This is a genomic window from Alishewanella sp. HL-SH06, assembly GCF_052656265.1.
This window is the reverse complement of sequence record NZ_CP199752.1, coordinates 1004903-1120245: the sequence shown is the minus strand read 5'-3', so window position 1 is coordinate 1120245 and position 115343 is coordinate 1004903. Positions and strand designations below refer to the sequence as shown.

117 protein-coding genes and 1 tRNA gene (2 of these 118 running past the window's edge) are annotated in these 115343 nt (G+C 46.7%); 47 read left to right on the top strand and 71 right to left on the bottom strand.

From position 1 onward, the window contains the following. The 3 genes in view from ACUJFK_RS05160 to rpoE are tightly spaced (at most 30 nt apart) and all read right to left on the bottom strand, a layout consistent with a single transcriptional unit that may run on beyond the window. A protein-coding gene (locus tag ACUJFK_RS05160; RefSeq protein ID WP_445426271.1) for a MucB/RseB C-terminal domain-containing protein crosses the window boundary here: on the bottom strand, nt 1–698 show its 5' portion. The gene continues 247 nt to the left of window position 1, outside the view; 698 of the gene's 945 nt are visible here — the first part of the coding sequence; it begins with the start codon at nt 696–698; its stop codon lies beyond the left edge, outside the window. Further along, complete coding sequence (locus ACUJFK_RS05155) at nt 698–1306, bottom strand: sigma-E factor negative regulatory protein (RefSeq protein WP_445426270.1); 609 nt, start codon at nt 1304–1306, stop codon at nt 698–700. Before ACUJFK_RS05155 ends, ACUJFK_RS05160 begins: the two co-directional genes overlap by 1 nt. A 30-nt stretch (nt 1307–1336) precedes the next feature. Continuing rightward, nucleotides 1337–1918, bottom strand: coding sequence for an RNA polymerase sigma factor RpoE (gene rpoE, locus ACUJFK_RS05150; RefSeq protein WP_226749600.1), 582 nt, complete (start codon nt 1916–1918; stop codon nt 1337–1339). Nucleotides 1919–2126: 208 nt separating this feature from the next. On the opposite strand from rpoE, the gene nadB reads away from it, so the two are divergent. Continuing rightward, nucleotides 2127–3731: an L-aspartate oxidase gene (nadB, locus tag ACUJFK_RS05145; RefSeq protein ID WP_229585380.1), complete on the top strand. Its 1605-nt coding sequence runs from the start codon at nt 2127–2129 to the stop codon at nt 3729–3731. Here nadB and ACUJFK_RS05140 read toward each other — a convergent pair. Further along, complete coding sequence (locus ACUJFK_RS05140; RefSeq protein ID WP_445426269.1) at nt 3728–4159, bottom strand: protein YgfX; 432 nt, start codon at nt 4157–4159, stop codon at nt 3728–3730. The genes nadB and ACUJFK_RS05140 overlap by 4 nt on opposite strands. After that, nucleotides 4146–4397, bottom strand: coding sequence for an FAD assembly factor SdhE (locus ACUJFK_RS05135; RefSeq protein WP_226749597.1), 252 nt, complete (start codon nt 4395–4397; stop codon nt 4146–4148). The genes ACUJFK_RS05140 and ACUJFK_RS05135 overlap by 14 nt, the downstream gene beginning before the upstream one ends. A gap of 118 nt (nt 4398–4515) precedes the next feature. Between ACUJFK_RS05135 and ygfZ the strand changes: the two genes are divergently transcribed. The 5 genes from ygfZ to dbpA all read left to right on the top strand — a co-directional run bounded on the left by ygfZ (nt 4516) and on the right by dbpA (nt 8919). After that, the gene (gene ygfZ, locus ACUJFK_RS05130; RefSeq protein WP_445426268.1) at nt 4516–5487 is read left to right on the top strand and encodes a tRNA-modifying protein YgfZ; all 972 of its coding nucleotides are present in this window, start codon (nt 4516–4518) and stop codon (nt 5485–5487) included. 9 nt (nt 5488–5496) lie between these two features. Next, nucleotides 5497–5982 carry an FKBP-type peptidyl-prolyl cis-trans isomerase gene (locus ACUJFK_RS05125; RefSeq protein WP_226749595.1) on the top strand — a complete coding sequence of 162 codons (486 nt, stop codon included), beginning with the start codon at nt 5497–5499 and terminating at the stop codon, nt 5980–5982. Nucleotides 5983–6108: 126 nt separating this feature from the next. Beyond that, a complete protein-coding gene (locus tag ACUJFK_RS05120; protein WP_445426267.1) occupies nt 6109–7131 on the top strand; it encodes a M23 family metallopeptidase in 1023 nt (340 codons plus the stop codon). A gap of 8 nt (nt 7132–7139) precedes the next feature. Then, nucleotides 7140–7460: a bactofilin family protein gene (locus ACUJFK_RS05115; protein WP_229585375.1), complete on the top strand. Its 321-nt coding sequence runs from the start codon at nt 7140–7142 to the stop codon at nt 7458–7460. Nucleotides 7461–7530: 70 nt separating this feature from the next. After that, entirely contained in the window at nt 7531–8919 is a 1389-nt protein-coding gene (gene dbpA, locus ACUJFK_RS05110) for an ATP-dependent RNA helicase DbpA (RefSeq protein ID WP_445426266.1), read from the top strand. Between the two features lie 6 nt (nt 8920–8925). Here the strand turns inward: dbpA and arfB are convergent, their stop codons facing one another. The 3 genes from arfB to yaaA form a co-directional block, all read right to left on the bottom strand. Next, entirely contained in the window at nt 8926–9342 is a 417-nt protein-coding gene (arfB, locus tag ACUJFK_RS05105; RefSeq protein ID WP_236128719.1) for an alternative ribosome rescue aminoacyl-tRNA hydrolase ArfB, read from the bottom strand. A gap of 9 nt (nt 9343–9351) precedes the next feature. Continuing rightward, nucleotides 9352–10650 (bottom strand): inosine/guanosine kinase, encoded by a 1299-nt coding sequence (locus ACUJFK_RS05100; RefSeq protein WP_445426265.1) that lies wholly within the window; start codon nt 10648–10650, stop codon nt 9352–9354. A gap of 66 nt (nt 10651–10716) precedes the next feature. Beyond that, a complete protein-coding gene (gene yaaA / locus ACUJFK_RS05095; protein ID WP_445426264.1) occupies nt 10717–11490 on the bottom strand; it encodes a peroxide stress protein YaaA in 774 nt (257 codons plus the stop codon). A 340-nt stretch (nt 11491–11830) separates the two neighbouring features. On the opposite strand from yaaA, the gene tal reads away from it, so the two are divergent. The 3 genes from tal to ACUJFK_RS05080 all read left to right on the top strand — a co-directional run bounded on the left by tal (nt 11831) and on the right by ACUJFK_RS05080 (nt 14775). Then, the gene (gene tal, locus ACUJFK_RS05090; protein WP_229585370.1) at nt 11831–12781 is read left to right on the top strand and encodes a transaldolase; all 951 of its coding nucleotides are present in this window, start codon (nt 11831–11833) and stop codon (nt 12779–12781) included. A 25-nt stretch (nt 12782–12806) separates the two neighbouring features. After that, complete coding sequence (pgi, locus tag ACUJFK_RS05085) at nt 12807–14426, top strand: glucose-6-phosphate isomerase (protein WP_445426263.1); 1620 nt, start codon at nt 12807–12809, stop codon at nt 14424–14426. A gap of 175 nt (nt 14427–14601) precedes the next feature. Further along, nucleotides 14602–14775, top strand: a complete 174-nt coding sequence (locus tag ACUJFK_RS05080; RefSeq protein ID WP_226749586.1) for a DUF3545 family protein — start codon at nt 14602–14604, stop codon at nt 14773–14775. Nucleotides 14776–14815: 40 nt separating this feature from the next. Here the strand turns inward: ACUJFK_RS05080 and ung are convergent, their stop codons facing one another. The 5 genes from ung to ACUJFK_RS05055 form a co-directional block, all read right to left on the bottom strand. Next, nucleotides 14816–15484, bottom strand: a complete 669-nt coding sequence (ung, locus tag ACUJFK_RS05075) for a uracil-DNA glycosylase (RefSeq protein ID WP_226749585.1) — start codon at nt 15482–15484, stop codon at nt 14816–14818. Next, nucleotides 15484–16767: a threonine synthase gene (gene thrC / locus ACUJFK_RS05070; protein WP_445426262.1), complete on the bottom strand. Its 1284-nt coding sequence runs from the start codon at nt 16765–16767 to the stop codon at nt 15484–15486. The genes ung and thrC overlap by 1 nt, the downstream gene beginning before the upstream one ends. Next, complete coding sequence (thrB, locus tag ACUJFK_RS05065; RefSeq protein WP_226749583.1) at nt 16758–17723, bottom strand: homoserine kinase; 966 nt, start codon at nt 17721–17723, stop codon at nt 16758–16760. Before thrB ends, thrC begins: the two co-directional genes overlap by 10 nt. 3 nt (nt 17724–17726) lie before the next feature. Next, nucleotides 17727–20201: a bifunctional aspartate kinase/homoserine dehydrogenase I gene (thrA, locus tag ACUJFK_RS05060; protein ID WP_445426261.1), complete on the bottom strand. Its 2475-nt coding sequence runs from the start codon at nt 20199–20201 to the stop codon at nt 17727–17729. A 221-nt stretch (nt 20202–20422) separates the two neighbouring features. Further along, entirely contained in the window at nt 20423–21370 is a 948-nt protein-coding gene (locus ACUJFK_RS05055; protein WP_445426260.1) for a diguanylate cyclase, read from the bottom strand. A gap of 125 nt (nt 21371–21495) precedes the next feature. On the opposite strand from ACUJFK_RS05055, the gene ACUJFK_RS05050 reads away from it, so the two are divergent. Further along, complete coding sequence (locus ACUJFK_RS05050) at nt 21496–23238, top strand: sensor histidine kinase (protein ID WP_445426259.1); 1743 nt, start codon at nt 21496–21498, stop codon at nt 23236–23238. A gap of 57 nt (nt 23239–23295) precedes the next feature. Further along, nucleotides 23296–24201: a recombination-associated protein RdgC gene (locus ACUJFK_RS05045; RefSeq protein WP_445426258.1), complete on the top strand. Its 906-nt coding sequence runs from the start codon at nt 23296–23298 to the stop codon at nt 24199–24201. 3 nt (nt 24202–24204) lie between these two features. On the opposite strand, the gene ACUJFK_RS05040 is transcribed toward ACUJFK_RS05045, so the two are convergent. From ACUJFK_RS05040 to ACUJFK_RS04985, 12 genes are all read right to left on the bottom strand, one after another. After that, the gene (locus ACUJFK_RS05040) at nt 24205–25044 is read right to left on the bottom strand and encodes an HDOD domain-containing protein (protein ID WP_226749578.1); all 840 of its coding nucleotides are present in this window, start codon (nt 25042–25044) and stop codon (nt 24205–24207) included. 84 nt (nt 25045–25128) lie between these two features. Then, nucleotides 25129–27759 (bottom strand): ATP-binding protein, encoded by a 2631-nt coding sequence (locus ACUJFK_RS05035; RefSeq protein ID WP_445426257.1) that lies wholly within the window; start codon nt 27757–27759, stop codon nt 25129–25131. Nucleotides 27760–27950: 191 nt separating this feature from the next. Next, complete coding sequence (gene nqrM / locus ACUJFK_RS05030; protein WP_226749576.1) at nt 27951–28163, bottom strand: (Na+)-NQR maturation NqrM; 213 nt, start codon at nt 28161–28163, stop codon at nt 27951–27953. Between the two features lie 8 nt (nt 28164–28171). Continuing rightward, a complete protein-coding gene (locus tag ACUJFK_RS05025) occupies nt 28172–29185 on the bottom strand; it encodes an FAD:protein FMN transferase (RefSeq protein WP_445426256.1) in 1014 nt (337 codons plus the stop codon). A gap of 69 nt (nt 29186–29254) precedes the next feature. Then, complete coding sequence (gene nqrF / locus ACUJFK_RS05020; protein ID WP_229585357.1) at nt 29255–30481, bottom strand: NADH:ubiquinone reductase (Na(+)-transporting) subunit F; 1227 nt, start codon at nt 30479–30481, stop codon at nt 29255–29257. A gap of 19 nt (nt 30482–30500) precedes the next feature. Further along, complete coding sequence (gene nqrE / locus ACUJFK_RS05015; RefSeq protein WP_226749573.1) at nt 30501–31109, bottom strand: NADH:ubiquinone reductase (Na(+)-transporting) subunit E; 609 nt, start codon at nt 31107–31109, stop codon at nt 30501–30503. Nucleotides 31110–31119: 10 nt separating this feature from the next. Next, a complete protein-coding gene (locus ACUJFK_RS05010; protein ID WP_226749572.1) occupies nt 31120–31752 on the bottom strand; it encodes an NADH:ubiquinone reductase (Na(+)-transporting) subunit D in 633 nt (210 codons plus the stop codon). Continuing rightward, nucleotides 31745–32539 (bottom strand): Na(+)-translocating NADH-quinone reductase subunit C, encoded by a 795-nt coding sequence (locus ACUJFK_RS05005; protein WP_226749571.1) that lies wholly within the window; start codon nt 32537–32539, stop codon nt 31745–31747. The genes ACUJFK_RS05010 and ACUJFK_RS05005 overlap by 8 nt, the downstream gene beginning before the upstream one ends. Then, a complete protein-coding gene (locus ACUJFK_RS05000) occupies nt 32532–33737 on the bottom strand; it encodes an NADH:ubiquinone reductase (Na(+)-transporting) subunit B (protein ID WP_226749570.1) in 1206 nt (401 codons plus the stop codon). The genes ACUJFK_RS05005 and ACUJFK_RS05000 overlap by 8 nt, the downstream gene beginning before the upstream one ends. A gap of 2 nt (nt 33738–33739) precedes the next feature. Then, entirely contained in the window at nt 33740–35077 is a 1338-nt protein-coding gene (locus ACUJFK_RS04995) for a Na(+)-translocating NADH-quinone reductase subunit A (protein ID WP_226749569.1), read from the bottom strand. Nucleotides 35078–35342: 265 nt separating this feature from the next. Next, nucleotides 35343–36536 (bottom strand): enoyl-ACP reductase FabV, encoded by a 1194-nt coding sequence (gene fabV, locus ACUJFK_RS04990; RefSeq protein ID WP_445426255.1) that lies wholly within the window; start codon nt 36534–36536, stop codon nt 35343–35345. 83 nt (nt 36537–36619) lie between these two features. Then, complete coding sequence (locus tag ACUJFK_RS04985; protein ID WP_226749567.1) at nt 36620–36952, bottom strand: BolA family protein; 333 nt, start codon at nt 36950–36952, stop codon at nt 36620–36622. Nucleotides 36953–37196: 244 nt separating this feature from the next. Between ACUJFK_RS04985 and ACUJFK_RS04980 the strand changes: the two genes are divergently transcribed. The 6 genes from ACUJFK_RS04980 to ACUJFK_RS04955 all read left to right on the top strand — a co-directional run bounded on the left by ACUJFK_RS04980 (nt 37197) and on the right by ACUJFK_RS04955 (nt 41336). Next, a complete protein-coding gene (locus ACUJFK_RS04980) occupies nt 37197–38357 on the top strand; it encodes a methyltransferase (RefSeq protein ID WP_445426254.1) in 1161 nt (386 codons plus the stop codon). 2 nt (nt 38358–38359) lie between these two features. Next, the gene (locus tag ACUJFK_RS04975; protein ID WP_445426253.1) at nt 38360–38587 is read left to right on the top strand and encodes a hypothetical protein; all 228 of its coding nucleotides are present in this window, start codon (nt 38360–38362) and stop codon (nt 38585–38587) included. Between the two features lie 8 nt (nt 38588–38595). Continuing rightward, nucleotides 38596–38910 (top strand): YajG family lipoprotein, encoded by a 315-nt coding sequence (locus ACUJFK_RS04970; protein WP_445426252.1) that lies wholly within the window; start codon nt 38596–38598, stop codon nt 38908–38910. A 10-nt stretch (nt 38911–38920) separates the two neighbouring features. After that, nucleotides 38921–39502 carry a peptidylprolyl isomerase gene (locus tag ACUJFK_RS04965; protein WP_445426251.1) on the top strand — a complete coding sequence of 194 codons (582 nt, stop codon included), beginning with the start codon at nt 38921–38923 and terminating at the stop codon, nt 39500–39502. Nucleotides 39503–39545: 43 nt separating this feature from the next. Then, on the top strand, nt 39546–39785 hold the full coding sequence (locus ACUJFK_RS04960) for a hypothetical protein (protein WP_445426250.1): 240 nt from the start codon (nt 39546–39548) through the stop codon (nt 39783–39785). A 183-nt stretch (nt 39786–39968) separates the two neighbouring features. Next, entirely contained in the window at nt 39969–41336 is a 1368-nt protein-coding gene (locus ACUJFK_RS04955) for an AmpG family muropeptide MFS transporter (protein WP_445426249.1), read from the top strand. A gap of 81 nt (nt 41337–41417) precedes the next feature. On the opposite strand, the gene ACUJFK_RS04950 is transcribed toward ACUJFK_RS04955, so the two are convergent. Next, entirely contained in the window at nt 41418–41660 is a 243-nt protein-coding gene (locus ACUJFK_RS04950) for a helix-turn-helix domain-containing protein (protein WP_226749561.1), read from the bottom strand. A 248-nt stretch (nt 41661–41908) separates the two neighbouring features. On the opposite strand from ACUJFK_RS04950, the gene ACUJFK_RS04945 reads away from it, so the two are divergent. Beyond that, complete coding sequence (locus tag ACUJFK_RS04945; protein ID WP_226749560.1) at nt 41909–42082, top strand: hypothetical protein; 174 nt, start codon at nt 41909–41911, stop codon at nt 42080–42082. A gap of 93 nt (nt 42083–42175) precedes the next feature. Here the strand turns inward: ACUJFK_RS04945 and erpA are convergent, their stop codons facing one another. After that, nucleotides 42176–42517, bottom strand: coding sequence for an iron-sulfur cluster insertion protein ErpA (gene erpA, locus ACUJFK_RS04940; protein WP_226749559.1), 342 nt, complete (start codon nt 42515–42517; stop codon nt 42176–42178). Nucleotides 42518–42738: 221 nt separating this feature from the next. Here erpA and ACUJFK_RS04935 point away from each other — a divergent pair, with 221 nt between their 5' ends. The 4 genes from ACUJFK_RS04935 to hemL all read left to right on the top strand — a co-directional run bounded on the left by ACUJFK_RS04935 (nt 42739) and on the right by hemL (nt 47257). After that, nucleotides 42739–44442, top strand: coding sequence for a chloride channel protein (locus tag ACUJFK_RS04935; protein ID WP_445426248.1), 1704 nt, complete (start codon nt 42739–42741; stop codon nt 44440–44442). Further along, on the top strand, nt 44439–44870 hold the full coding sequence (locus ACUJFK_RS04930; protein ID WP_229585345.1) for a CopD family protein: 432 nt from the start codon (nt 44439–44441) through the stop codon (nt 44868–44870). Before ACUJFK_RS04935 ends, ACUJFK_RS04930 begins: the two co-directional genes overlap by 4 nt. A gap of 84 nt (nt 44871–44954) precedes the next feature. Continuing rightward, nucleotides 44955–45959: an aspartate carbamoyltransferase gene (locus ACUJFK_RS04925; RefSeq protein WP_226749557.1), complete on the top strand. Its 1005-nt coding sequence runs from the start codon at nt 44955–44957 to the stop codon at nt 45957–45959. A gap of 17 nt (nt 45960–45976) precedes the next feature. Next, on the top strand, nt 45977–47257 hold the full coding sequence (gene hemL, locus ACUJFK_RS04920) for a glutamate-1-semialdehyde 2,1-aminomutase (protein WP_445426247.1): 1281 nt from the start codon (nt 45977–45979) through the stop codon (nt 47255–47257). Nucleotides 47258–47312: 55 nt separating this feature from the next. Here hemL and mrcB read toward each other — a convergent pair whose 3' ends face one another. The 3 genes from mrcB to pepB are packed head-to-tail and all read right to left on the bottom strand — an operon-like array spanning nt 47313 to nt 53353. Then, a complete protein-coding gene (mrcB, locus tag ACUJFK_RS04915) occupies nt 47313–49553 on the bottom strand; it encodes a penicillin-binding protein 1B (RefSeq protein WP_445426246.1) in 2241 nt (746 codons plus the stop codon). Further along, nucleotides 49537–51993, bottom strand: coding sequence for an ATP-dependent helicase HrpB (hrpB, locus tag ACUJFK_RS04910; RefSeq protein ID WP_445426245.1), 2457 nt, complete (start codon nt 51991–51993; stop codon nt 49537–49539). The genes mrcB and hrpB overlap by 17 nt, the downstream gene beginning before the upstream one ends. Before the next feature lie 52 nt (nt 51994–52045). Beyond that, the gene (pepB, locus tag ACUJFK_RS04905) at nt 52046–53353 is read right to left on the bottom strand and encodes an aminopeptidase PepB (RefSeq protein WP_445426244.1); all 1308 of its coding nucleotides are present in this window, start codon (nt 53351–53353) and stop codon (nt 52046–52048) included. Nucleotides 53354–53643: 290 nt separating this feature from the next. Here pepB and dksA point away from each other — a divergent pair, with 290 nt between their 5' ends. The 12 genes from dksA (at nt 53644) to frdD (ending at nt 64126) form a co-directional block, all read left to right on the top strand. Further along, a complete protein-coding gene (gene dksA / locus ACUJFK_RS04900; protein WP_226749552.1) occupies nt 53644–54093 on the top strand; it encodes an RNA polymerase-binding protein DksA in 450 nt (149 codons plus the stop codon). Between the two features lie 16 nt (nt 54094–54109). Beyond that, nucleotides 54110–55015, top strand: coding sequence for a tRNA glutamyl-Q(34) synthetase GluQRS (gluQRS, locus tag ACUJFK_RS04895; RefSeq protein WP_445426243.1), 906 nt, complete (start codon nt 54110–54112; stop codon nt 55013–55015). 76 nt (nt 55016–55091) lie between these two features. Next, nucleotides 55092–56579, top strand: coding sequence for a polynucleotide adenylyltransferase PcnB (gene pcnB, locus ACUJFK_RS04890; protein ID WP_445426242.1), 1488 nt, complete (start codon nt 55092–55094; stop codon nt 56577–56579). Further along, nucleotides 56572–57111 carry a 2-amino-4-hydroxy-6-hydroxymethyldihydropteridine diphosphokinase gene (folK, locus tag ACUJFK_RS04885; protein WP_226749550.1) on the top strand — a complete coding sequence of 180 codons (540 nt, stop codon included), beginning with the start codon at nt 56572–56574 and terminating at the stop codon, nt 57109–57111. Before pcnB ends, folK begins: the two co-directional genes overlap by 8 nt. A gap of 14 nt (nt 57112–57125) precedes the next feature. Further along, the gene (panB, locus tag ACUJFK_RS04880) at nt 57126–57920 is read left to right on the top strand and encodes a 3-methyl-2-oxobutanoate hydroxymethyltransferase (RefSeq protein WP_226749549.1); all 795 of its coding nucleotides are present in this window, start codon (nt 57126–57128) and stop codon (nt 57918–57920) included. Next, nucleotides 57921–58763 (top strand): pantoate--beta-alanine ligase, encoded by an 843-nt coding sequence (gene panC, locus ACUJFK_RS04875; protein ID WP_445426241.1) that lies wholly within the window; start codon nt 57921–57923, stop codon nt 58761–58763. A gap of 27 nt (nt 58764–58790) precedes the next feature. Then, entirely contained in the window at nt 58791–59627 is an 837-nt protein-coding gene (locus tag ACUJFK_RS04870; RefSeq protein WP_445426240.1) for a DUF72 domain-containing protein, read from the top strand. Nucleotides 59628–59940: 313 nt separating this feature from the next. Beyond that, on the top strand, nt 59941–60834 hold the full coding sequence (locus tag ACUJFK_RS04865) for a prenyltransferase (protein ID WP_445426239.1): 894 nt from the start codon (nt 59941–59943) through the stop codon (nt 60832–60834). Between the two features lie 27 nt (nt 60835–60861). Continuing rightward, the gene (gene frdA / locus ACUJFK_RS04860; RefSeq protein ID WP_445426238.1) at nt 60862–62637 is read left to right on the top strand and encodes a fumarate reductase (quinol) flavoprotein subunit; all 1776 of its coding nucleotides are present in this window, start codon (nt 60862–60864) and stop codon (nt 62635–62637) included. Beyond that, nucleotides 62637–63350, top strand: a complete 714-nt coding sequence (locus ACUJFK_RS04855; RefSeq protein WP_306177099.1) for a succinate dehydrogenase/fumarate reductase iron-sulfur subunit — start codon at nt 62637–62639, stop codon at nt 63348–63350. The genes frdA and ACUJFK_RS04855 overlap by 1 nt, the downstream gene beginning before the upstream one ends. Nucleotides 63351–63359: 9 nt before the next feature. After that, nucleotides 63360–63749, top strand: a complete 390-nt coding sequence (locus ACUJFK_RS04850; RefSeq protein ID WP_226749543.1) for a fumarate reductase subunit C — start codon at nt 63360–63362, stop codon at nt 63747–63749. Further along, nucleotides 63746–64126, top strand: a complete 381-nt coding sequence (frdD, locus tag ACUJFK_RS04845; RefSeq protein ID WP_445426237.1) for a fumarate reductase subunit FrdD — start codon at nt 63746–63748, stop codon at nt 64124–64126. Before ACUJFK_RS04850 ends, frdD begins: the two co-directional genes overlap by 4 nt. A gap of 30 nt (nt 64127–64156) precedes the next feature. On the opposite strand, the gene panP is transcribed toward frdD, so the two are convergent. The 5 genes from panP to mpl all read right to left on the bottom strand — a co-directional run bounded on the left by panP (nt 64157) and on the right by mpl (nt 69619). After that, a complete protein-coding gene (gene panP, locus ACUJFK_RS04840) occupies nt 64157–65803 on the bottom strand; it encodes a pyridoxal-dependent aspartate 1-decarboxylase PanP (protein WP_306177102.1) in 1647 nt (548 codons plus the stop codon). 122 nt (nt 65804–65925) lie between these two features. After that, nucleotides 65926–66696, bottom strand: a complete 771-nt coding sequence (locus ACUJFK_RS04835; RefSeq protein ID WP_226749540.1) for an ABC transporter permease — start codon at nt 66694–66696, stop codon at nt 65926–65928. Beyond that, the gene (locus ACUJFK_RS04830) at nt 66693–67619 is read right to left on the bottom strand and encodes an ABC transporter ATP-binding protein (RefSeq protein WP_226749539.1); all 927 of its coding nucleotides are present in this window, start codon (nt 67617–67619) and stop codon (nt 66693–66695) included. The genes ACUJFK_RS04835 and ACUJFK_RS04830 overlap by 4 nt, the downstream gene beginning before the upstream one ends. 21 nt (nt 67620–67640) lie before the next feature. Continuing rightward, nucleotides 67641–68261: a flavin prenyltransferase UbiX gene (locus ACUJFK_RS04825; RefSeq protein ID WP_445426236.1), complete on the bottom strand. Its 621-nt coding sequence runs from the start codon at nt 68259–68261 to the stop codon at nt 67641–67643. Next, nucleotides 68261–69619 carry a UDP-N-acetylmuramate:L-alanyl-gamma-D-glutamyl-meso-diaminopimelate ligase gene (gene mpl / locus ACUJFK_RS04820; RefSeq protein WP_445426235.1) on the bottom strand — a complete coding sequence of 453 codons (1359 nt, stop codon included), beginning with the start codon at nt 69617–69619 and terminating at the stop codon, nt 68261–68263. The genes ACUJFK_RS04825 and mpl overlap by 1 nt, the downstream gene beginning before the upstream one ends. Nucleotides 69620–69764: 145 nt before the next feature. Here mpl and ACUJFK_RS04815 point away from each other — a divergent pair, with 145 nt between their 5' ends. After that, on the top strand, nt 69765–70745 hold the full coding sequence (locus tag ACUJFK_RS04815; protein WP_226749536.1) for a class 1 fructose-bisphosphatase: 981 nt from the start codon (nt 69765–69767) through the stop codon (nt 70743–70745). Between the two features lie 72 nt (nt 70746–70817). Next, nucleotides 70818–71345: an inorganic diphosphatase gene (gene ppa / locus ACUJFK_RS04810; RefSeq protein WP_226749535.1), complete on the top strand. Its 528-nt coding sequence runs from the start codon at nt 70818–70820 to the stop codon at nt 71343–71345. 49 nt (nt 71346–71394) lie between these two features. Here ppa and ACUJFK_RS04805 read toward each other — a convergent pair whose 3' ends face one another. From ACUJFK_RS04805 to ACUJFK_RS04770, 8 genes are all read right to left on the bottom strand, one after another. Then, nucleotides 71395–73611 carry a two-component system response regulator gene (locus ACUJFK_RS04805; RefSeq protein ID WP_445426234.1) on the bottom strand — a complete coding sequence of 739 codons (2217 nt, stop codon included), beginning with the start codon at nt 73609–73611 and terminating at the stop codon, nt 71395–71397. A gap of 99 nt (nt 73612–73710) precedes the next feature. Further along, nucleotides 73711–75828: a response regulator gene (locus ACUJFK_RS04800; RefSeq protein WP_306177105.1), complete on the bottom strand. Its 2118-nt coding sequence runs from the start codon at nt 75826–75828 to the stop codon at nt 73711–73713. Nucleotides 75829–75915: 87 nt separating this feature from the next. After that, the gene (locus ACUJFK_RS04795; RefSeq protein ID WP_445426233.1) at nt 75916–76662 is read right to left on the bottom strand and encodes a TIGR04219 family outer membrane beta-barrel protein; all 747 of its coding nucleotides are present in this window, start codon (nt 76660–76662) and stop codon (nt 75916–75918) included. Nucleotides 76663–76666: 4 nt separating this feature from the next. Continuing rightward, nucleotides 76667–77644, bottom strand: a complete 978-nt coding sequence (locus ACUJFK_RS04790; RefSeq protein ID WP_226749531.1) for a DUF2333 family protein — start codon at nt 77642–77644, stop codon at nt 76667–76669. A gap of 8 nt (nt 77645–77652) precedes the next feature. Then, nucleotides 77653–78087, bottom strand: a complete 435-nt coding sequence (locus tag ACUJFK_RS04785) for a copper chaperone PCu(A)C (RefSeq protein WP_226749530.1) — start codon at nt 78085–78087, stop codon at nt 77653–77655. Between the two features lie 49 nt (nt 78088–78136). Next, nucleotides 78137–78313, bottom strand: a complete 177-nt coding sequence (locus ACUJFK_RS04780; RefSeq protein ID WP_236128752.1) for a hypothetical protein — start codon at nt 78311–78313, stop codon at nt 78137–78139. A 248-nt stretch (nt 78314–78561) separates the two neighbouring features. Further along, nucleotides 78562–79536: a tRNA dihydrouridine(20/20a) synthase DusA gene (gene dusA, locus ACUJFK_RS04775; RefSeq protein ID WP_445426232.1), complete on the bottom strand. Its 975-nt coding sequence runs from the start codon at nt 79534–79536 to the stop codon at nt 78562–78564. 26 nt (nt 79537–79562) lie between these two features. Next, entirely contained in the window at nt 79563–79793 is a 231-nt protein-coding gene (locus ACUJFK_RS04770; protein ID WP_226749527.1) for a DUF2798 domain-containing protein, read from the bottom strand. A 187-nt stretch (nt 79794–79980) separates the two neighbouring features. On the opposite strand from ACUJFK_RS04770, the gene ACUJFK_RS04765 reads away from it, so the two are divergent. Continuing rightward, entirely contained in the window at nt 79981–80418 is a 438-nt protein-coding gene (locus tag ACUJFK_RS04765) for a transcriptional repressor (protein WP_445426231.1), read from the top strand. Nucleotides 80419–80517: 99 nt separating this feature from the next. After that, nucleotides 80518–80982 (top strand): chemotaxis protein CheX, encoded by a 465-nt coding sequence (locus ACUJFK_RS04760; protein ID WP_226749525.1) that lies wholly within the window; start codon nt 80518–80520, stop codon nt 80980–80982. Between the two features lie 27 nt (nt 80983–81009). On the opposite strand, the gene alr is transcribed toward ACUJFK_RS04760, so the two are convergent. The 21 genes from alr to tsaE all read right to left on the bottom strand — a co-directional run bounded on the left by alr (nt 81010) and on the right by tsaE (nt 102408). Continuing rightward, nucleotides 81010–82098 (bottom strand): alanine racemase, encoded by a 1089-nt coding sequence (alr, locus tag ACUJFK_RS04755; RefSeq protein ID WP_226749524.1) that lies wholly within the window; start codon nt 82096–82098, stop codon nt 81010–81012. Further along, complete coding sequence (dnaB, locus tag ACUJFK_RS04750; RefSeq protein ID WP_226749954.1) at nt 82098–83483, bottom strand: replicative DNA helicase; 1386 nt, start codon at nt 83481–83483, stop codon at nt 82098–82100. Before dnaB ends, alr begins: the two co-directional genes overlap by 1 nt. A 186-nt stretch (nt 83484–83669) precedes the next feature. Next, nucleotides 83670–84122, bottom strand: a complete 453-nt coding sequence (rplI, locus tag ACUJFK_RS04745; RefSeq protein WP_226749523.1) for a 50S ribosomal protein L9 — start codon at nt 84120–84122, stop codon at nt 83670–83672. Between the two features lie 18 nt (nt 84123–84140). Next, nucleotides 84141–84368: a 30S ribosomal protein S18 gene (gene rpsR / locus ACUJFK_RS04740; RefSeq protein WP_008218940.1), complete on the bottom strand. Its 228-nt coding sequence runs from the start codon at nt 84366–84368 to the stop codon at nt 84141–84143. Between the two features lie 11 nt (nt 84369–84379). Next, on the bottom strand, nt 84380–84685 hold the full coding sequence (gene priB, locus ACUJFK_RS04735) for a primosomal replication protein N (protein ID WP_445426230.1): 306 nt from the start codon (nt 84683–84685) through the stop codon (nt 84380–84382). 7 nt (nt 84686–84692) lie between these two features. After that, the gene (gene rpsF / locus ACUJFK_RS04730; RefSeq protein ID WP_445426229.1) at nt 84693–85070 is read right to left on the bottom strand and encodes a 30S ribosomal protein S6; all 378 of its coding nucleotides are present in this window, start codon (nt 85068–85070) and stop codon (nt 84693–84695) included. A gap of 203 nt (nt 85071–85273) precedes the next feature. Then, nucleotides 85274–85657 carry a hypothetical protein gene (locus ACUJFK_RS04725; RefSeq protein ID WP_445426228.1) on the bottom strand — a complete coding sequence of 128 codons (384 nt, stop codon included), beginning with the start codon at nt 85655–85657 and terminating at the stop codon, nt 85274–85276. Next, complete coding sequence (locus ACUJFK_RS04720; RefSeq protein WP_445426227.1) at nt 85654–87318, bottom strand: S41 family peptidase; 1665 nt, start codon at nt 87316–87318, stop codon at nt 85654–85656. The genes ACUJFK_RS04725 and ACUJFK_RS04720 overlap by 4 nt, the downstream gene beginning before the upstream one ends. Nucleotides 87319–87442: 124 nt before the next feature. Then, the gene (rlmB, locus tag ACUJFK_RS04715; protein WP_306177111.1) at nt 87443–88177 is read right to left on the bottom strand and encodes a 23S rRNA (guanosine(2251)-2'-O)-methyltransferase RlmB; all 735 of its coding nucleotides are present in this window, start codon (nt 88175–88177) and stop codon (nt 87443–87445) included. Between the two features lie 31 nt (nt 88178–88208). Then, nucleotides 88209–90551 (bottom strand): ribonuclease R, encoded by a 2343-nt coding sequence (gene rnr, locus ACUJFK_RS04710; protein ID WP_445426226.1) that lies wholly within the window; start codon nt 90549–90551, stop codon nt 88209–88211. A gap of 67 nt (nt 90552–90618) precedes the next feature. Further along, a complete protein-coding gene (locus tag ACUJFK_RS04705) occupies nt 90619–91239 on the bottom strand; it encodes a tetratricopeptide repeat protein (RefSeq protein ID WP_226749516.1) in 621 nt (206 codons plus the stop codon). A gap of 197 nt (nt 91240–91436) precedes the next feature. After that, entirely contained in the window at nt 91437–92732 is a 1296-nt protein-coding gene (locus ACUJFK_RS04700) for an adenylosuccinate synthase (RefSeq protein WP_445426225.1), read from the bottom strand. A gap of 115 nt (nt 92733–92847) precedes the next feature. Further along, entirely contained in the window at nt 92848–94011 is a 1164-nt protein-coding gene (locus ACUJFK_RS04695) for an aminotransferase class V-fold PLP-dependent enzyme (protein WP_445426224.1), read from the bottom strand. Between the two features lie 105 nt (nt 94012–94116). Next, nucleotides 94117–94998, bottom strand: coding sequence for a protease modulator HflC (gene hflC / locus ACUJFK_RS04690; RefSeq protein WP_445426223.1), 882 nt, complete (start codon nt 94996–94998; stop codon nt 94117–94119). A gap of 6 nt (nt 94999–95004) precedes the next feature. After that, the gene (hflK, locus tag ACUJFK_RS04685; RefSeq protein WP_229585310.1) at nt 95005–96162 is read right to left on the bottom strand and encodes an FtsH protease activity modulator HflK; all 1158 of its coding nucleotides are present in this window, start codon (nt 96160–96162) and stop codon (nt 95005–95007) included. 54 nt (nt 96163–96216) lie between these two features. Continuing rightward, a complete protein-coding gene (hflX, locus tag ACUJFK_RS04680; RefSeq protein ID WP_226749511.1) occupies nt 96217–97497 on the bottom strand; it encodes a ribosome rescue GTPase HflX in 1281 nt (426 codons plus the stop codon). An 18-nt stretch (nt 97498–97515) separates the two neighbouring features. Further along, nucleotides 97516–97773: an RNA chaperone Hfq gene (hfq, locus tag ACUJFK_RS04675; protein ID WP_226749510.1), complete on the bottom strand. Its 258-nt coding sequence runs from the start codon at nt 97771–97773 to the stop codon at nt 97516–97518. A gap of 90 nt (nt 97774–97863) precedes the next feature. Further along, complete coding sequence (miaA, locus tag ACUJFK_RS04670) at nt 97864–98793, bottom strand: tRNA (adenosine(37)-N6)-dimethylallyltransferase MiaA (RefSeq protein WP_306177116.1); 930 nt, start codon at nt 98791–98793, stop codon at nt 97864–97866. Further along, nucleotides 98783–100570 carry a DNA mismatch repair endonuclease MutL gene (gene mutL, locus ACUJFK_RS04665; RefSeq protein ID WP_445426222.1) on the bottom strand — a complete coding sequence of 596 codons (1788 nt, stop codon included), beginning with the start codon at nt 100568–100570 and terminating at the stop codon, nt 98783–98785. The genes miaA and mutL overlap by 11 nt, the downstream gene beginning before the upstream one ends. 1 nt (nt 100571) lies before the next feature. Beyond that, the gene (locus ACUJFK_RS04660; RefSeq protein ID WP_226749507.1) at nt 100572–101948 is read right to left on the bottom strand and encodes an N-acetylmuramoyl-L-alanine amidase; all 1377 of its coding nucleotides are present in this window, start codon (nt 101946–101948) and stop codon (nt 100572–100574) included. After that, a complete protein-coding gene (tsaE, locus tag ACUJFK_RS04655) occupies nt 101935–102408 on the bottom strand; it encodes a tRNA (adenosine(37)-N6)-threonylcarbamoyltransferase complex ATPase subunit type 1 TsaE (RefSeq protein ID WP_445426221.1) in 474 nt (157 codons plus the stop codon). Before tsaE ends, ACUJFK_RS04660 begins: the two co-directional genes overlap by 14 nt. A gap of 233 nt (nt 102409–102641) precedes the next feature. Here tsaE and queG point away from each other — a divergent pair, with 233 nt between their 5' ends. Further along, the gene (gene queG, locus ACUJFK_RS04650) at nt 102642–103769 is read left to right on the top strand and encodes a tRNA epoxyqueuosine(34) reductase QueG (RefSeq protein ID WP_445426220.1); all 1128 of its coding nucleotides are present in this window, start codon (nt 102642–102644) and stop codon (nt 103767–103769) included. Here queG and ACUJFK_RS04645 read toward each other — a convergent pair. The 3 genes from ACUJFK_RS04645 to orn form a co-directional block, all read right to left on the bottom strand. Further along, nucleotides 103738–103941, bottom strand: a complete 204-nt coding sequence (locus ACUJFK_RS04645; protein ID WP_226749504.1) for a DUF1289 domain-containing protein — start codon at nt 103939–103941, stop codon at nt 103738–103740. The genes queG and ACUJFK_RS04645 overlap by 32 nt on opposite strands. A gap of 125 nt (nt 103942–104066) precedes the next feature. Then, nucleotides 104067–104142, bottom strand: a tRNA-Gly gene (locus tag ACUJFK_RS04640). A gap of 74 nt (nt 104143–104216) precedes the next feature. Continuing rightward, a complete protein-coding gene (gene orn, locus ACUJFK_RS04635; RefSeq protein WP_226749503.1) occupies nt 104217–104765 on the bottom strand; it encodes an oligoribonuclease in 549 nt (182 codons plus the stop codon). Between the two features lie 128 nt (nt 104766–104893). Here orn and rsgA point away from each other — a divergent pair, with 128 nt between their 5' ends. The 3 genes from rsgA to ACUJFK_RS04620 all read left to right on the top strand — a co-directional run bounded on the left by rsgA (nt 104894) and on the right by ACUJFK_RS04620 (nt 107711). Beyond that, entirely contained in the window at nt 104894–105928 is a 1035-nt protein-coding gene (gene rsgA / locus ACUJFK_RS04630; protein WP_445426219.1) for a small ribosomal subunit biogenesis GTPase RsgA, read from the top strand. 21 nt (nt 105929–105949) lie between these two features. Continuing rightward, a complete protein-coding gene (gene asd / locus ACUJFK_RS04625; RefSeq protein WP_226749501.1) occupies nt 105950–106807 on the top strand; it encodes an archaetidylserine decarboxylase in 858 nt (285 codons plus the stop codon). A 202-nt stretch (nt 106808–107009) separates the two neighbouring features. Next, nucleotides 107010–107711 (top strand): glycerophosphodiester phosphodiesterase, encoded by a 702-nt coding sequence (locus ACUJFK_RS04620; RefSeq protein ID WP_445426218.1) that lies wholly within the window; start codon nt 107010–107012, stop codon nt 107709–107711. 74 nt (nt 107712–107785) lie between these two features. Here the strand turns inward: ACUJFK_RS04620 and ACUJFK_RS04615 are convergent, their stop codons facing one another. Then, the gene (locus ACUJFK_RS04615; protein ID WP_445426759.1) at nt 107786–108169 is read right to left on the bottom strand and encodes a MerC domain-containing protein; all 384 of its coding nucleotides are present in this window, start codon (nt 108167–108169) and stop codon (nt 107786–107788) included. A gap of 177 nt (nt 108170–108346) precedes the next feature. On the opposite strand from ACUJFK_RS04615, the gene ACUJFK_RS04610 reads away from it, so the two are divergent. Then, nucleotides 108347–108652, top strand: coding sequence for a primosomal replication protein PriC (locus ACUJFK_RS04610; RefSeq protein WP_229585298.1), 306 nt, complete (start codon nt 108347–108349; stop codon nt 108650–108652). Nucleotides 108653–108722: 70 nt separating this feature from the next. On the opposite strand, the gene ACUJFK_RS04605 is transcribed toward ACUJFK_RS04610, so the two are convergent. From ACUJFK_RS04605 to ACUJFK_RS04595, 3 genes are all read right to left on the bottom strand, one after another. Next, nucleotides 108723–109223, bottom strand: a complete 501-nt coding sequence (locus ACUJFK_RS04605; protein WP_226749497.1) for a DUF3016 domain-containing protein — start codon at nt 109221–109223, stop codon at nt 108723–108725. Nucleotides 109224–109867: 644 nt separating this feature from the next. After that, nucleotides 109868–110827 (bottom strand): carbohydrate kinase family protein, encoded by a 960-nt coding sequence (locus ACUJFK_RS04600; protein ID WP_445426217.1) that lies wholly within the window; start codon nt 110825–110827, stop codon nt 109868–109870. Between the two features lie 670 nt (nt 110828–111497). Beyond that, entirely contained in the window at nt 111498–112622 is a 1125-nt protein-coding gene (locus tag ACUJFK_RS04595) for an ISAs1 family transposase (protein ID WP_420934092.1), read from the bottom strand. Nucleotides 112623–112754: 132 nt separating this feature from the next. On the opposite strand from ACUJFK_RS04595, the gene ACUJFK_RS04590 reads away from it, so the two are divergent. The 4 genes in view from ACUJFK_RS04590 to tnpC are tightly spaced (at most 49 nt apart) and all read left to right on the top strand, a layout consistent with a single transcriptional unit that may run on beyond the window. After that, on the top strand, nt 112755–113015 hold the full coding sequence (locus ACUJFK_RS04590; RefSeq protein ID WP_445426216.1) for a hypothetical protein: 261 nt from the start codon (nt 112755–112757) through the stop codon (nt 113013–113015). Nucleotides 113016–113063: 48 nt separating this feature from the next. Beyond that, entirely contained in the window at nt 113064–113441 is a 378-nt protein-coding gene (locus tag ACUJFK_RS04585; protein WP_445426215.1) for a transposase, read from the top strand. After that, nucleotides 113438–113785, top strand: coding sequence for an IS66 family insertion sequence element accessory protein TnpB (tnpB, locus tag ACUJFK_RS04580; protein WP_445425056.1), 348 nt, complete (start codon nt 113438–113440; stop codon nt 113783–113785). Before ACUJFK_RS04585 ends, tnpB begins: the two co-directional genes overlap by 4 nt. 49 nt (nt 113786–113834) lie before the next feature. Next, on the top strand, nt 113835–115343 hold the 5' portion of the coding sequence (gene tnpC, locus ACUJFK_RS04575) for an IS66 family transposase (protein ID WP_445426758.1). The gene runs 21 nt beyond the window's last position; only the first 1509 of its 1530 coding nucleotides appear in the window; its start codon is at nt 113835–113837; its stop codon lies beyond the right edge, outside the window.

The window sequence follows — 115343 nt, the reverse complement described above, 5'->3', positions numbered from 1 at the left end:
CCCTTCGGTAACCAGCTAAGTTGGTGCGGTTGCGAAGCCGGTTTGGCCACCACGGGCGGTGTCAGCGCAGGCAACTCAATTTCCAGCAATTGCGCTATGGTATCGGGAAGTTCAGGAGTGATGCGTAAATGCGTGACCTGCCAAATCTCTAAAGCACGGTTTTTGTTATTGGGATGTTGTTCAGACAAGGTATCAATGCGCAGCGGAAAGCCGGTTTGCACATCTACCCACAGCCAATAATGATGCCGATTATCATCAATAGCAGATAGCCTTAATAGCTGGGCACTGCGACCGTCCATCAGCGAACTGCTGCCAGCGACCGCATCGTATAGGCTGCGAATCTTTTCGGGGCTTTGAAATAATAATGGCGGCAGTTCTTTAATACTGCTGCTTTGGGTCACGAGAGAAGGACGCTCGCTGAGTAAATAATACACTTTGTCGCTGCGTCTAACGATATCGACCCCATCGGCGTACATTGGGATCAGATGTTCAATTTCTTTATCACCCGAACGGCCATGCAACCAACGATAGGTCTCGGCTTGGCCGCCTTTAAGCACGACATAAGAAACGTCAAAATTGTGCTGTTTAACACTCTGCTGCACTTTATCAAATAAAGCCCAACCCGTTTCTTCGGCACTTGCCGGCTGACTACAACACAGCACGACTATACTACAGATGCCAAACAGCCATTTCATCATTATTGCTCGCGTTTTCCCTGTGTTGAGGTTTTGTTCGTTTGCGTTTCAGAAACTCGAATTTGCTGACGGTGTGCCTGTAATAACGCTTGCAGACGTTGCTGTTGCTCTAACATCGCTTGCTGCTCTTGCGCTTCAAAACGATTTTCAACAGACGTTTGACTTAAACTCACTGGCGTGGCAAAACCGGCAACGGGGCGAGTTTGTAACAGAGGCGTTGGCGCACTCAGTTGCTGTTCGAGCGGTTGCTGATATTGCTGCACACCAAATACCGCGACTAAAGCGACACTGGCGGCAATAGCACCATGTGCTGCCGGTTTAAACCATTCGGTATTCGCCGCCTGCCGTAAGCCGTTTTTCATTTTCTGTAATAAACTGCTGCTGTTTTGCAATTGGTAAGTTGGCTCTTGTTCCAACATACTGGCCAAGTTATCGGCAAAATCCAGTGGTAACACACTTTCGGCTTCGTTTCGAAGCACGGCACCAGCCAACTGATAGCGCTGCACGGTTTCCTGCAAATCAGGCTGCTGTAACAATTCTGACAGTTGCTCGGCAGTTAACGCGTGATTATCGGCGGCTTGTGACAGCCATTCTTGCTTTTCTGACAACATAAAGTTTCCTGTCAAATAGTCTATATCGGCTTAGGTATTACCCACTAAGGGTTTTAACTGAGCGTCTATGGCTTCGCGCGCCCGGAAAATACGACTACGTACTGTACCTATCGGACACTCCATAACTTCGGCAATCTCTTCGTAACTTAACCCTTCTAATTCACGTAGCGTAATTGCCGTACGTAACTCATCGGGTAATTTTTCTATGGTACCAAACACCACTTGGCGAATTTCTTCGGACAATAATAAATGTTCCGGAGAATCTTGTTCTTTTAGCGCATCACTACCTTCGTAGTATTCTGCATCCTCGGCATCAACATCGCTAGCCGGTGGCTTACGATTGTTTGATACCAGATAATTTTTGGCACTATTCACTGCTATTCGATACAACCAAGTGTAAAACGCACTCTCACCACGAAAACCGGGGATAGCTCGATAAGCTTTAATAAAGGCTTCTTGAGCGACATCAGCTACGTCACCATGGTTAGAGACATAACGTGAGATTAAGTTCGCGATCCTATGCTGATATTTTTTTACCAGCAGATTGAAAGCGGCTTTATCGCCTTGTTGTACACGCTGGACAATTTGCCAATCTAATTCTTGCTCGCTCATTCTTGAGCCTACCCCTGTAATACTTATTTAGGTGTTGTAAACGAATGGCGCCAGTCAAGCGTACTAACTATGACTGCAGGCTGAATAAATAGTTCTGTTTATTTTTATAAAAACGCTAGAATAACCTGAACATAGCGCAACAAATTATACCGCAGCCTGTTATTTTAGTCTGTTTTACCAAAGCCACTAACTGAGTTAAGTGTATCCTATGACACAACCCAATGAATATCTTTGTGACGTATTAATTATTGGTAGTGGCGCGGCGGGTTTGTCGCTAGCGCTGCAATTGGCGGATCACGCCAGCGTTATTGTTTTAAGTAAAGGGGCTTTACGCGAAGGCTCAACACTGTACGCGCAGGGCGGGATCGCCGCGGTGTTTGACGAAAATGACACCATCGCGTCGCATGTGAATGACACCCTGATTGCTGGTGCCGGTTTGTGCGAAGAAGAAGCGGTAAAATTTACCGCAGAACACGCTAAGCAAGCGATGGAGTGGTTAATCGCCCAAGGCGTCCCCTTTGATCAGTATCAAGATACTGATGGCAGTATGAAATACCATCTCACTCGGGAAGGTGGCCACAGTCATCGCCGCATCTTGCATGCAGCCGACGCCACCGGTAAAGCCGTACAAATCACCCTGGTTGATCAAGTTAAACGCCACCCAAATATTCGTTTGTTAGAAAACTACAACGCCATTGATTTGCTTACCGGCAAAAAACTCGGTCTTGATCCGGCACGTTGTTATGGTGCTTATGTTTGGAACAACCTTTTGGCTCGCGTTGAGACCATTCAAGCTAAAGCGGTGGCACTAGCTACCGGCGGCGCCAGTAAAGTGTATCTGTATACCAGCAATCCTGATGTGGCCAGTGGCGATGGCATTGCGATGGCTTGGCGTGCGGGTTGTCGGGTGGCCAATATGGAATTTAATCAATTTCACCCAACCAGTTTGTACCACCCTGCTGCCCCGAATTTTTTAATTACCGAGGCCATGCGCGGCGAAGGAGCCTATTTAAAGCGCCCCGATGGCAGCCGGTTTATGCCTGATTTTGATGAGCGTGCAGAGTTAGCACCGCGAGATATTGTGGCTCGTGCGATCGATTTTGAAATGAAACGCCTTGGCGCTAACTCCGTGTTTTTAGATATTAGTCATCAAGACAAAGACTTTATTATTGAACACTTCCCCACTATTTACGCTAAATGCCTCAGTGTGGGTATTGATATTACCAAAGAGGCCATTCCGGTCGTCCCTGCTGCGCACTATACCTGCGGCGGCGTAATGACCAATTTGCATGGCCAAACAGACTTGCAAAATTTATACGCCATTGGCGAAGTGGCCTATACCGGTTTACACGGCGCAAACAGAATGGCGTCTAATTCGTTATTAGAATGTATTGTTTTTGCCCAAGCCGCCGCTCGACATATTTTAACGCAATTGCCCCAATCTCAAGCTACCCTAACGTTGCCTGCTTGGGACGATAGTCGAGTGAGTAATTCGGATGAAGAAGTAGTGATAACGCATAACTGGCACGAGTTGAGGTTATTTATGTGGGATTATGTGGGTATTGTGCGCACCGATAAGCGACTTGAACGAGCACTGCATCGCGTAGAGTTACTCAAACAAGAAATCCACGATTATTACAGCCATTTTCGTATTAGTAATAATTTATTGGAATTACGTAATTTAGTGCAAGTGGCCGAGCTTATTATTCGCTGTGCCATGCAGCGTAAAGAAAGCCGGGGTTTACATTACAATTTGGATTACCCAAATATGCTAAGTGATAGTAAACCGAGTATTTTACAACCGCTGCGTTAAAGCACCTCGTCAGCAACGCTGCGCCAGCGTTGCAATTGTACCCGTCTTGCCAGTGCTCGATAATCACTGGCAGACAATTGGTCGGCAAACAGATAACAGCGCTGCTGCTGGCCCATTTCGTCATACCAAAACAATTGCACAAACCAAGGGTTGAGCAGACAATTTGCGGCTAATTGCCCAGCGGGTAAAGCGCTTTGTTGCCAATGCAAAGCGCCATCTTGCTCAATATGTAAAATACCGCTAACACCGGGTGCAGCCCAGTATTGCAACATCAGATAAAAAAACGCTAGTAGCAGCAAGGCAGCGGGTAAATACCAGATCCCTTGCAGCGGTAAAGTGAGGACGATAGCGCCACCGAGCAAACTGATGGCCAGTAGCGCAATGCGTCGGTAACGCGAGGTTCTCAGATAAAAGCTAGACCCGGACACGATTGACGATTAACTCAACCATGGCTTGAATAGAGGCATCTTTTGAGTGCTGATGCCCCATGAACCAAGCGAATAAATCCGGATCATCACAGGCTAAGAGCCGTTCAAAATCGGCTTTTTGCTGGTCGTTTAATGCATCGTACCCTTCGTCGACGAAGGGGGCTAATAAAATATCTAACTCCAACATACCGCGACGACACGCCCAGCGCAGTTTTGGTTTACTCATTAAAGCGGTCATGTAGACTCCTCATTATTCTGCGACATTGGCAGTATCTTAACAAATATTGCGATCAGGGGTTGAGCTTTTGTGTCTTGCCCCAATCTATTTACTATTCACGTTTAAATGAACGCTCGCTATGCATACATCTTGGCTAACTGCAGAACAATACGCACAATTATCTACTCAGGTTCATGATGCTTATCTTGCTCCTTTACCTGCTTTTCAGGTATTGGCTATTAGTGGGCCTGATAACCGTAAATATCTACAAGGGCAAACGACCTGTGATATTGAAACCTTAACGGCGGACACTTTTTTACGCGGCGCACATTGTGATGCTAAAGGTAAAATGTGGGCGATATTTCAGTTGTTTGCCAAAGACGATGCGCTACTGATGGTCGCTTTTCGTGACGAACTGCAAGCCTCTGCCGCCCAACTGAAAAAATTTGGCGTGTTTTCCAAAGTAAGTTTTGACCAAACCACCGAACCTTATGCCGTGTTTGGTTTAGGCGGTTCGCAAGCAGAGCAACTTGTGACACAGTTAGGCTTTAGTCTGCCCGCGGCAGACGGTCAGGTTAGCCACGGACAACACGGCAGCTTATTACGCTTAGCTGCGGCGCATTTTATGTTGGTGCTACCGCAAACGCAGGCGCAGCAACTTATGACGGCAGATTGGCCACTGGCTGCCCCAACGGTTTGGCTTAAAGCCCATATTTTGCAAGGGTTAGCTTATTTAGAACAACCGCTAATTGGCGAAGCCGTGCCACAGATGCTTAACTTACAAGCGATTGATGCCATCAGCTTTACCAAAGGCTGCTACATCGGACAAGAAACGGTAGCCCGTTTGAAATACCGCGGTGGCAATAAAAGAGCCAGTTACATTTTACACGCAAACACCAACGAACTTCCGGTCGCAGGTACAGCAATAGAACTGCAACTGGATCAGAACTGGCGCCGGATTGGCCAAGTCATTAATGCGGTGAATATCAATGACCAACTTTGGTTGTTAGCACTGCTTCCGAATGATATAACACCGGCAGACACCTTGCGGCTAAGTGCTGAGCAGCCCGTTTTGCTGCAACAGCTACCGCTACCTTATTCATTAAATTAAGAGGTTTGCATGACCATTTCTCAAGACAAAGTCGTCGCCATCCATTACACAGTAACAGATACTGCAGGTAACCAGCTTGACTCTTCTGCTGGCGGCGAACCTCTAGTCTTCCTGTTTGGCCATGGTGCATTGATCCCAGGTCTGGAACAAGCACTGATTGGCAAAAACAGTGGCGATAAATTTACGAGCAGCATTGCTGCTGCAGATGCTTACGGCGAGCGTCATGATCAACTAGTACAATCCGTACCGAAAAACATGTTTGAAGGTATGGATGTAGAAGTAGGCATGCGTTTCCGCGCATCCGGCCCGGATGGACGTGAACAGCCAGTCATTATTGTCGACGTCACAGAAGAAGAAGTCGTCGTTGATGGTAATCACCCACTCGCCGGCATTGAACTCAGTTTTGATGTTGAAGTTGTGTTAGTTCGTGATGCGACAGAGGAAGAACTGGCGCACGGCCATGTGCATGGTTTAGATGGACATGCTTCACACTAAGGCCTATTGATTTCATTGATAAAAAAAGAACCGCAGTGACCGCTGCGGTTTTTTTATTGATCCTAAGCAAACATGCCAACTGAAAAATCATTGCTCTGAAGTAGTGCAACCCGCCGCATGAACTGCTTGACAGCCACCCCAAAGCCACATATTTTTAGCCATTGTTATTTTTCAGCCACTGAGCACATTATCCAGCTGATGAAAGATCGTATTAGTATTTCTATCTCTAGCATCAACGGCACCAAGCACTTTAGTATCGGTAAGATATTTAAGCGCAATGCTGTTATTGGCTTATGGCTTGTGCTGTTTTCAGTACTGATCACCGCGGCGGTGATTAACTATTTGCTGCATACGGTTGAACAAACCAAAACCGAGCAACAGCTACTGACCTCGCAAACGAATGCTTTACAGCAACAACTGGCTCAGTTAAATGCCGCTCGCGAAACCCTAGAACACGAATTAACCCTTAAACAAGATCAGATGCTGCAAGTCAGCCAGCGTTTGGGTGAAATTGAACAGAATTTAGGTTTAGAGCAAGGTATCGACCAAAATTTAGAAGCTCGACTGGATATCGCCACCGTAAATGCCAGTGCAAGGATGGCCATGTTGCAGCTGGTACCCAATGGCTCACCACTTGATTTCGATAAACGTTCTTCTCGCTATGGCGTTCGTACCCACCCTATTTTAGGCAAGCGCAAGCATCATAATGGTATCGATCTCACAGCACCGAAAGGCACCGAAATTTATGCCCCTGCTGACGGCGTGGTAGAAGTGGTGCGTCGCAGCAATAGCGGTTATGGCAACTTATTAAAAATACGTCATGCTTTTGGTTTTGCCACGCTTTACGCTCATTTATCAGACTTTAATGTGGCAAGTGGCACCTTTGTCCACAAAGGCCAATTAATCGCTAAAGCAGGCAATACCGGCAGTTCTACCGCACCGCATTTACACTATGAAATTCATTTTCTTGACCGGTCACTTAATCCACAACACTTTATGGAATGGGATTCCGGTAATTTCGACCTGTTGTTCGAAAAAGAGAGGAGTATTAAATGGGATTCTTTGGTAACCATGTTGCAAACCAAGGCAAGCACACAATTACAACTGTCATCGCTGAGGGATGCGTCCTTAACGGCAACTGCCGAGTAAACAGTGATATGCAAATCGACGGCGAACTTGAAGGTAACGTCGAATGCAAAAGTACTGTCATCATCAGCTGTAGTGGTAAAGTTGTTGGCGAAATCACCGCTGACAAGGTGATGATAAATGGCTATTTCGATGGTCAAATCACCGCTAATATAGTTGAAATACTGCCTCAAGGCAAAGCACATGGCGTGGTGTTCAGCGATAATCTGTGTATCGAACGGGGTGGCAGTTTTTTCGGCGAAACGCATGCCTCTAAACCTGGCCAACAAAATCTTCTGTTAACCGACGAATTGCAACCCAACAACGTTGCTGAACTTAGCCAAGCGAAATAACGCCTGTTTATGCTACACTATGCCCTTTACGTGCAGACAATGGGTCTGCGCCTAGTGCAGGATAGTTCCCTTGAGTGTTCAACTTAGTTTCAGCGCTTTTGCGCTTTCACCCGCCTTACTCGATACCTTAACCAGCTTGAATTATCATCAGCCTACGCCTGTGCAGGCACAAAGCCTACCAGCAATTTTAGCGGGTAAAGATGTGCTGGCTCAGGCCGCAACGGGCTCGGGTAAAACAGCCGCCTTTGCACTAGGCTTACTCAGCAATTTAGACGTTAAGCGTTTTCGGGTACAAAGTTTAGTGTTATGCCCCACACGTGAATTGGCTGAACAAGTCGCCACCGAAATTCGAACTTTGGCGCGCGGCATCCATAACATCAAAGTATTAACCTTATGTGGTGGTATTCCGGCCAAAGGACAAATTTTGTCTTTAGAACACGGTGCGCACATCATTGTGGGCACACCGGGTCGAGTGTTAGATCATTTACAACATGAGCGTTTGAACCTAGAAGAACTGACGATGTTAGTGCTCGATGAAGCCGATCGGATGCTCGAGATGGGTTTTGCCGAAGACTTACAACAGATCATCGATGCTATGCCAGCACAGCGCCAACAACTGCTGTTTAGTGCCACCTTTGCGCCTGCCGTAAAGAAACTAGCAAACGAGCTGTTACACTCACCCCAAGAAGTGATTATTGATAGCCCTGCTACCAAAGCCAACATTAATCAGCAATTCTTTTTGCTAAGCCATAACCAAGAACGCAGCCAAGCCACGGTACGTTTAATTTTGGCTAAAGCACCGCAAAGCTGCGTTATTTTTGCCAATACCCGTAAAGAAGTACAAAGCTTAGCCGAGCAATTAAAAAATGCCGGTTTTAGTGTGGCTGCCTTACACGGTGATTTAGAGCAACGCGAACGCGAACAACAACTGCTGCAATTTGCCAATGGCAGCTTACAATTGTTGGTGGCCACCGATGTGGCGGCACGCGGTTTAGATATCGAAAAGCTCGATCTGGTGATTAACTATGAACTGTCGCACGATACGGATACGCATATCCATCGCATTGGCCGCACAGGTCGTGCCGGCGAGCAAGGTGTCGCCTGCACGCTGTATACCACGCAAGACGGTAATAAAATTAGCCAACTTGAAGAAGCGCTGGGCCAAGAGATTAATCCTGAGCCCTTACCTGAAACCCGCAATAGCAAGCCGCTATTACCGTTAATGGCAACCATTGAAATTGACGGCGGTAAAAAACAAAAATTACGCCCGGCCGATATTGTGGGTGCGCTCACCCGTGATGATCAGATTGCTTTTGCCGATATTGGTAAAATTCAATTGCAGGATTTTCGGGCTTATGTGGCGGTAAAACGCAGCGCTTTAAAAGCCGCTTTGCAGCAATTAAACAACAGCCGCATCAAGGGCCGCAGTTTTCGGGCCTACCGTTTAGGTAACGATTAACTAGCCCTACTCAAAACCTTTATCACGGCGCAAGGCCTTAGTTTGGCCTTGCTGCTTCTTCTGTTGTAAGCGTTTTTGCTGGCTGCCATAAGTCGGTTTGGTGGCAAAACGCTTCTTCGGGGTTTTACTGACACTGTGCACCAGCTCCACAAATTGCAATAATGCCAGCTCGCGGTTTTGCTCTTGGCTGCGGCTTTGCTGACATTTAATCAAAATTTTGCCGCTGGGTGTAATACGGTGATCAGACAATTGCAGCAAACGGCTTTTGTAGATCTCAGGTAAGCTGGAGTGGGCAATATCAAACTGCAGCAACACTGCCGTTGATACTTTGTTTACATGCTGGCCACCAGGGCCAGATGAGCGCACAAATTGCCAACTCAACTCATCATCTGCTACATGAACATTTGCATTAATCCTGATCACCGCTGCTCCTTAACGCTCCCAGTAAGCCTCTTCTAAGCTATCTTCGCGCTCAGGTAGGCCTTTAGACAAACGAGGAGCATTCTGTACTAAAATCTCATAGCTGACCCGATTGGCGTATTTACATAATTGTGCAAACGATGAATAAGCCAAGTATGACTCTTCGTGCTTGCTCGATAACGGCTGCACTTGTTTATGATAATGATTCGCCGCCATATCGTGTAATATGGCCGCTAAGGCCCCATCACCGGCGCCATTGGTATTTTTAATGCGCTCTGGACCGCCTAAATACGGATCAATGTGCGAATACACCTTCAAGGGGGCTTGGCAATTTTGCCGCAGCATCGGCCGACTAAACTCAAAGCGATTAAAATCTGCTAAGCTGGCTGATTTGATCGGGTTAGAACTTTCACGTTTCATACTTTCATCAGTATAACCGCACAAGTATAGCCCCTCAGCACCCGCGGTGATCAACACCATATCGGTGATCTCTAAAGCGGCTTGCGCTGCGCTTAGCGGATCAGCAAAGCCGGTTAACGCTTCGGCCTCTAATTCATTCATCGCCAGAACATTGACATATTTGCTTACGGTTTCAATGATTTGCTCGCGGTTTTCTTCCACCAAATGCCGTGTACCTAAGCTCATCACAACCGGTACTTGCTGCTCACTGGCATCAGACAACGCTTTAAGCATAGCTTGTTGAATGGGCTGATCAGTGGCGCGCAAGGGGTAAGCACTCACCACAAATGCTGCGGCACCTGCAATAATGTCAGTCGGGATATACTCCGGTGCCAACTGATCCATATCACTGGGATCGATAACAAAAGTACGTTCACCATCGGGCGTAATCATCGTGATACCACGGCCAATATCACCGGCAACACCTTGCAGGCGGTTCATATCCACTTTCGAGCTGGTATGACACACATAATGATAGGCTGGCGAACCCAGCGCGATATTGGCCGACATCACGCCGAGCAACACCGATTTATCATCGGCTAATACGGAGTAATTATGAATGGTATTACCAATAGTGCCACCGGCAAAATGATCCGAAATCGCTTGCTCCACCACCAACTCATGGTAGATCTCGTTGGCTTTTTCATGTGTGACTAAATTGGATAACCCTTTGGGAATATTATGTTTCGCGAGAAACTCATCACTGACACTGGCCACTACATCAACGATAGTTTGATCAAGCCCTACGATATACGTGTCCAACTCCGGCCGCACTTCAAAACTGGGCAGTTGTGGTTTAGGTTGGGATACTGGGAAGTAATGCTTTATTTTGCGCAGACCAGGAAATTTCATAGCGTAAGCTCAACTGAAAACAAGCCGATATGTTAACAAAAATACCGGCAAAAAAGTAAAGTAATGTCAGCTGGCATCACGCAAAAACACCGGTTTATCCAAGCTGGATAACGTATCGCTGAAATAATAACCATCAAGGTCGAATTGTTGTAATTGTGCGGGTTCCTGTAATGCGTGCTGGATCACATAACGCGCCATCAGGCCACGCGCTTTTTTGGCATAAAAACTGATGATTTTGTATTGGCCATTTTTATAGTCCCGAAACTCAGGCGTAATAATACGTGCTGATAAGTGTTTTTTATCAACCGCTTTAAAATACTCTTGTGAGGCTAAATTGAGTAATACATCACTGCCTAAAGCCGCCAGCTGTTGCTGTAAAGCCTTAGTCACTTCGGCCTGCCAAAAGGCATACAGATCTTTACCGCGCGGATTAGACAGTTTTGTGCCCATCTCAAGCCGATAAGCTTGCATCAAATCCAAGGGTCTTAATACACCATATAAACCGCTGAGAATACGCAAATGGTTTTGCGCATAGCGTAGCTCGTCATCCGACAGACTATCTGCCGCTAAGCCCTGATACACATCACCATTGAACATAAATAACGCAGCTTTCGCATTGTCGGTATTAAACGGAGGTTGCCACTGCGCGAAGCGTGCCGCATTTAAACCGGCCAACTTATCACTAATATGCATTAACGATGACAAATCAGCTGGGGTTAACTGCTTACAAACCGTGGCTAATGCTTTGGCATCCTGTAATAAAGCAGGTTGGCTAAAACTCAGCTCACGCGCGACGGGGGTTAAATCTAAATCTTTGGCTGGCGATACCACCATCAACATAAAGACGGCTCCTATTTTGACAAAATGAGCGTTTATACTGCACAGCCGCTGTTTCAGACCTTGCAGACAACGATATAGCCCATTATGCTGTTTACTAACTCGATTGCAAAAGGAATCTGCATCAGCGTTACCACTCTGTCGCCCGCTGTATCTGGTTTTTGCTGACTGCCATCTTACGTTCGTTAAACTGCAACTAACGGCAGAGCCGCCTCGTTAAGGGCAGATCCCACATTAACCCTGTTTTTAGACAAACGGCTATTTTGTTGTTATTTTATTACAAGAATAGCCATTTAGACGTATACTTAAGCTAATTCCAACTAATAAGTGGTAAGTGAACAACATGAATGATCTTCTAAGCCAATTAAAAGCCGTCACCACCGTGGTCGTTGATAGCGGTGATCTAGGTGCTATTGAACAGTTTCGTCCGGTAGATGCCACCACCAATCCATCGTTATTATTAAATGCCAGTCAACTCGACTTTGCCAAGCCCATCTTAGCGGCAGCTATTGCCTATGCTAAAGCACAAACCAGTGACAAAGACGCGCAGTTAAGCTTAGCCAGTGATAAATTTGCGGTAGATATTGGCACGGCTATTAGTAAGTTAGTCCCTGGTCGCGTGTCTACCGAAGTCGATGCCAGATTGTCCTTTGATCGTGATGCAACCTTAACCAAGGCACGGCAATTAGTGGCCTTATACCAGCAAAACGGTGTCAGTCGTGAACGCATCTTAATTAAAATTGCCTCAACTTGGGAAGGGATCCAAGCGGCCAAAGTGCTTGAGCAAGAAGGCGTTCAGTGTAATTTAACCCTGTTATTCCACATGGCGCAGGCACGCGCTTGTGCCGAAGCCGGTGTGTTCCTGATTTCTCCCTTTGTTGGGCGTATACTCGACTGGTACAAAGCCAATACCAAACAAGACTATACCGCCGAAACCGATCCCGGTGTTTTATCGGTACGCGAAATCTACCGCTTCTTCAAAACCCATGGTTACAACACAGTAGTGATGGGTGCCAGCTTCCGCAATATTGGTGAAGTATTGGCGCTTGCCGGCTGTGACCGTTTAACCATCAGCCCAGGTTTGTTAGAAGAGCTGCAACAGCAGCAAGGCGAATTAACCGTACATTTGAAAGATGACGGCGCCACAGCGACGAAACCGGCAGCATTAACCGAAGAAGCCTTTCGCTGGGCACTCAACGAAGACGCCATGGCGACGGAAAAATTGGCTGAAGGGATCCGCAAATTTGCTGTGGATCAACGCAAACTCGAAGCATTACTCGCTGCCCAACTTTAACCTCTGATTTGTAGGAGATGACGCGATGTCGGTAACCCTTTCGGCTTTATTAAGCCCTCTAGCAGCGAAGCAGCAACCCCTGCGGCAATTATTTGCGGCAGAACCGGGCCGTGCTAAACGCTTTAGCACTAGCGCTTGTGGTATCTATTTAGATTATTCAAAAAATTTATTAGACGAGCAAAGTTGGCAAGCCTTGCAGCAATTAGCTACACAAAGCAAAATTCGTCAGCTCAGTAAACAGATGCAAGCCGGTGCGGCCATTAATAATACTGAACATCGCACCGTGTGGCATACGCGATTGCGCCAACAAGATTTGAGCAATTTACAGCTAGCCGGCGAAGATATTGGTGCAGCCATTACGGCTTGTCAGCAGCAAATGGCACAATTAATTGATGATTTACACGCACAGTGTTATATCGGCTATCAAGGTAAACCGATTACTGATTTAGTCTGGGTTGGCATTGGTGGCTCATTATTAGGCCCACAGATGGCCGTAGAAGCACTGACTCCCTATCATTGCAGCCCGGTGAACTTGCACTTCGCAGGTAATATCGACGGTGCGGTGGTGAGCGATATTACCAAAAAACTCGATCCTGCCACCACCCTCGTCGTGGTGGCGTCTAAGTCTTTTGGCACCGAAGAAACCAAACAAAATGCCTTGGCATTACGGCAGTGGTTTAACGACGCTGGTGCCGACAGTAACGCCATTGCTCATCACTTTTGGGCGACCTCGTCTAATGTTAAAGCGGCTGCCGAGTTTGGCATTATTGAGAAACATATTTTACCCATGTGGGATTGGGTTGGTGGTCGTTATTCATTATGGTCTGCCATTGGTTTACCCATTGCATTAATGATCGGCAATAGCGCTTTTAAAGAATTGCTAGCCGGTGCTGCCGCCATGGATGAGCACTTTTTTAATGCCCCCTTTAGTGAAAACTTGCCGGTTATTTTGGCATTGCTAGGCATTTGGTACATCAATGGTTTTGGTTGCCAAGCTCAAGCCTTATTGCCTTACAGTCATTATTTACGTTTATTGCCCTCTTATGTGCAACAACTGGATATGGAGAGTAATGGTAAGTCGGTTGACCGTCGCGGCCAACCACTACAAGACGCCACGGCACCGGTGATCTGGGGCGATGCAGGCACTAATGGTCAACATGCGTATCATCAATTGTTACATCAAAGCCAATTAAAAGTACCGGCTGATTTTATTCTGCCCTTACAGGTAAGCCACAGCTTAGCGGATCAACATCAACGCTTAGCGGCGCATTGTTTTGCGCAAACACAAGCGTTGATGCAGGGTAAAACGGAAGAGGAAGCCCTTGCCGAATGCTTAGCTGCAGGCATGACACAACAGGCCGCGGCAGAGCTGGCGCCACATAAAGTATCGCCGGGTAATAAGCCCAGCAACACCCTACTACTCGATGCTTTATCGCCTTATCACCTCGGCGCGTTAATCGCCATGTATGAGCATAAGGTGTTTTGTCAGGGGGCTATTTGGGAGCTGAACAGCTTTGATCAATGGGGCGTCGAGTTAGGTAAACAACTCTCAGGCCCCATTTATCAGGCGATCAGTGGTCAAGCTGACGGACAATTTGATTGCTCAACCGCCAGCTTAATAAAACGCTTTTTGCAAAAACCTTAGGCATACCACTAAGTTTACCAAGCTTATTATTATTTGATTAACGTAAAAAGGCTGCTTTCGCAGCCTTTTTTTAGCTTGTCATCTTGTTGTCACTTTTTAGTTTTATTTTTAAACAAAATATGGTAGAACCTTTGTTGAAAATAACAACAAAATCAACATCAGATGAGGCCGTAATATGGAAAGCTTCGAAGACTTACTGAATATGTTGGAACGACCTGCTGCGAAGACACGTGTGGTCAAACGCAAATGGCGTGAAATTGAAGAGCTGAAAGAGCGTCAACGTCTCAAAAAGGAACTCTGTGACATAGATTGGACCATCGAACCTGAACTAGATACCATTGAATTATAAACAATAGGCCCGCTACTCTGTAGCGGGCCTATTGTTTTCATCACTGTGCTAGGATCGCATGCCAATTAATCGGCGTCTTACCCGCCGCTTTTAATAGGCTATTGGTCTGTAAAAAGTGACCACATCCGAAAAATCCTCGGTGCGCTGATAAAGGCGAAGGATGCGGCGCTGTTAAAATATGATGCCGCTGAGCATCAATCAACCGGGCTTTCTTTTGCGCATGACTGCCCCACAATAAAAACACCACCTGTTCAGAGTGAGCGGAAATTTGTTGGATAACAAAATCGGTAAACATCTCCCACCCAAGTTTCTGATGTGAATTCGGGCTATTCGCTTCCACAGTCAGCACCGTGTTCAGTAACAATACCCCTTGCTCAGCCCAGCGCTGTAAACAGCCTTGATCCGTGGCGGAAAAATCAGCATATTCCAGCGCCAGCTCTTTGTAGATGTTACGTAGCGACGGCGGCACTTTTACCCCTGCTCTAACTGAAAAAGCCAAACCATGTGCTTGATTTGGCCCGTGATAGGGATCCTGGCCTAAAATAACCACTTTTAGCTGTGCTAATGGCGTTAATTTAAACGCATTAAACACCTCATTACTCGGTGGATAAATCACCTTACCACTGGCTCGCGCTTGTTCAACCTGAGCCAGTAAGTCTAAAAAATAAGGCTGCTGTTTTTCAGCAGCCAACACATCGGCCCACAGCATTATTGAGCAGCCGTTTGCCGAATCACGTGCTCTAAGGCACTAAAGTCAGCAGGGATCTCTAAATTTAAGCCAGGTTCAGCGGCACATTTAGCTAAAATTGCCGGTAACGCGATTGGATTGCCAAGAATATTCTCGACCTGCTCTTTAAACTTGGCCGGATGCGCCGTACCTAAGAAGATCCCAAACTCACCCGGTTGTAAACTACGCTTTAACGCTTTATAAGCCACGGCCGCATGCGGCTCGCTTAAATAACCTTCTTGCGCCAATAAACGCATACCGACTTGCGTATCGTCTTCATCAACCATGGTCGCTTCAATATCACTGCGGCTTATCACACCTTGCGCTAGCAATGCTTCAACCCGCGGCCAATTGTTGGGGGCGCTGACATCCATAGCATTAGACAAGGTTGCACGGGTATCTTTTGGCTGCCATTCGCCATTTAACCAATAACGAGGCACCGTATCATTAAGATTGGTTGCAGCCACTAAGCGCTTGATCGTTAACCCCAAAGCTTTGGCAATTAAACCCGCCGTTAGGTTACCAAAGTTACCACTCGGCACCGCGATAACCACTTCTGAGCGTTTATCTACCGGTACTTGTGCCATAGCTTCAAAGTAATAACAAATTTGTGCAAACAAGCGGCTGATATTAATCGAGTTAGCCGAGTTGATATTAAATTCAGCAACCAGTGCTTTATGATCGAAAACTTGTTTAACTAACGCTTGGCATTGATCAAAATCGCCTTCCACCGCTACGGTGGTAATATTTTCACCCAACGTAGTAAACAGTTTTTCTTGCAGCATGCTGATTTTACCCTTCGGATACAAAATCACCACTTGCACACCTGGTTGTTTAAAAAAGGCATGCGCCACGGCAGCCCCAGTATCACCCGAAGTGGCAGTCACAATCGTAGTATGTTGTTGCTGCTGCGCTTGCGCCAACGCTTGCGCCATAAAGCGCCCACCGAAATCTTTAAAAGCTAGCGTTGGGCCATGAAATAACTCTAGGCAATGCACTTGCTCGTTTACTGCAACCAGCGGTGCCGGAAAGGTAAAAGCCTGTGCAACCATCTGGTGTACTTGCTGCGGGCTGAGTTCATCACCAATCAGCGCAGATAAAATCTCCGCACTGCGCTGTACTAAGGGCAAACTCAGTAAATGCTCAATATCCAATTTGGGCCAACTGCTCGGGAAAAACAGCCCTTGTTGCTGCCCTAGCCCCTGGCGTACAGCTTGTAAAAAACTGACCTGCTCTGCAGGTACTTTTAAATTATTTAATTGCATGCTTGTTCCTCCAGCGCCCGCGCGCCTGTATTCGCCAGACGACACACTACGGTGAGCGCATCTTGATTTTTTGCATAATGGGTTTGCAGATATTGAGCCGTGAAATCAGCTACAGCGCTACTATTACATACGGCAAATAACGTTGGCCCTGCGCCAGAAATACCTAAATGCAACACCCCTGCGTCAGTGAGCGCTGCTCGCAATGCCGTTAATTCAGGTAATAGCGGCAAACGTGCCGGTTCAGCCACCAGATCTTGTAAAGCGGCCGCCGCATCAACGTCGTCGCTACTGTATAAGGCGCTAACAAAGCGACTTAAGGCACCTGCAAATTTAATGCTATGTGCTAACGAGAGTTGTTTTGGTAACACTTCACGCGCCGCTTTGGTGGATAACACGGTACCGGGGTAGCATAACACCACTTGCCAGTCTGCAAACCAAGGCAAACTGCGACAAATTGCCGGGCTATCCGGTAGCATTAATTGCAAGCCACCAAAATAAGAAGGCGCGACATTGTCATAATGCACACTACCACTGACGCCCCCTTCAGCAGTGGCCATCAGTTGTAGCAGTTCAGTTTGACTAAAGGGCTGACCGAAATAATCGTTAAATGCATAAAAAGCGACAACAATTGAGCAAGCACTAGAACCTAAACCGCTACCAACGGGTAGATTCTTATGTAAGTGTAATTGCAAGCGAGGTAGCGTTTTACCTAACGCTTCCTCAAAAGCATAAAAGGCTTGGCTTACTAAATTATCCGTGGTAGCTGCAGGTAATTGATGCACATAACGGCCACTGATGGTCAGCGATAAAGACTCCGCCTCGCCTAAGATATCTAATACATCGCCCAGCAAACTGCCATCTACTGGCGCAAAGGCTGCGCCAAGCAAATCGAAGCCGACCGACAAATTACCGGTCGATGCCGGAGCGTAATACCGTTTAATACTGTTTTTTTGCATTATTTATACCTGCTGCTGCCAACTTAGCGTGCGCATGATATCGCTAAACACCCCTGCCGACGTCACTGCGGCTCCGGCACCATAGCCCCGCAGCACAAACGGGATAGGTTGGTAATAACGACTTAACATCGATAAGGCGTTCTCACCGTCTTTCACTTTTGCTAAGGGATGATCAACCGCTAACGCTTTAATGGCCACCTTACATTTACCATCACGAATTTCACCAATGTAACGTAGCACCTGCCCTGCTGCTTTGGCTTCGGCTAAGCGCTTTGCAAAATGCTCGTCAAGGCTGGGTAAACGCGCCATAAAGTCATCGATACTGCCACTGGCATCAAAGTCGGCAGGTAATACAGACTCCACCTCGACATCACTTAAATCCAGCTGTAAACCCGATTCCCGCGCCATAATTAACAGCTTACGTGCGACATCCATACCCGATAAATCATCACGTGGATCCGGCTCAGTAAAGCCCAGCGCCTTGGCTTTGGCCGTCACGGTTGATAAAGCAACACCCGCTTCTAACTCACCAAAAATATAAGAGAGTGAACCGGATAAAATGCCTTCAAAGGCTAACAGTTCATCACCCGCGTTAATTAAACCTTGCAGAGTATCAATGACCGGTAAGCCAGCGCCTACAGTGGTTTCATATAAGAAGCGACGACGCTGTTGCTGGGCAACGGTCCGTAGCTTGTGATAATAGTCTAAACTGGCTGTGTTGGCTTTTTTGTTGGGTGTCACGACATGAAAACCTGCCGCCAGAAAATCAGCATACTGATCGGCAATTTGCTGTGAACTGGTGCAATCCACCAATACCGGGTTAATCAAATGCTGTTCTTGCACAAAACGATTTAACTCAGCCAAAGAGAAGGTTTGCTTGGCAGCCGGCAATTGTTGCTGCCATGACTCTAACGCAATGCCATCGCCGGCTAATAAAAGCTGCTTACTGTTGGCAATGCCGTACACCGTTAAGCGCACTTGTCGTTGTTGCAAAAACGCTTGTTGACGATGGATCTGAGCCAATAACTCACTACCAACCACACCACACCCCACCAAAAACACATCAATACTCGGGATATGGCTAAAGAAGTTTTCATGACACACTTTTACCGCACTTTGACAACTGCGTTGCTCTACCACCGCCGAGATTGAACGCTCACTGCTGTCTTGCGCTATCGCCACAACATTTACTCGGGCTTGCGCTAAAGAGGCAAAGAACTTCGCGGCAACGCCTTTATGTTGGCGCATGCCATCCCCCACCAAGCTGACAATGGCCATATCAGATTGAATGATTAACGGGCGTAATAATTTGGTTTGTAATTCGAGTTCAAATTCTTGTTCTAACGCGCGTTTAGCGGCCTGCAAATGTAATTGAGGCACACAAAAACTGATACTGAATTCAGACGAAGATTGTGTGATCAAACTGACCGAGATCTGTGAACGTGCCATGGAAGCGAAAATCCGGCTCGCCATGCCCACGACACCTTTCAAGCCAGGGCCGGAAACAGTAATTAACGCTAAATGCTCTAGGCTTGAGATCCCTTTCACTAAGGCTTCCCCATCACCGTCGTTATCGATACAGGTTCCGGGTGCACTTGGGTTCAACGTATTTTTGATATAACACGGTATTTGCACTCGCGCTAAGGGGCCGATGGTTTTCGGATGCAGTACTTTAGCACCAAAGTACGATAGCTCCATCGCTTCATCATACGACAAACGATCAATTAAGCGCGTCTGTTTTACTTGCCGGGGATCGGCACTGTAAACACCATCAACGTCAGTCCAGATTTCACAGGCACTGGCTCGGATCGCCGCAGCGACGACTGCAGCAGAGTAATCTGAACCGTTTCGCCCCAATAAAGCCGTTTCGCCTTGAGCGTTGCTTGAAACAAAACCCGCTAACACATAGATACTGGCGGGCAAACCGGCAAGGGCTTGTTGAAATTGTTGTGCCGTCGCTTCCACATCCGCGGTGGCATTTAAGAAATCACCATGGCTTTTCACTAATTTTACGGAGTCAAGTGATGCGGCATCTGCACCACGCGCTTGCAACAACGCTGTCATCAGCGCCACGCTAAATTGTTCACCCAAGCCCAGAATTTGCGCCTTGATATGATCGGGACAGAAGCGTAATAGGCTCATACCCTGTAATCGCAAACTTAATTGTTCAATTTGCTGGGTAATTAACTGTTGCACAACCTGTTGCTGTGCGGCACTGATACCCACCACATCTTGCAATAGTTGCTGATAACGTTGCTGTAACTGTTGCAGTAGCGCTTGAAAATCGGCACCCAAATAAGCCAGATCCGTTAATTCTACCAGCGTATTGGTCACCCCTTGTGGGGCCGATAAGACTAAACACACTTGTTCCGTCGTAGCTTGTTGCATCACGATCGTTGCCACTTCACTGAAGCGGGCAACTGACGCCAACGATGATCCACCAAATTTTAGCACCCTCATCTCTCTCTCCTCGCGCATTGTCGTCTTTCGTTGTTTTGCTATCGCAGACCCATCGCCATTATCGGCCAAAAAAAAACCCGAAACCTTTTGAGGTCACGGGCCTTTTTACAGACAACACACCGCCGACCTCCTACCCCGCAGGGTTGGTGGTGATAATAATCATGGTGAGTGCTGTCATTTTTATTTTCATGAACACACTATGCACGGACTTATAGACGTCTGTCAATCCTTTTTCTGATTTAACTGGCTATCGCTGCGGTATTCCAAATACTGACCTGATTTCGGCCTGCTCGTTTGGCTTGATACAGCGCTTGATCGGCTTGCAAGATCAGTTCAACTGCACTGTTCGACATTTGATGCAAACTCACGCCCGCACTAATTGTCACCCGCACTTTGGGTTCATGCTCGATAAAAGCCTGTTCTGATAATTGCAAACGGACCCGGTTAGCCACTTCTATTGCCCCATTTAAGGTGGTATCTGGCAGCACGACCGCAAAAGAGGCGCCACCGAAGCGTGCTAAGAGATCATTATCACGCAATAGCCCTGCACAATGACGCGCCAGCGACTGTAACAAGATATCTGCTGCTTTGTGGCCATATTGATCATTAAGGTGTTTAAACTGATCAATATCAAACATCATTAGCGATAAAGGCCGCTCATAGCGCTCGGCTCGTGCGATTTCTAACAGTAATTGTTGCTGCCAAAATTGCCGATTCATCAAGCCGGTAAGACTATCTTGGCGATCATGAATTTTTAATTGCTGCTGCGTCATTAATAATTTAGCGTGATAACGCGCTTGCTCGCTGGCATCTTGGATCCACAAGCACAGAAATTGTTCGTGAGTTTGAGGGTGACGTAAGGCAATAAGCGTGCAATTTTGCGCCATATACACTTGTGTTTGGTCCAGGTGTTGTTGGCGAGGAAACTTGAGTAAATACAAGCGCTGTTGCCAGCTAATCTGTTCGGTTTGTTGGCTAGTCAACACGCTCTGCATTTTCCGATTGAACCACGCTTTAGGCACTTCGGGAAACAAAGAAAAAAACGATTTGCCTACCAGCTCTCGCTCTGTCAATTCGCTATATCGGTAAATAAAGCTGTTGGCGTAACTGATTTGGCAATGCGAATTCAGTAACAGAACGCCACCAGGTAAATGTTGTACCATGGACACTAATATCGACGAGATCACACAGATTCCTCTTTTTACTGCCGATTGCTGACTATTTTGCTATAACTATTTTAAATCTTACGCTTATTCGTTATGGTAACAGTAATACATAACAATAAAACGATGATCAATTTCAGGGTGATACCATGCAGCAACCCAGCTTGTCAAAAAAGCTGCTGACAAAAGTCTTATCAGTCTATTTTATTTTGACGCTTGTGGTGACCGTTGGCCAGATCGTTGCTGAATATTACAACGCCAAAAATTATATTAATAACGAGCTAACCACCTTACAAAACACCTTCGCTGGCAGTTTGACGAGGGCGATTTGGGAGCTCAACACCCCACAAACCTTGAATATTGCAGACGGCTTGTTAGCCATCCCAACGATTGAAGGGATTATTGTGCGGGACGATAACGGCGCCATTATTACTCAATCTGGCCGTTATATTGATATTCAACAACGCTTTAGCAACCAATTGGTGAGTGAAGAAGTCAGCTTAAGTGAACAAGGCTCGGGTATTTTTGGATTTACCTTTCCGTTAATCTTTGAGTTTTCTGGCAGAACGAGCCAAGTGGGCGATGTCACGCTATTTTCCAGCCGCGATATTGTTATCGAACGTATCAAAGTGGGTTTATATTTCCTGATTGCCAACGCAATGCTAAAAACCACTTTTTTAATCATCTTATTTCTACTGGCGTTTCGCCGTTATCTGATTGAACCTTTGGCTGATTTAAGCCAACAAATTGAAGATTTAGAGCTCGACCAGTTAGATGGCAGCAAAGTCATTGTCGCAGAAGACCAAGGCGCTGAACTATCCTTTATGGCGAATGCGTTTAACCGGCTGCTGGCTCGGTTAAGCGACAATCAAGGCCAATTAAAACAAACACAGCAACAATTGCTGGTATCACATAATAAATTAGATCAACAAAACCTCTTATTAGAACAAGAAGTCGCGCGGAAAACCTCGGGGTTAAGTCAAGCGATGATGGATTTGCAACAACAAAAACAAGAATTACTGCATAAGAAACAAGCTCTGCGTGAAGAGATCGAACAGCGCGTGCAAACAGAAAGTAACTTACTGCAAAAACAACGTGAGTTGCAGGAAACCATTGATAACTTAAACTTAGCGCAAGACCGGTTAGTGCAATCTGAAAAAATGGCGGCACTCGGCGGTTTAGTCGCTGGCATTACTCATGAAGTGAATACCCCCGTCGGGATCTGTGTTACGGCCACCAGCTTTTTAGATGAGCGTGTCAGCAAACTGAGCAGCGCTTATCAACAAAAACAGCTTACGCCCAAAATGCTCGAAGAATTCTTACAAGAAGCGCAACAAAGTACTGCCTTATTACAATCAAATTTATCGCGAGCATCCGATCTGATTGCTAGCTTTAAACAAATCGCCGTGGATCAAGCCAGTGAAGCCACACGCACCATAAATCTTTGCCACTATCTCAATGAAATTATTCGTTCATTACAGCCGCATTTTAAGAAAACCCAGTACCAAATTGAGGTGAACTGTGAAGAGAGCATTATCCTAGATTGCCCTGCCGGTGCCATTTCACAAATTATTACCAACCTGTTGATGAACTCATTGATCCATGGCTTTGAAGACCGAGAGCATGGGCTGATCCGCATTACCGTGCTAGACAACGAACACAATATTGACATCCATTATGCTGATGATGGTAAAGGGCTCGCGGCCGATCAGTTAGCGCAATTATTTCATCCGTTCTTCACCACCAAGCGCAATCAGGGTGGCAGCGGCTTAGGTACACATATCATCTACAACTTAGTACGCCAAACGCTAGGTGGCAGCATTGAGGTCAGCAGCCAACTGGGCGAAGGCTTGCATTATCATATTTGTTTTCCTAAAAAACTAAATAGATAGCGCCGCTTGAAGCAGGTTATACTGCCACTCTTTGCTGTAAAATGAAGTAAGGTTTTTATGTGGTTTAAAAATATTCGGGTTTACAAACTCAGCGCTCCGCTGACAACAGATTTGGCCAGCCTTGAGCAAGCCTTCGCTGAATTTAAGTTCAGCCCTTGTACCGGTCAAGAAGCAGTGAAAAGTGGGTTTAGCTATCCTCTGCATAACAGTATTAAACAATATTGCCATCAACAGCAGCACCGCTGGTTTTTTGCGATTAAGCGCCAAGAAAAGATCCTGCCTGCTGCCGTGATCAATGAAGAATTACAACCCAAAATTGATGCTGCCGAGCAAGAACAAGGCCGCGCGTTAAGTCGCAAAGAAAAGCAGGCTTTAAAAGAAGAGCTTATCCATACTTTACTGCCGCGTGCTTTCAGTCGCTCTCAGCTGACTCAAGGTTATTATGATGCGCAACAAAACTGGTTGGTCATTAATAGCAGCAGTGCGAGTAAAGCAGAAGATATCTTGGCTTTACTGCGCAAAGCTATTGGTTCTTTACCGGCTTTACCTTGGTTAGACAGTCATAAACTGAATAGTCAGTTGCAACAATGGTTAAAGCATGAAGATTTACCCAAGGGCTTTATGCCAGGGGCGGAAGTCGAGTTAAAAGCGCCCGATGAAGAAGGCGCCAAGGTGCGCTTTAGTAATCATTTACTCAGCGCCGATGAAGTGCAAACCCATTTACAAGATAAATTGGTTACGCGCATTAGCTTGCAACAAACCGAAGGTGTCTCATTAACCATCACTGATGATGGCAGTATCAAACAAGTCAAATACCCAGATAGCGTTATTGATCACAACGATGAACTGGGCTGGGATGATTTACCGGCGCGATTAGATGCTGATTTGTTATTGATGGCGGACAGTGTCAACAATGCCCTGCTCGCCATCAGCGAGCAGGTGAAAAGCCATCCGGAAAGTTAAGATTTATTGAAACAGTTGCCGAATGTCTTGGTACAGGTTGGCAATTTGCGGTTGTTGCATAAACTCCGGTACCGACACCACTTGCTGCGTAACATAATGCGTTAGCAATTGGTGTTGTTCTTCCGTTGATTTGTAAAAACCGCGAGCTACGGCCGCTAAACGAATAAAATCAGTATAATCTAATTCTGGGCTGGCCTTGCAGACACGCCATGTTTTGGCTGCGCGCTGCAACTCGTCATCGAAACCCCAGGCCTTTAACACTTTGACACTTATATAAGGCGCCGCCTTGTCGATCACACTGGTTAAAAAAATCGGATGCCCAAATACTTCTGGATGCCGTTCGGCTTCGGTGATCACGGCAAGTGCCCCAATATTATGCACTAACGCACATAACGTCATCACATCTGCACTTAACGTACATTGCTTATTCACCGTTTGATAGGCTTTTAAGCAAGCCACCGCGATTGCCGCGACCTGCACATTGTCTTGCCATAATTTATCTAAATGCTGCTGTACTTGTTTATATTGCGATATGAATAACTGCTCTACCGCCATCGCGGTGGCAATATTTTTAATTTGGCTTAAACCAATTCGAGTAACTGCTTGGTTTAAGGTGCTCACCTTAATTGAACGCCCCATAAAGGCGCTGTTAGCGACTTTCATCAGCCGGGCTGCCAAAGAGGGATCTTGTGAAATAACTTCTGCCATTTGCGCAAGGCTTACGCTGGCATCATCGGCTCGTTGCCGAACTCGTAACGCAATTTCTGGCAAGGTCGGTAAGACCAAGCGGTCATTACGGATCTTGTCATCTAAAATAGTCAGTAATGCTTGTTGTGCACTCATACTGCGCAGTCTCTCGGTTAATCAATGAAAACTCGTTATAGGGCTTAATAGTGAGCACCCTCGGTTTAAGCCGATGCGACTACATTAAGCTTGCTCGATTATCTGCTGCATCTGTTGCAACATAGCTTGCACCGCAGCCACATCTTGCTGTTTTGCTATTTTTTCTAATGCGTCGGCAAGTTGGGTGAGCTGTGGGTACCCCATACTGCCCGCACTGCCTTTTAAGCTATGGGCATCAAACTCTAAGCTAGACCAAGCCTGCTGCTGCAAAGCTAGCTCAAATTGCTGTAATAACGCCGGCAACTGCGCTTTAAAACGCGCTTTTAGCGCTTGCATTGCGGGATCTTGGGCTAAATGCTGTTCCAACTCCTGTAATTTGCTTGACGTTGTTTTAGCATAACGACGCAACAAGGACAAAAATTCTTTTTGCACAATAGGCTTGCCAAGTAATTCCTGACACCCCGCTAGACGATAACGCTCGGCATCCTCAGCCATCACATTAGCCGTCACTGCAATAATGGGGGTGTTCACGCCGGCCAGTCGGATCAATTGAGTGGCCTCTTCTCCACCCATCACAGGCATTTGCATATCCATAAAAATCACATCATAACGGCCGGCTAAAGCGCGCTCTACCGCTTGATGGCCATTACTGACCAATTCATGATGCACTCCCACTTTATCTAGCATTAACGCTAGCAGCAGTTGGTTATCCGGGTTATCTTCCGCCACCAGCGCATTAAGCTGCCACTGCGTTTCACGCTCGGTTAGCGGCTCAACAAGGGGTTCAACAGCCTCATATTGCTCAATCAGGTTCACTTTGTCGGCAACAGGCAACAGTAATTCAAAGCTACTGCCAATGCCCTTGACACTCTCGACCAAAATATCACCCGACATTTGCTCAATCAGCTTTTTCGAGATACACAGGCCTAAACCCGTTCCACCAAAATCGCGAGTAACGGTGGCATCGGCTTGCATAAAGGGCTGGAATAAACGCTGTTGCTCTTCGTTATTCATGCCAATGCCAGTGTCTTTTATTTTAATCGACAGCCGCGAATGTGCTGCATCATAACTGACCGCCAACAAGATCTTACCTTTACGGGTAAATTTCACGGCGTTACTGGTGAGATTTAATAACACCTGTCGAAGACGCAAGCTGTCCACATAAAGAGTTTGCGGTAACGGAAACTGAATGTGTAATTGACACTCTAGCCTCTTTTGGCGGGCTTGCTCCTTGGTCTGCTGATAAATTTCATTAAGCATCGCCAAGTAATCGACCTGGCTTAATTGCAGCTCTAATTTGTCAGCTTCAATTTTTGATAAATCCAAAATATCGTTGATTAAGCCAAGCAAATGTTCGCTACTGCGCAACACGCGCCGTAAATAATCCGAACGGGTTGCTTGTTCTGTTTCATTTAAGGCTTGCTCACTAAAACCAATAATCGCGGTCAGTGGTGTGCGGATCTCATGGCTCATGTTAGCTAAAAAAACACTTTTTAAACGGTTGGCTTGCTCGGCCACTTCACGCGCTAAAATTAATTCTTGGTTAGCTGATGCTAAATCGCTATTGGCCCGGGCGAGATCTTGAGTACGACGCAATACCTTATCTTCGAGTTGCTGTTTATAGATCGTTTCGCGTTCACGGTACACGCGTAACTGGCGCACCATCACATTAAAAGCCGCGAACATATCACCGAGTTCATCTTGCTTACGTATTTCAAGGAATGTAGCAAAATTCCCCCGGCCAACCGCCGTTTTGGCTGCCGTCAGTTGTTTTACCGGGTTAAACACCTGATAAATCAGTATTTGATGTATTAGAATAGGCACTGCGAAGATACAAAATAACGCGAACAACAATATATGCAATGGCCATTTTGAAAACTGGCTATACATCTCGTCTGCATCCACGCCGTAGATCAGCTGATACGAGCCCGCTAAGTTTTTACCGAGTAAAAGTTTCGGTTGGCCCAGCAATAAACTATCAATAAAATTAGTATGGTCAATACTCTGCTGAATGATCCGATATTGACTGGGTGGGAAGGCACTCCCAATTAAAGATTGATTAGCGGCATACGCAATGGTGGCGGCACGATTAACCAATAAAGTGACACTATTGGCTGAAACAGGGTTATTCGCGACTTGGGCAAAGGGCTCGGCATCGAGTACCATCAAAATATAACCCCACACTTGCCGATTCGCGCGACTATCCGCAAGGTAAAGCTTTTTCACAATAAAGACCTGTAATTGACGATCTGCGCCATGTGGCGCGAGAAATACCGTTTGATCTTCGATCATTGCTTGCACTAAAGAAAAATATTCATTCCTAAAACGGCTAGGTACCGTCGAAACCACCTGTTGAAGTGGGTATATCACATCCTCATCGCCATTTAGCCGCAACAACTTGATTGATCGTAGCGTTTCATCTTGCGCAGCGACTTCTTGAAACAAGTTATCAACGGCCTGTTTATCTTCGGCGGAGCCCGTCTGTAAATACTGATTAAGGCGTTTTGAGATGGTGAGTAACGACAGCTTAGTCTGATTAACTCTTAAATAGTCATTGAGGTATTGTTGTTGGTCGTTTAAATGCTGTGAAACCTGCTGAAACAATTGTTGCTGTTTGACGGTGTTACTGTAGTGATATGCCAAATAGCCTAGCAGCGCTAAAGGTAAAATCAATAGCGGCAACATATAGATTAACAGTGTTTCCCGAAGCCTCATGCTGGCTTACGCCTATGATAATTGTTAATAACAATGGACTTACAGCATACTCAGCATTGCAGTCAGCGACAAGGGATCAGGCAGTTTTGACGACAAAAAGCAGATTTAGCTCGGTTAACGCAAGGTATGCTAGTCATGAACATGACATAGCCTTGATTGGGCTAGATCGCATAGCGACCTAGCCCTGTACTTTAGATAATTTTATTATCTTGCCAAAACTTTTCTTTTTCTAAACGTTTTTGTCTTTTCTCACAAGGTTTATCGCAGTCACAAGCTTTATCGATGTTCAATTCACCTAAACCACCACAACTTCCGGCAAGTGACTTACGCTGTAATAAATAACCGCTGGCCATTGCTACAACTACAACTAAAAATAACCCAAAGGTCATTAAAAAAATGGTCATTGTTCACCTCAAGGTTGAGTTAAATAAGGTTTAAAAGCATCTGATATATGTTCCACAAAACCGGCATCCGTTTTTTCAATAATTAATGCAGCAAGCTGCTGCTGATTAGCAAACGCCAGTGCCTCACTTGCCGACATCACATTTAACGCTGTGGCATAGGCATCTGCCGTCATAGCGGAAGCATGCAGCACAGTGCTAGATACTGTTTTATGCTGGATCGGTTTACCCGTGCGCGGATCAATTAAATGCGAGTAACGAATACCGTCTTCCTCAAAGTAATTTCGATAATCACCTGAGGTGGCTACCGCGATTTGGTTTACCGCCATAATGCGTTGTACCGCACGTTCATGGTCGATCGGTTTTTCAATGGCCACTCGCCAGTCACCATTAGGTTTTGTTGCACCTACACGCATTTCGCCACCAATATCCACCAAAAAGCGGGTAATGCCTTGCGCCAATAAGATTTCTGCTAATTGATCGACACCATAGCCCTTAGCTATCGTCGACAAATCAACACTCACCCGCGGATCGCTCTTTTGTAACTCAGTGCCATTTAAACTGATTTTATCAATACCCACATGTTGGCGTATGGCTATTAACGCTTGCTCGTCAGGCGCATGTTCAATGCGACCTTGTGCACCAAAGCCCCATAATTCGACTAATGGCGCCACGGTAACATCAAGCACACCTTGAGTTTCGTGTCCGACACGAATGGCTTCGGCTATAACCAGTTGCGTACGGGGTGATAAGGTAAAGGGCTCACTGCTCTGTTGGCGATTAAAGCGCATTAATTCAGATTCTGGTCTATAGGTCGACATCAGATCGTTTAATAGCTCTAACTCGCTATCAAAGGTGGCTTGCAGCGCGGTCAGATCCGGCTCTTTGTCACTGTAAAATTTCACGACATAATAAGTGCCCATCGTTTTACCTTCCACTTTGTATTCTGGAAAGGTCTGCTGCGGTTGGCAAGCCGCAACCAATATAACGAACACTAATATTAGCAAGGGGCGAATAAATCGCATGTTCTGCTCCTGATAAAAATAAGGGGCGACTAAAAGTCACCCCTACTATTTTACCGCTTCACGCTTAGATTAACCACCAAAGTCATCTAATAGAATGTTGTCATCTTCTACGCCTAAGTCTTTCAGCATATTGATAACCGCTTTGTTCATCATTGGTGGACCACACATGTAGAATTCACAGTCTTCTGGTGCTTTGTGGTTCTTCAGGTAGTTTTCATAAATTACGTTATGGATAAAACCCGTATAGCCAGTCCAGTTATCTTCTGGTTGTGGATCAGATAACGCCACATGCCATTCGAAATTGTCGTTCTCAGCCGCTAGCATATCGAAATCTTCAACATAGAACATTTCTCGCTTCGAACGCGCACCGTACCAGAAACTGATCTTACGCTTGGTTTTTAAGCGGCGTAATTGGTCAAAGATATGTGAACGCATTGGCGCCATACCTGCACCACCGCCGATGAAGACCATTTCAGCTTCAGTGTCTTTGGCATAGAACTCACCAAAAGGCCCTGAAATCGTTACTTTGTCGCCTTCTTTCAAAGACCAAATAAACGATGACATTTTACCGCAAGGCAGCGTCAGGTTATTGGGTGGCGGCGTAGCAATACGCACGTTCAGCATGATAATGCCTTCTTCTTCTGGGTAGTTAGCCATTGAATAAGCACGAATAGTCGGCTCATCCACTTTTGACTCCAGTGTGAAGAATTTGAAACGTTCCCAATCACCACGGAATTGTGCAGGAACATCAAAATCTGCATATTTAACGTGATGCGCAGGCGCTTCAATTTGGATATAACCACCCGCACGGAAAGGTACTGATTCGCCATCAGGGATCTGCAGTTTCAGTTCTTTAATGAAAGTGGCTTTGTTATCGTTAGAAATAACCGAGCAATCCCATTTTTTAATACCGAAGATTTCTGCTTCTACTTCGATGTCCATGTCAGTTTTAACATTAACCTGACAAGACAAACGACAGCCTTCACGGGCCTGACCTTTAGTGATGTGACCCAGCTCGGTAGGTAAAATCTCACCACCGCCCTCGTGTACATGGACACGACACTGACCACAAGAACCACCGCCACCACAGGCTGATGACAAGAAGATACCGTTATCAGCTAAAACGCTTAATAACTTACCGCCTGCTTTTGTTTTAATTGCTTTGCTCGGATCACCGTTAACACTGATCGTGATATCGCCACTGGCAACCAGTTTTGATTTGGCCGCTAGAATAATAAATACTAGCGCCAGTACCACGACAGTGAACATGCCAACGCCAAGATAAATCTCTTGCATGGTGTTATTCCTCTACTGCTTATAGTTGAACGCCAGAGAAAGACATAAAGCCTAATCCCATTAAACCTACTACCAAGAAGGTAGAACCTAAACCGCGTAAACCGTCTGGGATATCAGCGTATTTCAGCTTCTCACGAACTGCGGCTAATACCGTTATCGCTAAAGCCCAACCTACACCACTTCCTAAACCGAACACGACGCTCTCACCGAAGGTATAATCACGTTCAACCATAAAGGCTACCGCACCAAAAATAGCGCAGTTAACGGTAATTAAAGGTAAGAAAATACCTAATGCGTTGTATAACGCAGGGAAGTACTTGTCTAAGATCATTTCTAGAATTTGCACCAGGGCAGCGATAACGCCGATGTAGGTCAAGAACCCTAAGAAACTCAGATCGGCATCCGGAAATCCCGCCCATGCTAACGCACCTGGCGCTAATAAAAGGTGGAAAACCAAGTTGTTCACAGGTACCGAAATACCCAGTACAACGATAACCGCAACACCTAAACCAAAAGCAGTTTTGATTTTTTGTGATACAGCAAGAAAGGTACACATCCCTAAGAAGAATGCTAATGCCAGGTTTTCAATAAATACGGCACGTACGAACAAGCTAATGTAATGTTCCATCAATCGCTCCTTATACCTTCTTCTCAATTTGCTCTGGGCGGTACGCACGTAATACCCAGATAAAGGCTGCAATAATGATGAAGGCGCTTGGTGGCATCAGTAGGATACCCATTGGCTGATACCAACCACCTTCACTGATCAGAGGCATGATTTGTACGCCAAATACTGAACCTGAACCGCCTAACTCACGGATAAAGGCGACAACTAATAACACCACGCTATAACCTAAGCCGTTACCAATACCATCTAAGAAACTCATGCCTGGAGTACTTTTCATGGCATAGGCTTCAGCGCGGCCCATAACGATACAGTTAGTGATAATCAAACCAACGAATACTGAAAGTTGCTTAGATAAATCATAAGCATAAGCTTTCAAGAACTGGTCAACAACGATTACCAATGAAGCAATAATGGTCATCTGCACGATGATACGTACGCTTGATGGAATGTGGTTACGGATACTCGAAATAAAGAAATTCGAAAAGGCCGTTACAAAGGTCAATGCCAAACACATTACTAATGCGGTGGTCATCTGAGTTGTTACCGCTAGCGCAGAACAAATACCGAGTACTTGTAAAGCGATAGGGTTATTGGCAAAAACCGGACCAAACAGGACGGTTTTAATTTCTTTAGCATTAGCCATTGGTTAAGGCTCCTTGACGCACTTTAGTTAAGAATGGGCCGAAGCCGTTCTCACCAATCCAAAAAGTGAAGGTATTTTGCACACCATTTGCCGTCAGCGTGGCACCTGACAAACCATCAACCTGATAATCAGACTGAGGGTCGGCATTACCTGGTTTCAAAATAGTCAACGCCAGCTGGCCAGCATCATTGGTTAATTTCTTACCCGTGAACTGTGCTTTCCAACGTGGGTTTTCTATTTCGCCACCTAAACCGGGTGTTTCACCTTGTTCATAGTAGTTTAAGCCGATAATCGTATTGCCATCGGTTTCGACTGCTAAGAAAGCATGCATCGTTGACCATAAGCCATAACCATGCACCGGTAACACCACGGCTTTTAAATTACGATTGTCATCGTAAGTTAACCAAATAGGTGCTTGCTCTGAAATACGACGGATAGAAGCCACATCTTCGCTTTGCGCCAGTGCTTCACCTTCCTTCAGGTTTTTACGGTAGTCATAAGCCTCAGCACAAGCGGTATCGCAACTTGCGTCAATCTCACCGGTCTTTAAATTAACCAGACGCGTTTCAACGTGCTTGCTAAACAGCTCGGCAACCTTAGCTGCAGGTGCTGAACCTTCGATTAAACCTACACTTCGCAGGATGTTAATTTGCGAGTCTAACTTTTTGTTGGCTTGCTGCGTTGGACGCAACTGCACAGCGGCAGTTGCCACCACGATGGCACAAACTAAACATAAAGAAACTACTACAATCAGCGTCTTGCTGATGCTGTCATTATTACTAGACATTACGTGCCAGCCTCCGCTTGATGTTGCTCTGAGCCACGAAGAAATCGAATAAAGGTGCAAACAAGTTAGCAAACAAGATTGCCAACATCATCCCTTCTGGATAAGCCGGGTTAACCACTCGGATCATCACCACCATAAACCCAATCAAAATACCGTAAGCCCATTTACCTTGGTTAGTAAACGAGGCAGATACTGGGTCTGTGGCCATAAAGAACATACCGATGGCAAAACCACCTAACACTAAATGCCAATGCCATGGCATCGCAAATAGCGGGTTGCTGTTTGAACCTATAGCATTAAACAAATAGCTGGTTAATACCATACCGACCATGACACCCAGCACGATACGCCAAGAAGCAATACGGAAGTAAATTAACGCTAAACCACCAACTAATAACGCCAGTACTGAGGTTTCACCGACTGAACCAGGGATAAAGCCCAGGAACGCATCCCACCACAGCTGGGTATTTGCCGCGTAATCTAGTTCACCAGAAGACGCTTTGCTTAACCAAGTCGCACCTGAGTAACCGTCGGCTACAGTCCATACCGCATCACCAGAGATTTGCGCTGGGTAAGCGAAGAACAAGAACGCACGACCGGCTAAAGCAGGGTTTAAGAAGTTACGGCCAGTACCACCAAACACTTCTTTTGCCACTACGATACCGAAGGTAATACCAAGCGCCACTTGCCATAAAGGAATGGTTGCAGGCAGGATTAAAGCAAACAGGATTGAGCTAACAAAGAAACCTTCGTTGACTTCATGTTTACGCACTGAGGCGAATAAGACTTCCCAAAAACCACCTACCACGAAGGTAACAGCATAAATAGGTAAGAACCAGACCGCGCCATAGAACATCTTAGCGCCCCAGCCTGAGGTGGCCGTTAACTCTCCGCCTAAGGCAGAGTAAATGGCAACCTGCCAAGTATCAGGAGTACTAAAGCCTTGTGCTAATGCCAAACTGGCCTGATGGCCAATGTTGTACATACCGAAGAATAACGCTGGAAATAATGCCAGCCAAACGAAAATCATAATACGCTTCAGGTCAATACTGTCACGGACATGAGTACCGTTTTTAGTCACTAAACCTGGCGTATAAAGTACGGTCGCCACTGCTTCATACAGTGCGTACCACTTTTCGTGTTTTCCGCCTTTTTCAAATTGCGGTTCAATGCGCTCTAAAAAATGCTTTAAGCTCATGATTAGCCTTCCTTCTGGATGGTAGTCAAGCAGTTGCGTAGAATAGTGCCGTAGTCATATTTACCTGGGCATACGTAAGTACACAAAGCTAAATCTTCTTCGTCTAATTCTAAACAACCTAATGTTTGTGCCCCGTCAGTGTCGCCAGAAACCAAATCGCGCAACAATAATGTTGGCAGGATATCTAACGGCATTACCCGCTCGTAGTTACCAATAGGTACCATGGCACGTGAAGAGCCATTCGTGGTTGTGGTCAGATTGAACAGTTTTTTAGGGTTAAGGTGGCCAAGGTAAGCACGGGTAACTGAGTGTTTTTCAGCGCCAGGTACAATCCAGCCAAACAATAACTTTTCAAAGCCTTCGGTTAATACCGAAACCTGATTGTGGAAGCGACCAATATAACCATGAACGCCCTGTGCGGTAGTACCTGCCAGTACTGAGCCTGAAATGATACGGTTTTGACCTTCGTTAAGTTCACCGGCAGTCAGTTCAGTAGTTGAAGCGCCCAGCAAGGTTTTCACCAAACGTGGATTTTTCACTACAGGACCGGCCAATGAAATCACCCGCTCACTGTGTAATTGCCCCGTTGTAAATAATTTACCAATGGCAATAACGTCTTGATACCCAAGGTGCCAAACGACTTTTTTCGCACTGGCTGCATCGAGTAAATGAATATGCGTGCCCACTAACCCAGCAGGGTGTGGACCATCAAATTCGGCTACAGTGACCTGAGAGACGCTAGGAATAGCCACACCGGCTTTTTTACTCAGGTAGGTTTTACCTTCAGTTAAACGTGAAACCACCGTTAAACCATGAGTAAACGCGTCGGCATCAGCATTAATGACCACAGCAGGATCGGCTGCTAATGGATTGGTATCCATCGCATTAACAAAGATGGCACGTGGCGTACTATCAATGGCAGGAGAACGGGAAAACGGCCGCGTACGCAGCGCTACCCACAATCCTGAGTCGATCAAGTTTTGTTTAACCTGCTCTACTGACAAACTGGCCAATTGCTCGACAGAGTAAGAGGTAAATTGTTCAGCCGCATCGCCGCTAGCTGCAATCACAACAGATTGCAAAACTCGTTTAGCGCCACGATTGATTTCTTTAACCGTACCCGCGATTGGGGCAGTAAACTTAACGCCAGGGTTTTTCTTGTCTTCGAAAAGCACCTGACCTTTTTTTACTGTATCGCCCACTTCGACCGCCATGGTCGGACGCATACCAACATACTCTTCACCTAAAACGGCGACAGTTGTGATGGCATTGCCCGCACTGATCTCTTGTTTAGGACTGCCTGCAAGGGGAATGTCCAAGCCTTTTTTGAGTTTTATCATACGTACTTGCACTACTATTTTGGGAAGAAACAGGGCCTAGTTTTTCAGCTGCTGAGCTGCAGCACACCTGGTTGAACAATTTAGCAAATTACAACTGCGCAAAACTTAACCAGATACACGTATTAAAGTGACGGATTCTAGCATTAATACCAGCTTGTATCCATGGTAATACCAAAAATTATCCATGTTGTATTGTACAGCAAAGTTGCTGTATCAAACGTATAAAAACCGCCTTGCGACGGTTTATTCAGCTGAGTCAATACGACTAATTGATTAGATTCTGTAACAGCACTAAGGCTTCAACATCAGCGGTATAATCAACGTGCTGGTAACCGAAACCAAACAGCCGTAAAAATTCATTGTGGTACCCCACATAGTCAGTCAGGGTATCAATGTTTTCGGTGGTCATTTGTTGCCATAAGTCTTTTACGGTTTGCTGTACATGATCGCTTAATTCTTTTCCATCCATGCGTAAACGACCGGCTTCATCAAGTGTCGGTGTAGCGCTATATAAACCCTGACGGAACAAGCCATTAATTTGCTCAATACAACCTTCATGGGTGCCTTCTTCTTTCATCACGCGGTACAGCAAGGAAATATACAACGGCATGATCGGAATGGCGGAGCTGGCTTGCGTGACTAAAGCTTTTAACGACGCCACATAGGCTTTGCCTTTTTTGCTGGCTAAGCTCGCCGTAATGGCCGCAGCGGCCCGGTCAAGATCTTCTTTGGCTTTACCAATAGTCGCCTTGCCGTAGATAGGCCACGTTAATTCTTTACCAATATAGGTATAAGCCACGGTCTGACAATTATCGGCTAACACACCGGCCGCATCTAATTGGCTTAACCAACGTTCCCAATCTTCGCCACCCATCACTTTAACGGTGTTAAAGATCTCTTCATCGTTTGCTGGCTCTACTGACACCTCTTCAATTTCTCGTTTAGAGGTATTGAGGTTTTTTGCGGTGTAAGATTGGCCAATCGGTTTTAATACCGAGCTAAACACTTCACCCGTAACAGGATCTTTACGCCGAGGGGCTGCTAAACTGTAGACAACCAGATCAATTTTGCCCATTTCACTACGAATGGTTTCAATTGCTTGCGCTTTTAATTCATCGGTAAAAGCATCACCGTTTAAATGTTTGTTCCAAACACCCGCGGCATTCGCTGCAGCTTCAAAAGCGGCGGTGTTATACCAACCCGCAGAACCGGTTTTATTGTCACTCGGGGCTTTTTCGAAAAAGATACCCAGGGTATTGGCACCCGAACCGAAAGCGGCGGTAATTCTTGAGGCTAAACCATAGCCCGTTGAAGCACCAATCACTAGCACGTTTTTCGGGCCATTTGTCACGGCCCCTTGCGCTTTTACATAAGCAATTTGTTCATTTACATGTTCTGCACAGCCAACTGGGTGTGCATTAGTACAGATAAAACCACGAATTTTAGGTTGAATAACCATAAAGAGTCCTGCTGTTGTCTTGAGTAAAGTAGCGCTAGTGTAAAACTTTAACGCAAAAAACAGGTCGGATCAGCTAATATTGATCATGACGAGGCTTTATCTGCTTTGCTACCACCGAAACATTTAGGCGAAGCTGGAGGTTTTTCTGCGTAGTATTCATACCATTCTGAAGGGGTATAAGTATGTAACGCTAAAGCGTGAATTTTCTCTGCCAGCTCTTCCGCGACGATGGCATTAACCGCACGATGCCGCTGTAACAGGCGCATGCCGTTAAAAGCAGGCGTGACGATGACAACTTTAAAATGAGACTCTGAACCTGCGGGCACATTATGATTGGCACTTTCGTTAACCACATCAAGAAATACGGGATTAAAAGCATCCAATAATTTTTGCTCTATTGCAGTATGTATTAGCATTGCCGTTCTGCTCCTTTGGGTGTCCTTTAATGCATTTTAGCTAAGGCCGTGACGTTTGTCCTGCTCAAGGTAAGTGCGAAGCGTTAAATCATCGCTAAACCAATAAGCATAAAGCTAAAATAAATTTTTTTATGCTAACGTAATACTGCACTAGCGATAATTCGAGCTACGCCAGAGGGATTGCTGTTGTCGCTACCTGCTGGGCGTGTCAAAATGCCAGCCTTACTATTGAGATGAAGTGGTTATGAATACGCAGTTTACGCTTGGTTCTATCAGTCTTACCTTACATCGTTGGCCTTTAGCGCAGCCGAATCATAGTCTCCAAGCCTGGGATGCCGCAGACGAACTGATTCTCACTCAAGCTCTACCTTTACTTTCTGATTTAACGCAGCGTTTAGCCAAGCCGCCTAAAGTGTTGATCATTAATGATGCCTTTGGTGCTTTATCCTGTGGGCTGGGTGCCGGTTCGCAGGTATTAATGCAAGATTCTGTGCTTGCACAGCTGGCGTGTCGTTATAACCGTACCCAAAATCACTTGGATAATACGAACATCACAGAATTATCCAGCCTTGATGCCTTACCATACGCCCCTGATCTGGTGCTATTAAAAGTGCCACAAAACCACAGTTATTTAGCCCATATCCTCACCGCACTAAGCCAAGTGATGACCCAAGAAACGCAACTGGTGGTGGCGGCCAAAGCAAAAGATATTACCAAGCAAGTACTGGCACTTTTTAGCCATTATATTGGGCCCACCCAGGCGTCACTGACTGAAAAAAAATGTCGGTATATTCAAAGCCAATGGCAGGCGGATGCCACTCAGCGCGACGCCCCTGCCGCCATGCGTTGGCCACTTGATAATAGCCACTTTACCATGGTTAACTATGCCAATGTGTTCGCGCGAGAAAAACTCGATATTGGCGCCCGTTTGTTTTTAGCGCATTTACCCAAAGTGGCACCTGGCAGTCGTGTCATTGATTTGGGCTGTGGCAATGGCGTATTGAGTTTACAGTTGTTAGCGCAACAACCGGATTGCAAACTGATTTTAACCGATGAATCCTATTTGGCGATCGCCTCGGCACAAGCCACCATTAGCGAAAACCTGCCTGAACGACTTGGCGATTGTCAATTTGTTGCCGATGACTGCCTAACGCAACAAGCAGAGCACAGTGCAGACTGGATTATTTGTAATCCGCCTTTTCATCAGCAAAATGCCGTCACGACCCATGTGGCAAGCCAAATGTTTCGTGATGCGAAACGTGTCTTAAAAACCGGCGGACGACTGCGTATTGTTGCCAATCGCCACTTGCCTTATAAGCTGCAGTTAGAAAAGTTATTTGGACATTGCCAGCAATTAGCGGCTAACCCAAAATTTGTTATTTTAGAGTCCATCAAAAGGAGTTAATAATGCGTTATTTATCGCTGGTATTGCTGCTACTCGTTGCCGGTTGTGCCACCAAGGTACCGTCGTTTATCGTGGCACCACAAATTTTTTGGCCACAAACAACTGAACTCAGCGGGCGTCAATTTAGTTTTGCAGTGGTCGATTTGCGTCCAAGAACGCACAGTTTAACCATTCAGCAGGGGGGAATGAAAATAACTATCGAACCTCCAATGATGTTCGTTTTCAGTTAGAAAAAACCGTGGCGGCTGCCTTAACCGAGCAAGGCGCAAACTTACTTGGCCAGCAAGGCACGCAATTAAAAATTCAAATTAACCAATTACAAGCGAACGTTCAACAACGGCCGCTTGATCACCTAGTGACCAATCAAGTTGCGCTAACCATCTTTATCCAACGTGATGATGGTAGCTTTACTAAATCCTATGCCGGTGATAGCAGCTATACCGCTCCTTTTAAAGTCGATTTAGCTGCGGTAGAACGTGAACTACGTATTCTAACTGAGCAAGTGTTAAACCAATTACTGCAAGATCCTACCTGGAAATCTGAGCTGAACTGAAGGAGCATTTATGAAACAACTCATGCTTATCATGTTACTGCTGTGCGGCGTTTCGGCGCACGCGGGGCAATTTATGCAACCTGATAACTTGTTTCCTAAAGTGAAATTTATGACCTCACATGGCGATATCGTGGTGGAATTAGATCGCAGCCGCGCGCCACTGAGCGTCAATAATTTTTTAAGCTATGTTAAAAAAAACGCTTACAACAATACGATATTCCATCGGCTTGTGCCGGGTTTTGTATTGCAAGGGGGGGGCTATACCCCCGATTACAAAGAGATTGACACGCTAAAGCCGGTCTTTAACGAGTCAGGCAATGGCCTAAAAAATCAACTCGGCTCCATCGCGATGGCACGCTTAAACGATCCGCATAGTGCGGTTAGTCAATTCTATTTCAATCTGGAAGATAACAGCAGTTTAGATCCGGGCAGTCGTTGGGGCTATGCCGTATTTGGGCAAGTGGTTTCCGGTATGGAAGTACTCGAGAAAATCCAAAATATTGAGACTGAAATCAATCAGCAAACCGGCTGGAGCGATGTTCCGGTAGAGCCGGTGATACTAAAAATGGTCATTCTGCTCCCACAAGAGTAATTTTGACTATACTTCGGTAAAGGCTTTTTGGCGGAACTGAAGTATGGCCACTCATTTTACTGATGAAAAATCTCGGCAATTGGTGTTTTATGCCTCGCGTTTTTTGCGCGGCCAATTGCCACATCATGAATTACATTTGTTTATCTGGGATACCTTAGAAGAATGGGCGGCTTTGCAACAGCGCCCTACTACCCCCCTCACCCGCAAGAACGTGTATTTTGGTATTTGCTGCATCAGCTGGAATTTTGGCCTGAACAGCAGCTATTGCATAACAAAAGATTGAAGCGCAACTTACAACTTTGCCTAGGCTTTATCGTCGGTAAAGCTCAAAGACCGCTCAATTGTGTGGGCTTAAGGCCCTAAACCGAAAATCTGCATTAAAAACCGTTACTTTTCAAATTCATGCTCTTTGCTGTGAGCTGCGTGTCTGTTAAGGTTTGCCTTCAGATAATTCAGGATGGGCCAGATGACACTCGGTAAACAACAAGGCGCAGCGCAAAGCTGGCGGCAAACGCTGCAAAGCTATCAAGATATCCGCCTGCTTTTCATCTTTTTTATGGGTTGTGCCTCTGGTTTTCCTTGGGTATTAATTGGCTCAAATATGAGTGGATGGCTAAGTGATGCGGGCCTGTCTCGCACGGCCATTGGTTATTTTGGCTCAGTGTTTATTGTCTATGCCTTAAATTTTTTATGGGCGCCTTTACTTGACCGCGTCAAACTACCCCTGCTTTATTCTTGGCTTGGTATGCGCCGTAGTTGGATCCTACTAATGCAAAGCATTATGTTATGCGCCACTATCGCCATTGCTTTTACCGAACCGAGCCAAAGCCTGTTGCTGACTTCGCTGCTTGCAATGGCCATTGCGCTGTCATCAGCCACTCAGGATGTGGCCATTGATGCCTATCGAATTGAAATGATCGGTGATGATAAAGTGCGAGTCGCACCAGCCGCGGCCATGGGAGTAATTGGTTGGTGGACCGGTTATTCCTTACCCGGCTACTTGGCTTTTGCCAATGCCGATCAATATGGTTGGCCTGCCGTGTATTTGGGTATGGCGTTAGTAATAGTGCTATTAATGTTCTTTACCTTAATCAGTAAAGAACCCCTGAATCAACGTGATCTATTGCAGCAGCAAGCGGCCGCTCGTCATAGCGCGGCAGTCGGCAAGCAAGTTGCCCGCCCTTATCTGATTTGGTTAACCGTAACCGTGCTAGAGCCCTTTTTGGACTTCTTTCGCCGCAACGGTTGGCAGTTATCGTTGGCCATCCTCAGTTTTGTGTTTTTATTTAAAGTGGGTGAAGCGTTCTTAGGCCGCATGTCAGTGCCATTTTATAAAGAAATTGGTTTTTCAAATGAGCAAATTGCCGAATACTCTAAATTGGTTGGTTGGTTTGCCACCATTGTCTTTACCCTAATCGGTAGTGCCATCAATATTCGTTTTGGTATTGTGCGCGGCTTATTTATTGGCGGCATCGCCATGGCTGCCAGTAATTTGATGTTTGCTTGGATCGCCTTAGTCGGGCCAAAACCCGAGTTATTTATTGCCGCTATTTTAGTCGATAACTTTACCGCTGCTTTTTCCACCGTCGCCTTTGTATCTTTCTTAACCTGGCTAACCGGCCGCGCTTTTACTGCTACCCAATACGCACTGCTCGCCTCTTTGGGTAATCTGGGTCGTACCACCTTAGCTTCTTTTAGTGGTGAAATGGTAGATTTACTGGGGGGGAATTGGGCGTTGTTTTTTGTTTTCACCTCGTTAATGGTGATCCCCGGTTTATTGCTGTTATTGTGGGTAGGTAAACGACTACAGCAACGTGAACAAACGCAACAATAAAGCATTAAAAAAGCCGCTTATCACGCCATGTTTATCCCACAAACATAACACGAAGAGCGGCTTTTGAAGTTGTTGTACTGGCTAGCCGTTAGTTAACTGCAGTAAACCTTCGGCAGGATCAACCTCAAGCGCTTGGCAATAACGCACAAACTCGACGACATCCAATCTACGTTCTTGATTTTCAACCTTACCAATAAAAGAATGCGGTGTGCCTAATAACTCAGACAAACTGCGCATAGTGTGACCTTTCTCTTGTCGTTGTCGTTTTAACCAAACACAAAGCCGTTTATTTTCATCAGAAATGACACTTTTCGTACCTTTCATTTTTTTTATTCTCCGAGCGTGTTACGCTTTTATTTATTATAGTTTATGCGCTCCTTGCAATATTGGGTTGTTGTGGTCTTGCTTGACTAACACGGATGTGACTAGTAACTAATATCATAGGTTGCGATAAGCGTACAGATTTTCAGGTTAAAAAATCAGGCGGTTAACAAGATTAATACGTTTTAAAAATATGAGCGTAAATGAGTATCTTTTTGAATATCGGCAGCGCAAAGCGCCATGAGGAAACAATGGTTAGATTAGTCTTCTTGTTACCATTATTAATGAGTTTAGGTTGGTATTTGTTCTTACGCAACTACGGCATTCCCTTAAAACAAGGCCTGCGGGGCTTTATCTATATCGGGGCATTTAACGCTATTATCGCATTAGTGTTGTGGGCGTTAATTCTCATCACCAATCGTTAAGCACCCTAAAACACGGTATCTGTGTTAAAACAGATACCGTTACATTGTTCAGAGTGAGAAGCTTACGCCAGAGCAGCGTAAAGTATGAGCGGGTTATACCGAAAAAGAAGAACCACAACCACAGGTTGTCGTTGCGTTCGGATTTTGCACAATAAAACGGCTGCCTTGTAAGCCTTCGGTGTAGTCAACCACCCCACCCATCAAGTACTGTAAACTCATCGGGTCAACAACCATGGCCACGCCTTGCTTTTCAATTAACAAGTCGCCTTCATTCACTTTTTCATCGAAGGTAAAGCCATATTGAAAACCTGAGCAACCACCGCCGGTGATATAAACCCGCAGCTTTAAGTCCGGATTTTCTTCTTCACTGACTAGGGTAGCGACTTTACGCGCAGCCGCATCGGTAAACTCTATAGGGATCTGTAATTCAGACATGGTGGCTCCAACCAGCATAACAACGGCGGCAATTATCTAATACCTGACTAATTTATTCAAGTATTAGGCGCAAGTGAGCGATAATAGTTCAGTACGTGCGAATGCCGCGACCGACACGCGCTGACCAACAGCACGCCGCGCTAATCAGCACGCCAGTACTCATTTTTGCCGCAACTATGTTAAACTTCGTTTAATTTAATCCACTTAGCATGAATTATCCTATGCGGCGCTGGCAAGATCACCTCCCCGCCTTACAACGGCGACTGGCTCTCCCCCAAACCTCGCTTCAGTTGTGCTTACTCGGCATGCTCGGCGGGTTAATTGCTGCGTTATTAATTATCTGCTTTCGTTTAGCTATTATCGGTATTCAAGGTTTTTTCCTAGAGCATACTGATGACTTTGCCAGTATCGATGCTGAAATACGCTGGTTATTACCCTTAGGTGGAGCGGCTTGTATTGGCTTAATCGCCCTGTTTACCGGTTATAAACACTATCGCCTTGGCATCCCATTTGTCATCCACCGCATCAAAACCGCTTACGGGGTGATGCCCTTTCGCAATACGCTTAGTCAGTTCTTTGGTGGGGTGGTCGCGCTCGCCAGTGGCTTTTCGGTGGGTCGGGAAGGCCCATCCGTGCATCTTGGCGCCTATGGTGCGAGCACCGTTGGCCGTTATTTAAAACTACCCTATAACAGCGTGCGTATTTTGGCAGGGTGTGGCATTGCCGCCGGGATTTCAGCCTCGTTTAATACGCCATTGGCGGCGATGATTTTTGTGATGGAAGTGGTACTGCGTGAATATCGCATCCATGTGTTTATCCCTATTATGCTGGCTTCGGTGGTGGGTGCTATGGCCACCCAACTGGTTTTTGGCACCGACCGTGAACTCGCGGCATTAGATATTATTAGTCTTAGTGTTTGGCATTTTCCATATTTAATTCTTTGTGGCGTTATCTTTGGTGCGGTTGCTTGGTTTTTTAATAGCAACATGATGCGCTTATTATCGGTATTTAAAAAATGGCCCTTATTATTGCGCCTTGCTTTGGCCGGCATGGTTACGGCGTTAGTGGGTTATCTGATCCCTGAGGCCATGGGCGCAGAAACGGGCGCTATCCAATTTGCTATTAATAGCCCTACTGCCATCCATCTCCTGTTATTGATTTTAGCCGGCAAAATGATTTTAACGTTGTTTGCCATTGGCTTAGGTGTGCCTGGTGGCATCATTGGCCCGGTTTTTGGTATCGGCGTTGTATTAGGTACCATTTTAGCCATCGTACCGGCGCTGATTGTTGATAACAGCAGTAATGCCGGTACTTATGCGGTTTTAGGTATGGCGGGAATGATGGCGGCGACGCTGCATGCCCCCTTAGCCGCCTTGGTGGCCGTGTTAGAGTTAGCCGCGAACCAACATATTATCTTGCCGGCCATGTTGGTTATCGTTACCGCCTATGTCACGACGGTGCAATTTTTTAATAATAAATCGATTTTCTTGATGCAACTCGACTTTATGCAGTTGCCGTATAAATTATCGCCCGCAGATGATGTGCTGCAAAAAGTGGGGGTATTAGCCGTCATCAGCCAAGAATATCAAGTGTTAGATAATCCCGATGAACAGACGGTTTTAGCCAGTCTCGACACGCTTCAACCGCCCACACAATTAATCATTAAACGCCAAACCAGCGATAGCCTGCAATTTTTTACTGCACAATACGACATCAGTCTAACGCTCACTGGTGAAAGTGCCGTGCAATACACGCCTATTCAAGGTTTATCGCATCAAAGTACCATGGCAGAGGTATTTGCTATTTTAGAAGACGAACGCGAAGGGCTGGTTTACATTTATCAAGACGACCCAGCTCATCCGATCGGTATTATCCGCTGGGACCAACTGCGGGCACTTTTAACTAAACAGAATAACTTACTATGACCCTGATCCTTGTTTACAAAGCTTTACACCTGTTTTTTATGGTCGCCTGGTTTGCCGGTATTTTCTATTTGCCGCGCTTATTTGTTTATCACGCTGAAACGCAAAGCACCGATTGCGATAAGACTTTTAAAGTGATGGAGCGGCGGTTACTGTTTTTCGTTACTCCCTTTGCCTTACTTACCTTGGTTTTCGGCCTGTTATTAATTGGCAGCTATGGCAGCGCATGGTTTGCCGCGAGTCGCTGGCTACATTATAAATTGCTGTTAGTTATCCTGCTGTACCTCTATCACGGCTATTGTTTTAAGCTATTGGCCGATTTTAAACATAACCGCAATACACGTAGCCCACGTTTTTATCGGATTTTTAATGAAGCACCGGTACTGATCCTGTTGGCAATAATTCTGCTCGCAGTATTAAAGCCGATATAAATAGCACTAACTTTTCCGTATAATGAAGTCAGTTTGGCCTCTGGGTCTCTTCCATTCGCTATCCGAAATAAGTGAGCACGCACTATGAGCTTTAAAGGTCAGCATATTCTGTCGGTTAAACAATTTGACCGTGACAGTATCCAATATGTGTTTGATATTGCCCGCAAGATGTCCCCTTACGCCAGCAGAAAAAAACGGACTAAGGTACTCGATGGCGCTATTTTGGGTAATCTGTTTTTTGAACCGAGCACCCGTACTCGGGTAAGCTTTGGTTGTGCTTTTAACCTGCTAGGCGGTGAAGTGCGCGAAACCACGGGCATGGAATCGTCAGCTTTGTCTAAAGGTGAGTCATTATACGATACCGCACGAGTGATCAGCAGTTACAGTGATGTTATTGCGATGCGCCATCCGCAAGCTGGCTCTGTCGCAGAGTTTGCTGAAGGTAGCCGTGTGCCGGTATTAAACGGTGGCGACGGCGCCAACGAACACCCTACTCAGGCCTTATTAGATCTGTTTACCATTGAACGTGAACTAACCGCCTCTGGCCAGAGTATTGACGGTATGCATATTGCCATGGTGGGTGATTTAAAGTTTGGCCGTACCGTGCACTCGTTGTCGAAACTACTTAGTTTGTACAAAAACTTACAAATTACCCTGATTTCGCCACAAGAATTAGCCATGCCTGATGAGGTGGTGAGCAGCTTAGAGAACGCCGGCCATCGTTTGACTATCAGCGACAAACTCGAAGGCAATTTGAACGCCGATATCGTCTATCAAACACGGATCCAAGAGGAACGTTTTCCGTCGAAAGCCGAAGCCAATTTATACCGTGGTAAGTTTCGCTTAAACCAAGAAATCTATACGCGGCACTGTAAATCGAACACCGTGATTATGCATCCTTTACCCCGAGATTCACGACAAGAAGCCAATGAGTTAGATAATGATCTTAACCTCAATCCTAACTTGGCTATTTTTCGCCAGGCCGATAATGGCATCTTAGTCCGGATGGCGCTGTTTGCGTTAACCCTGGGGGTCGAAAACGTGATCCAAGATTATGAATGCGCTGTGCCTTGGTATAGCAACAAATAACTGACAGGAATCCGATAATGTCCATCTCTTCAGAACTCTTCAGCCGCGCACAACACACGATACCCGGTGGTGTAAACTCACCGGTACGTGCTTTTAAAAGTGTCGGTGGCGAACCTTTTTTCGTTGCTCGTGCTGATGGCGCCTATTTATTTGATGTCGATGGCAAACGCTACATCGATTACATCGGCTCTTGGGGCCCGATGCTATTAGGCCACAACAACCCGGTGATCCGCCAAGCGGTCATTGATGCTGCGGCACATGGTTTAAGTTTTGGTGCTCCTTGCCCAGCCGAAGTCACCATGGCAGAAACCGTCGCAAAACTGGTCCCAAGCATGGAAATGCTGCGGATGGTCAGCTCTGGCACCGAAGCCACCATGAGCGCGATCCGTTTAGCTCGGGGCTACACGGGCCGTGATACCATTGTAAAGTTTGAAGGCTGTTACCATGGCCATGCAGACTCGCTGCTGGTTAAAGCAGGTTCAGGGGCGCTGACTTTAGGTGTTCCAAACTCCCCTGGCGTGCCAGCCGATTTTGCCAAATATACTCTGACCTGTGAATTTAACAATTTGGCGCAGATCCAACAGTTATTCGCAGCACAAGGTAGCGAAATTGCTTGTATCATCGTCGAACCGGTTGCCGGCAATATGAACTGTATTCCGCCAGAGCCAGGATTTTTAGAAGGCTTACGGCAGCTTTGTGATGACTACGGCAGCGTCTTGATTTTTGATGAAGTGATGACCGGCTTTCGGGTCGCCTTAGGCGGCGCTCAAGCCTATTATGGCGTTAAGCCAGATCTGACTACCTTGGGTAAAATCATTGGTGGTGGCATGCCGGTTGGCGCTTTTGGTGGTAAGAAAGCCATTATGCAGCACATCGCGCCACTGGGTCCCGTTTATCAAGCGGGTACCTTATCAGGCAATCCGATTGCTATGGCAGCAGGCTTAGCCGCCATGCAAGAAATCAGCAAGCCTGGCGTATACGAAGCATTGACCGAGAAAACCAGTCGTTTAATTACTGGGTTAGCTCAAGCGGCGGCGCAACATGGCGTGCCAATGAGCTTTAACCAAGTGGGTGGCATGTTTGGTATGTTTTTTTCCAACGAAGGCCGCGTCAGTAATTATCAGCAAGCAACTCGTTGTGATATTGCTGCGTTTAAACAGTTTTTCCATGGCATGTTAGAACAAGGCATTTACTTAGCGCCTTCGGCTTATGAAGCCGGTTTTTTATCATTAGCACATACTGATGATGATTTAGCCGAAACCATTAGCGCAGCGGCTAAAACGTTTGCCGCACTGTAATTAAGCGGTAACGCCAATAAGGGCGCGCCTGGCTGGTGCACCCTTTTTTTATCGGTTAATCACACTGATTTAATGCTAATACGCTGTCTTGATGGGCCGGCAATAACCAACTATTCGGGCAATACTCAGGGACGGGTAAACCGCTTTGCGTCGAAAAACGTTGCCATTCTACTTGTTCGGGCATATACCGAATTAAATTATGGGTGCCTTGTTGTTTAAAATAATCGGTAAACACCCGTAAAGCGCCGCTACCCCCGGTTAAATTGGTCGATTTGTTATCATCTCGCCCCAACCAAACGGTCACCAATCGATCTTGATCAAAACCGCTAAACCAACTGTCCCGATAATCACTCGAGGTGCCGGTTTTACCCGCAAACGTAGGTTGTGGCCAGGTGCGTGCTAAAGATTGCGCGGTGCCCGTTAAGGTTGATTCGATCATCGCATAATGCAATAAATAAACATCTGCGGCAGGATAACGCACGCTCGGGGTCAAATTACGTTGATACACTACCGCACCATTTTGATCGGTGACAGCCTGTACCGTGGCCAAGCTTTGATGTACACCATTATTGGCGATGGTTTGATAAAGCTGACTGACTTCATAAGGTGAAAGTTCTAACGAGCCTAACAACGCTGATGGGTACAAGGTAATATTACGCTCTAAGCCCAAACGGCGCAGGGCTTCTTGCAATTTAGGCATACCCAGTTGTAAGCCCAGCCGCACCGTTGGCACATTTAATGAGTCAGCCAAAGCGCGCATGAGAGAGACATTACCGCGAAATGTCTTATCAAAGTTCTGCGGTTGCCACTCTTGATTATTACTGCGTAAGCTCAGCGGGCTGTCGTCGAGCATGCTACCTAGGGTGTAGCGACCCCGTTGTGCCAACGCTTCTAAATAAATGGCCGGTTTAATTAAACTGCCAATAGGCCGCCGTGCTTCCAGTGCACGGTTAAAACCCGCATACCCCGCAGTTTTACCGCCTACCAAGGCTTGAACAGCGCCCCGTTGATAATCCACCACCAGCATCGCCGCTTCTAGCTCTTTATCCATAGCCGGAACCAGCTGAGTCACCGTGCGCTCGGCTTGGGTTTGCGCCATCGGATCCAAATAAGTAAACACTTTAATGCCACTGTGCATCAGATTGCTGTCCAGCGCTAGTTGCCGTAATTCACGTTTCACGGCATCCATATAAGCCGGGAAGTTGGCATTTAAGTATTGCCCTCTTGCCACCACTTCTACCGGCCGAGTTAACGCCTGCTCGTAAGCACGTTGATCTAATAAATGTTGCTCAAACATCAGCCGCAGCACTAAGTCTCGCCGCTGCTTGGCACGCTCTGGAAACCGGCGTGGATCGTAGTAACCTGGGCCTTTAACAATGCCGATTAACAAGGCGTACTGATCGGCATTCAGTTCAGTGAGCGGTTTACCAAAATAAAAACGGCTGCCTAAACCAAAACCGTGCACCGCCGTGGCATGATTTTGTCCAAGGTAAATCTCATTCAGGTAAGCCTCAAGGATCTGATCCTTACTAAAACGATAATCGAGCACCAAGGCAATCATCGCTTCGTTAACCTTGCGCAGCAGCGTGCGATCCTGCGTTAAATACATATTCTTGGCTAACTGCTGGGTCAGCGTCGAGCCGCCCTGCACGGTGCGCCCCGCCGTAATATTGACCCACAAGGCACGTAATACCGATAACGGCGATACGCCACGATGTTGATAAAAATCGCGATCTTCTACCAGCAATAGCGTTTCTTTCAGCAAGCTTGGCACCCACTCTAAGCGCACTAATTCACGATCTTCTTGGTGGGGTGACACCAAATGCTCGATTAATTGCGGCTCAAGGCGTGCCATGCTTAATGGTGACTTTTGTTGCAGCAATGCACTGATGCCTCTGCGATTAAACTCGACACTAAAACGTGAAGCGGCTTGAGTGCCATCGACAAAGGTAAAACTACGGCGAAAAATCTCTACTGTGTTGCCACTGGTGCGAAATTGTCCTGGCCCAGACACTGCATTTACGCGTTGGTATTGCAGCTGCTCCAGCTCTTGCACCAACTGTTTCTGTGTCAGGTATTTGCCAGGAAACAGCTCTAAGCTGCGGCCATAAATTTGTGCTGGCACTTGCCATTTTTGCCCTGAAAAGGTGCTGGTGATCTTACTATCGAGATAGATAAAATACAAAAACAGCCCTAGAAATCCTGCCAAAGCGAGCTTTAAAGAGGTTATCCAAATCAATCGCCACCAGCGAGCTGGCCGAGCGGAGGTGGGCACTTTTTTACGAGTTCGAGTCATAGCGCATCGCTTTTTTGGTTTTAGTCGTCGGTAAGGCTTTCGCAGGATCGTCCGGCCAAAAATGTTTCGGATATCGGCCTTTCATTTCTTTTTTTACTTCATGCCAGCCTTGCTGCCAAAAACTGGCCAAGTCACGGGTAATTTGTAGTGGTTGTCTGCCAGGCGATAGCAAGGTCACACTTAACGCCAATTTACCATCGAGCACTTGCGGCGTGGTTAGTTGACCATACATTTCCTGAACCCTTACTGAAAAACCCGGCCCGCCAGGTAAGCAATAATCAATCGCCACCCGGCTGTGTGCCGGCGTGGTAAAAAACTCGGGTAAGCATTGATTCAGTTGTTGCTGCTGGCTATAACTAAGTTGCTGCCAGAGAAGATCATACAGGGGTAATTGCGCTAGCTGATTAACTTTATTGATATTCGCTAAATAAGGCCCTAACCAGCTCGTCATATTCGTGGTCAGCCCTGACAGACTGAGATCAGGCAAGCCAGCATACTGGTGTTGCGTTAACAAGGCGACACGCTGTTGTAACTGCTGACAGCGCGCATTAAAGGGTAATATCGCTATGCCTTTTTTCGCTAAGTAAGCTAACCAAGCTTGTTGCTTTTCAGCGGCAGTAAGCTGTAAGGGTTGCGGCCGCCGCTGCAGCACAATTTCACCAAACAGACGTTGCGACTCACTATAAAAGCCCGCTTGCTTTTCATCCCAGCCGGTATGAGGCTGCCATGCTAGCGCGGGCCAATCCTCCAGAATATCAGGCAGCGCAATGGCTACCGCTTGTTGCATCCGGTTGCTTTGCGCTGTTTGTGTAATACTCACGGCCACCACTAAATCTTGCTGCTGTAACGGATGGTTGGCGGGAAAACTGGCGCCCACGCCATTGGCTAACAAATAACCCTGGCCACGGCGCTGTGCTAACCGATCTGGAAATGCTCGTAACAATAAAACGGGTAACAAACCAAGCGGCAAGCTGGTATATTTTTTAGCGGCCAATCGCTTAGCAAATACTTCGGCTTGTTGATAACGCCGCTGCTCTTGCGCAGGACGTTCTGCTAAGCGCTGCACTTGGCGGTAAAGATCCTCTTGCAAATCGCGGCTATCTTCTAGCAAGGCGGCCAGCAAAGCGGCTAGCCACAGCGCACCGGGTTGAGTGGTCTCTAACGTTTTGGCGTGCTGTAACATACTGGCTAAGCGTATATCGGTGCCAAATTGATAAAGTGTTTGACCATAAGCCGTGATTTGCCCACGCTGATCCAGCACTTCAAGTTGTTGCAACAGGGCTGTTGCCGCCGCTAAGTTTGCTGATTGTGGCGAGGTTAACCAGTTTAGGTCTGCCGGTTGGCAACCCCAAACGGCAATCTCTAAGCGTAAGCTGGTTAACTCGCTGATCTCAATTTCTGCAGGTTCAAAAGCCGTTCGCCGCTGCCATTGTTCAGCACTGTCTAAGCGATAACACCAACCTTCGCCAAGTCGTCCAGCTCGACCGGCTCGTTGTATTGCCGCTGCTTGGCTAATGGCAACCGTATCTAAGCGCGTCAGGCCACTGCGGGCATGATAACTGGCACGTCTTGCGACACCACTGTCGACCACCACATGAATGCCTTCAATGGTTAAACTGGTTTCCGCTAAATTCGTAGCCAATACTATTTTATAATGCCCTGTCGCCGGAGCGGCTATTGCGGCTTGTTGTGCCGCCAAACTCATACTGCCCAACAGTGGCAATACGCGCAGATTTGCCGCTAAGTCTTGCTGAGCTAACCACTGCGCAGCCTGATTAATTTCTGCTTGGCCGGGTAAAAAGACCAAAACACTACTTTGATGACGCCAAAAGCCCTGCAGAGCTAAGCGGGCACTTTGCTGCGCGATGGGCTCTTTATTCAACGGTTGATAAACGATATTTACCGGATAACTGCGCCCTTCGCTTTGCAATACTGGTGCCTGTAAATAGCGGGCCAGCATACTGGTGTCCAAGGTCGCCGACATCACTAAGATACGCAGCTGCTCGTTCAGTTGTTGTACTTCAAGCGCCAGCGCTAACCCAAAGTCAGCATGCAAAGAGCGTTCGTGAAACTCATCAAAAATCAGGATATCCACGCTACTCAGCTCAGGGTCTTGCTGAATTTTCCGCGTTAAAATACCTTCGGTGACAATAAGCAGCCGAGTTTCAGCGCAATATTGGCTGTCTTGGCGAATTTGATACCCCACCGTCTGTCCAACGGGCTCATTCAGTTGGGCGGCGAGATAACTGGCGATGGTGCGTGCGGCTAAGCGCCGAGGCTCAAGCAATAGCAGCCGCTTACCTGCAAAAGCGGGGTGCTTGAGCAAATACAACGGTAAAAAAGTCGATTTGCCGGCACCCGGTGGCGCCGACAGAATAACCTTAGGCTCATGCTGCAGTAGCTGACAGAGCCTTGGCATAATCTCGTTTACAGGTAACACCAACCGCTACTCAGCACGGGTCGCAGAAATGCGGCCAGGGTGACAAGTTAAATTACGCCGATAATTCATGTAACAACATAGCCGCGATTGTGCGGATCCCTTGACCCGTTGCGCCCACGGCTAAAAAGCCATTAGCGCTATCACGATAGGCTGCCGCTAAATCAAAGTGCAACCAACCTTGGCCATTATTTGGCACAAAGCGACTTAAGAAACCGGCTGCATTACTGGCACCACCGGCGCCACCGCCTTTTACTGGCCGGCTGTTAGCGGTATCGGCAAAGGCCGACGGACACTGTTGCTGATGCCAAGGCTCTAAAGGCAGTTGCCACAGTAACTCTTGTTGCTGCTCGGCATAACTTAGCGCGCGTTGTGCTAAGGGTTTATCTAATGCAAACAGGGCATTGTATTCTGAGCCAACCGCCGTTACGGCTGCACCGGTTAACGTCGCCGCATCAATAATTAACGGCGCACCACTTTCCGCTGCCATTTGTAAGCCATCGGCCAACACTAAACGCCCTTCAGCATCGGTATTAACAATTTCGACTGTAGTGCCATTTTTATAAGTAATAATATCGCCCAATTTGTAAGCATGACCACTGATCAAGTTTTCAGCACAGCACAAAATCAGTTTAACCCGCTGGGTTAAGCCCTGCAAAATAGCCAAGGCTAACGCCGCGGTCACCGTAGCGGCACCGCCCATATCACATTTCATGTGCAACATGCCTTCGGTCGCTTTGATCGAATAACCACCACTGTCAAAGGTAATACCTTTACCGACCAAGGCAGCCGCCACCGGAGTATCCGCTTTACCGCTGGGGTTAAAATCCAGTTCTAACATTGCGGGCGCTCGCACGCTACCGCGACCTACTTGATAAATACCATGCCAGCCTTCGCTGACTAATTGCTCACCACTGATCACGCGATAGCTCACTTTAGCAGTGCCAGCCACTTCTTCAATAAAGGCAGCGGCTTGTGCGGCTAACTTCTCTGGTGATAATTGCTCAGGGGTTTGATTAATTAACGCTTTAGCAAACTGGAAACAATGCGCTTGTTGCTCTAATAGTTTGACTGTGGCGCTATCACCGGTAAAGTGCACGCCACCTTGGCGCTTGGCATTCACAAAACCTTGATAAAATGCCCACTGTAATTCCAGCGGCCACTCACCGCTTAATTGCAACGACGTTACGCCTAAGCCATCAAGCATCCGAGCGGCTTTTTGCACGTTACGGCGCTCTTGACCTGCGCTAAGATGAATTTGATAACCTTGCTCACTGGGGCTAATTAACGCATTAGCGCCAAACTGGGCCGCGGCGGGTTGCTGTTGCAAACTGATGTGAAGTACTGAACTGTTTGAATTCATTCTTAGCTCCGAAAATAAAAGGGCAAAGTAAGCCATCTGCTGGCTGATGGCGTATTGTAGCACACTGCAGTACTTTGCTAACGGCAGTGCGCTTAACAAATAACGCAAAATAAGTGTTTATTATTACTCACTTGAGCGAAAGTCAATGCAGACTTATCGAAAATAAGTGACGGCAAGGCGGTCTGTCTGTATACTTCCGCGGTTTTTTATTAGTGATTGCGGTAGCGGTGATATTCTGCTATCTATAGCCGCCAGCTTTTTGGCTTGGTGGGATTGTACAGGAGAGAATCATGCCAGTAGGCAATAACAATAAATCCCTTGGGCTATTAGCGCTAGCGGGCGTAGTTCCCTATGAAGCAGCGGTCGGGGAAGAGTACATGAACCCGAAGCAGTTGGAGCATTTCCGGAAAATTCTGGATGCATGGCGCCAACAACTTCGTGAAGAAGTGGATCGCACTAAAACACATATGGCTGATGAAGCAGCCAATTTTCCTGATCCAGTGGATCGTGCAGCTCAAGAAGAAGAATTCAGTTTAGAATTACGCGCACGGGATCGTGAACGTAAGTTGCTGAAGAAAATTGAAAAAACGTTACAAAAGATCGAAAATGACGACTTTGGTTTCTGTGATACCTGCGGTATCGAAATCGGTATAAAACGGTTAGAAGCACGTCCTACTGCTGATCAATGTATTGATTGTAAGACGCTGGCTGAAATCAAAGAGAAGCAACTCGGCGGTTAACGCTGCGGCAACCTCAGTGTCAGTGCATCTTGCAACGCAAACGGCCGGTTATCGCGGCCGTTTTGCTCCCTCCCCCTCGGGGCCATTACATTTTGGCTCACTTGTGGCGGCTGTTGGTAGTTATCTTCAAGCAAAAAGTCAGCAAGGCCAATGGCTGTTACGTATCGAAGATATTGATACGCCTCGCATGCAAGCCAATGCCGATAGCGACATTATGCACACCCTAGAAAGCTTTGGTTTATGCTGGGATGGCCCGGTTATTTATCAAAGCCAACGGTTGGATCGCTATCAAGACGTATTTAATCAACTGCAGAAACAAGGCTTGTTGTACGGTTGCCAATGTTCACGCAAAGCAATCCAAGCCGCCGGCGGCCTCTATAACGGGCGCTGTGCCGCTAAACAATTGACGACACCGCCTTTAGCCTGGCGTCTGCGTGCGGCAGATGTGCATTGTCATTTCCATGATCAGGTGTTTGGTAACCAGCGTATCGATGCCGCCTTAGCTGCAGAAGATTATATCGTTAAGCGCCGTGATGGGTTATTTAGTTATCAACTGGTGGTGGTGATTGATGATCAGGATCAACAGATCAGCGAAGTGATCCGAGGAGCCGATTTACTCAGTATGACTCCCAGGCAACAACATTTGTTTCAATTGCTGGGGCAAACCGCGCCACTGTACGGCCATTTACCCTTAGCCGTTACCGCGCCGGGGCAAAAACTGAGTAAACAAAACCATGCAAGCGCCCTCGCTCATTGGCCAAATCATCACAGTTTAACGGCGGCATTACTTTTGCTAGGCCATGCCCCGCCTGATGAACTGCGGCAAGCGCCAGTAACGGAAATACTTGCTTGGGCTACCCAGCACTGGCAGCTGGCGAAAGTACCAAAACAACTCGAAATTCGCTGTGCAGATTTTGCGTAATTTGCGCGACATTCACTCAGCGTAATTAAAATACAGAGAGTGTCGCCTTGCATTCTCATTTTCTGCAGATTCAGGTATGATACGCCGGTTTTTTCGGCTCAAAACAGCCCGTTCGTTTCCATTGAGGAGAAACACCATTATTTCGCGCGTGATTGACTTTTGCCGTCGTACCCTTGGCGCAAAAAATACCGAAACCGTAACGACTGAGCCAGTGGCTGCCGTTGCAAAAACTGCCGTCTCTAGCTTACCGCCGATGCGTGTTATTGGCCGTGATCAACACTCGATTTCTCGCAAAGACATCAGCCCGAATGCGCTGAAGGTACTTTATCGTCTAAAAGACGCTGGCTTTGAGGCATATTTGGTTGGCGGGTGTATCCGCGATTTACTGATTGGTTTAAAACCAAAAGATTTTGATGTGGTGACCAATGCTCGCCCAGAAGAAATTAAACAGGTCTTTCGTAACTGCCGCTTAATTGGCCGCCGCTTTCGCTTAGCGCATGTGGTTTTTGGCCGTGAAGTCATCGAAGTAGCAACGTTTCGTGGCCACCATAGCGGTGCCGAAGACGATGAAAATGTTAACAAAATCGCTAGCTTAAGCGATCATGGGCAGATCCTGCGGGATAATGTCTATGGCACCATTGAAGAAGATGCTGAACGTCGTGACTTCACTGTTAACGCGCTGTATTACTCGATCAAAGATTTTACCATTTACGATTTTGCCGAGGGCATGCAAAGCATCGCCAATCGCAATATCGAATTAATTGGCGATCCTGACGTTCGTTACCGCGAAGATCCGGTGCGAATTTTACGCGCCATTCGTTTTGCCACCAAACTGAATATGCAATTGGCGCCGAAGACGGCTGCACCGATCCCGCAATTAGCGGTATTGCTGAAAAACATTCCGGCACCACGCTTGTTTGATGAACTGGTAAAAATGTGGTTAGCCGGAAAAGGTTTCGATAACTTCATGCTGATGCGTGAATTAAAAGTGCTGAAGCAATTGTTGCCACAGTTAGAAAAACTGCTGAAACAAGAGCCTGAAGGCAAAGCCTTTCAGCTGATCACCCGAGCGTTACAAGATACGGATCAACGTGTAGCGCAAGATAAACCGGTGACTCCCGCCTTTATTTTTGCAGCATTACTCTGGTACCCGGTTGAAGTACGCGCTCAAACTTTACTCATTGAAAGCGGTTTAAACGAGAACGACGCTTTTAGTATCGCCATGACCGAAATTTTGGATGATGTGCAGCGCAATATTGCCATTCCTAAACGCTTTAGCCTAGCCATGCGTGACATCTGGCTGTTACAAGGTCGCCTGACGAAGCGCGCGGGTCGGCGGGCTTATAAGCTTATGGAACAAACCAAGTTTCGCGGTGCCTATGATTTTCTGGTGCTGCGAGCAGCGGCCGAAGGCGGCGATTTGCCGGAATTAGCACAGTGGTGGGAACAATTTCAGTTTACCGACGAAGCGAATCGATTAGAGTTAATTCAGCAGTTGGGCCGCGCAGGACAAGAAAGACCGAAGCGTCGGCGTAATTACAAACGTAAACCGAGCCATGATTAAGCAGACAGAATTATGCTATATCGGCTTGGGAGCGAATCTCACAGAGCCCGTCGCCCAGTTACAGCGAGCGGTGGCAGCATTAGCGCAACTGCCTGCTTGCCAACTGTTGCACGTATCGCGTTTTTACAGTTCTAAGCCGATGGGGCCGCAAGACCAGCCTGACTATGTCAATGCGGTGGCGGCCTTAAATACCGAACTTAGTGCACAGCAATTACTGCAGGCTTTGCAACAGATTGAGCTGGAACAAGGACGGCAGCGTAAAGCCGAACGCTGGGGGCCGCGCACTCTCGATTTGGATATATTATTATTTGGGCAACAGCAGATTGATACCCCCAACCTAACCGTGCCGCATTACGGTATGACAAAACGCGAATTTGTGCTGTACCCATTAGCAGAGATTGCGCCGAACTTAGTATTACCCGACGGCACTGCCCTATCGCAATGGCTTAGCGCCGTGCCGTTAAATGGCTTGCAACCGCTGCAACTTGCCGCTCAAGGTACTTTGTGCGAAGGTGCACCCTCAGACAATTAGTCGGATACGATGATATGGCGAAGATAACCACCGCAGTCTTACAAAAAATGAAACAACAAGCCGATAAAATCAGCATGTTGACCGCTTACGATGCTAGCTTTGCTAAACTGTTTGCTGAGCAAGGCGTTGATGTTCTGCTGATAGGTGATTCTCTCGGTATGGTGTTACAAGGCCATAGCGATACCCTGCCTGTGACTGTCCAAGATATCGCTTACCATACTCGTGCTGTGCGTGCAGGTGCGCCAGAAGCTTTCGTTATCGCTGATATGCCTTTTATGAGTTACGGCAGTACCGAGCAAGCGTTGCAAAGCGTCGTACCCTTGATGCAAGCAGGCGCGAATATGGTCAAGCTAGAAGGCGGTGACTTTTTATTACCCACCATTACCGCCTTAACTGAACGCGGAGTACCGGTGTGTGGTCACTTGGGCCTAACACCGCAATCTGTACATATTTTGGGAGGGTATAAAGTACAGGGTAAAACGGCAGAGAAAGCCGATGCCATGCTGCGTCAAGCTTTAGCTTTAGAAGCTGCAGGGGCACAGTTATTAGTACTAGAGTGCATTCCAACGCCACTGGCACAGCGGATCACCGCAGCGCTGACTATCCCAGTGATTGGCATTGGAGCCGGTAATGTTACCGATGGCCAAGTGCTGGTAATGCATGATCTCTTAGGTATTAGCAGTGGTTACATCCCGAAATTTTCTAAAAATTATTTAGCCCAAACGGGCGAGATCCGCAGCGCCATTGCCAGCTATGTCAGTGAAGTCAAATCCGGCGTTTTTCCAAGCCAAGAGCACAGTTTTAATTAAATGAATATTCTGCAATCTGTTAATGAGCTACGCAGCCAAATTCTGCGCTGGCGACAAGCGGGACAAAGCATCGCTTTTGTGCCGACGATGGGTAATCTGCATGCTGGCCATCTAAAATTAGTTGATGTTGCGAAGCAACAAGCCGATCAAGTGATTTGCAGCATCTTTGTTAATCCCATGCAGTTTGGTCAAAACGAAGATTTGGCCAGCTATCCTCGCACTTTAGAGGATGACATTGCTGGTTTAACACAGCACGGCGCCGCCGCTTTGTTTACCCCCACTCCTGAGATCATGTACCCACGCGGTTTAGACGTACAAAGTTATGTTGAAGTGCCTTTACTCGGCGATCTGCATTGTGGCGCCAGCCGTGCCGGGCATTTTCGCGGTGTCAGTACCGTCGTCAGTAAGCTATTTAATTTAGTGCAACCCGATGTCGCTTGTTTTGGTCAAAAAGACTATCAACAACTGGCGATTATCCGGCAAATGGTCACAGACTTGTCTTTTCCTATTCGGATCATTGGTGTGCCTACTGAGCGCGCTGCCGATGGCTTAGCCTTAAGTTCGCGAAACGGCTATTTAAGCGCAAGTCAGCGCCAGCAAGCGCCGGCGCTATATCAGATTTTACAGCAAGTAAAAGCGGCCATCTTGGCCGGCCAGCATGATTATCGGGCACTTGAGCGTCAAGCCAAAGCCGACTTAACTGAAGCGGGTTTTCGTCCTGATTATTTTGATATTAGTCATCAACACACCTTGGCACTGGCAGAGCACGCCACCGAGCCGAAAGTGATCTTAGCGGCTGCAGCGCTTGGCACGACCCGATTGATTGATAATCTGGAAGTTTAAGCAGTGCAGTTGTATTTGGGCTGCCCCATGTGGGCCAATCCGCAGTGGAAAGGCAGCCTGTACCCTGATGACACGCCGCAACACGCTTTTTTAGCCCAATATGCCGCCGTGTTTAACACGGTGGAAGGCAATACCAGTTTTTATGCCGATCCAGATGCCAAAACAATAGCACGCTGGGCATCGCTGTTACCTGCAGACTTTCGCTTACAATTAAAAGTCCCCTCGCGGCTGTCACATCAGTTACACAGTGATAATACCGCTGAACTGCAAGCTTGGTGGCAATTGCTCAGCCCGCTACATCCGTTATTGGGTATGATCCATTTACAACTGCCTGCCAGCACAGGCCCAGCTAATCTCGACTGGCTGACGCAACAACTGGATATCTTAAGGCCGTTAACCCCCATCTGTGTTGAGGTTCGCCATCCCGCTTTTTTTGACAAAGGCGATGCTGAGGTGCAGCTAAACCGCCTGCTGAGCCACTATCAAACCGAACGCGTAGTGTTAGATAGCCGAGCGCTATTTTCGGTACCCGCCAATAGCCCTGCACTGCTGGATGCGCAGCAAAAAAAACCTCGCTTACCGGTACATGCCATTTGTTTAACTGAAACGCCTGTGATGCGCTTTATTGGTTGTGCTGACGCCAGCATTAACCAGCATTATTACCAACCTTGGCTAACTAAAATTGCCAGCTGGCTGCGTGCAGGTAAAACACCCTATTGCTATTTCCATACCCCTGACAATCTGGGGGCACCTGCGTTAGCTCGGCAATTTACCCGTGATTTACAACATCAACTGCCTGAGCTACAACACGCAGTACTTGCCCCCTGGCCAGGCGAGCAGCGCGATCAATTAGCCTTATGGTAGCGCTATTTGCTTTTACTGATAACTCTTCCTAACCTTTAAATAAGCTCACTCTCTGGCTTGCACTGGTTTTGCCACAAAACAACGCAAGCATAATGTAGATCAAACCGCTGCTAACGCAATACCTGTACTATAACAGAGTTGATGTTAAGCATTATGCCGCAGCTAACGGCTGACAAGCTTTACTCGATGCTGCTGAGCTGTATGAGTGTTGTGTCGGCTACAACGGGTAAAAGCCATTACAGTAACTTGCCGCCATACTCAATAAGCATAACCTTAGCGTATCGTATTTATTAAACAACATAAGGATATGATCTTGCTTGCAGTACTTTTCGGCGTCAGTCGCGCAAACTTTCTTACTTTAACGCTAGTGTGTGTGTTACTGGCTGCTACGGCAGGCTGGCAAATGGTGGCCATGTCAACATGGCAAAACTACCTACTGGTGACCTTAATGGCGCTCAGTGCTCATATCAGCGTCAATGCCTTTAATGAATACTTTGATTTTAAATCGGGGCTCGATTTTTTAACCCAGCGAACGCCATTTAGTGGTGGCAGTGGTACCTTAGTAAACCACCCTGAAGCCAGTAGTATTGCGCTGAAACTGGCGATTATTTCGTTATGTGTGGTCATTTTTGCCGGTCTTTATCTGAGCTTTCAGCAAAACTGGCAATTACTGTTGATTGGTATCCCCGGTGTGCTGATTATTTATGCCTATACTCAGTATTTGAATAAAAACGCATTAGCCTGCTTATTAGCACCCGGTTTTGGCTTCGGCTTACTGATGACACTGGGCGCCTTTTGGGTGTTTGCTGGGGGCTTAACCGCCGGTGCTTGGGTACTAGCGATGATTATCAGTTTGTTAGTCAGTAATTTACTGCTGCTAAATCAATTTCCTGATGTTGAAGCGGATCGTCAAGTCGGCCGCAATCATCTGCCCATTGTTATTGGTCGTCGACGCAGCGCCATGGTGTTTACTGGCTTCGGTTTTGCCAGTTATAGCCTATTGATCATAGCCGTTGTTATGCAATTACTACCCTGGCAAACCTTGCTAGGCTTACTCAGTTTACCCTTATTGCTGAAGTTACTGCCGGGCATTTTTAAGTATGCCGACCAACCGACCGAACTTAGTCCCTATCTTGGGATAAACGTCATACTTTGCCATGTGTATCCCTTGTTACTTTGTGCCGGCCTCGTTTGGGCGGCAGTTTAAACACTCGTACACTTTTAAGGATTTTAGATGCAGGTACTAGAAACCGATATCGCCATCATAGGTGGGGGTGGCGCGGGGTTAAGAGCGGCGATCGCTGCAGCAGAAGCCGACCCGGCTTGTCGAATCACCCTGTTATCTAAAGTGTATCCCATGCGATCACATACCGTTGCTGCCGAAGGAGGTGCCGCCGCAGTAACCTTGGCGCAAGACAGTATGCAAGGTCACTTTGAGGACACTGTTACGGGTGGCGATTGGTTAGCAGACCAAGATGTGGTTGAGTATTTTGTGCAACATGCCTATGAAGAATTAGTTAATTTAGAACATTGGGGGTGCCCTTGGAGCCGACGCGAGGATGGCAGTATTCAAGTCAGACGCTTTGGCGGCATGAAAACCGAGCGAACTTGGTTCGCCGCAGATAAAACCGGTTTTCATATTTTACATACGTTGTTTCAAACATCTTTTAAATACCCGAGTATTCAGCGTTTAGATGAGTTTTTTGTTTTAGATTTATTAGTACATGAGCAACAGATAGTTGGTGTACTTGCCATACAACTCAACACGGGCGAACTGTATCAGATCCATGCCAAAAGCGTCATTCTGGCAACAGGGGGCGCTGGCCGAGTATTTCACCACAACACCAATGGTGGCATTGTTACGGGTGATGGTATGGCACTGGCCTATCGGCATGGTGTCGCGCTGCGCGATATGGAGTTTGTGCAATACCATCCAACCGGTTTGCCCGGCTCTGGCATCTTAATTACCGAGGCATGCCGTGGTGAAGGTGGCATTTTACTCAATCGTGACGGCTACCGTTACTTGCAAGATTATGGCCTAGGCCCTCAAACTCCGCTGGGTAAGCCGGAAAATAAATGTATGGAGCTGGGCCCGCGCGATAAATTATCGCAAGCCTTTTGGCATGAACAGCAGCAGGGCCGAACGGGTGATTTTCAGGGGCATGCGGTTGTCTATTTAGATTTGCGCCATTTAGGCGAACGCCATCTGCAACAACGACTGCCCTTTATTTGTGAATTAGCTAAGGCTTATGTCAATGTCGATCCCGCAAAAGCCTTAATACCGATCAGACCGGCCGTGCACTACACCATGGGGGGGATTTTAACTGATGCCCAATGCCAAACCAGTATCGCCGGTTTATTTGCCGTCGGCGAATGTGCCTCTGTGGGGCTGCACGGGGCCAACCGCTTGGGATCTAACTCTTTAAGCGAATTACTGGTGTTTGGTCATGTTGCCGGTAAGCAAGCGGTCAGCTTTGCTAAAACGGCTAAGGCCGCTACTCGCACTGAAGTGGTTCAGTACTGCCAGCAGCAACAGCAACAGTTGCAAGCCAAACTCGGTGTAAAAAACGCCGACAGTGTCGCCGCAATTCGCCATGAGATGACACTGGCAATGGAACAAGGTTGTGGCATCTATCGTGATACTGCGGGTATGCAACAATGTTTAGCTACTCTGACGCACTTGCAGCAACGTTATCAACAGGTGTTCGTCAGCGACCACAGTAAGGTCTTTAATACTGAGTTAATTCAACATTATGAGCTAGGCTTCGGCTTAGATGTGGCCAATGCTATGGTCAGCAGTGCATTGGCACGGCAAGAGTCTCGAGGCGCTCATCAGCGCCTCGATGACGGTATGCAACAGCGTGATGATGACCGCTTCCTACAACATAGCCTAGCCCAGTTAACCGAGCAAGGAACTGCCAGTATTCGTTATCAGCCCGTGCGTATCACTCAGAGCAAACCGGCGGTCAGACGTTATGGTGAAGAGCCTAGCCAACAGGAGCAGCGTTAATGCAGAAAACACTGGTGATTCAACGCTACAACCCAGAGCAAGATCACAAACCGCATCCGCAGCATTTCACTGTACCCTGCGATGACAGTACTTCGGTGCTCGATGCATTGTTGTATATTCAGCAGCAACTGGATCCAACGCTGGCTTTTCGATGGTCTTGCCGCATGGCTATTTGTGGCTCCTGTGGTGTGATGGTCAATGGCATACCGAAGCTTGGCTGTAAAACGTTTCTGCGTGATTATAAAGATGACATCACGCTGGAAGCCTTAGCACACTTTGCCACCGAAAAAGATCTGATTTCTGATATGTCAGTGTTTTTAACCCATTTGCAGGCAGTCAAACCTTACCTCATTAACCACGACACCCGCTTACAGCCGCATCAGCAAACACCAAAACAGCTGGCGAAGTATGCTCAGTTTTCCAACTGTATTAATTGTGGTTTATGTTATTCCGCTTGTCCGCAATTTGGTTTAAACCCAGCGTTTTTAGGGCCCGCCGCGCTGACTTTAGCGCAGCGTTATAATCTCGATAGTCGCGATCAGGGAAAAGCACAGCGCATGCCGCAGCTTAACGGTAAAAATGGCGTCTGGGGATGTACCTTTGTCGGCTTTTGCTCGGATGTCTGCCCAAAACAACTCGATCCGGCTGCGGCCGTCAATCAGGGTAAAGTAGCGTCTGCTGCGGACTTTGTGATTGGTATCTTTAAACCTTAGGAGCGCATCATGTCAGAACCCCGTCAGGTTAACCAAGCTTATCAGAGTCAACTGCGGCGCAATTGGTGGTTAAAGCATGGCTACTATCAACGTTATATGCTGCGTGAAGCGACCGTTTTACCCTTATTGTTTTTTTGTGGTTGCCTGCTAACCGGCCTGTACAGTTTGCAACATAGCGAACAAAGCTGGTTGAATTGGCTTGCCTTTATGGCCACCCCTTGGGTGATTGGCCTAAACCTTTTGACCTTTTTTGCTAGTTTGTTTCATGCCAAAACCTTTTTTGAATTGTTTCCTCGGGTGTTACCCATTCTGCCAGCGCCGTTAATGATTGCAGGGCAATGGCTTGGCACACTCAGCGTGACGTTATTACTCGCATTGTTATTAGGGGGTGTGCTATGACGCAACCGGCCCGTTCTGATGAACCGATTTGGTGGGCTTTATTTAGTGCCGGCGGTGTGTGTTTTGCCGTGCTGATCCCAGGGTTAATTCTTACCCTCGCGATTGCCTATCCTTTGGGATTATTACCGGAAAACGCTTTAGATTATGCAAAAATACGCCAGTGGCTCTTTAGCGATTATTGGGGATTAGCAGGCTTAGTGCTGGTGGGCGCAGGGCTGTGTATGCCGCTGTTTCATGCCATGCACCGCGTGCATCATGGTATGCATGACTTAATGCTCAGAGCGGGCGGCTGGGGTAAAGTGCTCTGCTATGGTAGCGCCAGCTTGTTAAGTGCAATGGCGCTGTATTTTTGGTATTTAGGCCTAAGTGCAAGCTAAACCCCCGACGCCGCAGCGTCAGAGTCAGGATTAAGCTAAGATATCAGCAGCAAATTGGCGTAATCTGGGATAGAAGTCTTTGTCTAATTGCGCCAACTGATCTTGTTCCACTAAGACCTCACGCAGAATCTCTTCTGTGGTAAGGGGGTTCGCCAGTACCACGCGAAAGACGATTGTTTCTTGTCGATCATAGCGCACAGGAGTTAACCGGGTACGAGAGACAAAAGATTTCCCCTCTTCCCGCTGCCGTTTTTGAATAAACTGCGTTAAACCATTTAACAGCTCATTGATACGGCGGCGTTGCTCAGGCGTGCCATGCGCCAGCGCTTTTTGCACCTGCGCGGGAACATAGCGATAGGTCAAAATGCACAGTTCAGGCTCAGTGATCAGCTCAAAATCAATATTATGGCTAATCAGCGTGGCAAAGTACTTGGCTTTTTCGATACTGCGTTCAATTAAGATCTGATAGCCTTTATAGCCAATCACTTGCAAACACGCGTGCACCAGCATTGCCATGCCCGGCCTAGAACCTTCTAAGGTTTGGCTGCCGAGATCTTTAGAGCCCTTACGCAATATATATTCAGCATGATGCTCAATCGCATTTGCCGCAGACGGATGTTTAAACACCACCATGCCCGCGCCCATTGGCACATACATTTGTTTATGCGCATCAATGGTCACCGAGTCGGCGCGCTCTATGCCCGCAAGCAGAGTTCGGTGCTTAGCCGAAAATAACGTCGCACCGCCCCAGGCGGCATCAACATGGAAATGACACTGATATTCAGCGGCCAGATCGGCCAATTTATCTAACGGATCCACGTTACCGGTTTCTGTTGCACCGGCCACTCCGACAATCGCTAACACTTTAATCTGCTTTTGCTGTAGCTCGTTCAACACCCGGCGCATCTCGGTAATATCGGCTTTGTTATTCGCGTCAGTTTTTATCGAAATAACCGAATCACGGCCAATGCCAAGCACATCAGCCGCTTTACCTAACGAGTAATGCCCCCGCTCAGACACGACAATGGCTAACCCTTGATAACCGTAATGCTGCATCGCGCGGAATAAGCCCTCTTTTGCAATACCTTTAAAATCACCCTCAGCTTTCAGTAGTTTGTTACGCGCAATCCATAATGCGGTAATATTGGCAATGGTGCCGCCAGAACAAAACGCGCCGAGCGAGTGATTGGCACTGTGCATCCATTTTTTATAGAACCCTTCGCGCTCGCCGTACACTAAATGGTGCATCATGCCGAGTACTTGCCGCTCTAATGGCGTAAAGGCTTTCGAGGTTTCAATCTTCACCAAATTTTGATTAAGCCCTACCATCATTTTCGACAGCGGCAACACAAAATAGGGTAAGGCTGACGTCATATGGCCAATAAAGCTGGGCGCTGCCGTATGCACAGAGTGTGCAACCAGCTTTTGCATAATGCTTTCGGTATAGTCAGAGACAAAACTGGGTTGTTCTGGGATCTGGTATGCCTGAAAATCCCGCTCGATTTGCCATAGCGGTTTTTCGACAGCAACAATGCTCTCGTTTAAAAAACCAGCCAAATTCTGCGACAAATTCTGCTCAATAATACTCAGTGTCGAGTCCGGTGCTTCCGGTACAGTAAAGATCCGCCACAACGCTTCTTCCGAAGCGGTTGCTTGTCGTTTTGTTTGGTCATTCATGCCTTTCAGTACCTTGCTGCATTCGATTAACCCTAGGTTGGTTTATACACCAACCTGGAGTGTTATGGTTGCAACCATTAAATGTCTGCAAAAATCATATCCCTGTATCCGGGATTTAGTATTTAGCTACGCAAACCTATACCTTTGTTAATAAGATACATGGCATAACTGAATAAAACGATAATAAATCCTAAAACTACTGCTAGCGCTAACCACAGACTGACGTCTGAATACCCTAAGAAACCATAGCGAAAGGCGTTAACCATATACACTATTGGATTTAAAGCAGCAACTTTTTGCCAAAAACCAGGCAATAACGACAACGAGTAAAACACCCCTCCCAAATAGGTTAATGGCGTTAAGACAAAGGTGGGGATGATACTAATATCATCAAAGGTTTTCGCATACACCGCGTTGATTAAGCCACCTAAAGCAAACAGCATAGACGTTAAAATCACCGTAACAATAATGATCGCCAAATTATGAATTTGGATCGTCACAAAAAACAACGACAAGATGGTTACGATTAAACCGACCAACATGCCACGCGCCATACCACCGCCAATATAACCCAGCACGATGATAAAATTTGGCACTGGCGCAACTAATAACTCTTCGACATTACGTTGAAACTTCGCACTAAAAAACGATGAGGCAACATTAGTGTAAGAATTGGTGATCACCGACATCATAATTAGGCCAGGTACAATAAACTCCATATAGCTAAAGCCATTCATCTGACCAATACGTGAGCCAATCAAGCTACCAAAAATAACAAAATACAAACTCATGGTAATGGCGGGTGGCACCAAGGTTTGCACCCAGATCCGCATAAAGCGGGTAATTTCTTTATTTAAAATACTTTGTAATGCAATCAAGTACTGGCTTCTCATACTGCCACCTCCCGACCATGCTCTACTAAAGTAACAAACAACTCTTCTAAACGATTCGCTTTATTGCGCATCGATAGCACTTTGACGTCTTGCGCACTGAGTTGGCTAAAGATAGGGTTTAAGCCTTGCGATTTTTCTACATCCACTTCAATACTTTGTTCATCCAACTGTCGCCAAACAAAGTCGGTTAATTGTAAATTTGCAGGCAACTGTGCCACATCGAATATAAAGGTTTCTTTGCCCAGCTTGGCCAGCAATGCCTTCATAGTGGTGTTTTCAACAATATTGCCTTTATCAATAATGGCAATATTGCGACAGAGCATTTCGGCTTCTTCTAAATAATGCGTGGTCAGAATAATGGTGACACCTTGCTGATTAATGGTTTTTAAGAACTCCCACATCGAGCGGCGTAATTCGATATCCACGCCAGCGGTAGGTTCATCTAATATCAATAGTTTAGGCTCATGCATTAGCGCCCGCGCTATCATCAAACGCCGCTTCATACCACCGGATAACTCACGAGCCGGCGCCGACCGTTTTTCCCACAAACCAAGCTGCCCGAGGTACTTTTCGGCGCGTTTTAACGCCACCGTTTTCGGTACGCCATAATAACCCGCTTGATTGATCACAATCTGTAACACCGTTTCAAACTGGTTAAAGTTAAATTCTTGCGGTACCAACCCTAAGCAACTTTTCGCTGCTTCTAACTGTGTATCGATATCGAAGCCAAACACCCGCACCTTACCTTGCGTTTTATTCACCAACGAGCTGATCACACCAATAGTGGTGCTTTTACCTGCGCCATTCGGGCCAAGTAAGGCAAAGAAATCACCCTGCTTAACTTGCAAATCAATGCCTGACAACGCCACCGTGCCGCTGCCATAAATTTTATGCAGATCTGAAATATCCAGTGCAATTTCCAATGTTAACTCCTCTTTGAATACTTAGTTACCACCGTAGCCCCAACGCGCGACTAATTGCTGCGACAAACCCAGCTGGTCGAGAATACGTGCCACCATAAAATCCACTAAATCGCTGATCTGCTGTGGTTGATGATAAAAGCCTGGTGCGGCGGGCATAATACAAACCCCTAGCCGACTCAGCTTTAACATGTTTTCTAAATGGATGGCACTGAGTGGGCTTTCTCGCACCACTAAAATTAACTTACCGCCCTCTTTAATAACGACATCGGCGGCGCGCTCTATCAAGTTATCACTGGCACCTTGAGCAATCGCTGACAGACTCCCGGTTGAGCAGGGACACACCACCATCTGCCGCGGTGCGGCCGAGCCGGACGCGACTGGTGAAAACCAGTCATCTTTGCCATACACCTTGAGTAGTTCAGCGTCACATTGAAAATGTTGCTGTAATTGCGCAGCACAGCGCTCAGCGGCGGCGGGTAACTTAATATCATGTTCGGTAGCAAAAACCACACGCGCCGCACTAGAAATCAGCAAGTGCACTTTGACCTGTTGCTTTAACAACAATTCTAATAAGCGCCAGCCATAAGGCGCACCTGATGCACCGGTAAAGGCTAAGGTGATTTCTGTTGTGGATTGATTCATTAAGTGTTCCATTTATCTGTGAGGGCAGTCAGTAATTTCTGATGAATCCCGCCGAAGCCGCCATTACTCATAATGACAATGCTGTCACCGGGTTGAGCGGTTGCCACTAAACGCGTCAATAATTCATCAATATCGTAACTCACACTGGCCGGGCCATGAAGCCGCGCAACCAATTCACTCATCGACCAGCCGGCATTGCGTGGTTCAAACAGTAACACTTCATCGGCACTGAGTAACGCTTGCGGTAACGCGGCTTGATGTACGCCCAGTCGCATGGTGTTCGAGCGTGGTTCAAGTACGGCTATGATACGTTGCTGGCCCACTTTGGCACGTAAACCTTTTAAGGTCGTTTCAATCGCCGTGGGGTGATGTGCAAAATCATCATAGATAGCAATATTACCCGGTGTCCCTTTTAATTCCATACGGCGCTTCGGCGCAATAAAACGGGCTAAAGCTTCAATACTGACGACAACCGGCACGCCCGCATGGCGAGCCGCGGCAATGGCCATCATACCGTTATCGACATTATGCTGGCCGGTTAGCTGCCAAGTAACGCTACCTTGCAACTGTTGTTGCCAAAACACCTGAAATGCCGAACCATCCGCTTCCGTTAACGCGACTCGCCAATCGGTACCATAAGCTTCGCGTTGACTCCAGCAACCTAAGGCGAGTGTTTGCGCTACAGCCGGTACACCTTCCGGCGACACCACTAAACCTGAAGCCGGTACCGTGCGCAACAGATGATGAAATTGCCGTTGAATGGCGGCCAAATCTGGGAAAATATCCGCATGATCATATTCAAGGTTGTTAATCACTAAGGTGCGTGGCCGGTAATGCACAAACTTCGAGCGTTTATCAAAAAACGCCGTGTCATATTCGTCGGCTTCAATTACAAAAAACGGCGCATCGCCTAAACGGGCAGAGCAATCGAAGTTTTGTGGCACACCACCAATTAAGAAGCCCGGTTTTAAACCGGCATACTCGAGGATCCAAGCTAACATACTTGCGGTGGTGGTTTTACCATGCGTGCCGGCGACGGCAATCACCCAACGCTGCTGCAAGAGTTGCTCGGATAACCATTGCGGCCCTGAGCTATAAGCTAAGCCGTGTTCTAATACATACTCCACCGCAGGGTTGCCGCGAGACAGCGCATTACCAATAATCACCAAGTCAGGTGCAGGTTCCAACTGGGCAGGATCGTAACCTTGCGTTAAACTGATGCCAAGTTGTTGCAGTTGCGTGCTCATTGGCGGGTAAACATTGAGATCGGAGCCGGTGACGTGATGTCCCAAGGCTTTCGCTAATGCGGCGATGCCCCCCATAAAGGTGCCACAAATACCTAAAATATGAATATGCATATATCTTTTCTCTTAACAATCGCCGGCTATTGTAACAAATGCAGATAAAGCTGCGATGAAAACTGCAATTTAAGGAAAACTTCTTTAAAATAACTATTGCTGTTAACAGCAAACCTCTGACCCGATAAGAAAAGGACCTACTATAATGCGTCGCATCTCCCCCGTACTGCAACAAGATGGCGTGGATCCAGACCTGATCTCGCTTTTGAAGACTATTCTCGCTGCCTGTCGTGAAATTGCCTTTCGGGTAAGTCAAGGTGAACTGGCCGGTGTTTTAGGATCAACCCTGGCCGAAAATGTCCAAGGCGAAACACAAAAAAAACTCGATATTATCGCCAACGAATTACTCAAAGAAATTATCTTAGAAACCGGTGTTGTCAAAGCAATTAGCTCTGAAGAAGAAGACACCATAGTACCGGGTAACCCTAATGGGCGTTACTTAGTCACGTTTGATCCGCTCGACGGCTCATCTAACACCGATATTAACAGCCTACTCGGCACTATTTTCTCAATTCTTCCCGCTGATGCCGCAAAAGAGGCTGATGATGCCAGTCAATTTTTACAACCCGGTACGGCACAAGTTGCCGCAGGTTATGTGCTCTACGGTCCGTCGACCATGTTAGCGCTAACGACCGGTAAAGGCACGCGTCTGTACACCTTAGATAAAACCTATGGCGGCTTCTTATTAACCGAAGACACGGCGACTATTCCTAAATACACCGCCGAATTTGCAATTAATATGTCAAACCAACGTTTTTGGCAGCCTGCTATGCAGGAATATATGGCCGATTTACTAAAAGGCAAGGAAGGGCCTCGTGGTAAAAACTTTAATATGCGCTGGATCGCCGCGATGGTCGGTGATGTACATCGCGTATTGTGCCGTGGCGGCATCTTTATGTATCCACGCGATAACAAAGACCCGAGCAAGCCCGATAAACTGCGTTTAATGTACGAAGCTAACCCGATGAGCTTTTTAGTAGAGCAAGCCGGTGGGGCAAGTTCAACCGGCTATGAACGTATTATGGATATCGTGCCCACCGATATTCACCAGCGTGTGGCCGTCATTTTAGGCTCAAAACATGAGGTCGAGACCTGTGTTAGCTATCATGCTAAGCAGCCCAACTAAGACCAATAACTTATAGCGAATTTTACGGGTGTCATTATAATGTCGCCCAGCCATTAACCAGAGGACCAAGCGATGAGCTTAAGCGATGTAGCTGCAGGTAAAAACCTGCCAGACGAAATTAACGTAATTATTGAAATTCCAGCTAATGCTGACCCGATTAAATACGAAGTCGATAAAGATACTGGCACGGTATGGGTTGACCGATTTATGTCGACCCCGATGTTCTACCCTTGTAACTATGGTTTCGTTAACCAAACCTTATCGTTAGATGGGGACCCAGTTGACGTTTTAGTGCCAACACCTTATCCATTAGTACCAGGTGCGGTAATCAAGTGTCGTCCGGTTGCCGTTCTGCATATGGAAGATGAAGCAGGCCAAGATGCCAAAGTATTAGCGGTTCCAGTCAGTAAACTGACGAAGCTGTATGATCATATCCATGATGTGAATGACGTGCCTGAACTGCTGAAAAAACAAATTCAGCACTTCTTTGAACGTTACAAAGAACTGGAAAGCGGTAAGTGGGTAAAAGTAACAGGTTGGGGTGATGTTGCTGCCGCCAAAGCCGAGATCATGACCTCATTTGAACGCGCGAGCAAGTAACCTCATTACGCCATAAGCCGGCATCATTGGCTTATGGCGTTTAACTGCATTAATTTTCTGCTAAGTAAGCCATTAATTCAGCATGTGGCAGTGGTTTAGCGAAGAAATAACCTTGAACTTCATCACACTGCATTTGAGTAATCACCGCCAACTGCTCTGCCGTTTCTACGCCTTCAGCAATGGTTTGTAAGCCAATACGCTTACCTAAATTGATAATGGTTTCAGCAATTAAGCCACCATCTTGCTGATCAATTGCATTAATGAAAGCCCTGTCTACTTTAATGCGATCCAGCGGTAATTGTTGTAAATAACTTAACGACGAAAAGCCGATACCAAAATCATCTATCGCGACCTTAATACCAAAGCTTTTCAGCTTTTGTAATGCACTGATCACCCTATTCGGTTCGTCCATCACCACCGATTCGGTGATTTCCAGTTCTAACAGATGTGGCGCAACCTGATAACGCTGAATGGTTTCGATAACCGAGGGCACAAAGTGTGCTGACCGAAATTGCGGCATCGACACATTCACGGCAATACGCAGACCATGATAACCGGCCTCGGCTAAGCGCTGTAATTGCTGACAAGCCTGTTCTAGTACCCATAAACCAATATCTACAATCAACCCTGAATACTCCGCCAATGGAATAAACACGGCCGGTGAAATATATTGATTCGGCTGATGAGGCCAACGTAATAAGGCTTCCATTCCAACTACTTTTTGCGTTTTGATACACAGTTGCGGCTGATACCATAACTCCAATTTATCTAGAGCAAAGTCGGCTCTGAGCTTACGCAACATGTTTAAGCGATTACTGACTTCATCCTCCATCGAAGGCTCGTAATATTGATGGTGCACTCCCAAAGTCTTTTTAGCTTTATTCAGCGCAATATAAACATGCTTCATAATGACCATGCCCTGCTCACCCGAGTCGCGTAAACGGCAAATACCAAAGGTAGCATTAACTTGCAGGCTATGCTCAAACGCTTGAAATGGCGAACTGAATACCGCTTTTAACCGCGTGGGGGTTAACTGGTCTTCTGGGCCCACTAAGGCGAAGACATCCGCCCCCACCCGGCCCAACTGACAGCTAATGCCAAAATGTTCGATCAAGCGCAGCGTAACAGCAACCAACAGTTCATTACCCACCTCTTGACCCAGGCCATCATTCACATCTGAGAAATGATCAATATCCACCAGTACGGCAACCATATTGTCGGGTTCAAACCGTCGCGTATCCTGCAAGATTTGAATAAACTCATTACGATTCGGCGTTTTGGTTAACGGGTCAATATAGGCCGCATGTCTTAATTGTTGGAATAAAGCGACATTCTCATAACCAATCGAGATATTGGTTAAAAATACTTCGATAAGTTGCTGATCCGCGGTATCAATAGGTCGATTGGTTTCAATATAAACGGCGGCATTGTGTTTCTCGTTGCCTAAATATAAAACGGTGTCACGTTCCGTGAAGATATGCCGTTTACTCAATAGACACAGATTAATTTGCTCAACAATCCGTTTATTCTCTAAGCGTTCTAATTGGCATTTAATGTAAGGCGCGTAATGCCCGGCTGCACCCAATACATAAATACGATCACTTGCCGAGCCGTCATCTTCAATCTGCGCACACAAAACACCTTCAGCGTGCAAGCCAATTAACGAAGAAATTTGCGTGACCACGCCTTCAGAGAATTCATGTAATGAATGCTGTTCCAGCAAATTGGCACCGGCACTGATGATTTTTTGTAAACCAAGGCGATTTTGATTAATGGTTTTAATTTGCTGATAGGAACGAATGGAAGAAATAATCGAGGTAACCAGTTTACTGCGGGTCAGTTCTGTTTTCGTTTTGTAGTCGTTGATATCGTATTCTTTGATAACACTTTCTTCAGGCGCATAACCTGGCTGACCGGTGCGCAAGACAATACGTAACTCATCCATACGCAATTCGTCTCGAATACGCCGCACGACCTGTAAACCGGCGTCATCGGTCTCCATCACCACATCGAGTAAAACCAACGCTGTATCAGGCTGTTTCAGTAAAAAATCGATGGCTTGCTGCCCGGAGAAGGCATGATGAAATTGCAAACGCTTACCTAGCACGATCAAATCATTCAGCGCCAGTTTGGTTACGGTGTGGATTTCTTCATCGTCATCGACGATCAACAGATGCCAAACGTCGAGTTCATGCAACGGTGTAGTCGGCGCATGTTCATCGTCTGCTAAAAACAGAAATCCTTCATCTGCGTTATTTTGTATCATCGGCCAACCTTTATATTAACGTCCTGCTAATTTAACCGCTTCCTAACTGCAAAGGGCGTGCTGCTAATCCCCTAATAGGTATGCGCATAGCTTAGATTTTTAATGTAGCTGATAATGCGCTAACAGTGCTGCAAATTTACTCGGTTCTAACGGCTTTAACAAGATATCATCCATACCTGCTTTTTTAAATTCGGCAATTTCTGCCGGTAATGCATGCGCGGTAAACGCTAATATGGGTGTATGTTGATATCCGGGTAAAGCTCGCAACTGTTTCGCTACTTCGATACCCGACATATCAGGCAAACGAATATCTAATAAAATCATATCAAATTGCTGATGCAAGCACAGCTGTAACACCTGCTTACCGGTTAAAGCTGAAGCGAGCTGCACCGGCTTGTTTTGCAGCAGGATATTAATAAAAGCTTGGTTCGTTTCATTGTCGTCGACCACTAATAAACTTTTATGCCGCTGGCTTTTTAACACCTCGACAGCGTGTTGCTGTAGCATCATTAAACTAAATTCTGCACTCGCTATGCAAGGCAATAGTGCTTGCCAATGCGATAACGTTAACTCTGGAGCAAAAGCTTGTATGTTAATACTGGCTTGATAAGAGGAAATTAATTGCTGCCAAGCTTCATTGGGTTGTTCTGCCGGCAAAAACATTAATAACCGCTGTGGCGCTGTCTGCTCTAATTTGCGTTTTAACTCTGAAAAATGACTGCAAGCACTTACCTGCACCGCTTGGCTAGCTAAGCCTGCTAAACGACCCTGTAGCCTGTCGCTATCTTGATCAAACACCAGTAAGCGATCCACAGGACTACTAAAGGTCACCCCTTGAAGCGCAACCGGAAAACGCAAGCGAATACTTGAGCCGAGCCCTTCTAATGATTGCACCTGTAACTCAGCCTGTAACAACTTAACCATCAATTGTAATAGGGCTACATCAACATCGCGCCATTGCCAGTTTGACGATTTGGCCTGGCTGATATGCTCAATAATATGCGCAGGTAAACCATTGCCATCACAGCTCAGATGCAGCAGCAGATGAGGCTGCGCTGTGGCTTCTAAGGTCACTCGGCATAAAATACGCTGAGTATTCTCAGAGCGTACCGCCAACAACAACATCGCTTGTAAACTGGCTTGTAGCACTTCCTCGTCTAACAATACATCAAAATTTATATTATCTGGGCCTTCTACCCAATCAATACTGGTTCCTTGTGCCAGGATCTTATGCAAAGCACCAAACTGTTGCGGTAACCAATGCACCAGCGATAACGGATCTTTTTTTAAACTACGCGGATTAAACTGAAAGAGACCATACAAAAAATGCAACCGCAATAACGTTTGAAACACTGCCACTGATAATTGCTCTTGTCGCTGCCACAGTAATTTACAGTGCTGTAACCAAGCTGACATTTGTTGGCGCAGTATGTCAGCCTGCTCGGTCAAGACACTGCTTTGTTGTTGTTGGGCCGTACATTGCTGCTGCAAAAATTGCTGCTGTTGCGCCGCATTCTCTAACTGCTGTTGCAAACTCAGTTGCTGTTGCTCTGCCTGTACACGCCAGTCAAGTAACGCCTGTACATCAGACGGCACATTCGACAGCCCACGGGTTTCGGTATCAACGGCGGTCAGGCGATCTAGCCATAAGTTACGTTGTTGTTGCCAAAGATAGACCATCCATAACGTTAGCATAAAAAATACAGTAAAAATTAAACCACTAATACTCAGAGGTAACAGCACTGACGGCCAAGTTTCGGCGGTTTCAGGTAGGATTAATAGAAAAGCATCGGGCGTTTTAAAATGATCAAATTGGCCTGACGCGGCAGACCAAATCATCAACGGTTGTAAAGCCACACGACCTTGCTCAGTTTGTAACAACTGATATTGCCGACTTTGCGTTTCAATTTTAGATGGTAATGCGGTCAAAGCGCCGGTGCTGGCTAATTGTATGCCATCAGATTGATAAACGCCGAGTGCGGCAATCGGTAGTAAGGCGCTGAACTGTAATTCATTAAGATGGGAACTAAGTTGCTCAGCCGACGTTTGTAATAACAAGGGTTTTAAACTGATTTTTAACAGATCGGCATATTGCTGCAGCTGGCGCTGCGCCTGTTGATCAGCAACGCGGACTTGCCAGCTAAATAAGACGGCCGCCAACATAAGGCAGGCGGCGACATAGATAAGCGTAAGATTTCGGAAAAGCTGCGTCAACATCGTGCTCTTTAAGCATAATAAAGACGGTTACTATATGGCTTAAGGCTAATAGTAACAAGTCAAACCAGAATACTTAGGCTTTTTTAACTAAAAGTGCAATTCTACGCCGGCAAAAGCGCCTTTAAATTGTAAATCGGCGTACAAATCATCGATATCATCCAAACGTAAATCGACTGTGCGATAACCCACTTTCAAGCGCAGATCTATCAGCAGATTGTCAACCAGCTGGTAGCCAATTCCCGCTTGAGCATCATATAAATGACTGTCTTGCCAGCGCGTAGCATTCGCCGTTGCAAATACATCTAACCCCGTACCAAGGATACCAATACGCGTATCGACATACAGCATCGGCACAACTTGGTTAATATCTTGAATCGTTCCAACGGAAGCTGAACGGGCTTCGGCATAGCCTTTTAAATGTTTCGCAGTGACACCTAAATCTAGGGTGATTAAGCCATTATCTAACACTTCATAATACAAGACATAATCCGTACTGCTGAGATCCAGCTCAGTGGCTATGTTAGTACCTTGAATGTAATTGACGCCACCAAAAGTAAAAGTGCTATTGAGCAGTGTATTACCTTGTGTTTCCAAGGTTTGATATTGAATACGCAAATTAGGCAGTAGCGGCAACGGGTGCTCTAACGCCAAGTAAAAAGATTGCTGAGATGCATCTTCAAAGTTAAAGGCCTGTGTTTGCTCAGAATTAGCGAAACCACCATTTACTTGAGTTTGCCAGTAATCGGCACCGGCATAGAGACCTAATACGGTATCTGCTTGCACTGTCGTGCTGAGCAACAACAAAGAACCTAATACACCCATACACTTTTTCATTTTACTATCCTTGTATTAACAACTCTGATAAATCAATTAATGCCGCATTAGCGCGTGAAATATAATTAGCCATCACTAAACTATGATTGGCCAGCACCCCAAAACCACTCCCGTTTAACACCATAGGGCTCCAAATCGGTTGCTGTGTCGCTTCCAGTTCGCGAATAATTTGCTGCAAACTGACCATGGCATTACGACGTTCTAATACATCAGCAAAATCAACCTCAATCGCCCGCAGGTATTGTAATAACGCCCAGGTCGCACCACGGGCTTCGTAAAATTCATCATCCAATTTCCACCAACTGGTTTTTAACCACTGTTTTTCGGGGGTCGTTGTAGATTGACGTGCAGCAGCATCACCCGCTAAATCCGTATTTAAACGCTCTTGCCCTACACTTGCGCTTAAGCGTTGCGAATAACTGCCCAAGCGCTTTTCAACGTTTTTTAGCCAGTCGCGTAAATTATCCGCGCGAGCATAAAACTGGCTATCGTTCTGTTTTGGATCCATTAAAGCTTGCCGATACATATAAAACTGTTCAATTGCTTTACGGTATTCTGATTCGGCGCTGGGTAACATCCAGCTTTGATGATCAATATTTAATTGCGGCTGCGCCACTTTAAGAAATGCATTTTCGGCCGATTGGGATTGCGAACGGCTGAAATCTTTACGCAACGCTAGCGCTAGATCACGTGACATTTCTAGTACACCAAATTCCCATGCTGGCATATTGTCTAGCAAGCTAAAAGGCGGTAAGACATCATTTGCCATATAACCGCCCGGCTTGTTTAACAGCGTTTCACTTACTTGAATTAAAGCGGTAGTGGTACTGTAGCCAGCAACACGCTGCTGCTCAGTGCTAATGCTGTTTGTTGCAGTAGCGGGTAACACCATGGCAGGCTCTCGACTGACCCACCAACTGAGCATCCAAAACAACAATAACAAGATAATGGCAGACCAACTGCCAATCATAGATTTATTCATGGTTTCTCCTATCGGCGTGGCATGGCCACTAACGGGAATGCAAACTGTAACTGGCTTCCGTCTTTAAATTGAAGAGTGACCGGTACCGTTTCACCAATCACCAGCGGTTGCGTTGGCGTAAACATCATCATATGCAAACCGCCTGGGGCAAAAATCAAGCGCGCACCGGCATCGACTTCAATGCTAGCTACTTCAACCATGCGCATCATGCCATCTTGTTCGATATGTTGGTGTAGTTCAATTACCTCAAAAGCGGGACTACTGGCAGAGACTAACTCAATGGATTTTGTTGAGTCATTTTGCAATTGAAAGTAACCTGCCGTTACCGTGCGACCGGGCAAGGGCGCACGCACTTCTGCTTGGGTTAACTGCAGTTCAGCTGCACTTAATGCCGCACTGGCTAAACACAAAGCACTGCAACACATAAAGAAAAAATATCGCATCTTACTGATCCTTGCTGGTTTGACCTACCTTTATCTTACACCAAAACCACTACAGCGACAGTGTAAATCCGGTTTTGATCCGTGCAGCTTGCTCAATCGTTGGCGTTTTTTTGCGACGAGGCTTGCTAAAGCGCCACACCACTAAAGCCGGTAACATGCCTAAAATAAAGCCAAGTAACGGCATAAGGTAAATCAACAGCAGAGTATCATGTTGAAATAACATCATTTGCCACCTGCCTTATGATTAAACAGGCGGTTTAACGGATTTAAGAATGACATAGACGGCTCCTTGCTTAAGCATCATCCTAGAATCAGGAACATGCCTAAGTTGTTTCAAGTGCCGTGCCAGTAAACAGAGAAACCATAAGGCTATGAATTATATATAAAAAATAAAGTCAGCGAAATGCTAAGGTGATTACTCGATAGCTGAAAATAAAAAAAGTGGCGAAAATCACCACTTTTTTAAGATTTAGCTTACTCAGGTACTTTGGCCAAAGCCGCTTCAAGTAAGGTCGGAGTCGCGCTGCTGAGATGGCCTTGCTCACTGAGTAAACGTCGCCACTGACGTGCTCCCGGTAAGCCCTGAAATAGCCCGAGCATATGCCTAGCGATATGCCAAAACCGCGCACCTTGCTGCATTTGCTGCTCTATATAAGGTAACATCTGCCGCACGAGTTGATGCTGCGAAAGTACTTGATGCGCATCGCCATATAGCTGCGCATCCACTTCGCTCAACATGTAAGGGTTAGTGTAGGCTTCTCGCCCAATCATCACACCATCAAGTTGTTTTAAATGTGTCGCGGCCTCAGCTAAAGTTTTAATACCGCCGTTAATACTGATATCTAAAGCCGGGAAATCCTGTTTTAACTGATAAACTCGACCATAATTTAGCGGTGGAACTTCACGATTCTCTTTTGGGCTTAAGCCCTTTAACCACGCTTTACGCGCATGGATAACAAACTGCTGACACCCCGCATCCGCCACAATTTGCACAAAATCTTGTAAAAATTGATATTCATCTGAATCATCAATACCAATACGTGTTTTTACTGTAATAGGAATCGCAACCTGATCTTGCATGGCTTTCACACAATCAGCTACTAGTTGTGGCTGTGCCATAAGACAGGCGCCAAACATACCGTTTTGCACGCGATCTGATGGGCAACCAACATTAATATTGATTGCATCATAACCACGCTGTTCCGCCAGTTTAGCGCAAGTGGCCATATCTTTTGGAACAGAGCCGCCTAATTGCAATACCAACGGATGTTCTTGTTCGTTATAGCCAAGGTAATCGCCTTTACCGTGAATAATGGCACCGGTAGTGACCATTTCGGTGTACAGCACTGCATGCTGGCTCATTAAACGATGAAAATAACGACAATGCTGATCGGTCCAATCGAGCATGGGGGCAACAGAGAGTCGTTGCGGTAACAGTTTTAGCGTCAAAGCAGGAAGTCCTCTTAACAGCGCAATTAGGCATGTACCAAATAGCTAGTGAGTTTTTTCACCATAGGCAGTACCAATAACAAGGTAGGAAAAGCAATTACCCAAGACAAACCCCAAGCGGATAACCAGCCAGAAAAGGTAAATGCAGGCCACCCCAGACTACTTAGCGTACTCACCAAGGACACAATACAGGTCATCATAATAGATAATAACAAGGGCATAACCAGCCCTGCCGTTTTCGCGGGTAATCGAGGCATAAGATTTTTATTTATCTCTACAAACGAGTGAATGACTCACCAATAAAACCGTTGGCAATTATACCAAAAACCTAAGCAGAAAGCAGTTGTTGTCAGCAAGCATATAACATTAGCTAGCAACATGCTCAAGCTGGCAGTGTGCAAGCAATATGGTACACTGACAACAGAAATGGAGTGGAGACTAAGTATGTCAACTGAGAGTTTAGTGTCACGAGCCAAAGCCATCTGTGTGCAAAATGGCGCGCGCTTTACCGCGATCCGCGAAAAGGTCTTTCGTTTAATGGCCGAAAACCAAGGTGGCCAAGGTGCTTATGATTTATTAGAGCAGTTAAAACAAAGTGAACCCGCCGCGAAACCGGCGACTATCTATCGCGCTTTAGAGTTTCTGACAGAACAAGGTTTTATCCACAAAATTGAATCTAGTAACGCCTTTATGTTGTGTCATCATTTTGAAAAACACCACCCTGCACAGTTACTGATTTGCGAAGTGTGTGGCAATGTTACCGAATTGCATTCTAACGCTTTGCAAACCGAATTTAGCCGTCAAGCGGCCCTGCAAGGATTTGATATTCACCATCAAACCATTGAAGCAAGAGGTAAGTGTCGGAATTGCCGTGAAAATTAAGTATCTTGCGAGCAATCATGCTTGTATTACACTAAAAAAACTTCTAGGCTTAGTATTGCGTGTTAGGCGAACGCTTGTATAAACCCCAAAGGCATTTACATGAATGTTGAATACGTAAACCCATTTTTGTCCTCTTTGGTCAATGTGTTATCGACAATGGCCAATACCAAAATTGTGCCTGGACAGCCTCGCATTAAAAAGAATGAAATTGCAAATGGCGATGTCTCTGGTTTAATTGGCATGGTTGGCCCCACCATGAAGGGGTCTTTTTCGGTTAGCTTTGATGAGTCGTTAGCCATTGAAATTATGTTTCGGATGCTAGGCGAGCGGCCAACAAAAATAGATGCCGATGTTACTGATATGGTCGGTGAGATCACGAACATGGTTACCGGCGGCGCTAAGCGAATGTTAGGTGAAAAAGGCTACGAATTTACCATGGCAACACCGATTGTTGTTTCTGGCAAAAGCCACACTATTACTCATCGCTGCGATGGCCCAACGATCTTAATGCCGTTCACTTCAGACTTTGGCAAAGTACATATTGAAGTGACCTTTGATAAATAGCTCGAACGCTAAAACGGCTGGGCCCTCTCAGCCGTTATCACCTAAATACTGATACTGCACGCGTGGCGTAATATTACACAGCAATTCATAAGCGATAGTTTCTGCCTGAGCAGCCACTCGTTCTATCGCTAGTTCGGGCCCCCACAACACTGCTTCATCACCAATCTTATCTTTGCAGAAATGACCTAAATCAACGGTAATCATATCCATCGATACCCTACCTGCTAAAGGCACTTCACGGCCATTTAGCCACACCGGCGTGCCATTAGCCGCATGCCGGGGATAACCATCACCATAACCCACCGCGATCACGCCGATAAAAGTATCTGTTTTGGCTCGCCAAAGCCCAGCATAACCGACAGTGTCACCTGCCTTAACCTTACGGATAGCAATTAAACGGCTACTTAAACGCATCACAGGCTGCAATTGATGATCCGCCCCCTGTTTACCAACAAAAGGTGAAATACCATGCAACATTAAGCCGGGTCTAACCCATTGGCCATGCGTGGCAGGCCAGGCTAAAATTGCCGCAGAATTGGCTAAACTGTGTTGCTCGGCTTTATCGGCACACAGCTGTTGAAATAATGCGAGCTGCTTCGAAGTGGTTGCTGAATCAAGTTCATCAGCGCAACTAAAATGACTCATCAAACGAATGCCGGGCAACACGTTAGAGCATTGCCACAATCGCCGATACACATTATCAACTTCAGCTGGGTCAATGCCCAAACGGTGCATACCCGTATCAATTTTCAGCCAAACCTTTAATTGGCCTTCTAACGGGGTCTGCTCTAAGGCTTGCAGTTGCAGCTCGTTATGAACAATGGTTTGCAGGTTATTGGCTAATAATAAGGGTAACTCTGCCGCCTCGTAAAACCCTTCTAACAACACTATGGGTTTAACAATACCCGCGGTTCGCAAAGCGAGTGCCTCATCAATGCGCGCTACGGCAAAAGCATCAGCGGCAGTCAGTTTTTGTGCCACCTTCACTAAACCATGACCATAGGCATTGGCTTTTAATACTGCGAGCACCTGACTGTCTGGCGCTAATTGCTTCACTCGCTGTAAATTCTGTTGTAACGCCAGCAGATCGATCTGCGCAACAGGACGCCGACTCATTAATACTCGTCCTCAAAACGAGCACTGCCGGCATAATTATCAAAGCGCGAGTAATGGCCATGAAAGGTTAAGCGTACTTTGCCGATGGGGCCATTCCGCTGTTTACCGATGATGATTTCCGCCAAACCTTTATCTTGGCTTTCATCGTTGTACACTTCATCTCGGTAAATAAACATAATCAAGTCGGCATCTTGCTCAATAGAGCCCGATTCACGTAGGTCTGAGTTTACCGGTCTTTTATCTGCCCGCTGCTCTAACGAGCGGTTCAACTGCGACAAGGCCACCACCGGCACTTTTAATTCTTTGGCCAGCGCTTTTAATGAACGAGAGATTTCAGCAATTTCTAAGGTGCGGTTTTCTGACATACCTGGCACCGTCATTAACTGCAGATAGTCGACCATGATCATACTCAGGCCACCGTGCTCTCGGGCAATGCGTCGTGCCCGCGAACGCACTTCTGTTGGGGTTAAACCTGATGCATCATCAATATACATTTTGCCTTTGCTGTTGAGTAACTCAATGGCGGATGATAAGCGTGCCCAATCTTCATCTTCTAATTGGCCGGTGCGTACCTTAGTTTGATTGATCCGGCCCAACGAGGCCAACATCCGCATCATGATTTGGTCGGCGGGCATCTCTAAGCTGAAAATTAAGACTGGCTTATCACTGGTAATCGCAGCATGTTCACACAGGTTCATCGCAAAGGTGGTTTTACCCATCGATGGACGTGCCGCCACGATAATTAAATCGGAAGGCTGCAAACCATTGGTCATTTTATCTAAATCGGTGTAACCCGAAGAAAGCCCCGTCACACCCGTTTGCGGGCTACGGTATAAAGCATCGATTTTATCAATGGTCTTCGCCAAGATATTATTAATTGGCTCAGGACCTTCATTAGCGTTGGCGCGTTGCTCGGCAATTTTAAACACTTTGGTTTCGGCAAAGTCGAGCAATTCGGCACTGGTACGCCCTTGCGTATCATAGCCGGCATCGGCAATATCATGCGCGACTGAGATCATGTCGCGCACTACAGCACGCTCACGGACGATCTCCGCATAGGCCATAATGTTGGCGGCACTGGGCGTGTTTTTAGCTATTTCGCCCAAGTAGGCAAAACCACCAATATCATCTAATTGTTGATTGGCTTCTAAGGCTTCTGAAACAGTAATTAAGTCTATCGGCTGATTAGCTTCAGCTAAGCGTGACATCGCACTGAAAATAAAACGGTGCGAGCGTAAATAGAAGTCTTGCTCCACCACTTTTTCTGAGACGCGATCCCAGGCTTCATTGTCTAACATCATGCCACCAAGCACAGACTGTTCAGCTTCAATAGAATGCGGCGGCATCTTAATGGCGGCGACTTGCTTATCTTTTACGTTACTCATAGGGTGTTCAAACTGCCGAGGGGAAATAACGGAATACTGTCTGTCATGCTAACCTGCAGCGCGCAGAAGTCAAAGTAAAGTCTGAAAAAATCTTAGGGTAATGCGAGGTGTGAAGCAGAGTAAAATAGTAAGCAGGAACGTGGAGTAGAGGAAAGCACACCGCCGCAGGGCAGTGTGCTTAATGCCTTAGGCTTCAGCGATCACAACAACTTTGATTGTTGCGATAACTTCAGCGTGTAACTGCAGATCGATTTCGAACTCGCCAGTTTCACGTAAAGTACCGTTTGGTAATTTAACTTCAGCTTTAGAAACAGCAACACCGGCTTCAGTGATCGCATCAGCGATATCACGAGTACCGATAGAACCGAACAGCTTGCCTTCGTCACCCGCTTTAGAAGCGATAGTCACTTCTGCAAGCTCAGTGATTTTTGCTGCACGCTCAGTTGCCGCAGCTAAATCAGTAGCTAACTTAGCTTCTAATTCAGCACGACGTGCTTCAAATTTCTCAATGTTAGCCTGAGTTGCTGGCACTGCTTTACCCTGTGGGAATAAGAAGTTGCGAGCATAACCAGACTTAACAGTTACATTGTCACCTAAACCACCAAGGTTCGAGACTTTGTCTAACAAAATAATTTGCATTGTCTATACCCCTCTGTATTAGCTGTGTGAGTCGCTGTATGGTAACAGGGCCAGGTAACGCGCACGCTTGATAGCGCGAGCTAACTGACGCTGATATTTAGCGCTAGTGCCAGTAATACGGCTAGGTACGATCTTGCCGCTTTCAGTAACGTAGTTCTTCAGAACGGCGGTATCTTTGTAATCAATCTCTACAGTGCCTTCTGCAGAAAAACGGCAGAATTTACGGCGACGGAAAAAACGTGACATTTGTCTGTCTCCTAACTTAATTGTTCAATCTGTTGCGCATGCAGGACCAGTTTTGCCTGACCACTGCGATTCTGATGTCGATTTAAAAAACCGGCCACTCGAATCATATTGCCCAACGTCAAATGCTGAGTTTGCTGTTGTAACGCTGTACCGCTTAGAACTACCTGCATTCGCACATAAGCTTGCCGGTTTAAACCCGACTCTTGTTGCATACTGCGGTGTTCCAGGGTTAATACAGTGTGCGGGATACCCGCCGGACTTTCACTGCGTTCAGGGTGCCGACAAATGGCGCCACTAAGCACATAGTAATTGTCCATTACCAACTTACTCGTCGTTTGCTACTTGCTCATCAGATTCACGAGGAGCACGATCACGGCGCTCATCACGTACCTTAGCCATTGGTGATGGCTCGATCACAGCACCATTAGTGCGCATAACCAGGTTACGTAAAACAGCATCGTTGTAGCGGAAGTTAGTTTCCAGCTCATCGATCACAGTCTGTGGTGCTTCCACGTTCATTAACACATAGTGTGCTTTATGTAACTTTTGGATTGGGTAAGCCAGTTGACGACGGCCCCAATCTTCAAGACGGTGGATAGTACCGCCAGCTTCTTTGATCGAACCAGTGTAACGTTCAATCATACCAGGCACTTGTTCACTCTGATCAGGGTGAACCATAAAAACGATTTCGTAATGACGCATTGTAGCTCCTTACGGTTAGTAAGCCTCGGGGGAACTCGGCCGGGTTCTCATAAAGGCAAGGAACGTGAGTTGAATGGCCGAAGGTCGCGTATTTTACGGAGTTAGCGAATAAATAACAAGCACTGATATGAGCATGACCAAAATACTTCAGAAAAACCCCGTTCGCAGTCGCCGCTCGGGGTTATTTCAAAGGTCAAAACCGATTAAAGCGTGTTTAAGGGTAGCACTTTACAACGTGCCGCAGTGAGCAAAGCGCTGTTACCCGAAGCGGGATGTTGGATCAGGCAGCCTCGTGCTGACTTCAGTAACACAAACCGATAAGCCGGCAAGGCATGCCGGCCATCTAAAGGGTTACCCTTAGCATCTAAGGGCATCCGCTGGCTAATATAGAGCTCAGCTTGCTGCATAAAAACATCATCGGCCAGTATTACTGAGTTTCCCCCCACGATGTCGGTTATAAAGGCTGACAGCTGTTGTTTTAAGGCGGCATCAACAGCCTCTAGTACCGCTGGCTCAGCCGCTCGACTTAACTGGCAACCACTTAACATCAGCACTAAAGATGCACCGATTAACAGCAGGCGTTTCACGGTTGTTGCTCCGCAGGTGCCAGCTCAGTAATCACTTTGTTGTGCAAGATAACATCACGATAGCGAGGATCTAACAGCGGCATACCACCGCTCAAAGAGGCTTCGCCAGTCGTCGATTGTACGTTGCTCGTCGCACTGGCTTGGCCTACGGCCAACGGTGGACAACTGTTATTTTGAGCATAATATAACGCCGCAGAAAATAAGCGTTCACTGGGATCGCCCAGCGGTTTACTGAAATCATCATTCAAAGCACAGCCTTTCACGTCGGCCGCAAACACTGGGTTATTTTTAGGAATGAATCCATCCGCATATTCGCCAAAGCCTTGCGCATTGACGCCGGTAAACTGAATAGTAAAGTAGGTTGTACCGCAGTTATCTGTTGGATAAAAACCGTAAGGCTTACCACAGGTCTTATTACCGACCAAGATCACCTCAACATTAATGCCTCGCAAACCGTTGATCAGCGCTTCACTAGCAGAGCAAGTGTTACCGGTACTTAAAATAAATACCCGGCTTAAATTTAAAGAAGGCAAGTCGGTGTTAGTCAGTCGATTACCTTCGTAATCGATTACTTTAGAATAAAACGGGATTGGCGCTAAGCTCGCCCCCGTGATCGGATTCGTATTGGGATACTTATCATTAAAGATAGTTCGTTCAAAAAACTGGTTTTGAATAATCGCAGGCCCCGTAACCATATAGCCAAGCTGTGAAGCTAAAGCTAACAAACCACCGCCGTTGTAGCGTAGGTCAATGACCAAATCTTTGACGTTAGCACTAGCAAATTGCTGTACCGCACTGATCAACTGCGGCTGTGCAGGTGCGATATGCGTATTAAACTGCATATAACCCACTTTACCGGTTGGTGTGTCTAGTACAGCCACATTTTGTACTGCCGAAGTACTGACATTCGCCGAGGTCATGCTGACCGTTTTACGAGTGCCATCGACCGCAGTAAACACAAAGTTAAAGGTTAAACCCGTTTCTGATGGAAAAAGCGCGCGGTTGAGTAAATCGACCCCGGCTTCAGAATTATCATTCACAAAGTCAACACCATTGATACTGACCAATTGATCACCGCGCGCTAAGCCGGCGTTTCGCGCCGGAGAATTGGGCTCGGTATAAGCAATGGTGATAGAGCGAGGTGGGCTATTTCGGCCAAAAGACCATTTAATACCGTAACCTGCGGTCACGCCCGCTTGGGTTTGTTGTTGATATTCAGCGGTGACTTCGGTGAAATGAAAATTGTCTTTAGGGGATCCCGAATCGGTCAATTGCTCGGTTCTGAGCAAGTCGAAATAGTTAGCGACCGAAAAAGGCGCAGGATCACGATCCGCGACTTCTCGATACCATAAATAACTGTTATTGGTCCAAGAACGCAGCCACATTTTTTCATGCATGCTGCTACCCGCGCGATCGGGATAGGCTTCGTTACTGAACGGATCAATACCACTTCGAGGTGTCTGGCAATAGTTTTTTAAGGTGCTTTCAGCAGGATATTGACCCGCGATCCACGTGGGTGGGGTAACACCGCTGCCGCCGCCTGAGCCAGAACCGCCACCGCTGGTAGGGGTTGAACTACCACCGCCTCCGCCGCCACAAGCCGTTAAACTTAAAGCAGCGCAAGACATCAGTATAGCTGTTGCAATAATTTTGCGATCCATAAACGAACCCTCGATTTAGCACCATAAAACCGGCAAAGATAAATTTACCAAAACTTAACATGGCTATTTAGCGTTATCAAGTGTGTTTACGCTAAGTGAGGACGCTAGGATCGGCTAAGCCCGGTTATTGAGCACGTTGACGTACCGCTTCAAATAAACAAATACCCGTCGCAACCGAAACATTTAAGCTAGAAACACTGCCAAACATCGGAATTTTTACCAATACATCACAGGTTTCCCGCGTTAAACGGCGCAGTCCCTCACCCTCAGCGCCTAACACTAAGGCTAATGGCCCTTGCAAATCAGCTTGATAGACTAAGGTTTCTGTTTCGCCAGCCGTACCCACCACCCATACCCCAGCTTCTTGCAGTTGACGTAAGGTACGCGCTAAGTTAGTCACAGTAATAAAAGGCACGCTTTCAGCGGCGCCGCAGGCCACTTTTCGCACCACTGAGGTGAGCTTAACAGAGCGATCTTTAGGCGCAATCACCGCATGCACACCGGCGGCATCAGCACTGCGCAAAATAGCGCCTAAATTGTGTGGATCGGTGACACCGTCTAACACTAATAAAAACGGTTTAGTTTGGCTATCTAACAAGGCGGCCAGATCAGCTTCATTGCCACCACTGCTTAAACGCGCTTTAGCCACAATACCTTGATGCTGACCACCCGTCATATCATCTAAAGTGCGGCGATTGCAGAACTGGATAGAAATGCCTGCTTGCCGCGCTTGTTGCAACAACGGTTGCATTCTTTTGTCTTCGCGATCTTTTAACGCGAAAATTTCTAATACATCGGCTGGCGAACGTTCTAATATCGCGCTAACCGCGTGAAAACCAAATACAACATCATTACTCATGTTTATCGTCACTCATCTAGCCTTACGGCCTTTATTTCTTTTTGGCACGCCGTGGCTTTTTCGCCGCCGTGGCTTTGGCTTTTACGGTTTTTTTCGCGGCCGCCGCTTTAGGCTTTTTCGCTTTGCTACCGGTGTTTTGCATTTTCGCTTCAAAGGCAGCATTACGGCTGGCTTTCACTTTACGACCTGACACCTTCGTATGCTCAACGCCCACCATGGCTAAATCAATTTTTCGCGCTTCAAGGTTAACGGCAACCACTTTCACTTGCACCAGATCGCCCATACGATAACTGACACCAGAGTGTTCACCGGTTAAGACTTGGCGCTCTGCATCAAACCGATAGTAATCGTTGTTTAACGACGTAACATGCACCAAACCTTCGATATACAAATCGCTTAAGCGCACAAATAAACCAAAGTTAGTGACCGTTGATACCACACCGGCAAACTCACTGCCTAAATGATCTTGCATGTATTCACACTTTAGCCAATCGGCGACTTCACGCGTTGCATCATCCGCACGGCGTTCTGTCATCGAGCATTGCTCACCTAAGGGCGCAATTTCTTTTTCAGTGTAAGCTTTTGGCCCCGTCACCGGTTGTTGCTGTTTGGCTAATAACGCCTTAATGGCGCGATGCAATACCAGATCCGGGTAACGGCGTATCGGTGAAGTGAAGTGCGCATAAGCTTCCAGCGCTAACCCAAAGTGACCTTGGTTATCCCCTTGATAAACAGCTTGCTTCATCGAACGCAGCATCGTCATTTCGATCAACTCGCGATCGGGACGATCAGCTAACGCGGCTAAGGTGGTGGTTAACTCTAATGGCGTGGGTTCAGCTGATAAATTGGCTTCGATACCCAATTCGGCTAAAAAGCGCCGGAAATTAGCAAAACGATCACTATCGGGGCGTTCATGTACGCGGAATAACGCATGCGCTTCATGCTTTTCAATAAAGCGGGCAGACGCCACGTTCGCCATGATCATACATTCTTCAATAATCTTGTGCGCTTCGTTACGATGCACCGGCACAATCTGTTCAATCTTGCGATGGCTATTAAAGATAAAGCGCGTTTCAACCGTTTCGAATTCAATAGCGCCTCGCTGTGCACGAACTTTAGCAAGCTTTTTATACAAGCTGTACAGCGTTTCTAAATTGGTCAGTTGCTCAGCATATTCCTGCCTTAACTTGGCATCTCCCTGTAAAATGGCGTGTACTTTGTTATAAGTAAACCGCGCCGCTGAATACATGACCGCTTCATAAAATTGGTAGCTTTCCAATTTACCTTGACTGCTAATTTGCATTTCACAGACTAAGCACAGTCGATCAGTATGCGGGTTCAGTGAACACAAACCATTTGAAAGTGCTTCTGGTAACATCGGCACCACATGGTCAGGGAAATACACCGAGTTACCACGCTCTAAGGCACTGTGATCAAGTGGGGTACCAAATTTCACATAGGCACTGACATCGGCAATGGCAACCCAAAGCGTCCAGCCGCCATTATCTTTGGCTTTGGCATAAACCGCGTCATCAAAATCACGAGCATCTTCACCATCAATCGTCACCAAAGGCAGTGCCGTTAAATCAACACGCCCTTGCTTAGCGGCAGCAGGCACTTCTTCGCCATATTCCGCCACTTGGGCTAATACTGCGTCAGAGAAAACATGCGGAATTTGATGATTACGTATAGCGACTTCGATTTCCATACCCGGCGCCATATGCTCGCCCAGTACTTCAATTACGCGACCCGTTGCACTAACCCGTTTCGAGGGCCGCTGGCTAATTTCAACCAAGACAACTTGGCCATGTCGTGCCGCGCCCTGCTGGCCATCAGGAATAATGATATCCTGACAGATCCTTGCATCATCGGGTACCACCACACAGATGGCAGAATCTTTGTAATAGCGGCCAACAATGGGCTCGCTGCGGGGCTCAAGCACGCGTACCACGCGCGCTTCCACTTTATCTTTGCTTTTGATGGTGGTGGCCGTCGCCAACACCAAGTCACCGGGGATCACCCGCTGCATTTCATGAAAAGGCAGATACCAATCAGGGCCGCCTTGTTCTAATTTGATAAAACCAAAACCGTCACGGTGACCAATCACCGTGCCTTTGACCAAATCCATGTGTTCAACCAAGCCATAACGCTTGCTCTTAGTGAACAACAATTGACCATCACGCTCCATCGCCCGTAAACGCTTTTTCAGGGCAAAAATGGCATCATCATCCGTTAAGGCTAATTCAGAGACGAGTTCTTCAAAGTAGGCAGGTTGTTGCCGTTTCTCAATATGCTCGAGAATAAATTCACGGCTGGGGATAGGGTTCTCGTATTTTTCTTGCTCACGCGCAAGATGCGGATCATTTACCGTCATTAATTAAACTTAGTTTTCCTTTTAATACTATTCAGTGTAACAGCTTGGCAAGAAAATAGGATGAATTTCATTTGACAGGCCGTTCGGCATTCGCAACCACTCTGGCAGGCATTTTTTCTGCCAGACGTTGCTTTAACTTAGTTAGTTTAGCATGAACCGCAGGATCTGCGGTAATAGCATGATGTAACCAGCGATAACTCTGCTCAAAATCGGTAGGGCTACCCTGCCCTGCGACCAAGATTTCAGCTAAACGGATCTTGGCATTAAGATTGCCCACCGCAGCGGCTTCGCGCAAATAAATAATCGCTTTGTTTAGGTCTTTTTGCACAAAGCGGCCAATATGATAATAACGGCCAATTTGCTCTAAACCTTCTGGTAAGCCTTGTGCCGCAGCTTGTAACATAAAATCCCAGCCCCGCTCTACATCGCGCGGCACACAAACGCCGTAGGCTAACATGTCACCAAATAAAAACTGGTAAGATGGCAATTTCATAATATCGGCGCGGGCTTCAATATCGCGCACGAGCTGGCAATCATCGGCTTTCACCCGTTGTAAATGCGCATTACGCTTTATCAGCGTTAATAACTCATCTTGTGAATACAATTCGACTGCTTGCAACTCTTGTGCTTGAGCCGTGGTGTTCAGTAATAAGCCCACCAACAGTGTTCCAATCAATAACTTATGCATAGTGTCAATTAACCGTAATAGAGGCGGCAAAAATGCCTAAATGCTAATTATTAAGCAAAAATTAGACCAGCTCATAAAATCACCACCCTATGCAGGCTAGTACATCGCAAAAAATGCCATGTCAAAGCGACAGGGGCTGAGCGGCGAGCAAAAAAAACGCTACTCTAAGGTAGCGTTCTTCAATGCAAAACCAAGGCTTAATTGAAGGGATGCTTCAGTACGATAGTTTGCACGCGATCCGGACCCGTTGAAATAATATCAATTGGCACACCGGTCAACTCTTCTAAGCGCGAAATGTAGTTACGGGCAGCTTGCGGTAATGCCGATAACTGCTGTACACCAAAGGTGCTTTCTGACCAGCCAGGCATTTCTTCTAATACCGGCGTTACCTGCTCATAACCTTCAGCAGCATAAGGAGGTGTTTGTAACACTGAACCATCGGGTTGGCGATAGCCAACACAGATTTTCACGGTTTCAAGGCCATCCATCACATCGAGCTTGGTTAAACAAAAACCTGAAATACTGTTTAACTGCACGGCACGGCGCACAGCAACGGCATCAAACCATCCACAACGACGTTTACGACCTGTAGTCGCACCAAACTCGTGACCTTTAACACCAAGGTGTTCGCCGATGGCACAATCTAACTCGGTTGGGAACGGACCTGAACCGACACGTGTCGTGTAAGCTTTCACAATACCCAGAACATAATCTAAGTAACGTGGGCCAAAACCACACCCCGTAGCAACACCGCCCGCCGTAGTATTAGAGGAAGTGACATAGGGGTAAGTACCGTGATCAATGTCTAATAAAGTGCCTTGAGCACCTTCAAACATGATCTCATCACCATTTTTGCGCGCTTGATCTAATAACTCAGTCACATCAACAACCAGCGATTTTAATAAATCAGCCATGGCTAAGGCGTTATCTAAGGTGGTTTGATAATCAACCGCATCAACTTTGTAATATTCGGTCAGCGTAAAGTTATGCAGATCCATCACTGTTTTCAGCTTTTCAGCAAACAAAGTAGGATTGAACAAGTCACCGACTCGTAAACCGCGACGGGCAACTTTATCTTCGTAAGCTGGGCCAATACCGCGACCTGTAGTACCGATAGGTTTATCGCCACGCGCAACTTCGCGCGCCACATCTAAGGCAACATGAAATGGCAGAATAAGAGGACAAGCTTCACTGATTAACAAGCGCTCTTTAACCGGAACACCACGCTGCTCTAGCATGGTCATCTCTTTTAAAAAGGCTTCTGGCGATAACACCACACCATTACCAATGACACATTTTACGTTACTACGTAAAATACCTGACGGGATAAGATGTAATACAGTTTTTTCACCGTCTATCACCAAGGTATGACCGGCATTGTGGCCGCCCTGATAACGCACCACATAACTGGCTTTATCGGTTAATAAATCAACAATCTTACCTTTACCTTCGTCACCCCATTGAGTGCCGAGCACAACGACGTTTTTGGCCATGGTTCCCACATCACACAAAAAATTAGGCGTGGATTTTAGCAAATTGACTGACAAGTTTCAGCCGTCCAGACGAAAAAAAGGCCAAATTTTTATTTGGCCTGAATAACTTGTTTATTTACAGTGCTTTAAGGCATGACAAATCAAACTGCTCGAGATTTTGATACAAGGCAAAACCAAAACGTAGCCGATCCCCACGAAAATCTGTTTCAATTTTGTGCTGTTTTAGCAAACCTGCCAGCTCTGCTACCTGACTACTGCTACCTAATCGAAATGTAAAAAAGTGGCCATGATGCGCCTGATTGTACATAAGCAAGTGCTCACGGTTTAATAGCGGATGCTGTAACTGATCCAGCAACTGTAAGAAGCCCTGCTGTAATTGCTGCACATAACGATGCATGCGTCCTACCGTAATACCTTGCTGCTTATAAAGCAGTAGCGCCGCTTCTAATCGGTACAAGGCCGTGAAGTCCATCGTGGCACCGGCAAAGCGATAACCATCTTCACTGTATAACACCAACGCCGATTTGGCGGCGGCTAAGGTGCCAAACTCGGCAAACCAACCGGTATAAAGCGGTCGTTGTTCACTGCCCGCAGGCACTGCCATAAAACAGCACCCCTCACCACCTTGCGCATATTTATAACTGCCTGAAATATAAAAAATCCGCTCAGCAATCGAAGATAAGTCTGTCGGCAAAGCCATAAAGCCGTGATAACCATCAATTGCAATCATCGCCTCAGTAACGGCAGCCAATTGCTTTACAAAGTGGCTCAAATCAGCAATCGCATAACCTGAATTAAAGAAGACCTGACTGCAAAACACCATATCGTGGCTACCTTTTGCGGCCGCCTCAATAAAGCGCTGCTCAAAGCTGGCAAAAGGTTCAGTGGCAATCACCTCGACGTCGACACTCTCCCACTCGGCTAAACGTTTAACTTGCCGTTGAAAGCTATAAAACTCGCTGTCGGTAGTCAGAATTTTTAAGGGTTTTTGCCAATCGAAACAACTGAGTAAACGCATCACTAATTCATGGGTGTTAGGTGCAAACACTAGTTGTTCGGGCAAGGGTAAATTCAGTACATCGGCAATTAATTGCTGGGTATGCGGGATCTTGGTACCAAAAATGTATTGCCATTTTTGGTCAACTAAGCGGGCACTGTCATCCCAATAAGCGAGGGTTGCAGCGCGGGTCACATCAGGCCAGTAATGATGTGAATGACAGGCAAAATGTTGAGTACCTTGGTTCGCTTGTAAAAAATGCGAAAAAAACTGTTGATACATAATTGACCCCTAACGTGTTTAAAGGCGCTGCCGCTTTAGTTGAACAAAAGGCCCTTTCGGGCCTTTAAATGTTACGCAATATGTGTAGCTACAGTAGCGCAGCTATTAGTTTTGCTGCTCTTCAGTACGCATGTATTTGAAGAACTCGTTATCTGGTTGCACAACCAGGATATCGCTCTTCGAATTAAAGCTATTCCGATAAGCCTCTAAACTACGTACAAAAGAATAAAACTCGGCATTCTTGTTGTACATATCTGCATAGACCTTCGCTGCGACTGCATCGCCTTCACCTCGCACTGAACGAGAATTACGTTCTGCATCAGCCAACATAACGGTAACACGCGCATCGACATCAGCACGAATGATTTCAGCTTGCTCACGACCACGAGCTCGGTGCTCATCGGCTACCGCTTTACGCTCAGCACGCATCCGCGCAAAGATCGAATCGCTGATTTCAGTCGGTAAGTTAATTTGCTTAACTCGCACATCGATGACTTCAATACCTAGTTCATTTGCTGCTTGCGCGGCTTGTGATAATGCACTTTGCATTAACTGGGTACGTTCACCTGAAACGATCTCTTGAATCGTTCTGGCACCGAACTCAGTACGTAAGCCGTTATTGATGTACTGTTTTAACAACACTTCAGCTTGAGACTTAATGCCACCCGTAGATAGGAAATAAGCACCATAATCTTTGATACGCCATTTAACATAGCTATCAACTAATAAGTCTTTTTTCTCTGCGGTAACAAAACGGTCAGCCTGATCATCCAAAGTTTGGATACGCGAATCTAACGACCGCACCACTTGAATAAAAGGAATTTTGAACTGTAAACCCGGTTCATAAACGCGCACCTGATTTTCAGCATCACGTTGGATTTTACCAAATTGAATCACGATCGCACGCTTACCTTCAGGCACGACAAATAGCGCTGAGGTGGCAACGATACCAAGCACGACGGCAATGGCAATAATAAAGTTTTTCATTGGCGCTTATCTCCCACTTCCGGTTCGAGGCGAACTAGCGCGACTGGTTTCAGGGAACACTGGCGCAGTCGACATATCCTGGCTATTGCGCGCAGGTAATGGCGTCACGGCTTTACCTTGCGTTGCAGCTGCACCTTGATTCATCAACTTATCTAGCGGCAGATACATCAGGTTGTTGCTGTTTTTCACATCAACCAAAATTTTAGAGGTATTCGAGTACACGTATTCCATGGTCTCTAAATACATCCGATCACGTGTAACCTTAGGTGCAGCGAGATACTGAGGCAGTAATTGTTCAAAGCGTGACACTTCACCTTGAGCCCGTAACACGATTTGTTGCTTGTATGCTTCAGCTTCTTGCATCACCCGATTGACCTGACCACGAGCACGCGGTTCAATCTCACGAGCATAAGCGGTTGCTTCTTGCACAAAACGTTCTTGATCTTCTTGCGCTTTAATTGCGTCATCGAAGGCGTCACGCACTTCTTCTGGCGGTCTGGCATCGCGGAAGTTAACATCTACTAAGGTTAAACCCATGTTGTAAGGGTTGATGATGCTTTCTAACTCGATCCGCGTATCTTGTCGAACTACTTCACGACCACGTGTTAACACATCATCCATAATAGAATGACCGATAACAAAACGTAGCGCCGCATCGGTGGCCTCGCGCAAACTACTGTCGGCATCAACCACAGAAAACAAGTATTGGCGAGCATTGAAGATACGATATTGCACTTCAAAGGTCACTCGAACCAAATTTTGGTCTTGCGTTAACATAAAGCCATCTGCACGTAATGAACGTACTTCTTGAGTGTTCACTGGTGTTACAGTATCAATAAAAGTAGGTTTCCAGTGAATACCCGCACCCACTTCTTCATGATATTGGCCGAAGCGTAAAATCACACCACGTTCTGCATCTTTAATGGTGTAAAAACCACTTAAAGCCCAAACCGCAATCGCAACAATTAACACCACTATCATCAAGATAGAGCTGCCACCGCTACCTGCGTTGCCAGAGCCACCGCCTTTACCACCAAAAACTCCGCCTAGTTTTTTACCTAAATTGCGGAATACTTCATCTAAATCGGGCGGGCCTTGATCACGACCGCCTTGTTTCCAAGGGTCGTTATTCTTGCCGTTATTGCCCGGCTCGTTCCAAGCCATGCTTAACTCCATTACAGTAAGTTGTCATTAAGGGTTAATGTATCAAAAAAGTGTCTAGCTGACGATATAGTTTTCGAGTTGCTGCTCACTTTGTTTTAACAAACGAGCCCACTGTGCTGCCGACAGCTGAATTTTTAACTGGCAACGGCCATCACTCAAAAAGGTTTCCTCTAACACAGCTTGCAGTTGATAAAGCCGTGCTCGCCAATTACCCGCCTCTGGCGGTAATAATAAGGTTAATTGCAAATGTTGTTGCGACAATAACATCGCTAAAGCTTGCTCAAGTAAGTCGAGCCCCACGCCGGCTAATGCCGATAGATAAACGGCAACCGGTAAACCGTCATCGTTGTATTCTATACGGGGCTGCTGGCCTAATTGGTCAATTTTGTTGAAAACCAATAACTGTGGCACATCTGCTGCGTCAATTTCTTGCAACACCAATTGAACCTGACGCATATTTTCGTCGCGCCGAGCGTCTGCCGCATCAATCACGTGCAATTGAATATCAGCATCCCGTGTTTCTTGTAAGGTTGATTTAAACGCAGCTACCAGATCATGCGGTAAATGGCGAATAAATCCTACTGTGTCAGCCAGAATCGCTTCACCAAAATTCGGCAAGTTAATTTTACGTAAGGTGGGATCCAGTGTCGCAAAAAGTTGATCAGCAGCATACACACTGGCACTGGTTAGCCGATTAAACAGCGTCGACTTGCCTGCATTGGTGTAACCTACAATCGACAGCACAGGTTGTTCAGAACGTTGTCTAGCACGCCGCCCTTGCTCCCGCTGCCGAGACATTTTTTGCAAACGCTGTTTTAACGCTTTAACCCGCTCACGCAATAAGCGTCGGTCGCTTTCAAGCTGCGTTTCACCCGGCCCGCGTAAACCAATACCGCCCTTTTGCCGTTCGTTGTCAAAACCACGGATCAGACGCGAGGCAAGATGCTGTAACTGGGCCAGTTCGACTTGCAGCTTACCTTCGTAAGTGCGAGCCCGCTGCGCAAAAATATCGAGGATCAAGCTGGTGCGATCAATTACCCGAACCTGACAATGTCTTTCCAGGTTGCGAGTTTGACCAGGCGACAGCTCGTGATTAAAAATCACCACAGTAGCGGCGAGTTCTTCTACCAGCGCAGCCAATTCATCTGCTTTGCCGGTGCCAATAAAAAACTTAGCATCTGGCGCAGGCCGATTGCTTGAGAGGATTTGCAAGGTGGCAACGCCCGCAGACGACACCAACATCTGCAATTCTTGCAAATCTTCGGTTGACGCTTCCTGCGGAAAATTAACGTGCACTAATACGGCTTGTTCTGCAAGCTCAGAGAGTTCAAACAAGCGCTGCTACTCCGCTAATTATTCCGTTTCCTCGTCGTCATCACCTTGGCTACCGTGAGCAACCATAGTGTTAACCGCACGAGCAGGTACAACGGTAGAAATAGCGTGTTTATACACCATCTGACTTACCGTGTTTTTCAGCAAAATGACGAATTGGTCAAATGATTCAACCTGACCCTGTAATTTAATCCCATTCACCAGATAAATTGATACAGGAATACGTTCCCGTCTTAAGGTGTTCAAAAATGGGTCTTGTAAAGATTGCCCCTTTGCCATGTCGCGCTTTCCTTTTTTATTAATTAGGCTTTATATTGGTATTATTATTTTTATTTCAAGTTGTTAAACCTGAAATATTTGCTGCCTCTGTTAGCTTAGCGAAGAAATGACAGCTTGCAAGTTTTCCTCAAGTTTCACTTCACTTTTTAACCAATGTAATTCAGGCCAACTGCGCAGCCAAGTTAATTGGCGCTTCGCTAATTGCCGCGTTGCAGCAATGCCTTGAGCTTCCATCTCCTGATAAGTAAGCTTTCCAGCGATATAATCCCACATTTGCCGATAACCAACACATCTTATTGATGGTAAATCAGCGTGTAAATCTTTGCGCTGTGTTAACGCACGCACTTCTTGCTCAAAACCTTGCGCTAACATTTGCTCGAAGCGTAATGCTATACGTTGATGTAATACCGCACGATCGGTCGGCGCAATAGCAAATTGGTGCACTTTATACGGAAAAGGTTCAGGTTTTTCCGCAGTTAATTCCGTTAAACTGCGCCCGGTTAAGCGATAAACTTCTAAAGCACGATTAATCCGCTGTGGATCATTCGGATGGATCCGTTGAGCGGCTTCAGGATCCACGGCTGCAAGCTGTTGATGCAAATAAGACCAGCCATGCTCGGCCGCTTCGGCTTCCAGTGTAGCACGAATGGCCTTGTCCGCAGCGGGTAGCTCGGAAATCCCTTGGAGTAAGGCTTTAAAATACAACATGGTACCGCCGACTAAAATCGGCACATTGCCACGCTGCTGGATCTGCGCAATCAACTGTAACGCATCAGCACGAAAATCGGCTGCAGAATAACTTTCTGCCGGATCGCGAATGTCTAACAAAAAATGTGGGGCTTGCGCCAACTCTGCAGCGGTGGGCTTAGCCGTGCCAATATCCATACCGCGATAGACTAAAGCGCTGTCTACGCTAATCAGCTCTGCGTTAACCAATTGTTGCTTTAAAGCGATAGCTAAAGCGGTTTTGCCCGACGCCGTGGGGCCCATTAAACAAATGACCGGTAAATCAGTGGGCATCGTTAGCCTTCCGTATTTGCAGCGTTGCCGCATCAAAACTGAGCGCCAGCGCCCGGCGTTGCGCTTTGCTCAGTGCTGCGGGATACACACCTAACAATAAATCGGCTTGTAAAAAGCCTTGGCGCAACAACACATCGAGTAATGCTTCGGCTAAGCCGTCAGTTTGCACAGTAATTAGTGTAGACAAAAACTCACCGAACCATTGGCCTATTGCCGTGTGTCTTAGCCAAATGGGCACTGCGCGAATAATCACCGTGCGATCTTTTAACAGTAAATCGAAACCTAAAGCCGACAAGTTGTCAGCCGCCGCGAGCAAGGGTTCAAATTCAGCCGACGCCACGGTTAAGCGCACCGGTAATAATAATGGGGCACTTTGTACCTTTAACTGCCACTGAATAGCAATACTGGCGGGCAAATCAACCATAAATAATTGCTCAGCCTCCTGACAAAGTGCAAACCGATTCTCTAACAAAAAGTAATGCGGTGTAGGGCTGGCAACTTGCTCAGTCGCGGCTTGCAACGTTGCTGCCTGATAATTGATTTGCGCTTGCACTGAAGCCACAGCAGGTTTAGCAGCTACGCTGTCGTGAACAGCACGCGCCGTAACACGTCCTTGTTGCGGCTGATATAACGGCGCTTTCATATATCCCGTCGCAGCATGTCGCGTGGCATAAGCGGCTTGTGCCGCTGCTGAGTTTGGCTGCGGCGATGCGACCTGCGTTTGCGAAGTAGTCATGCTAGGTGATTCAGCCGCTAAAGCAGGCTTAGGCTCGCTGTCTTGCCCTTGCGTTAAGGCATCGGCTAAAGCACTCACCACAAAATCATGCACCAAACGTGCTTGATGAAAACGGACTTCGTGTTTAGCGGGGTGCACATTGACATCCACGTCGTTAGCCGGCAGCTCTAGATAAAGTACAAAAGCCGGTTGTAGTTCAGCGGTTAACCAGTCACCGTAGGCTTGTCGGATCGCATGATTTAACAATTTATCGCGCATCATACGACCATTCACATAACTGTATTGGCCGCTACTGACCGCTTGGCAGGCCATCGCCGGTAAAATCCAACCACTGAGTTTGATCTCACCATATTGATTTTCAATCCACAGTGCTTGCTCAGCAAAATTACGACCACAGATCAGCGCTAAGCGTTTTTGCTTTGCTGCAGCCGTATCAGCAACCGGTAAACGACGCACCACTTGGCCGTTATGGCTCAGTTGCCATGCTACATCAAAACGACTTAAGGCTAAGCGTTTGATTAACTCATCAATATGCGTGAATTCGGTTTTATCGCTTCTTAAAAAACGCCGACGAGCTGGGGTGTTAAAAAATAAATCAACCACGTCGATGCTCGTGCCATCGGGATGGGCGGCAGGTCGCAATTCTACTGCCATATCGCGGCCTTCGGCACTGGCTTGCCAAGCAGCGGCTTGCTGCGCCGGTTTTGATGTGAGGGTTAAACGCGCCACTGAACTGATACTGGCTAGCGCTTCACCGCGAAATCCTAAACTCTCAATCTGTTCCAAATCCGCTAAGCTGCTAATTTTACTGGTGGCATGCCGACTTAGCGCCAACACTAATTCCGCTTCAGCGATGCCCACACCATTATCGCGGATGCGGATAAGCTTGCTGCCACCCTTTTCTAATTCAATATCAATTTGAGTGGCTTGTGCATCCAAACTGTTTTCAACCAATTCTTTTACGACGGAGGCGGGGCGCTCCACCACCTCACCAGCCGCAATTTGGTTAGCTAATTGCGCGGGTAATAATTGAATGGGCATATTAGGGGATCCGCAACACCTGACCAATGCGAATACTGTCGTTACGCAGTTCGTTATGGCGGCGTAACTCGTCTAGTGACACATTATAACGCTGTGCTAATAACGATAAAGACTCCCCTGCTTGCACGCGGTGCTCTTTCGAACGACGCTGCGCAAATAACGAATCGGCTGGAGGCGACAACTCAAAGTGACGGCGCAAACCATTAAATAATGACTGCACTAATTTTTGCTGATGCGAACTACTGCGCAATAAACGCTCTTCTTGCGGGTTAGAAATAAAACCGACTTCAACTAAAATGGACGGAATATCTGGCGCGCGCAACACGCCTAAGCTAGCAGCTTGCGGCTCTTTTTTGTGGAGAGTCGTCACTTTGCCCAATTCAGACAAGACCTGGTTAGCCACTTGATGTGCCGTTACCATCGAATGATTCATTGATAAATCGAGTACCGTTTGCGCTAAATAGCGCTCATTGGCCGAGTCTTTAATCACTTCCGCAACACCGCCTAACAACTCACCGTGTCGCTCCGTTTGCTCTAGCATGCGACCGACCTCTGAGGTCGCTCGACGTAACGATAACACCCATACTGAAGCCCCTTTAGGCTGAGGTGAAGTAAAGGCGTCCGCGTGAATGGATACTAACAAATCTGCTTGCATACGCCGCGCAATATCAGTGCGGCTATTCACATGCACATAGTAATCACCGGTACGCACCATGGTGGCTTTCATACCGGGCTCACGGTTAATGGTTTCCAGTAATTGCTTGGCAATAGGCAGGGTTAAGTTTTTTTCATAAATGCCGCTGGGGCCAATGGAACCGGGGTCTTCACCACCGTGTCCGGCATCGATAGCAATGATGATATCGCGAGCGGCACGCACCGTCGCAGGAATCGCCTGGCGACTGCTGGCGGTGTTTGCGCTGCTGTTCGTCACAGGGCGAGTCTCAACCGGCGCGCTACTGGCACTGCTGCTACTGGCTTTACTATCGGGTAAATCCACCACCAAACGATGGCCATAAGGCGGTGTCGGGGTCAGTGCAAAAATTGTTGGTTTAACTGCGCTGCTTAAATCGAGCACAATGCGCATGGTATTTTTAGTGCCACTGCTGCGAATATCTCGGATCAGCGGGGCTTCACCGCTAATCGCTGGCAGTGTGGTCGCGCCCGTGACGCGACTTAAGTCAATGACTAAGCGTTCTGGGTTTTCTAAGGTGAAATATTTATATTCTGGGGCAGCAGCCAAATCAAATACCACGCGGGTATTGTCTGGCGAGGGCCAAATACGAATATTCTGCACCTGATTACTGGCAAACGCTACCGCACTTTGCAGTAACAGACAATACAAGATGAGATGAGCAAGCAGCGCGTTAGTTTTTTTCATTATCCGTCAATGCTGTCAATAAAGTTTGAACATGTGCGTTATGCGCCGTGATAACCAAATGACGCGAAGTGGCATCCAGCGAAAAAGCCAGCGTTAAATCAGGTTCAGGCAAACAGCCAAAACCACGTTCAGGCCATTCAATTAAACATAGGCTATCAGCATTAAAATAATCTCTGATCCCCATAAATTCCAGTTCTTCTGCATCATGTAACCGATACAAATCAAAATGATAAACTTGCAGGCCTGCCAAATCATAGGGTTCAACTAAGGTATAGGTTGGGCTTTTTACTTTACCTGTGTGGCCTAAGCTTTGAATTAAACCTCGAGAAAAAGTGGTTTTGCCCGCGCCTAAAGGCCCTTGCAGAAACAGAACTAAACCACCGTGCAGTTGCGCCGCCAGTTTTGCCGCGAACGCTGCCGTTTGCGCTTCGCTATCAATTTGTACCTTAAGTTCTACCACAGTAATAACTCAACACCCATCTTTAATTGCCGTTGGCTATGTTAACAAACTTGTAGGGCATGCAGGAAGAAAAACCGCTCAAGCGTAGTGGTCAGACTGAGTAAATTGCTTCAAGTTCCCGCTAGTTAGCCACTTATAGCCATCGAGGTGAAGTCTAAATGCCAAAAGACCACTGACAATTTATGTTAAAGTAGTGCCTAGAAAAGCGCGATATGACGAATACAGAGTTCAGTATGGAAAAACAGCAGCTAGCAGATCAAATTAAACAATGGGCCGCTGAATTAGGTTTTCAGGCCTGTGGTATTACTAAACCTGACTTAGCTGAGCATGAAGCGCACTTACAGCAGTGGTTAGACGCTGGCTTCCATGGTGAAATGCATTATATGGCGCAACACGGCATGTTGCGTGCCAGACCCACTGAATTACAACCCGGTACGCTCAGTGTCATTAGCGTACGCCTAGATTATTTACCGCAGCAAGCCGGTTTTGCCACTAACTTAGCCGATCCTAAGTTGGCCTATATCAGCCGTTATGCGCTGGGGCGAGATTATCATAAATTAATGCGCCAACGTTTAAAGCAACTGGGCCAGAAGATTGCCACACTCAGTGCTGAATTAGCCGGCCGCCCTTTTGTCGACTCGGCGCCCATTTTAGAACGGCCTTTAGCACAAAAAGCCGGTATAGGCTGGGTTGGCAAGCATAGCTTGGTGTTAGCCGAGCAAGCTGGTTCGTGGTTTTTCCTTGGCGAATTACTGGTGAATCTCGATTTGCCCATCGACACGCCACACAACGGCGATTGCGGTAGCTGCGTGGCTTGCATAACCAGTTGCCCAACAGGTGCCATAGTGGCGCCTTATGTTGTTGATGCCCGCCGCTGTATCTCGTATCTCACTATTGAATTAGCCGATGCGATCCCTGAACAGTTTCGAGCGCAAATCGGCAATCGTATTTATGGCTGTGATGATTGCCAATTAGTCTGCCCGATAAATCGAGCCGCGCCATTGAGTCAGGAAAGCGATTTTCAACGTCGTCCACACTGGCAAGATCAGTCACTGCTGGCACTTTTTCAATGGGATGAGGCGACCTTTTTGCAGTTAACCGAAGGCAGCGCCATTAGGCGGATTGGCTTTGAACGCTGGCAACGAAACATTGCCGTTGCGCTGGGCAATGCGCCTTATGACCCTGCTATTAGTGAGATATTACAGCAACGGTTGGCTGACGCCAGTGAGTTAGTAAAAGAGCATATTCGCTGGGCGCTAGCACAGCAAAAACAAAAAAGCTGGCAACAAGCTAATTTATTACCAAGAAGTACCGAACGTTTAGTACGGATTATTCAGAAGGGTCTGCCGCGAGATAGTTAAACTGATTAACAGGCCGCTCTGCTCGTCGTGCTGCCGCCTGCTCGACAATTTCCGTTTTTCGTTGCTCATTAGCCTGATGCCATTCGGTAATTTCAGCCAATAAACGGCCACATCCCAAACAGCAGTCGTGTTGGTCTAGACAGCAGTTTCTAACACACGGGGAGAGCGCCATTGCAAATCCTTAGCAGTGTGTCTCAACATAACATTTTGCTAAGAATTGTTGTCTAGAAAAAGATATTTGGCAATATCGCAGATTAAGAAAAGCGAAAAGCAGCCACTAGGGCTGCTTTTCTAATTTGGAGCGAGTTACGAGATTCGAACTCGTGACCTCGACCTTGGCAAGGTAGCGCTCTACCAACTGAGCTAAACTCGCATCATGTTTGCAACCGAAGTTGCTTACTGATGGCGCGCATTTTACAAAACTGGCCAATCGATGCAAGTATTTTTTTAAGGAATTCGAAAAAAATGTGTGCGATAGGTCACTAATTCAGCAATTGACTCACGAATGTCGTCCATCGCCAAGTGGCTGTTGGTTTTTTGTACGTGTTTAATCACTTCAGGCGCCCAGCGTTTCGCTAACTCTTTTATCGTGCTGACATCGACATTTCGATAATGAAAGAAGCTTTCAAACTCAGGCGCATATTCTGCCAAAAAACGCCGGTCTTGCCCTATACTATTGCCACACATCGGCGATTTACCTGGGCTAACATAGCGACTTAAAAAGGCCAGTGTTTGCTCAACCGCGTCGGCTAGCGTAACGTCACTGGCACGACAGCGAGCCGTTAAGCCACTCTTACCGTGTTGCTCAACACACCAAGGGTTCATATTCGCCAATACATCATCCGCGGTTTTAATGGCAAAGACCGGACCTTCGGCTAAGATATTTAACTCGCTGTCCGTCACAATAGTGGCCATCTCTAAAATAACATCGGTTTTTGGTTCCAGCCCCGTCATTTCTAAATCAAGCCAAACCAAGTTGCTATCATTCACTGTCATAATTATTCAGTACCTTTCTGAAGTGAGTGGGCTGAAACGTTTGCTGCTTTGTTACAACCCAGATTGCAGGTATGATACACGTCCTAAGCTTAACAGTAATAGCATCCTTTACAGAAAAACGGTAACCAGTGACCAAGAAAAAACATCTAACACAGCGCCAGCACGAGCGAATTGCCAAAAATGAGCAGCGACGTTTACAACGTAATGCTAAAAAAGGTGCCGTCGACTGGGATGAACAACTCTTATTAGCGCCTGAGCCAGGTTTGGTACTCAGTCGCTTTGGTCAGCATGCCGACGTTGAAGATGCCCAAGGTAAGGTGATCCGTTGCAGTATGCGGCGCACCATCAGTTCGGTGGTTACGGGCGACACCGTAATATGGCGGCGCAGCACCCAGGCTACTGGCAGTATTGATGGCGTGATTGAAGCAGTCGAAGAACGCCGTTCGGTTTTGTTACGTCCTGATTTCTATGACGGCCTAAAACCTGTGGCAGCCAATATTGACCTGATGATTATTGTCTCTGCCATTTTGCCAGCGCTGTCTTTAAACATTATTGACCGTTATTTGGTTGCTGCTGAAATCACCGGCATTAAACCGCTGCTGGTGATTAACAAAGCCGATTTATTAGATGCTGCTGCCCAAGCTGAACTTCAGCAGCAACTTGAGCTGTATCGTGGTTTAGGTTATCCCTGCTTGTTATTGAGTGCCAAAACTGGCCAAGGTATGGCTGAATTGCATCAGCATTTGCACAGCGGAACCAGTATCTTTGTTGGTCAATCTGGGGTTGGCAAATCGTCATTAATGAACTCGCTCATGCCCAGTCTAGCTGTCACTACACAGGAGGTCTCAGCGCTGTCCGGCTTGGGCCAACATACCACGACAGTGTCGCGTCTTTACCACTTGCCGGAAGGTGGCGAATTGATCGACTCTCCAGGGATCCGCGAATTTGCGCTGTGGCACTTATCGCCTGAAGAAGTAACACAAGGTTTTATTGAATTTCGACCTTGGCTGGGTCGTTGTAAATTCCGTGATTGTAAACATATCACCGATCCAGGTTGCGCCATTCAACATGCCGTTGCTGAAAACGAGATTAGCCAAGAACGTTACGACAGCTATTTAAAGATCCTGACCAGCATGACGCAGGATAAACCGAATCATTTTTAATTTTAAGAGTATCGACCCGCTATGGATAAACTAAAAATCACCCTGCAATATATGCTACCAAAGCATTTAATTTCCCGCTTAGTGGGTAAATTGGCCGCTGCCCGTTTAGGCTTTATCAGCCATGCGCTGATTAAACTGTTCATCAAAGCCTATAACATCAACATGCAGGAAGCTAAATTTGAACGCGCCAGTGACTATGCCAGTTTTAATGAGTTTTTTACTCGGCCGTTAAAAGACGGTATTCGCCCGCTGGACAGCGATCCGGCGATTATCGCCCATCCAGTGGACGGAGCCATTAGCCAGCTGGGTGAAATTGTCTCAGGCCAACTGGTGCAAGCTAAAAACCATAACTACAGCTTACAAAGCTTATTAGGGGGTAAAGAACAAACCGCCGCGCCTTTCTTAGGTGGTGAATTTGCGACCATTTACTTAGCACCGAAAGACTATCACCGTATTCATATGCCGGTAACTGGCGTATTACGTGAAATGATCTATGTGCCCGGCGAGTTGTTTTCGGTTAATCCATTAACGGCTGAAAACGTGCCTGATTTATTTGCCCGTAACGAACGCGTGGTAACGATTTTTGATACCGAGTTTGGCCCAATGGCCTTGGTATTAGTCGGTGCTACGATCGTTGCTAGCATTGAAACCGTCTGGGCCGGTACCGTCACGCCACCAGCGGGGAGCAGTATTTTCCGTTGGAATTATCCGGCGAGCGGTTTAAACAGTGTTCGTTTAGAAAAAGGCGCCGAAATGGGCCGCTTTAAACTCGGCTCAACGGTTATCTTAGCTTTCCCTGCTGGCAAAGTTGCATTTTTAGCCGATCAGCAACCCGGCACCGTCACTCGCATGGGTACGCCATTTGCTAACATAACCTAAACAGTAATACCTGAGCAGGATATACGGATGTCCTGCTCTTCTCTTCTTTCTCGTCACAACGCCCTTTTTCACTGCCTCCTCAGCTAAACCTCTCTAATCTTGGCTATTTACTTTCAGTTGCCCCGTCAAGCTGATGAAAAAAATCCGCAACCTGCCCTTTATCTGCGGTAAACTAAGTAAAAAGAGTTTTTAAGGAATGAGTATGCAAATCATCGCGCATCGTGGTGCCAGTGGTGAGTATCCAGAAAATACACTATTGGCGATTGAGCAAGCGATAGCTCAAGGCGCAGATGCTATTGAGATAGATGTATTTGCACTGCAAGGTGAGTTGATCGTTATCCATGATCATCATGTGGCACGCACCACGAATGGGCAAGGCAGCTTATATCAGTTTTCTTTAGCCCAATTACAGCAGCTTGATGCCGGGCGCGGTGAGCGCGTACCGACACTGTGGCAAGTATTACAACAATTACAGCCATCTAAAGTCTGGTTAAATATTGAGTTAAAAGGCGCAGATACTGCCGAACCCTTAGTTAAGTTACTGCAGCGCGCCGAGCAAGAATTGGCTTTCGATTGCCAACGCTTGCTGATTTCTTCGTTTAATCACCATTTACTGCATACCATTAAACGCGCGCAACCTAGTTTAAAACTGGGTGCGTTAACGGCCAGCTTACCGCTTAATTATGCGGCTTTCGCAGAGCAACTGGGGGCTTACTCGGTGCATTGTGATGTTAGCTTTACCAACCAAGCGTTTGTCGATGACGCCAAAACCCGTGGCTTAAAAGTCTATGTGTATACCGTGGATCAAGCCGATGATATTGCGCGGCTGCAGCACTATGGCGTAGATGGGATCTTTAGCAATTATCCGGCGCGCAGCCGACAACGCCTTTCAGCGTCAAACTAAACGGCGCAAAAAGCATTAAATCGTCAGAAACAAAAATCTCGCCGTAGCGGGATTTTAAAGATGCGTTTGCAGAATTAAGACGGTTGATGTTCGTCTTCGCAGCTATTGCAACTGTTACATAAGCGCATATTCATAACATGCGCTGACACCACTAAGGTGGCACCGACAATCAAAATAAGGTGTTCGTATTCGCTACCCCAAGCACCACGTTGCCAATAAATAAAACCACCTAAAAACAACGCATAAAATGGGTAAAGTTTACGATGATAACGATGAAAACCCACAAATAAAGTAAAGAAACCTAAGGCCATGGTCAGCAGTAACACTATGCCTTCAAACGCATGGTTGTGGCCGGCAGTTAAACCTAACAAAGGTAAGATAGGCAGAATGACAGGTAGCATAATGCAATGAATGGCACATAACGATGTGACCATTATTCCTACCTTATCAAACAACACTCTCGCTTTGGCAATCACTGCGATATCCTTAAAACACGAAATCAAAGAAACGATATAGTATAACAAAACATTTTAGAATGGAATGGCTCGACACAAATTATCTCTGTTTTGGACTCTGCTACCACAGCCTTTATGGCATAATAGCTAGCTAATTTTAATGATTTGAAAAGATGCGTTATGGATACTCTACTGGAACAACTGGATGACAATCTAAAAGAGCTTTATCGTAAAGCCCTCGATGCCGATGCACTGCTAGAGCAATTGCAACAAGAAGGTAAGGCTAATCATCAGGCGGTATTTGCTAAAGAAGCAGGATTTAGTGCGCAAAGTAATCGTTTTATGCCTTACTTAGCTGAAACTGCAGAACACATCGCGGCGATGCGGCAAAGCCAGCAATTCAATACCGCAACTTTAGAGCGTGTGGTTCGACAACTCAAACTGTTACACAAAACCTTGGCTGAGTTTCGACACATCACCAAATAACAAAAAAAGGGTAACCGCTTAGCCGTTACCCCTTTCACACATGGTTTGTGATTGACTACCGATACCGGTACTAGTCATTCAAAGCAGGCTTTACCGTTTTCTTAAACCAGTCTTCCAGCATTTTATGCTCAAATTCAAATTCTTTACGCGAATTGGCTCGGCCTAGGCGCTGCAAAAAGCCCATATCACGCTCCTTTACCTCGCCACTTAACACCGTCTGACCACTGGCATCGAGTAATTGGTGTGTAAAGCGAATAGCAGGCGAATGAATATCTTTAACAATGCGTAAAGCTTGACCGGCTGGCCCAGCAAAATAGTCAACATCACCCGCTAAATCAATATCGGTTACCGTGACTTGCCATTTATATCCGGCTGGCATTTCTGCGGCCAACTCGTTAAAAGAGTCAGTAAATGCCGCGACCACTCTTTCAGAATAGCGACTACGGGTATCATTAGTCGGCCTTACATCAGTAAAACCTTTGGGATCATCAAAGTTTAGTGTTAGCTCGGCTGCTGCGACACTAAGCCCTGACCACGCTAGCAGCGTCATTGCTAATATACTGTTACGCATTTTAACCTCCTCGAATAACTGATGAGTTATTACAACATTTAAAGGTATAGGCTAAGTTAGCTTTATGCAAGCTGAACACGGCAACTGACAAACGGTATGCTGTTGCTTAACCGCATAAAATGGCCATACAAACTGACACTCCGCCTAAATGAAAGCGCTTCTCGTCATCCGAGCAAGCCGTATCGCTCTGTAATTAGGCCACACTTTGACATGGTTACAGCCTCTTTCAAAGGTGGCTGCCAACACCTGACTTTACTTAATTACTATGCCACAGCGCTGCTAAGCACTAAATAATTCATCATCGGATGATCAAGTGATAAGGATGGCCGAGCCTATCCATGCAAAACTCTATTCGATGCCAATACCTGTAATATCTAACAGCAAGCAAGAAAAAGAACAACTGTATTCACAGCGCGATGTGGCCAGAACGCTATTGCTGCGAGTGAATATAAAGTGTTGTCACTGTTAGGTGCTTTGCGTTCAAACATGATCAACGGGTTGAACACCAACGAGTATACTGCGGAGCCTTTGCTAAGTAGCGACTTACCGCTTTAGAAATGTAACCGCATTTAACCGTGTTCCCCGCGCTGATGTTAATTACCCAGCAAGCACTGCCTGATGCAGGCTTGCGAGGTTACGCCTACTTACTTTTTAACAATAAAAGTTCCGGCTTCTACTTCAGCCAAGGTGGGTAATGCAGCCATTGCACCAATAGTGGCACAGACCAAACCACTCACTTTACCGGCAAAAGCCACGAAATCGGCAATTTGCTCACGATAAAAATGGTCGCCAGGGGCCGTTTGCGACATCTTAAACAATACCGCGCCAATAAAAGAGTCACCCGCCCCTGTGGTGTCAATGGCGGTTATTTCATAAGCTGGCACTAAAGTCTGCTGCCCCAGATGTGAAATTAAACAGCCTTTAGGGCCCAAAGTAACCAGTACAATCTTCACGCCTAAATCATGAAAGTACTGACAGCCTTTTTGCATATCGGTTTCATTACTTAACAATACTAATTCGTCATCGCTTACTTTAACGATATCGGCCAGCGCAAAATAGTGCTCGCACTTAGCTTTGAATTCTTCTTCACGGTTTTGCCAAAGGCCAATTCTAAAATTGGGATCAAAACAAATGATATTACCCTTACGTTTAGCGGCAGTGGCCAAACGTAAATAACTGGCGCTAAGTTCGCCACCCAGTAAAGCCGTGGCTGAACCTAAATGTACAATGGCATCATCGGTTAATTGCTCAATTGCTGCATCGCTCAGGCACAGTTGCTCATCGGCACCGCGGTTAAACGCAAATTCACGCTCACCGTTATCCGCTAATGACACAAAAGCAAAAGTGGTCGACATCGGTAATGTCGACACAAAATCCGTGTTCACATGATAAGCTTTAATTTCTTCAGTTAAATACTGACCATAAGGATCGTTACCCACGGCCGCTACCAACGAAACATCCGCACCTAATTTACCAATACAGGCCGCCACATTCGCCGGCGCACCACCTGATTTTTTCACGTAATTTACGCCGTTAACTAAGCCTGCGTTCGTATCTGTACAAACAAAGTCAATTAACATTTCGCCGATGCACACAACTTTCATTTCGCTTCCTTTTATTAGGTTATTTACTGGATGCTTCGTTACAATTCAATTTAAACATCAATAAGTTAGAGTTTTAGCTCGACTTTTTTCTACTGCGCCACAAGGCGTTTATTATAACAGAAGCCGTACAAAATTACGGCGAAAAACAGCATAAATATAATAGCGTTCAGCATTTTGAGTGTGGTGTAAAAAGAGCCAATAACCGTGATGTTTTAAGCAAAACCTCAGCTTAAAACACCTGCATTTAGGACTAAATGGACAGGCTAAATGGGCTAAAAACACAAGAAAACAAAACCTATTTAGGGCAATACAATGGTTTTCATACGGATAATTAGCGACTAAATAGAAAACCATATCAAGCGTGATGTAAATTTAAATCATTAAAATGCGACTTAAAGCAGTGAATTTACCGATAAAAAAACCCGTAAAGCAGCGCTTTACGGGTTTTTAACACATCGAAAAAAGATGCTTGGGCAGATTACATCATGCCGTTCCAGAGCGACCTCAAGTCATTGATATTGCATGAATAAAGGCTTTTAGGGATAATTAGTGTCTACATGAATGTCTACTTTTTTGTCTTCAACTTTACTTTATGGCTAATAAATCAAATAAAAACACATACCTCAAACTTAGAGGAAGTATATGGTGGTCAGGGTGAGATTACGAGTGGTCATTTAATCACCACACTCATGCCAGCTTCCAACACCGCATCAAGATAAGCCTCATTCATCAATGCCTGACGCTGCTTTCTTCTGATACTCATTTTTCGCTTCTCAGCGCGTAACATATTCAAGCCGAAGTGTCGCATCGTGGCAAGATTGGCTGCTGCATTACCACGGTATATCTGGCACGCATCCTCACTTAAGCTCACATCCAGCACCCAGTGCAGCTGGTTTTCAATACACCAATGCTCGCGTACTGCCTGGGACAGCCTTTCTGCGGTAAGGTCGGCTGAGCTGATAAAATAACGTTGCTCTAACACCGCACGCTTGTGCTTTTCCACCCGGTAAGTCGTTGCCATGCCTAAGGTTGTCAGCGCTGGCCAGGCAGCTTTGAGTTTTTCCGGTAATTCGCTGGCCGGACAGACCTGGAATTCACGGTACTCTAGACGCCCACGGTTCTTTTCCAGTGACTGCGCTGCACTATCTTTATGCGCTTTACCCGCAAAGACTTGTTTTACTGCATCGTGCAGATGACCTTGGTTGCCTTTAACCGTCAACAGGTAATCAGCTTTTTTATCTACTATCTGCTGCGCTATCTCTTTCTGGCATCCCATTGCATCCAAACTGACCAGGCATCCTTTAAGCTCCAGCAAGTTAAGTAGCTGAGGTATCGCCGTAATTTCGTTGCTCTTCTCGTCCGTTTTAACCTGGCCCATTACCACACCATTGGCGCTGGCAAAGGCGCTAACCATATGAATAGAAGAGCAGCGGTCTTCCCGGTTGTAGGAGCCGCGAAGCGTTTTGCCGTCGATTGCGACCACCTGACCATCGGTAAGCTCTGTACAAGCCTGCATCCAACTGGCAAAGCAGCGCTGCAAGGCTTCGCTGTCCAGCAGTGACATCACCCGCGCGATGGTGTCGTGTACCGGCAAACCCAGTTTAAAAAAGCCATGTTCTTGCAGCCAGTCAAAGCGGTTTTCGCCGAAATCTTCAATATCTTCCCAGCCCTCACAGCCAGCAATGACTGCGCAAAGCGTTAAAAACACTACGTCAAACAAGGGGTAAACGACCTTAGCGGCTTGCCTTGGGTCTTCTAATTCTGAAAAGTGCTCTGCAAAAATATCGATGTTCATAAACTGGCTCCGCGTAAAAGCCAGTATCTGATCACAGCTGAAGATCGGGGTCAATCAGTTATGCTAAAGTGCGTACTAAATGTTCGTGATCTTGCCCTGATATGGTGGTATCAACGCAGAGTTACACACGAAATGAAGCGTCTTTACCCTGACATAGAGAAACTAGAGTTCAGTTTAAAGACCTCTGACATTAACATTGCAAGAAAACTAAGGGATAAGTTTAATGGTGAATTGGCACACAATAGTCTGTTAGCCACCGACAAAAATGCCAAACGTTTTAGAGATTTGGTTAGAGAAATGAGTCAGGCGCAACAAACTAACCCTGATTGGGATTTAGGTATTTATCCGGAAAACCTCGGTAGGCGTCCGGCCATCACATCTTTTATTTGCTGACTGATCACGCATCATATCTTTCACTGTTGCCAACAATGAGAGTTATGTATGCCAGCTTTAAAACAACCCGATATACGTCGGTTCTTTTCCCCCGAATTAAAATGGCAGATCGTCCAGGAATCGAAAGAACAAACCCTTTCAGTATCTCAATTAGCGCGCAAATATGATGTCAATACCAACCAAGTGTTTCGCTGGATCCGAGACGTTAACCTCGGTAATGCATTGTGGGTCAGGCGCGCTAAAGGTGAAGTGAATACGTCAGCGGCTCCCATGCCATTCCTTCCTGTCAGTGTTCGTGCGGTTGACGCGGTGCCGGTGTTACATAAACCTGCTGCAATAACGGTATCGTTTCGTAGCGGTCACCAACTGGTGCTACACGACGCCACGCCGGACATGTTGCACCAACTCGTGGTGGCGTTGTCATGATGATGTTATCGCATGACGTGCGCATTTGGCTGTGTGCCGGTTACACCGATATGCGCAAAGGCTTTGATGGCCTGGCTGCAATGGCGCAGCATGTGCTGCAAAAAGACCCGTTTAGCGGTCACGTATTTGTGTTTCGCGGACGTCGTAGCGACCGGGTTAAATTGCTCTGGTGGGATGGTCAGGGGTTATGTTTATTTTACAAGCGACTGGAGCAGGGTAAATTTGTTTGGCCAAGTGCAAAATCGGGGGCTGTGCATTTAACACAAGCCGAATTGGCGCTGTTACTGGAAGGCTTAGACTGGCGGCCACCTGCCAGAAAAAATAGACCAATAAACGCCGCATAATTGCATTTAATCAATGAGTTAGCTGGATTTTTATGTTATTATGCAGCGCATGAAAACGATGGCATCTTCCTTACCCAATGACCCAAAACAGTTGCAGGAAATTATCCTTCAACTGCAGTCAACGCTTGCCCAGCAGGATACCGTTATTGCCTCGTTACGCCACCAGTTATCCGTATTAAAACGTGCCCGCTTCGGACGTTCGTCCGAGCATATCGATAAGCAAATTCATCAGTTGGAATTACAGCTTGAAGAGCTTGAGATGCAAACTGCAGCCTTACCAAAGCTAGCCGCACCAGCAAAAGAGAACAAAGCCACGCCCCGTCGGCGCGTCTCTCTGCCTGCACAATTGCCGCGAGAAGAGCTTCGTGTTGAAACGGCTTGCCAGTGCCCGGCATGTCAGGGTGCATTAACCCATATCGGTGATGATGTTTCTGAAATGCTGGATGTGGTGCCGGCCTCTTATCGGGTTATCCGTATTGTACGCCCTAAATTCAGCTGCCAGCACTGCGACACATTGGTGCAAGGTGCTGCGCCTGAGCGTGTGATTAAAAAAGGACTGGCCAGTGCTGCATTGCTCACACAGGTGATGGTTGATAAATACCTCGACCATCAACCGCTGTACCGCCAAGCTGAGCGGATGGAACGTGAAGGCATCGACATCGAGCGCTCTACCTTGGCTGACTGGGTAGGACAAACAAGTGCATTACTCACGCCACTGGCAGGTGCCATCGGCCGCCATGTTAAAGCCAGTTACCACGTACATGCGGATGATACCACCGCACCGACGCTATCACCGGGTAAAGGTCGCACGCAAACGGGTCGTTACTGGACCTATGTCCGCGATGGTCGCCCCTGGGGAGATAGCACACCACCTGCGGTGTGGCTGCAATATAGTGAAGACCGAAGAAGTCTTCATCCTGCGGCGCATTTAAAAGATTACAAAGGCTCACTGCAGGCCGATGCTTATGCCGGTTACAACGAATTATACCAACGGCAAATCACCCAACATGGTTGCTGGGCACACGTACGGCGTAAATTCTATGACATTATCCAAAGCGGCCCTTCGCCTTTAGCCGACGAAGCTATTGCCATTATCCAATCCCTCTATGTGATTGAAAAGCAGGTACGCGGCCAACCACCGGATGAACGACAACACATCCGAGCCACACACGCCAAGCCAATCCTTGAGCGCTTCCATGCGTGGTTGCAAACAACCCTACGTACCTTATCGAAAGGCTCGCCGTTATCCAAGGCTATTCATTATGCTCTGAAACAGTGGGAGGCGCTGGTTGCCTATGTGGATAACGGTTATGCTGAGATAGATAACAACAGTGCAGAGCGCTCATTGCGGCCGATTGCCTTGGGTAGGAAAAATTACCTGTTTGCGGGTTCAGTTGCCGGAGGAGAGCGAGCTGCCGTGCTGTACTCAATACTCGGCACCGCTAAACTCAATGGCATCAATCCAAATGACTATCTCACAGCGGTACTCAAACGTATCGGCAATCACCCCATCAACCGTGTCGATGAGTTGTTACCTTGGAATATCGATCTATCCAAA

Coding starts and splice junctions, on each gene's coding strand:
- ACUJFK_RS05155 (WP_445426270.1), bottom strand. CDS start 1,306: ATGTTGTCAGAAAAGCAAGAATGGCTGTCACAAGCCGCCGATAATCAC.
- rpoE (WP_226749600.1), bottom strand. CDS start 1,918: ATGAGCGAGCAAGAATTAGATTGGCAAATTGTCCAGCGTGTACAACAA.
- nadB (WP_229585380.1), top strand. CDS start 2,127: ATGACACAACCCAATGAATATCTTTGTGACGTATTAATTATTGGTAGT.
- ACUJFK_RS05135 (WP_226749597.1), bottom strand. CDS start 4,397: ATGACCGCTTTAATGAGTAAACCAAAACTGCGCTGGGCGTGTCGTCGC.
- ygfZ (WP_445426268.1), top strand. CDS start 4,516: ATGCATACATCTTGGCTAACTGCAGAACAATACGCACAATTATCTACT.
- ACUJFK_RS05125 (WP_226749595.1), top strand. CDS start 5,497: ATGACCATTTCTCAAGACAAAGTCGTCGCCATCCATTACACAGTAACA.
- ACUJFK_RS05115 (WP_229585375.1), top strand. CDS start 7,140: ATGCAAATCGACGGCGAACTTGAAGGTAACGTCGAATGCAAAAGTACT.
- ACUJFK_RS05100 (WP_445426265.1), bottom strand. CDS start 10,650: ATGAAATTTCCTGGTCTGCGCAAAATAAAGCATTACTTCCCAGTATCC.
- yaaA (WP_445426264.1), bottom strand. CDS start 11,490: ATGTTGATGGTGGTATCGCCAGCCAAAGATTTAGATTTAACCCCCGTC.
- tal (WP_229585370.1), top strand. CDS start 11,831: ATGAATGATCTTCTAAGCCAATTAAAAGCCGTCACCACCGTGGTCGTT.
- pgi (WP_445426263.1), top strand. CDS start 12,807: ATGTCGGTAACCCTTTCGGCTTTATTAAGCCCTCTAGCAGCGAAGCAG.
- ACUJFK_RS05080 (WP_226749586.1), top strand. CDS start 14,602: ATGGAAAGCTTCGAAGACTTACTGAATATGTTGGAACGACCTGCTGCG.
- ung (WP_226749585.1), bottom strand. CDS start 15,484: ATGCTGTGGGCCGATGTGTTGGCTGCTGAAAAACAGCAGCCTTATTTT.
- thrC (WP_445426262.1), bottom strand. CDS start 16,767: ATGCAATTAAATAATTTAAAAGTACCTGCAGAGCAGGTCAGTTTTTTA.
- thrB (WP_226749583.1), bottom strand. CDS start 17,723: ATGCAAAAAAACAGTATTAAACGGTATTACGCTCCGGCATCGACCGGT.
- thrA (WP_445426261.1), bottom strand. CDS start 20,201: ATGCGCGAGGAGAGAGAGATGAGGGTGCTAAAATTTGGTGGATCATCG.
- ACUJFK_RS05050 (WP_445426259.1), top strand. CDS start 21,496: ATGCAGCAACCCAGCTTGTCAAAAAAGCTGCTGACAAAAGTCTTATCA.
- ACUJFK_RS05045 (WP_445426258.1), top strand. CDS start 23,296: ATGTGGTTTAAAAATATTCGGGTTTACAAACTCAGCGCTCCGCTGACA.
- ACUJFK_RS05040 (WP_226749578.1), bottom strand. CDS start 25,044: ATGAGTGCACAACAAGCATTACTGACTATTTTAGATGACAAGATCCGT.
- ACUJFK_RS05035 (WP_445426257.1), bottom strand. CDS start 27,759: ATGAGGCTTCGGGAAACACTGTTAATCTATATGTTGCCGCTATTGATT.
- nqrM (WP_226749576.1), bottom strand. CDS start 28,163: ATGACCATTTTTTTAATGACCTTTGGGTTATTTTTAGTTGTAGTTGTA.
- ACUJFK_RS05025 (WP_445426256.1), bottom strand. CDS start 29,185: ATGCGATTTATTCGCCCCTTGCTAATATTAGTGTTCGTTATATTGGTT.
- nqrF (WP_229585357.1), bottom strand. CDS start 30,481: ATGCAAGAGATTTATCTTGGCGTTGGCATGTTCACTGTCGTGGTACTG.
- nqrE (WP_226749573.1), bottom strand. CDS start 31,109: ATGGAACATTACATTAGCTTGTTCGTACGTGCCGTATTTATTGAAAAC.
- ACUJFK_RS05010 (WP_226749572.1), bottom strand. CDS start 31,752: ATGGCTAATGCTAAAGAAATTAAAACCGTCCTGTTTGGTCCGGTTTTT.
- ACUJFK_RS05005 (WP_226749571.1), bottom strand. CDS start 32,539: ATGTCTAGTAATAATGACAGCATCAGCAAGACGCTGATTGTAGTAGTT.
- ACUJFK_RS05000 (WP_226749570.1), bottom strand. CDS start 33,737: ATGAGCTTAAAGCATTTTTTAGAGCGCATTGAACCGCAATTTGAAAAA.
- ACUJFK_RS04995 (WP_226749569.1), bottom strand. CDS start 35,077: ATGATAAAACTCAAAAAAGGCTTGGACATTCCCCTTGCAGGCAGTCCT.
- fabV (WP_445426255.1), bottom strand. CDS start 36,536: ATGGTTATTCAACCTAAAATTCGTGGTTTTATCTGTACTAATGCACAC.
- ACUJFK_RS04985 (WP_226749567.1), bottom strand. CDS start 36,952: ATGCTAATACATACTGCAATAGAGCAAAAATTATTGGATGCTTTTAAT.
- ACUJFK_RS04980 (WP_445426254.1), top strand. CDS start 37,197: ATGAATACGCAGTTTACGCTTGGTTCTATCAGTCTTACCTTACATCGT.
- ACUJFK_RS04975 (WP_445426253.1), top strand. CDS start 38,360: ATGCGTTATTTATCGCTGGTATTGCTGCTACTCGTTGCCGGTTGTGCC.
- ACUJFK_RS04965 (WP_445426251.1), top strand. CDS start 38,921: ATGAAACAACTCATGCTTATCATGTTACTGCTGTGCGGCGTTTCGGCG.
- ACUJFK_RS04960 (WP_445426250.1), top strand. CDS start 39,546: ATGGCCACTCATTTTACTGATGAAAAATCTCGGCAATTGGTGTTTTAT.
- ACUJFK_RS04955 (WP_445426249.1), top strand. CDS start 39,969: ATGACACTCGGTAAACAACAAGGCGCAGCGCAAAGCTGGCGGCAAACG.
- ACUJFK_RS04950 (WP_226749561.1), bottom strand. CDS start 41,660: ATGAAAGGTACGAAAAGTGTCATTTCTGATGAAAATAAACGGCTTTGT.
- ACUJFK_RS04945 (WP_226749560.1), top strand. CDS start 41,909: ATGGTTAGATTAGTCTTCTTGTTACCATTATTAATGAGTTTAGGTTGG.
- erpA (WP_226749559.1), bottom strand. CDS start 42,517: ATGTCTGAATTACAGATCCCTATAGAGTTTACCGATGCGGCTGCGCGT.
- ACUJFK_RS04935 (WP_445426248.1), top strand. CDS start 42,739: ATGCGGCGCTGGCAAGATCACCTCCCCGCCTTACAACGGCGACTGGCT.
- ACUJFK_RS04930 (WP_229585345.1), top strand. CDS start 44,439: ATGACCCTGATCCTTGTTTACAAAGCTTTACACCTGTTTTTTATGGTC.
- ACUJFK_RS04925 (WP_226749557.1), top strand. CDS start 44,955: ATGAGCTTTAAAGGTCAGCATATTCTGTCGGTTAAACAATTTGACCGT.
- hemL (WP_445426247.1), top strand. CDS start 45,977: ATGTCCATCTCTTCAGAACTCTTCAGCCGCGCACAACACACGATACCC.
- mrcB (WP_445426246.1), bottom strand. CDS start 49,553: ATGACTCGAACTCGTAAAAAAGTGCCCACCTCCGCTCGGCCAGCTCGC.
- pepB (WP_445426244.1), bottom strand. CDS start 53,353: ATGAATTCAAACAGTTCAGTACTTCACATCAGTTTGCAACAGCAACCC.
- dksA (WP_226749552.1), top strand. CDS start 53,644: ATGCCAGTAGGCAATAACAATAAATCCCTTGGGCTATTAGCGCTAGCG.
- pcnB (WP_445426242.1), top strand. CDS start 55,092: ATGATACGCCGGTTTTTTCGGCTCAAAACAGCCCGTTCGTTTCCATTG.
- folK (WP_226749550.1), top strand. CDS start 56,572: ATGATTAAGCAGACAGAATTATGCTATATCGGCTTGGGAGCGAATCTC.
- panB (WP_226749549.1), top strand. CDS start 57,126: ATGGCGAAGATAACCACCGCAGTCTTACAAAAAATGAAACAACAAGCC.
- panC (WP_445426241.1), top strand. CDS start 57,921: ATGAATATTCTGCAATCTGTTAATGAGCTACGCAGCCAAATTCTGCGC.
- ACUJFK_RS04870 (WP_445426240.1), top strand. CDS start 58,791: ATGTGGGCCAATCCGCAGTGGAAAGGCAGCCTGTACCCTGATGACACG.
- frdA (WP_445426238.1), top strand. CDS start 60,862: ATGCAGGTACTAGAAACCGATATCGCCATCATAGGTGGGGGTGGCGCG.
- ACUJFK_RS04855 (WP_306177099.1), top strand. CDS start 62,637: ATGCAGAAAACACTGGTGATTCAACGCTACAACCCAGAGCAAGATCAC.
- ACUJFK_RS04850 (WP_226749543.1), top strand. CDS start 63,360: ATGTCAGAACCCCGTCAGGTTAACCAAGCTTATCAGAGTCAACTGCGG.
- frdD (WP_445426237.1), top strand. CDS start 63,746: ATGACGCAACCGGCCCGTTCTGATGAACCGATTTGGTGGGCTTTATTT.
- panP (WP_306177102.1), bottom strand. CDS start 65,803: ATGAATGACCAAACAAAACGACAAGCAACCGCTTCGGAAGAAGCGTTG.
- ACUJFK_RS04835 (WP_226749540.1), bottom strand. CDS start 66,696: ATGAGAAGCCAGTACTTGATTGCATTACAAAGTATTTTAAATAAAGAA.
- ACUJFK_RS04825 (WP_445426236.1), bottom strand. CDS start 68,261: ATGAATCAATCCACAACAGAAATCACCTTAGCCTTTACCGGTGCATCA.
- mpl (WP_445426235.1), bottom strand. CDS start 69,619: ATGCATATTCATATTTTAGGTATTTGTGGCACCTTTATGGGGGGCATC.
- ACUJFK_RS04815 (WP_226749536.1), top strand. CDS start 69,765: ATGCGTCGCATCTCCCCCGTACTGCAACAAGATGGCGTGGATCCAGAC.
- ppa (WP_226749535.1), top strand. CDS start 70,818: ATGAGCTTAAGCGATGTAGCTGCAGGTAAAAACCTGCCAGACGAAATT.
- ACUJFK_RS04805 (WP_445426234.1), bottom strand. CDS start 73,611: ATGATACAAAATAACGCAGATGAAGGATTTCTGTTTTTAGCAGACGAT.
- ACUJFK_RS04800 (WP_306177105.1), bottom strand. CDS start 75,828: ATGTTGACGCAGCTTTTCCGAAATCTTACGCTTATCTATGTCGCCGCC.
- ACUJFK_RS04795 (WP_445426233.1), bottom strand. CDS start 76,662: ATGAAAAAGTGTATGGGTGTATTAGGTTCTTTGTTGTTGCTCAGCACG.
- ACUJFK_RS04790 (WP_226749531.1), bottom strand. CDS start 77,644: ATGAATAAATCTATGATTGGCAGTTGGTCTGCCATTATCTTGTTATTG.
- ACUJFK_RS04785 (WP_226749530.1), bottom strand. CDS start 78,087: ATGCGATATTTTTTCTTTATGTGTTGCAGTGCTTTGTGTTTAGCCAGT.
- ACUJFK_RS04780 (WP_236128752.1), bottom strand. CDS start 78,313: ATGATGTTATTTCAACATGATACTCTGCTGTTGATTTACCTTATGCCG.
- ACUJFK_RS04770 (WP_226749527.1), bottom strand. CDS start 79,793: ATGCCTCGATTACCCGCGAAAACGGCAGGGCTGGTTATGCCCTTGTTA.
- ACUJFK_RS04765 (WP_445426231.1), top strand. CDS start 79,981: ATGTCAACTGAGAGTTTAGTGTCACGAGCCAAAGCCATCTGTGTGCAA.
- ACUJFK_RS04760 (WP_226749525.1), top strand. CDS start 80,518: ATGAATGTTGAATACGTAAACCCATTTTTGTCCTCTTTGGTCAATGTG.
- alr (WP_226749524.1), bottom strand. CDS start 82,098: ATGAGTCGGCGTCCTGTTGCGCAGATCGATCTGCTGGCGTTACAACAG.
- dnaB (WP_226749954.1), bottom strand. CDS start 83,483: ATGAGTAACGTAAAAGATAAGCAAGTCGCCGCCATTAAGATGCCGCCG.
- rplI (WP_226749523.1), bottom strand. CDS start 84,122: ATGCAAATTATTTTGTTAGACAAAGTCTCGAACCTTGGTGGTTTAGGT.
- rpsR (WP_008218940.1), bottom strand. CDS start 84,368: ATGTCACGTTTTTTCCGTCGCCGTAAATTCTGCCGTTTTTCTGCAGAA.
- priB (WP_445426230.1), bottom strand. CDS start 84,685: ATGGACAATTACTATGTGCTTAGTGGCGCCATTTGTCGGCACCCTGAA.
- rpsF (WP_445426229.1), bottom strand. CDS start 85,070: ATGCGTCATTACGAAATCGTTTTTATGGTTCACCCTGATCAGAGTGAA.
- ACUJFK_RS04720 (WP_445426227.1), bottom strand. CDS start 87,318: ATGGATCGCAAAATTATTGCAACAGCTATACTGATGTCTTGCGCTGCT.
- rlmB (WP_306177111.1), bottom strand. CDS start 88,177: ATGAGTAATGATGTTGTATTTGGTTTTCACGCGGTTAGCGCGATATTA.
- rnr (WP_445426226.1), bottom strand. CDS start 90,551: ATGACGGTAAATGATCCGCATCTTGCGCGTGAGCAAGAAAAATACGAG.
- ACUJFK_RS04705 (WP_226749516.1), bottom strand. CDS start 91,239: ATGCATAAGTTATTGATTGGAACACTGTTGGTGGGCTTATTACTGAAC.
- ACUJFK_RS04700 (WP_445426225.1), bottom strand. CDS start 92,732: ATGGCCAAAAACGTCGTTGTGCTCGGCACTCAATGGGGTGACGAAGGT.
- ACUJFK_RS04695 (WP_445426224.1), bottom strand. CDS start 94,011: ATGTATCAACAGTTTTTTTCGCATTTTTTACAAGCGAACCAAGGTACT.
- hflC (WP_445426223.1), bottom strand. CDS start 94,998: ATGAAAAACTTTATTATTGCCATTGCCGTCGTGCTTGGTATCGTTGCC.
- hflK (WP_229585310.1), bottom strand. CDS start 96,162: ATGGCTTGGAACGAGCCGGGCAATAACGGCAAGAATAACGACCCTTGG.
- hfq (WP_226749510.1), bottom strand. CDS start 97,773: ATGGCAAAGGGGCAATCTTTACAAGACCCATTTTTGAACACCTTAAGA.
- miaA (WP_306177116.1), bottom strand. CDS start 98,793: ATGCCCACTGATTTACCGGTCATTTGTTTAATGGGCCCCACGGCGTCG.
- mutL (WP_445426222.1), bottom strand. CDS start 100,570: ATGCCCATTCAATTATTACCCGCGCAATTAGCTAACCAAATTGCGGCT.
- ACUJFK_RS04660 (WP_226749507.1), bottom strand. CDS start 101,948: ATGAAAAAAACTAACGCGCTGCTTGCTCATCTCATCTTGTATTGTCTG.
- queG (WP_445426220.1), top strand. CDS start 102,642: ATGGAAAAACAGCAGCTAGCAGATCAAATTAAACAATGGGCCGCTGAA.
- ACUJFK_RS04645 (WP_226749504.1), bottom strand. CDS start 103,941: ATGGCGCTCTCCCCGTGTGTTAGAAACTGCTGTCTAGACCAACACGAC.
- orn (WP_226749503.1), bottom strand. CDS start 104,765: ATGACAGTGAATGATAGCAACTTGGTTTGGCTTGATTTAGAAATGACG.
- asd (WP_226749501.1), top strand. CDS start 105,950: ATGGATAAACTAAAAATCACCCTGCAATATATGCTACCAAAGCATTTA.
- ACUJFK_RS04620 (WP_445426218.1), top strand. CDS start 107,010: ATGCAAATCATCGCGCATCGTGGTGCCAGTGGTGAGTATCCAGAAAAT.
- ACUJFK_RS04610 (WP_229585298.1), top strand. CDS start 108,347: ATGGATACTCTACTGGAACAACTGGATGACAATCTAAAAGAGCTTTAT.
- ACUJFK_RS04605 (WP_226749497.1), bottom strand. CDS start 109,223: ATGCGTAACAGTATATTAGCAATGACGCTGCTAGCGTGGTCAGGGCTT.
- ACUJFK_RS04600 (WP_445426217.1), bottom strand. CDS start 110,827: ATGAAAGTTGTGTGCATCGGCGAAATGTTAATTGACTTTGTTTGTACA.
- ACUJFK_RS04595 (WP_420934092.1), bottom strand. CDS start 112,622: ATGAACATCGATATTTTTGCAGAGCACTTTTCAGAATTAGAAGACCCA.
- ACUJFK_RS04590 (WP_445426216.1), top strand. CDS start 112,755: ATGAAGCGTCTTTACCCTGACATAGAGAAACTAGAGTTCAGTTTAAAG.
- ACUJFK_RS04585 (WP_445426215.1), top strand. CDS start 113,064: ATGCCAGCTTTAAAACAACCCGATATACGTCGGTTCTTTTCCCCCGAA.
- tnpB (WP_445425056.1), top strand. CDS start 113,438: ATGATGATGTTATCGCATGACGTGCGCATTTGGCTGTGTGCCGGTTAC.